The sequence below is a fragment of the Streptomyces sp. NPDC098781 genome, from assembly GCF_044759995.1.
Classification (GTDB): domain Bacteria; phylum Actinomycetota; class Actinomycetes; order Streptomycetales; family Streptomycetaceae; genus Streptomyces.
In genome coordinates this window covers 1-113,746 of sequence record NZ_JBIWAK010000012.1, presented here as the reverse complement: position 1 = coordinate 113,746, position 113,746 = coordinate 1, and the positions used below count along the sequence as shown (strand labels likewise).

Genomic DNA, 113,746 nt, shown 5'->3' with positions numbered 1-113,746 from the left:
GAGTTGCTCGGATGGGTCGGGGAGTTCCTGGCGTCGGTCCTGGGGTCGTGAGCCCCGCGGTCACACGTCGGTGCGCACCTCGGTGTTCTGGCAGGCGTGCAGCAGCCACCGGCCGTCGTCCTGCCGGGTCATGACGTACAGCGGGGCGCCCTCCGTGTCGCCCTGCGACGAGTGGTACACCTGCCGGACCTTGACGGCGGCGACGCCGGGCCGCAGGAACCGGGTGTGCGCCACCTCGTAGGTGACCTCGCCGTCCCAGGTCGCCGCGGGCAGCACGGCCCGGGTGAACTCGGCGATGGCGTCGAGGCCGACGAGGACCTTGCCGTGGCCGGTGGTCCACAGGGCTTCGGGGTGGAAGAGGGCGAGGAACCCGTCGGGGTCCTTGGCGCGCTGGGTGCGTTCGACGGTCGCGACGACCTCGGCGATGGCCTTGAGGTCCGCGTCCGTACTCGTGCTCGTGCCCGTAGCCGTGTCCACGTCGGCGACGGGCTCGGGTGCTGCGGTTTCGGTGGTCATGCGGATCACCCTCGTACCTCAAGTCGAGTTGAGGTCAAGGTCCGCCGCTGATCCGGTCCGCAGGGCCGAGGTGGGCGCCGGGCAGCGCGAAGCCGCCCGCGGGAGTGCAACTCCGCGGACGGCCTCTGTTTCCCCAGACGGTCCGGTGAAGGCCGGGCTGTGACGGTCTGCGGGCGGCGGGGCGTCGAGACGCGCCTACTGCTGCTCGGGCTTGTCCCGGTCCATGCCGGCCTGGCGCTCCATCCGCTGCTGCGCCTGGTCGACCTGGCTCTCGTACTTGTTGCCCGTGCGCTCGTTGACCTGCCGCTCGGCGGCGTCGGACATGTCCTGCGCCTTCTGCTGCGCCTGGCGGTTCTTGAACCTGTCGAAGATGCCCATCCAAGAGCTCCTTCCGGAGGTGATTCACCACCGACGATACGCCCGGGTTGCGAAGTATGCGCGATTGCCCGTCGGGTGGTCTGGACCTCCCGAATGCCGCTGTGCGCCGGGCCGCTACCGTGTGCGCGACGGTGCGGCGGGGAAGACCGCCGATGCGGGGCGGAACGGGCAGCAGGGGAGGGGCGCATCGTGATGCGTCTGAGGGGCGGGGCGGCGAGCGCCGCGGCGATGCTCGGCATGGTGCTGGTACTGGCGGGCTGCGACAACGTCGATCTGTCGGTGGACGACGCGCCCTCGGGCTCCGCCCCGGCGGCCGGCTCCGGTCGCGCGGTGAGTCCGCTGGACAATCCGGACGGCACGAAACCGGGCCTCGCGCCCCTCACCTCGGACGCCGACCGGGCCGAGGCGCGGGCCCTCATCGAGAAGGTGGCCACGAAGGGCCGCGGCCCCAAGACGGGCTACGACCGGGACGAGTTCGGCTACGCGTGGATGGACTCGGCCCCGGGCGGCATCCCGTTCGCCCGCAACGGCTGCGACACCCGCAACGACCTCCTCAAGCGCGACGGCGAGGACGTCCGCTTCCGCTCCGGCTCCGACTGCGTCGTGATGGCCATGACCCTGGACGACCCCTACACCGGCCGGACCATCGAGTGGGCCAAGTCCCGTGCCACGAGCGTGCAGATCGACCACGTGATGCCGCTGTCGTACGACTGGCAGATGGGCGCCTCCCGCTGGCCGGAGGGCAAACGCCAGGACATCGCCAACGACCCCCTCAACCTCATCCCGGTGGACGGCCCGACCAACGGCTCCAAGGGCGACTCCGGTCCCGCGTCCTGGCTGCCCCCGAACAAGCGGATCCGCTGCTCCTACGCGGTGCGCTTCGCCCAGGTGTCGCTCAAGTACGAACTGCCCGTGACCACGGCCGACAAGGACATGATGCTGCGCCAGTGCCCGGCCTGAGCGGAGATCCCGCCGCACGGCCGCCGGCCGGGCCGTGCGCCGAAAACGGCTTTCCGGCGCGGGCGTCGCGAGCTTACGGTTTCCGGCATGGAACTGAAGGTGGCGAGCCTCGCCGAACGTCCGGAGATGCTGGAGCGGGTCCTGGAAATGCCGGACAGCTGGCCGGAGTTCGTCGTCCAGGATCCCGTGGGCAACGCCCACTACGGCCGGATCCCGCGCGAGTTCCCGCAGTACGCGCTGTTCGCGCAGGACGAGCGGGGAGAGGTGGTCGCCCACGCCTTCAGCGTTCCGTTCGCCCTCCAGGCCGAAGGACGCGGCCGGCTGCCCGCCCGGGGCTGGGACGAGGTGCTGGTGTGGGCCTTCGCCGACCTGCGCGCCGATGTGCGCCCCGACACGGTCAGCGCGATATCCGTCGTCATCGCCCCGCACGCCCTGGGCGGCGGCCTGTCCGCCCGGATGCTCTCCGCCATGCGCGACAACGCCCGCGCCCACGGCTTCCGAGAGGTCGTCGCGCCCGTCCGCCCCAACGCCAAACACCTCGAACCGCACACCCCCATGGAGGAGTACGCCCACCGGGTACGCCCCGACGGCCTGCCCCACGACCCGTGGCTTCGGGTGCACGCCCGCGCCGGGGCCACCATCGACTCCATCGCACCGGCCTCGATGACGGTCGCCGGTTCGCTGGAGCAGTGGCGCGGCTGGACCGGCCTGCCCTTCGACGCCCTGGGCGAGATCGAGGTGCCCGGCGCGCTGGTGCCGGTGCGGTGCGAGCCGGAGCGGGACCACGCGGTGTACGTCGAGCCCAACGTGTGGATGCGGCACCCGCTCTGAGCCACGCGGAAGGTGAGCCTCCGTGCGACCTGCGCCGACTGCCAAGTGATCAGCACGACAACGGTTCGGTACAACCGGTGACCCCATGTCGGTGTCGACCTATACGCTCAAGGCGACAATCGCACGACCGGGGTCTGCCCCGTACCGGGCAGGGTCGGTCGATTCCGTAGGCCCACTTCAGGCATCAGGAGCAACCATGCAAGGCCACGGCTATCCGCAGCCGGTGAACCAGGCGCCGCATACCGGTTGGCTGGTCTTCCTGCGCGTGATCTTCGTCGTGATCTCGGTGCTCAGCTTCGGGCTGCTGATGTGGACGATGATGCTGCGCCTGGCCATCGTGACCCGCAGGGCGCTCGACTGGTGGCTGTTCGCGGCGTCGATCGTGGTGGAGCTCCTCGGCCTGTACATGATCGGGTCCGAGCCGGGCGACGAGATCCACACCGCGGGCGGCTGGACGGGCCTCGCCCTCGTTCTGGGCGGCCTCGTGGCCTCGATCGCCTACTACCTCGCCGCGGACATACGCCACTTCCACCAGCTCCGCCTGACCGGCTACCACACGCAGCGGACCCCGGCCCAGGCCTACGGCTATCCGCAGTCGCCGTACACCGCCACGACGGTGCCGCAGTCGCCGCCGATACCCCAGACGCCCGTGTCGCAGACGCCGATCCCCCGGACGCCGGTCCCGCCGCCCCCGCAGCGCCCCGCCCCCGCCCGGATCGACCAGGTGCGGGCCGAACTCGACGAGCTCAGTGACTACCTGCGCAAGCACGACGGCCGGCCGGACGGCAGCCAGGGGAGCGGCACCGACGAGAGCGGCAACCGCGAGAGCGGCAGGTGACCGTGGCGACAGGACGCGTCGTCGACGGCCGCTATGAACTGTCCACGCTCATCGGACAGGGCGGTATGGGGCAGGTCTGGACGGCCTACGACCAACGGCTCGACCGGCGCGTGGCGGTGAAGCTGCTGCGCCCCGACAAGGTGGCCGGGCAGGAGGCGGGCGAGCTGCGCCGCCGGTTCGAGCGGGAGTGCCGGGTGACCGCGCAGGTCGACCACCCCGGGCTCGTCACCGTGCACGACGCGGGCAGCGAGGGCGAGGAACTCTTCCTCGTCATGCAGTACGTCGACGGAGTCGACCTCGCCGCTCATCTCGCCGAGCGCGAGCAGTACCCCTGGCAGTGGGCGGTCGCGGTCGCCGCGCAACTGTGTGCCGTGCTGAGCGCCGTGCACGCCGTGCCGATCGTCCACCGCGACCTCAAGCCGCGCAATCTCATGGTCAAGCAGGACGGCACGGTCACCGTCCTCGACCTCGGCGTCGCCTCCGTCATGGACGCCGACACCACCCGCCTCACCCACACCGGCACCCCCATCGGTTCACCCGCCTACATGGCCCCCGAGCAGGCGATGGGCGGCGCGGTCGGCCCGTACACCGACCTGTACGCACTCGGCGTACTGCTGCACGAACTCCTCAGCGGAGACGTGCCGTTCTCGGGCTCGACCGCGCTCGGCGTGCTGCACCGGCACCTGTACGAGCCGCCGCAGCCCGTGCGCCGGCTCCGCCCCGAGGTCCCGGAGGCGCTGGAAGCGCTGGTGCTGCGTCTGCTCGCGAAGGACCCGCAGCACCGCCCCGCCTCCGCGCAGGAGGTGTACGAGGACCTCGCGCCGCTCCTGCCCGCGCGCGGCACGCCCACCGGAGAGCACCGCGACCCCACCCGCCCCTTCCTGCGCCCGCACGCCCCCTGGCCGGACCGCGCCCGCACCCCCGCGCCCCAGCCCGCGCCCGCCGCCCCCGTCACCCAGGACGTCGAGAAGACCGATGTCGCGCGGGCCGTCGACGAGGTCAAGCGCCTCCTCGGCGAGGGCCGTATCACCCAGGCCGTCGACATCCTCGGCGCGATCCTGCCCACCGCCGCCGAGCAGCACGGCGAGCACTCCCCGGTCGTGCGCACCCTGCGCAAGCAGTACGCGGCCACCCTCATGGACGACGGCCAGTACCGGCGCGCGCTGCCCGAACTGCGCCGCCTCGCCGACGAACGCGCCGCCGAGGCCGGCCAGGCCGACCCGCAGGCCCTGCGTTTCCGCTTCGACGTGGCCCAGTGCCTGGAACAGCTCGGCGACCCGGCGGCGGCGCTCGCCCAGTACCGCTCGCTGCTGCCGTACTACGAGAACCAGTACGTCTCCGGCGACCCCGAGCTCGCCCACGACGTCCGCCGCCGCATCGGCCACCTGCTGCTCGCCCTCGGCGACCGGCCGGCCGCCCACGACACACTGGCCCGTCTGCTGGTCGACGTGGAGCGCCGGCACGGCCCCGGGCACCCGGTCGCGGCGGAGGTGCGCAGGACGTTGCAGTGGCTGGGGCAGGTGCGCGGCTAGTTCATCGCCCACGCCGAAAGATCAGCGGCCGATTGCACGCCGACCCCCGCTCGGCGGTGCGCGGCGGTGCCCGAAGTCCTGGTGAATCGTTGGTCGAATGGGTTGGCCAGAGCTTGCCCACTGCCTACCATCGATCACCGCAAGACTTTGTGCACCGTCGCACAAACTCTCCTCGGGAGGTCTCCTTGCACCGCCGCCGTCGCACCGCGCTCCTCCTCTCCGCCGCGATCGTCGCGGCGCCTCTGCTCACCGCCTGCGGATCCGACACGCACCCCGGTGCGGCGGCCGTCGTCGGCGGGCAGCGGATCACCGTCTCGCAGCTGGAGAACAGGGTGAGCGAGGTCCGCGCGGCACAGCGCGCGGCCGTCCCGGACGAGGCCGCGTACGCGCAGGTCATCGCCAAGTCCGGCAGCCTCCCACGTGACGTCCTGCACAACATGGTCCTCGACGAGGTGCTGCACGAGGCCGCTCAGGACGCGGGCGTGAGCGTGACCCGCAAGGAGATCCAGGGCATGCGCGGCGAGCTGGAGGACCAGGTCGGTGGCGCCAAGGCGCTGGAGGCCGCCTGGCTCCAGCAGTACGGCATCCCCCCGCAGCGCCTCGACGAGAACCTCCGTCTCCAGCTGGAGGCGCAGAAGCTCGCCACCAGCCTCGGCACCGACACCGGCGAGCCCGCCTTCTGGAACGCCCTGGCCGCGGCGTCCAAGAAGCTCGACATCGACCTCAACCCGCGCTACGGCACCTGGGACGTCCAGAAGAGCAGCCGGGCCGACGCGAAGACGCCGTGGGTGCGTGAGGTGACGGCGGCGGGGACGCAGCAGACGATGTGACGTCCGCGGACGACGTGCCGTCCGACCCGGCAGACGATGTGAGTCCGCCGGACTCCGGGCGGCCTGTGGACAACTCCGGGGGATGTCGCTCGCTTGGGTTACGTTCGGATCGTGAACGCAACCAGTCCCGAAGCCGCCGCCCCCGGCCGCGTCGTCCTGCTCACCACCAGCCACCGTGTCGCCCCCGGTCTGCTGTCCTGGCCGGCGTGGCAGGCGCTGCACTCCGCCGACCGTGTGCTGTGCGCGGACGGCGCGCATCCGCAGCTGCCGTATCTGCGGGAGGCCGGGATCGAGGTCGCCGAGGCCGCCCCGACCGCCCAGGAGCTGATCGAGGCGTGCGCCGACGGCCGCACCGTCGTGGTCGTGGCGACCGGCGAGGGCGAGCCCGCGCTCACCGACGGCCTCGCCCGCCTGGCCGGCACCGGCCGTGTGCAGATGCCCGACCTGGAACTGCTCCCCGCCTCCTACGACCTGCCCGGCGCCCGTCTCCTCGACCTCGTCCAGGTCATGGACCGCATTCGCGCCGAGTGCCCGTGGTCCTCCCAGCAGACCCACAAGGGCCTGGCCAAGTACGGCATCGAGGAGGCTTACGAACTCGTCGAGGCGATCGAGGACGGCGACCGCGACGAGCTCCGTGAGGAACTGGGCGACGTTCTGCTCCAGGTCGTCTTCCACGCCCGGATAGCGGAGGAGGATCCGGACGCCCCCTTCTCCATCGACGACGTGGCCGGCGGCATCGTCACCAAGCTGATCCACCGCCACCCCCATGTCTTCGGCGACGAGACGGCGACGACCCCCGAGGAGGTCAAGGAGCACTGGCTGCGCACCAAGGCGGTGGAGAAGCAGCGTGAGTCGGTGACGGACGGCGTCCCCCTCGGCCAGCCGGGCCTCGCCCTCGCGGCCAAGCTGGCGTCCCGGGTCCGCACGGCGGGTCTGGAGGTCCCGCTGCCGACCGGGGAGGGCCTCGGCTACGACCTCCTCGCGATGGCGGTCCGCGCGGAGGCATCCGGCGTGGATCCCGAGGCCGCCCTGCGGGTGGCGGCACGGGCCTACCGGGACGCCGTGCGTGCCGCCGAGGGAGTGTCCTCTTAGTGGGCCCCCTTGACCACGGGACCCCATGGAGAGGGAGCGGAGCAGGACCGGAGCAGGCAGCAGGGGTCGGACAGGAGCAGGAGACAGGGCCCGCACCGGCAGCGGATACCGTCAAGGAGTGACCAACCAGCCCACTCCCGCCGACAAGCCCACCGGCACCACCCCCGAACCCCCCGACCTCTTCACCTGGGAGTTCGCCACCGACCCCTACCCTGCCTACGCCTGGCTCCGGGAACACGCGCCCGTGCATCGGACGCGGTTGCCCAGTGGGGTGGAGGCCTGGTTGGTCACGCGCTACGTCGACGCCAAGCAGGCGCTCGCCGACCACCGGCTCTCCAAGAACCCGGCCCACCACGACGAGCCCGCGCACGCCAAGGGCAAGACCGGTATCCCCGGGGAGCGCAAGGCCGAGCTGATGACCCATCTGCTCAACATCGACCCGCCGGACCACACCAGGCTCCGCCGGCTGGTCTCCAAGGCCTTCACGCCCCGCAGGGTCGCCGAGTTCGCCCCTCGGGTGCAGGAGCTCACGGATCAGCTCATCGACCAGTTCGCGGCGAAGGGGAGCGCGGACCTGATCCACGAGTTCGCCTTCCCGCTCCCCATCTACGCCATCTGCGACCTGCTCGGCGTCCCCCGCGAGGACCAGGACGACTTCCGGGACTGGGCGGGCATGATGATCCGCCACCAGGGCGGCCCGAGGGGCGGGGTCGCGCGGTCGGTGAAGAAGATGCGCGGCTATCTGGCCGACCTCATCCACCGCAAGCGCGAGGCACTTCCGGCCACCCCCGACCCCGGCGAGGACCTCATCTCGGGCCTCATCCGCGCCTCCGACCACGGTGAGCACCTGACCGAGAACGAGGCCGCGGCCATGGCCTTCATCCTGCTGTTCGCCGGCTTCGAGACGACCGTCAACCTCATCGGCAACGGCACCTACGCCCTGCTCACCCACCCCGAGCAGCGCACCCGCCTCCAGGCCTCCCTCGCCGACCGCGACAGCGACCTGCTCGAAACCGGCGTCGAGGAACTCCTGCGCTACGACGGCCCGGTCGAGCTCGCCACCTGGCGCTTCGCCACCGAGCCGCTCACCATCGGCGGGCAGGACATCGCACCCGGCGACCCCGTCCTCGTCGTCCTGGCCGCCGCCGACCGTGACCCGGAGCGGTTCGCCGACCCGGACGTCCTGGACCTAGGCCGCCGCGACAACCAGCACCTCGGCTACGGCCACGGCATCCACTACTGCCTCGGCGCCCCGCTCGCCCGACTGGAGGGCCAGACCGCCCTGGCCACGCTCCTCACCCGACTCCCGGACCTCCGACTCGCCGTGGAACCGGGGGAGTTGAGGTGGCGCGGCGGGCTGATCATGCGCGGCCTGCGCACCCTTCCGGTGGAGTTCACCCCCCTTGGGTGAGTCTGTCCACAGCCGCGACCATGACGTGGGCCCAATTCTGTGATCTTCACGTGATCTACGCGGCATTAACTTGTGACAAGTGATCGTCTGCCTATACGTTCACGGATCAACGAAGGCGCCCAGTTTCACGCGCCACAGTCACTGCTGTCTCGTGAAAGGCACCCGCATGCTCTCCGGGAACGGTCGTCACCGTCGCCCTCGTCAGGCTCCGGCTCTTCTCGTCGCCGCCGGAGTGACCGGCTCCGCCATCGCCATCCCGCTCCTCGGTGCCACGGGCGCGAGCGCGGCCGACGGCAATGTGTGGGACAAGGTGGCCGACTGCGAGAGCGGTGGCTCCTGGAGCGCCGACACCGGCAACGGGCGCTACGGCGGGCTCCAGCTGACCCAGGACGACTGGGAGAAGTACGGCGGTCTCGACTACGCCAACAGCCCCGACCTGGCCAGCCGCTCGCAGCAGATCGCGGTGGCGCAGGACGTCCTGGCGGACCGGGGGACCAGCCCCTGGGGCACCTGCGCGGTACTCAACGGGCTCACCCCGAAGTCCGGCGCGGTCGACCTCGACACCGGCGTGGGCGAGGACTCTCCCTCCGCGGTGTCCGGATCCTCCGGGCTGCTCGATTCCTCGACGTCGTCCGGATCGTCCGGCTCATCCAACTCGTCCGGTTCATCGGATTCGTCCGATGAGTCCAGCTCGCCGAGTACGTCGGCCTCTTCCGGGGGTTCCTCGAACTCGCCCAGCGGCTCCCCCGACGGTTCGTCCGAATCGCCCGACAGCTCCTCGTCCTCCCCCTCTTCGTCCGCCGGGACCGGCAGCTCCGCGAAGTCGGACTCGCCCGACTCGAAGGTCGCACAGTCGCCGGACAGCTCCCCCATAGAGACCCCAAAGGCGGGCAATCGGGGCAACTCGGACCAGGACTCGGGCTCCTGGAGTCTTGTCGACACCGGGTCGATCGACGACGTGAGCGCCGGTTCCGGGCGTCATCGGGGCCCCAGCGCCGACGAGAGCGACACCGCCGACAGCGCCACCAAGTCCTCCGGCCGGCATGCCTCGTACAGCGTCCGCCAGGGCGACACGCTCGCGTCCATCGCCGACTCCCTTGACCTCGACGGCGGGTGGCGCGCGCTGTATGAGGCGAACAAGCAGGCCATCGGCGCCGACGCGAACGACATCTTCGCCGGTCAGACGCTGGACGTCCCCGTCGAATAACGGTCGAACAGGGCGAAAAACAGCGGCAGTTCGCGCCCCGATTCGGTGTGTAATGTCCGTTTTAACAGTAGTGAGAGATAGATCTCAGAAGCCCTGATCGTCTTTGTAATTCCGCGAATCGAGTGTCTACGGTCGTGATCGCTCGCCACCAGAGCGAGCCCCTACGCCGTCACGCCGAATCCTGCCGGCGGCCGTACGGGAACAGTCGTCGCGTCAAGCGCCGTAGGCAGGAGCGGGGGACCCAAGGTTTGCGCCGGGTCCGGCAGTTGAGGCCTTTCGAGGCCGCACGGCCGGAGCCGGCTCGGGGTGAAGCCGCGCAGCGGGAGCCGAGAGGCGAACGTGCGCGGCCGGGCAACTCAACCGGCCCGAACCCGACAGCTCACCTCGCAGGCGTCGGTGAGGGGATCTCTCCATGCTGTTTTCCAGCAAGGGCAAGCACCGTCGTCCGTCCAAGGCCGCCCGCGCCATCGCCGTCGTCGGCGTCACCGGTGCCGCCGCCGTCGCCGCCCCGCTGATGGCGGCCGGCAACGCCTCGGCCGCCACCGCCTCCGAGTGGGACACCGTCGCCCAGTGCGAGTCCGGCGGCAACTGGTCGATCAACACCGGCAACGGCTACTACGGCGGTCTTCAGTTCTCCGCCTCCACCTGGGCCGCGTACGGCGGCACCCAGTACGCCTCCACCGCCGACCAGGCCACCAAGTCCCAGCAGATCGAGATAGCCGAGAAGGTCCTCGCGGCCCAGGGCAAGGGCGCCTGGCCGAACTGCGGCACCGGCCTGTCCAGCGCCGCGTACTCCGGCTCCTCCGCCGGCGGCTCCTCGCAGAGCACCGAGACCACCCCGCGCTCCTCCGAGCAGCAGTCGGCCTCCCGCTCCACCGACCGCCCGGCCGCCAAGAAGAGCACCAAGACCGTCACCACCCCGACCGGCAAGAAGGTCAAGAAGGGCGACGGCGAGTACAAGGTCGTCAAGGGCGACACCCTCAGCTCGATCGCCGAGGAGAAGAACGTCAAGGGCGGCTGGGAGAAGCTCTTCCAGCTGAACAAGGACATCGTCGAGGACGCGAACCTGATCTACCCGGGTCAGCAGCTGCACCTGAAGTAAGAGGCAGCGGCGGGCCGCGACATCCGGCGGCCCGCGGCAGCACGCGACCGACAGGTGAACCACAGCGCCTTCACATCCGTGGACCCCATAGTGAGGGCGTCGTGAGGACCACCCCCCGTCCCCGCGAACTCCCCGCCTCGGTGCGTTTTCCCCCGTACGCACCGGGGCGGGGTTCTTCTCTGTCTGGGGAAGGTTTTTGTTCCGTTCGGAAACAATTTACTCTCGGTTCTGTCCACGGGGCGGTCGACCGCTGGTCTGATGCCCGGAGCCGGTTAGGCTCGTCTCGCAGTACCCCACACGGTCTGCGTACCCGCGTCACATCCGAAGAAGGAGATGCTCGTGCCGTCCATCGACGTCGTCGTAGCCCGGGAAATCCTGGACTCCCGAGGCAACCCCACGGTCGAGGTCGAGGTCGGCCTCGACGACGGCAGCACGGGTCGTGCCGCCGTCCCGTCCGGCGCCTCGACCGGTGCCTTCGAGGCCATCGAGCTCCGCGACGGTGACCCCAACCGCTACCAGGGCAAGGGTGTCGAGAAGGCCGTCCTCGCCGTCATCGAGCAGATCGGCCCGGAGCTCGTCGGCTACGACGCCACCGAGCAGCGCCTGATCGACCAGGCCATGTTCGACCTGGACGCCACCGACAACAAGGGCTCGCTCGGCGCCAACGCCATCCTCGGCGTCTCGCTCGCCGTCGCGCACGCCGCCTCCGAGGCGTCCGACCTGCCGCTCTTCCGCTACCTGGGCGGCCCGAACGCGCACCTGCTGCCGGTGCCGATGATGAACATCCTGAACGGCGGCTCGCACGCCGACTCCAACGTGGACATCCAGGAGTTCATGATCGCCCCGATCGGCGCGGAGTCCTTCTCCGAGGCGCTGCGCTGGGGCACCGAGGTCTACCACACCCTCAAGAAGGTGCTGAAGAGCAAGGGCCTGGCCACCGGCCTCGGCGACGAGGGCGGCTTCGCCCCGAACCTCGGCTCCAACCGTGAGGCCCTCGACCTCATCCTCGAGGCCATCAAGGAAGCCGGTTACGCCCCCGGCGAGCAGATCGCCCTCGCGCTCGACGTCGCCGCCTCCGAGTTCTACAAGGACGGCAAGTACCTCTTCGAGGGCAAGGAGCGCTCCGCCGCCGAGATGACGGAGTACTACGAGGAGCTCGTCGCGGCCTACCCGCTCGTCTCCATCGAGGACCCGCTGTTCGAGGACGACTGGGCCGGCTGGAAGGTCCTCACCGACAAGCTGGGCGACAAGGTCCAGATCGTCGGCGACGACCTCTTCGTCACCAACCCCGAGCGCCTCGCCCGCGGCATCGACGACGGCGCCGCCAACGCGCTGCTCGTCAAGGTCAACCAGATCGGCTCGCTGACCGAGACCCTCGACGCCGTCGAGCTCGCCCAGCGCAGCGGCTTCAAGTGCATGATGTCCCACCGCTCCGGCGAGACCGAGGACGTCACGATCGCCGACCTCGCCGTCGCCACCAACTGCGGCCAGATCAAGACCGGCGCCCCGGCCCGCTCCGAGCGCGTCGCCAAGTACAACCAGCTGCTGCGCATCGAGGAGATCCTCGACGACGCGGCGGTCTACGCGGGCCGCAGCGCGTTCCCGCGCTTCAAGGGCTGACCCTTACCGGGTTAAGGCTTAGCCAGTCGTACGTACGTCCCCGTACTCGGTCCCGTACCGTGTGCGGGGACGTACGCACGTGAAAGGGGAGGCGGAGAGCCGATGGCCGTCAAGGACCGGGACCGTTTCTCCACCGCGACGAGAATCCGGTTGCTCGGCGAGCAGACGGCGGCCCGTGTCTACCGCTCCCAGACCAAGCGGCAGGCCCGGCGCTCCAGGCTCACCGGACGCGCCGCGCTGCTCGCACTGGTGGTCTGCTCCCTCGTCGTGGCACTGGCCTACCCGATAAGGCAGTACGTCTCCCAGCGCGCCGAGATCGCCGACATGCAGCGCCAGCAGGAGGAGGCCGCCCGGCGCGTCGAGCAGCTGCGCGACCTCAAGGCACGCTGGCAGGACGACGCGTACGCCGAGCAGCAGATCCGGCAGCGGCTGCACTATGTGATGCCCGGGGAGACCGGCTACATCGTGGTCGATCCGGACGCGGGCAAGGCGTCCCGGACCGACCGGAGCGCGGCCGACCGCCCCTGGTACGCGAACATCTGGGACGGGGTCGACAAGGCCGACGCCGCCGCCGAGTGAGAACCGAACCGATAGAAAGACAGGCATGGAAACCCCCCCGCCGCCCACACCGCGCACCGAGCCCACCGACGCCGACGTCGAGGCCTTCAAGCAGCAGCTCGGGCGGCCCCCGCGCGGACTGCGCGCGATCGCGCACCGGTGCCCGTGCGGCCAGCCGGACGTCGTCGAGACCGCCCCTCGGCTGCCGGACGGCACGCCGTTCCCGACGCTGTACTACCTGACCTGCCCGCGCGCCGCGTCGGCGATCGGCACGCTGGAGGCCGAGGGCGTCATGAAGGACATGACGGCCCGGCTGGAGACGGACCCGGAGCTGGCGGCCGCCTATCGCGCCGCGCACGAGGACTACATCCGGCGGCGGGACGAGATCGAGGTGCTGACGGGCTTCCCCAGCGCGGGTGGGATGCCGGACCGGGTGAAGTGTCTGCATGTGCTGGTCGCGCACTCGCTGGCGGCCGGGCCGGGGGTGAACCCGCTGGGCGACGAGGCGATCGCGATGCTGCCGGAGTGGTGGATGAAGGGGCCGTGCGTGGTCCCGGCCGAGTGACCCGCGGCGGAGCCGCTGACAGCCTCAGCGTCCCGCCGCCCCCTGACACCGAGAACTCCCGTACAGCGGAAGGGCACCACCCATGACCCGCGTCGCCGCCATCGACTGCGGTACGAACTCCATCCGGCTCCTCGTCGCCGACATCGACCCCGCGAGCGGTGAACTCGTCGACCTGGACCGGCGTATGACCATCGTGCGGCTCGGCCAGGGCGTCGACCGCACCGGGCGGCTCGCCCCGGAGGCGCTGGAGCGGACCTTCGCCGCCTGCCGTGACTACGCGGCGATCATCAAGGAGCACGGCGCCGAACGGCTGCGGTTCGTCGCCACGTCCGCCTCCCGGGACGCCGAGAACCGGGACGAGTTCGTGCGCGGGGTCGTGGCGATCCTGGGGGTCGAGCCCGAGGTCATCACCGGGGACCAGGAGGCCGAGTTCTCCTTCACCGGAGCCACCAAGGAGCTGGCCGAACACGACCGTCTCCCCAAGCCCTATCTGGTCGTGGACATCGGCGGCGGCTCGACCGAGTTCGTCGTCGGCGAGGCGCACGTGCGCTCGGCGCGCTCCGTGGACGTCGGCTGTGTGCGGATGACCGAGCGGCATCTGGTGCGGGACGGCGCGGTCTCGGACCCCCCGTCCGGGGAGCAGGTCGCGGCGATGCGGGCCGACATCGAGGCGGCTCTCGACCTCGCCGAGGAGACCGTGCCGCTGCGCGAGGCCAGGACGCTGGTGGGGCTGGCCGGTTCGGTGACCACGGTGTCGGCGATCGCCCAGGACCTGCCCGAGTACGACTCGACGCGTATCCACCACTCCCGGATCACCGTCGACCGGGTCCGCGAGATCACCGACTGGCTGCTGCGCTCCACCCACGCCGAGCGCGCGGCCGTGCCCTCCATGCACCCCGGCCGGGTGGACGTCATCGCGGCCGGCGCGCTGGTGCTGCTCGCGATCATGGAGCGGATCGGCGCCGAGGAGGTCGTCGTCAGCGAGCACGACATCCTCGACGGCATCGCCTTCAGCGTGGCGCAGGACGCCGAGCGCGGTCGCTGACACGCGCGACGACGCGGGACGGCCCCGGTTCCTCGTGGGGAGGGACCGGGGCCGTCGTGCTGCGAACTCTGCCGAACGTCCGTCAGTTGCAGAGGAGGACGATGAGGCCGCTGCACCCGCCGTCGTCACCGCCGTAGCTCGGACTCGCCTGCGCGACCGTGGCCTTGGTGGGGACGTGGGCGGGCGTGGCCGCGGCGGACGCGGCCGTCGCCGCACCCGTCGCCAGGGCGATGCCCAGGGCAACGCCGACCGAGACTATTCGCTTGCCGGCCCGCTTGGGGGCCTTCTGTGAGGTGATCATGGCTGCACGCTATGTGGCCTTTCGATCATTTTCGCGCCGAGCGTGACCGACTGGGTGACGGTGCCTCAGATCGCGTCCGCGGGGTGGTCCGTGTCTCGTTTCGCTACCCGTCGGTAGCCATCGGGTGAGCGGTGCGGTTAGCGTATGAGCACCCTTCAGGGGGTCGTTCGGGCCCCTCGGGGGCCCCTCGGGGTGACGCGCTCGAGAAAGTTCGTGAAGTTCTTCACAAGGAATTCGGCCCTGTCGGAGCACGCATCCGTGTCGGTTGACCCTTCCGAGGGGTGAACAGGGCCTTGAACATGTTCAGATGGACGGTGTAAGGGCGTCTCGACAGCCCTTCGGCGCGGGGCGTTCCGGTCCGCTCACAGAGGGCTCGGAGGGACGGAGAGGCAGCTCACGCGGCATTGACAACGGGTCGTACCGCCCACCGGTTCCCGAACATGACCATGAGCTGTGTCACGCGGGCCGGGGATAGTAGCACAGCCCCTGAAGGAGCTTGTGAAGGGGCGCACGAGCGACCCCCCTGGGGCAGGTGGATACTCGATGGCATGAGCACCACGGAGCGTCCCAGGATCCTCGTAGTAGGCGGTGGGTACGTAGGCCTGTACGCAGCTCGGCGCATTCTCAAGAAGATGCGCTACGGCGAGGCGACCGTCACGGTCGTCGACCCCCGGTCGTACATGACCTACCAGCCCTTCCTCCCCGAAGCCGCCGCCGGCAGCATCTCCCCGCGCCACGTCGTCGTCCCGCTGCGACGCGTGCTGCCCAAGGCGGAGGTCCTCACCGGCCGGGTCACCACCATCGACCAGGACCGCAAGGTCGCCTCGATCGCCCCGCTGGTCGGCGAGGCGTACGAGCTGCCCTTCGACTACCTGGTGATCGCGCTCGGCGCGGTCTCCCGCACCTTCCCGATCCCCGGCCTCGCCGAGCAGGGCATCGGCATGAAGGGCATCGAGGAGGCCATCGGCCTGCGCAACCACGTGCTGGAGCAGCTCGACAAGGCCGACTCCACCACCGACGAGGAGATCCGCCGCAAGGCGCTCACCTTCGTCTTCATCGGCGGCGGCTTCGCCGGTGCCGAGACCATCGGCGAGGTGGAGGACATGGCCCGCGACGCGGCCAAGTACTACACCAACGTGTCGCGTGAGGACATGCGGTTCGTCCTCGTCGACGCCGCCGACAAGATCCTGCCCGAGGTCGGCCCGAAGCTCGGCCAGTACGGCAAGGAGCACCTGGAGGCCCGCGGGGTCGAGGTCTACCTCTCCACCTCCATGGACTCCTGCGTCGACGGTCACGTCGTGCTGAAGAACGGCCTCGAGGTCGACTCCAACACGATCGTGTGGACCGCCGGCGTCAAGCCGAACCCGGCTCTCGCCCGCTACGGCCTGCCCCTCGGCCCCCGCGGTCACGTCGACTGCGAGCCCTCGCTCCAGGTCAAGGGCACCGACTACATCTGGGCCGCCGGCGACAACGCCCAGGTCCCGGACCTCGTCGGCCGCAAGGCCGGCAACCCCAACGCCTGGTGCCCGCCGAACGCCCAGCACGCGCTGCGCCAGGCCAAGGTCCTCGGCGACAACGTGATCTCCGGTATGCGGGGCTTCCCGCAGCAGGACTACTCGCACGCCAACAAGGGCGCGGTGGCCGGTCTCGGCCTCCACAAGGGCGTCGCGATGATCGTCATGGGCAAGATGAAGATCAAGCTCAAGGGCCGTCTCGCCTGGTACATGCACCGTGGCTACCACGGCATGGCGATGCCGACCTTCAACCGCAAGATCCGCGTCTTCGCCGACTGGACGCTCGGCATGTTCCTCAAGCGCGAGGTCGTCTCCCTCGGCGCGATGGAGCACCCGCGCGAGGAGTTCTACGAGGCCGCCAAGCCGATGCCGGCGCCCGCGGCCGCCAAGCCGGAGAAGAGCGAGGCCAAGGCCTCCTGACCGGCTCCGGTCGCTGAACCCGACCGAAGGACCTCCCGCCATCCGTGGTGCGGGAGGTCCTTCGGCGTTTCCGGGATCCACCCGGGCGGCCGCAGTACATGGCTGCTGCATGTATTTTGCTCAGACATAACGCGCGTGGGGGACTGCGACGGGGCCCCTCAAGTGTTTTCGTGGTGTTGGACATTCCGGGATCGTTGTCACGGAGGTGTGCGCCATGGCCGACGCCGCGGTGCGGCTGAAAAGCCTCGTCGAACAGTTGCTGGGGGTCCCGCTCCCGGTGCGCATCCGCGCCTGGGACGGTTCGCAGGCGGGCCCGCCGGGCGCCCCGACCCTCGTCGTACGCAACCGCCGTGCCGTACGGCGGCTGTTGTTCAAGCCCGGTGAGCTGGGACTGGCCCGCGCCTGGGTCGCCGGGGACCTCGACATCGAGGGGGATCTCTACACCGCCCTCGATCTGCTCGCCGGACTCGTGTGGGAGCGGGGCGAGGACGCCCGGAGCCTGGCTCAGGCGCTCCGGGACCCCGAGGTACGCGCCGCCGTGCGCGGCCTGGTCACACTCGGCGGACTGCCGCTGCCGCCCGCACCGCCGCCCGAGGAGGTGCGCCGGCCCGGCCATCTGCACACCAAGCGCACCGACAGGCGCGCCATCAGCCACCACTACGACGTCGGCAACGACTTCTACGAGATCGTCCTCGGCCCCTCCATGGTGTACTCCTGCGCCTACTGGTCGGCCCCGCCCCCGGACGGCACCCTCGAAGCCGCCCAGCGCGACAAGCTCGACCTCGTCTGCCGCAAGCTCGATCTGAGGCCGGGTCAGCGGCTGCTCGACGTCGGCTGCGGCTGGGGCTCGATGGCGATGCACGCGGCCGGCGAGTACGGCGTGGGCGTCGTCGGCATCACCCTCTCCCAGGAGCAGGCGGCGTACGCCCGCAAGCGCGTCGCCGACCAGGGGCTCACCGACAAGGTGGAGATCCGCGTCCAGGACTACCGGGACGTCGACGACGGACCCTACGACGCCGTCTCCTCCATCGGCATGGCCGAACACGTCGGCGCCCAGCGGTATCTGGAGTACGCCGACGTGCTGTACCGGCTCGTGAAGCCCGGCGGGCGGCTGCTCAACCACCAGATCGGGCGGCGCCCCCAGCGCGACGAGTCGTCGTACGCGGTCGACGAGTTCATCGACGCCTACGTCTTCCCCGACGGCGAGCTCCAGCCCGTCGGTGTCACCGTCGGCCAGCTCGAACGCGCCGGCTTCGAGGTGCGTGACGTCGAGTCGATCCGGGAGCACTACGCCCTGACCCTGCGCCGCTGGGTCGCCAACCTGGAGGCCGACTGGGCCCGCGCGGTCAGACTCACCGGCGCCGGGCGCGCCCGTGTCTGGCGGCTCTACATGGCCGCGTGCGCGCTGTCCTTCGAGCACAACCGCATCGGCGTCAACCAGGTGCTGGCGGTACGGACCCCGGAGGGCGGCGCTTCCGGAATGCCGCTGCGGGCCCGTACTTGGGGCTGAGAGGCCGAGCCGCCGAAACACGAAGGGCCCCGCTCCCTGCCGGGAACGGGGCCCATCCGCTCGTACGGCTATTCCGTCTTGATCGCGTTCAGCATGTTCAGCCTCGCGGCGTTGCGGGCCGGCCACAGCGCGGCCAGCACGCCGACCAGTCCGGCCAGCACCAGGAAGATGCCGATCCGGTCCCAGGGGATGACCAGCGCGTAGCCCGGGATCTGCTCCGCGATGGTCTCGCCGATCGCCCAGCCGAGGAACGAGCCGAGGCCGATGCCGACCACCGCGCCGAACACCGAGATGACCACGGCCTCCAGCCGGACCATCCGCTTCACCCGGCGCCGGTCGAGACCGATCGCCCGCAGCATGCCGATCTCCTGCTGCCGCTCGAAGACCGACATCGCGAGGGTGTTGACGACGCCCAGCACCGCGATGATCAGGGCCATCGCCAGCAGGCCGTACATGATGTTCAGCAGGGTGTTGATCGCGCCGCCGAACTCGTTGCGGATGTCCTGCCGGTCCATGACGGTGATCGCGGGGTTGTCGCCCAGCGCGTCGATGAGGACCTTCTCGTTCGCCGGGGACTGGCCGCCGTCCACCTTCACGAAGATCTGCCGGATGGCCGGGTTCACCTCGTGCGCGTCGACGATCTTCTTGTCGACGAGGACGGGCGAGAGGAACTCGCTGTCCTTGTAGACCGCGCCGACCGTGAGCGTGGTCTTCTTCTCGTCGCCGAAGGTGACCGGGACGGTGTCACCGGGCTTCCAGCCCTTGCTCCTGGCCGTCTTGTCGGCGACCGCGATCCGGCCCTGGGCGAGCGAGCCGATGTCGCCGTTGACGACGTCGACGTTGAGGACCTTCTCGATGTCGCCCGGGGTGACCGCCGAGGCCGACACGTAGTCGTCCTTGCCGGTCATGAAGTAGGCGTCCTGCTGCGGGGAGACGGCCGACACACCCTTGGCCTTCTCCAGCGCGGTCAGCGCGGACTGGTCGAGGTCCCCGCCGTTCGCCATCGAGACCATGTAGTCGGCCTTGATGTTGTCCGTGGTCATCTTGTCGATGGCCGTGCCGACCGTGATGCCTAGCACCGACAGGCCGGTCACCAGCGTCAGTCCGATGGCCAGGGCAGAGGCGGTGGCTCCGGTACGGCGCGGGTTGCGGACCGCGTTCTGGCCGGCCAGCTTGCCGGCCACCCCGAACGGGCCGACGAGCAGCGGACGGACGAGCGCGATCACCGGCCGGGACAGCAGCGGGATCAGAATGATCACGCCGATCAGCGCGAGGAACGCGCCCGCCCCGATGTACATCCGGCCGTCGTCGCCGCCGGTCGAGGCACCCGCGACGATGCCGGCCGCGCCGATGGCGGTGATGGCCGCGCCGATGGAGTTGCGTACCACCAGCGACTTGGTGGTCGCCGCCGCGTGGACGCTGTTCATGGCGGCCACCGGCGGGATCTTCGCGGCCCGGCGGCCGGGCAGCCAGGCGGCGAACATCGTGATCAGCACACCGACGCCGACCGCGGCGAGCACCGGGGTGGCGGACAGGACCAGGGGGCCGTCCGGGATCTTCATCTCGAACGCGGCCATGCCGGAGCGCAGTCCGACCGCGAGACCGATGCCGAGGACGAAGCCGATCACCGAGGCGACCAGGCCCACCACCGCGGCCTCGGCGAGCACCGAGCGGGTGATCTGCTTGCGCGAGGCACCGACGGCCCGCATCAGGGCGATCTCCTTGGTGCGCTGGGCGACCAGCATGGTGAAGGTGTTGGAGATCAGGAAGATGCCGACGAACAGCGCGATGCCCGCGAAGCCGAGCAGCACCTGCTTGAGGTTGCCCATGCCCTGCTCGATCTGCTTGGCCTGCTCGTCCGCGAGCGCCTTGCCTGTCTGGGCCTCCGCGGACTCCGGCAGCAGCGGCTTGACCGCGTCCAGGATCTTCGCGTCGTCCGCGCCGGCGGCGGCGGTGACGGTGGCGCTTTCGAAATAGCCCGGCTTGAGGTACTGCTTCTGGGCGACCGCGGTGTCGAACAGGACGAGGCTGCCGCCGGCGTTGACGGCGCCGTCCTCGGTGGTGAAGACACCGCTGAGGGTGAACTCCTTCACCGGCCCGTTGGTCGCGACCCGGACCCGGTCGCCGACCCGGTACTCGCCCTTGGTCGCGGACTCCTCGTCCAGGGCGATCTGATCGTCCTTCAGCGGGCCGGTGCCCTCGGTGAACGTGTAGGCGGGGTCCTTGCCGTCCTTGCCGGGGGCGAAGTTGGAGCCCTTGTTGGACCAGCCGACGCCGATCAGCTTCCCGTCGGGGTCGGCGACCCCGGCGAAGCCGTCGACGCGGCCGTAGGTGGCGGCGACGCCGTCCACCGCGGAGATCTTGTCGAGGGTCTTCCCGGAGAGACCGGGCTCCTCCTTCGGGTCGTCCGGGTCGGCGTAGGAGGTGACCGAGACGGCGACGTCGTCGTAGCTCTTCGCCGACTGGTTGCGGAAGGCGTTGGAGAGGGTGTCGGCGAAGACCAGGGTGCCGGAGACGAACGCGACGCCGAGCATGACGGCGAGCACGGTCATCAGCAGCCGGGCCTTGTGCGCGAGTACGTTGCGCAGGGCGGTGCGGAACATCAGCTGGTGCGGCCCTTCGCGTCGAACTGCTTCATGAAGTCGAGCACGTTGTCCGCGGTCGGCCGGTACATCTCGTCGACGATCCGTCCGTCGGCCAGGAACACCACGCGGTCCGCGTAGGCCGCGGCCACCGGGTCGTGGGTCACCATCACCACGGTCTGCCCCAACTCCCGTACGGAGTTGCGCAGGAAGCCCAGCACCTCGGCGCCGGAGCGCGAGTCGAGGTTTCCGGTCGGCTCGTCGCCGAAGATGATCTCGGGCTTGGAGGCCAGCGCGCGGGCCACGGCGACGCGCTGCTGCTGGCCGCCGGAGAGCTGCGCGGGGCGGTGGCCGAGCCGGTCGGCGAGGCCGACCATCCGGATGACCGAATCCACCCACTGCTTGTCGGCCTTGCGGCCCGCGATGTCCATCGGGAGGGTGATGTTCTCCAACGCCGTCAGCGTCGGCAGCAGGTTGAAGGCCTGGAAGATGAAGCCGATCTTGTCCCGGCGCAACTTGGTGAGCTGCTTGTCCTTCAGGGAGCCGAGCTCGGTGTCGCCGATGCGCACCGAACCGGAGGAGAAGGTGTCGAGGCCGGCCACACAGTGCATCAGCGTGGACTTGCCGGAGCCGGAGGGGCCCATGATCGCGGTGAACTCGGCCTGCCGGAAGTCGACGGAGACCCGGTCCAGGGCGACCACCTGGGTCTCGCCCTGTCCGTAGATCTTCGACAGATCCGTGGCCCGCGCGGCCACGGTGGTGGCCCGGTCGGCGATGGGTGCGGTGGTCACGAGAAGAACGCTCCTGAAGGGACGGCGGTGTGTTCGAAGGACGTGTCCATCGTCCCGGCCGGGAACCGCCGTGTAGTCCGTCCCTGTTCCGGTTCCGAAGGCAGACTGCGGATGGACCGGGGGCGGCTGTGTCATACCTGAGGATGACAAGGACCCCTGACAGCTGTTCGCCTCGAGAACAGGTGGAGCGTCCTCGTTCGGACGGTGAAATTCCGTCATTCCGTATGCGTCGCCGACCGTCGCACGTAAGGCTATTGGCAAGTGCGGATGGGGCGTTCCGTGGGCTGATGCACCCTCAGACGTCAATAAAATAAGACAACATCGGTCCGACCGTCCGCTGTTCGGGGGAAGCATCCCGATAGGCTCGGGACCTCGATGCGGAGCCCATGGCCTGCCCAGATGGTGGAATGCAGACACGGCGAGCTTAAACCTCGCTGCCCCTTCGCGGGCGTGCCGGTTCAAGTCCGGCTCTGGGCACTTCCGACGCACTCCCTTCCTTCAAGAGTTCACCGCAACCGTTGACAGCGGGTGTCCGGGGCCGGAGACTCATGTCCGAAGTTGGTGAATAAAACTTCACCAGGCGAACGTCCGCTGAGGCGACCCGCGGCCGCGAGTACGCCATGGCGACAGCGAGAAGGGAAGCGACCGATGCGCACCACCGTCGGCATCATCGGAGCGGGCCCCGCCGGCCTCCTCCTCGCGCGGCTGCTGCACGGCGCCGGCATCGACTCGGTCGTCCTGGAGAGCCGCGACCGCGCCTACGTCGAGCACCGCCAGCGCGCCGGGATCCTGGAGCAGGGCACGGTGGACGTGCTGCGCGCGGCCGGCGCCGGGGAGCGGATGGACCGCGAGGGACTCAGGCACGACGGCATCGAACTGCGCTACGACCGCAAACGCCACCGCGTCGACTTCCCCGCCCTCACCGGCGGCCGTTCGGTGATGGTCTACGCCCAGACCGAGGTCTGCAAGGACCTCATCGCCCTCCAGCTCAAGGAGGGCGGCCCGCTGCTGTTCGGGGCGCAGGCGCTGGCGGTGGAGGGCGCCGACACCGACGGCCCGAGCGTGCGCTTCCGGCACGAGGGCGTCGAAGACGTCCTCGCCTGTGACTACGTCGTCGGCTGCGACGGGTTCTGGGGCGTCGCCCGCAAGGCGGTCCCCGCGGAACTGGTCCGGGTCTTCGAGCGGACGTACCCGTTCGGCTGGCTCGGCATCCTCGCCGACGTCGCCCCCTCGCACGACGAATTGGTCTACGCCCGCCACGACCGCGGCTTCGCCCTGCTGTCCATGCGCTCCCCGTCCGTCTCCCGCCTCTACCTCCAGGTGCCCGAGGGCACGGACGCCGAGGCGTGGAGCGACGACGAGATCTGGGCGGAGCTGGAGCGCCGCTTCGAGACGGCCGACGACTGGCGGCTGGAGCGCGGGCCCGTCACCCAGAAGTCGGTCACCCCCATGCGGTCCTACGTCCACGAGCCCATGCGCCACGGCCGGCTGTTCCTCGCCGGTGACGCGGCACACATCGTGCCGCCCACGGGCGCGAAGGGACTGAATCTGGCCGTTGGTGACGTCGTCACTTTCGCGCGGGCGCTCACCCATTTGCGCGAGACGGGCTCGGCGGAACTCCTCGACGCCTACTCCGAGACCTGTCTGCGCCGGGTGTGGCAGGCCGAGCGGTTCTCCTACGACATGACGACGATGCTGCACCGCGCCCCGCAGGCCACACCGTTCGAGGACCGGCTCCAGCTCGCCCGGCTGGAGCGGATCGCGGGGTCGGCGGCGGCCGAGACGGATCTCGCCGAGGGCTACACCGGGTTTCCGTTCGGGTGACCCGGGGGCGCGGGCCGGGCGGGTGATCTCCGACAGGTTCCGGCCACGTCGCAGATTGGTCATGAATGGGCCCCTTCGTGGCTGGGAATCACCCGGCCGCGTAGCGTGTTGGCCAGCACGACGAGGGAAAGATCCTCCCCAAGCACTAGGGTCAATCCTTTGCCTACCTATTACTCTTGAGCCAAGGCCGCGCACGGCGGCCATGGAGGAGTGAAATGAGGAGCAGCAACCCGGTCTTCTCGCGACGGGGGTTCAGCCGCGACAACGGCTACGCGGGCTTCAACACCGCGCCGCAGGCCGGGGGCGCCGCTGTCGGCACGCAGGGCAACCCGTACGCCCAGCCGCAGGCCGGCAACCCGTACGCGCAGAACCCTTACGCCCAGCAGGACCTGCAATACGGCGCGCCGCCGCAGGCCCCGGTCACCACCGGCCGCATGACGATGGACGACGTCCTCATGCGTACCGGCACGACGCTCGGCATCCTGATCGTCACCGCCGCGCTCGCCTGGGCGACGCTGCCGGTCGACGACGCCAACATCAGCCGGTCCTACGGCATCGCGATCGTGGCCGGTCTGATCGGCATGGTCCTGGCGCTCGTCCAGTCCTTCAAGCGCAAGGCCTCGCCCGCGCTGATCCTGTCGTACGCCGCGCTCGAGGGCGTGTTCCTCGGCGTGGTCTCCAGCGTGGTCGACAACCGCATCGCCAGCGGCGCGGCCATGCAGGCGGTGCTCGGCACGCTCGCGGTCTTCGGCGCCGTGCTGGTGGCGTACAAGGCGGGCTGGATCCGCGTCAACCGACGGTTCGTCGGCTTCGTGATGGCGGCCGCGCTCGGCTTCATCGTCCTGATGGCCATCAACCTGCTGTTCGCGGTCTTCGGCGGCGGTGACGGTCTCGGCTTCCGCAGCGGTCCGCTCGGCATCCTGTTCGGTGTCATCGGCATCCTGCTCGGCGCCTGCTTCCTCGCCCTGGACTTCAAGCAGGTCGAGGACGGCATCGCCTACGGCGCGCCGCGCGAGGAGGCCTGGCTCGCGGCCTTCGGCCTCACCCTGACGCTGGTGTGGATCTACATGGAGTTCCTGAGGCTCATCTCGATCCTCAACAGCAGCGACTGAGCCGGTAGACGGCCGTCGTAGCGACGACGTACGCGAAGGGCCCTGGGCATCCGTCCCGGGGCCCTTCGTCGTCCCGGTGCGCGCCCTAGAGCAGTTTGCGCGCGGCCCTCCTCAGGTCGTACTCGTGGATGATCGCCTTCGCGTGGCCGTACGCGAGGTTGTGCTCATGGCGGAGCCAGCTGACCTTCTCCTCGAAGTTGAAGAGGGCGGGGCCTTCTTCGACAGCGCGCAACCAGTCGGACACTTCACGACCGGTGCAATGGGGGATGCGGGCGAGCAGATTGCGATGGGTCTCCTGGGAGAAGACTTGGGACATCGGCGCCTCCGGACGCATGGGATGTAAGCCGGTCCTTCAGGTCACCGTGCCTGAGCGTTCGCCCGTTGGCAACAGTCGCGTACGCTCACGGCGTGGTTGATACGACGCGTCTGACCCGAGCCGTAGATCACTTCGCCGACCGGTTGCGGGCGGCGCCGCAGAGCCGGCTGCAACGCAGCGCCGCCGCCGAGGCACTGGCGCTGGCCAGGGAATTGGCCCGGCGGGCCCAGGTTCTGGAGGCGCCCGGGGCGGAGCCCAGGGAGCTGCCCGACGCCGGGATGTTCGCGGTGGCCGACCAAGTCACTGTCGCCGTCCATGACTTGGCCCTCGTACTCACGAACGAGGAGGAGGTCGAGGACGCGGTGCGACTGGTGGAGGAGGCGCAGAAGCGGGCCGGGGTGTGAGCCCCGGAGGGACGCCGCCGGGTCGTGCGTCCTAGAGGGACGCTATGACCCGGTCGGCCAGGATGTAGACGCTCTCCTCGCCGCACGCGAAGGTCAGCGTGTACGCGCCCGAGACACCCGAACCGCCCAGCAGCACCGGCGTCTCGCCCGCGCGCAGTGCGGCCGCCAGGCGCTCCGCCGTCTCCCGGTGACCGGGGGTCATGCACAGCGTGGTGCCGTCGGCGAAGACGTAGACGTCGAGGGTGCCCAGCGGGCCGGGCCGGACGTCGGTCAGTTCGACGGCGGAGGCGGCCAGGTCCTCGAGGGTCGCCACGGTGCGCTCGTGGTCGTTGACCACGGGTGACTGGACCGGGACGAAGTCCGGGTGGGAGGGGTGGCGGCGGCGGGCCGCGGCCAGTTCCGGGGAGTCTCCGGGGAACTCGTCGGCGTCCGTGGCCGACTCCGTCACCGGCTCCAGGTGCTCCAGACCCGCGAAATCGGCCTGCCGGGGCAGGAACAGCTCGCTGTCGGACAGACCCAGCAGCGTCGGCGCGTCGGAGGCGTCACGGGCCTCCTGGGCGGCCCAGAAGGCGCGCGCCTCGGCCAGCTCCCGCTCACGTTCCTCGGCGAGCGCCTCGGCGACGGCCGCGCGTATCTCATCGGCGTCGGATGAGTGGCGGGCCGACGGGACGAGACCGCGGGCCGCGGCGGCGTTGCTGTGCGCCAGCTCGGTGTGCAGGGCCGCGACCTGCCGGCGCAGCACCATAAGGGTGCGCAGGACGGCGACGCCCACGGCGCCGGTGGCGGCCGTGGTGAGCAGCAAGGCGATGGGCATGGCGCTCACTGACGTACTCCCGGTTCAAAGTCGACCCCCGACTTCCTACATCAGCTTGAAGGGCGGACTATCCAGCTGTCAGTGCGTAACGTCACGAAACGGACAGGGTTTTGGGCCTGGGGTTTAACGTGAAACGGCTCTGAGCTGCGTAAATCCCTCCGCCGAGGGAGATAGGTCACATCCTGGGGGAGATTGGATCACAAAACGGCCCAGAACCTTGGAGTTTTCCGGGTTCTGGGCCGAAGGCTCACGCTGGGTCGTGAGTTGACTACCTAGGGGCTCGAAATGGCCGGTTTCAGCTCAGCCGCTCGATGACCATCGCCATGCCCTGGCCGCCGCCGACGCACATCGTCTCCAGACCGAACTGCTTGTCGTGGAACTGGAGGGAGTTGATGAGCGTGCCGGTGATGCGGGCGCCGGTCATGCCGAAGGGGTGGCCGACGGCGATGGCGCCGCCGTTGACGTTCAGGCGGTCGATGTCGATGCCCAGGTCGCGGTAGGAGGGGATCACCTGGGCGGCGAACGCCTCGTTGATCTCGACCAGGTCGATGTCGTCGATGGTGAGGCCGGCGCGCCGCAGGGCCTGCTGGCTGGCCTCCACCGGGCCGAGGCCCATGATCTCGGGGGACAGGCCCGAGACGCCGGTGGAGACGATGCGGGCGAGCGGGGTGAGGCCGAGCTCGCGGGCCTTGGTGTCGGACATGATCACGACCGCGGCGGCACCGTCGTTGAGCGGGCAGCAGTTGCCGGCGGTGACGAGGCCGTCGGGGCGGAAGACCGGCTTCAGGCCCGCGACGCCCTCCATGGTGACGCCGGCGCGGGGGCCGTCGTCCTTGGCGACGACGGTGCCGTCGGGGAGGGTGACCGGGGTGATCTCGCGCTCCCAGAAGCCGTTCTTGATGGCTTCCTCGGCGAGGTTCTGGGAGCGGACGCCGAACTCGTCCATGTCCTGGCGGGTGATGCCCTTGGCGCGGGCCAGGTTCTCCGCGGTCTGGCCCATCGCGATGTAGGGGTCGGGCAGCAGGCCGTCCTCGCGCGGGTCGTGCCAGGTGGAGCCGGTCGACTCGGCGGTGGCGGCGGTGCGGGCCTGTGCCTCGGCGAAGAGCGGGTTGGTGGTGTCCGGCAGGCCGTCGGAGCTGCCCTTGGCGAAACGGGAGACCGTCTCGACACCGGCCGAGATGAAGACGTCGCCCTCGCCGGCCTTGATGGCGTGCAGGGCCATGCGGCTGGTCTGGAGGGAGGAGGAGCAGTAGCGGGTGATCGTGCAGCCGGGGAGGTGGTCCATGCCCATCTGCACGGCGACGATGCGGCCCAGGTTGTAGCCCTGCTCGCCGCCGGGGAGGCCGCAGCCGAGCATCAGGTCGTCGATGTCGCGCGGGTCCAGCTCGGGGACCTTGGCGAGGGCGGCCTGGATGATCGTGGCGGTGAGGTCGTCCGGGCGCAGGTCCTTGAGGGAGCCCTTGACGGCGCGGCCGATCGGGGAGCGGGCGGTCGAGACGATCACGGCTTCGGGCATCACGGCTCCATTGGCATACCGGGGGTCGGGCAGGGCTGTGTGGGAAGTTACCCGTACGTATGGTCCGGGTCACGGGCGTTGCGGTGTGACCCTTGCCGCAGTTTTCTAAGCGCTTGCTTTTTCGGCCGCCGCCGCGCCTGCCCGTGCCGTCACGACGACGGTGTCGCCGGGGTCCTCTCCGGTTCGGGTACCCGCCGACGGCGGCGGCGTTTCAGCAGGGCCCAGGGACCCTTGGGGCCCGTCGGCATCGCGGCCGTGACCTCGGTGCCGGCCTCCGAGGCCGCTTCTGCCGCGGCTCGGGCCACCGGCAGGAAGCCCTCGCGGCGGGTGACGTCGGGGCGCTCCTCGTCCGCCGGCCACAGGCCCAGCGTGGCGCAGACCGTCGGCAGGACCGCCATCGCCGCCGTCGCGTACCCCTCCGCCGAGGGGTGGTAGTTGTCGGGGCCGAAGAGCTCCCGCGGGTTCGCCGCGAACTCCGGGCCCAGCAGGTCGCCCAGCGAGACCGTACGGCCGCCCTGCTCGACGGTGCCGATCGTCTGGGCCGCCGCCAGCTGGCGGGACGCCCGGCGGGCCAGCCAGCGCAGGGGCTGCTGGACCGGTTCGATCGTGCCCAGGTCGGGGCAGGTGCCGACCACCACCTCCGCGCCGGCCGTGCGCAGGCGCCGTACGGCGGAGGACAGGTGGCGGACCGAGCGGGTCGGGGGCATGCGGTTGGTGACGTCGTTCGCGCCGACCATGATCACGCAGACGTCGGGGACGAGTGCCGGATCGGCGAGCACCAGGGCCACCTGGCGGTCCAGGTCGTCCGAGCGGGCGCCCGGCAGGGCCACGTTGCGCAGGACCACCGGACGTTCCGCCACCGCCGCCAGCCCCGAGGCGAGAAGCGCGCCCGGCGTCTGGCCCGCCCGGTGCACGCCCTGACCGGCCGCCGTCGAGTCGCCGAGCATGGTCAGGCGCAGCGGGGTCTCGCCGGGGGTCGCGTAGAGGTGGCCGTACCTGCCGTCGGCGTTCGGCACGTGGTTGCTGGTGCCGTTGCCGACGTGCCGCCGGGCCAACCGCACCTCGGCCAGTACCAGACCCACGGCCGCCGCGCCGGCCAGACCGATGCCGCCTCCGCCGTACGCGGCGCCCGCCGCGATCCGCCGGGCCACCCTCGCCCTCGACATGCTCGTCATGCTTCGCCGCCACCTCCTCATAGCCGTACATCAACTGATTGCCCCGCACGGACCGTGGCCCAATCCCAACGACGAGTGAACGCACCTTCACCGGCCCCGTGCAGGCCACAGGGCCTAGGCTGGCGTAACCACTACGACCACCCTTTTTGCAGCATCCGGAGACAACGGTGCATTTCCACGACTCGATGATCAGCCTCGTCGGCAACACCCCGCTGGTGAGGCTCAACAACGTGACCAAGGGGATCCAGGCCACCGTCCTGGCCAAGGTCGAGTACTTCAACCCGGGCGGCTCCGTGAAGGACCGCATCGCATTGCGCATGATCGAGGCGGCCGAGGAGAGCGGCGCGCTCAAGCCCGGCGGCACGATCGTCGAGCCCACCAGTGGCAACACCGGTGTCGGGCTCGCCATCGTGGCCCAGCAGAAGGGGTACAAGTGCATCTTCGTGTGCCCCGACAAGGTGAGCACGGACAAGATCAATGTGCTGCGGGCATACGGGGCCGAGGTGGTCGTGTGCCCCACCGCCGTCGACCCCGAGCACCCGGACTCCTACTACAACGTCTCCGACCGGCTGGTGCGCGAGACGCCCGGCGCCTGGAAGCCCGACCAGTACTCCAACCCCAACAACCCGCTCTCCCACTACCACTCCACCGGCCCCGAGCTGTGGGAGCAGACGGAGGGGAAGATCACCCATTTCGTGGCGGGCGTGGGCACCGGCGGCACCATCTCGGGCACCGGCCGCTACCTGAAGGACGTCAGCGACGGCAAGGTCAAGGTCATCGGCGCCGACCCCGAGGGGTCCGTGTACTCGGGCGGCTCCGGGCGGCCGTATCTCGTCGAGGGCGTCGGTGAGGACTTCTGGCCGACCGCGTACGACCGGACCGTCGCCGACGAGATCGTCCCCGTGTCCGACAAGGACTCCTTCCAGATGACCCGCCGGCTGGCCAAGGAGGAGGGCCTGCTGGTGGGCGGGTCGTGCGGGATGGCGGTCGTCGGCGCGCTGCGGGTCGCCGAGCGGCTCGGGCCCGACGACGTCGTGGTCGTGCTGCTGCCGGACAGCGGCCGTGGCTACCTCTCCAAGATCTTCAACGACGAGTGGATGGCCGACTACGGCTTCCTGGAGGACGAGGGCCCGAGCGCGCGCGTCGCCGACGTCCTCAACGACAAGGAGCACGGCGCCATCCCCTCCCTCGTCCACATGCACCCGGACGAGACCGTGGGTGAGGCCATCGAGGTGCTGCGCGAGTACGGCGTCTCACAGATGCCGATCGTGAAGCCGGGCGCCGGTCACCCGGACGTCATGGCGGCCGAGGTCGTCGGTTCGGTCGTCGAACGGGAGCTGCTGGACGCCCTGTTCACCCAGCGGGCCTCCCTCGACGACCCCCTGGAGAAGCACATGTCGGCCCCGCTGCCGCAGGTCGGCTCCGGCGAGCCGGTCGGCGACCTGATGTCGGTGCTGGGCGCGGCCGACGCGGCGATCGTGCTGGTCGAGGGCAAGCCGACCGGTGTGATCAGCCGGCAGGACCTGCTGGCCTTCCTGGCCAAGGGCGGGAAGTAGCGGCGAACCTGCGGTGAACGGGCCGTGTCGGCGGCGAACTTGCGGTGACCGGGGCCGCTCGGACCGTCGCGGAACTGGTACGAGCGCGTCACGTCCACGCAGCACCCGCTTAACACGGGTCCGGCACATTAGTGGGTGTCGGCAGGGCGGGAGCGGCTCCCCGCCCCAGCCGGCGCCGAACGTCCAAGGACCTCCGGAGCGGCTCCCGGACCTCCATGGACGCCCGGACGTGAGACCCGGCCCTGACCCGGTCAACGTCCCTCGCGGGGACCGCCGTCGTCCCGCCCCCCGGAAACGGGGGTGCGGCGGTCCCCGCGCACACTCTCCTGGCGGCGGTGGTCGCCACTACGCCTCGGTCGCCGCCCAGCTCCCCAGCAGCGCCAGCTTCTCCGCCGTGTCCGAGCCCGGCTCCGGGGTGTAGACGACCATCGTCTGGTCCGGGTCCGGCTGGACGGTCATCGTCTCGTACGGCAGCGTCAGCACGCCCGTGAGCGGGTGGTGGACGCGTTTGACGCCGGAGACACAGGCCCTGACCTGGTGGTCCACCCACAGGTGCCGGAAGTCCTCGCTCTTGGCGGACAGTTCGGTGACCAGGGCGTCCAGGTCGGGATCGTCGGGGCGGTGGCCGGCGTTCAGACGGAGGTGGGCGACCGTCATCGCGGCGATCGCGGGCCAGTCCGGGAAGTCGGCGTGGGCGGCCGGGTCGAGGAAGACGCGCCGGGGGATGCTGCGGGCGGCGGGGGCGGTGCCGCCGTAGCCGTTCATCGCGTCGGCGAGGGAGTTCCACGCCAGGACGTCCATGCACGGGCCGATGACGAACGCCGGGGTGCGGTCCATGCTGTCCAGCAGCGCCTGGACGCCGGGACGGACACGGGCGGCCTCGGGGCGACGCGGGCCCCGGCGGCGGGGCCTGGCCACCGTGTGCAGATAGGCGTGCTCCGTCTCGTCGAGGCGCAGCACCCGGGCGATGGCGTCCAGGACGGCGTCCGAGACACGCTGCCCCCGGCCCTGTTCGAGCCGGACGTAGTAGTCGACGCTCACCCCGGCCAGCTGCGCCACCTCCTCGCGGCGCAGACCGGGAACGCGGCGCCGCCCGTACGAGGGCAGGCCCATCTCCTCCGGCCGGATCCGGCCGCGGCGCGAGCGCAGGAAGTCTCCCAGGTCCCCGTCCATGGTTTCGAGCGTAGCCGCGCGGCGGACGGTGAGCCTGGTACTGCCAGACACAGGAACAACGCATCCCTGGGTAGGGCGGGCGCGGCGGCCGAGGGTGAGAGGTGTTCGCCGGCCGCCGGGGACCAGCCCGGCGGCCACCGCACCAGGAGGAATCCCATGTCGTACGAGAACCTGACCGGCCGTACCGCCGTCGTGACCGGAGCGGCGAGCGGGATCGGCGAGGCCGTCGCCGTGCTGCTCGCCGAGCGGGGCGTGCGGGTCGCGCTGCTGGCCCGGCGCCGGCAGCGGCTGGACGAGGTCGCCGAGAAGATCACGGCGGACGGCGGTGCCGCGCTGGCCGTCGTCGCCGATGTCACCGACGACGCGTCCGTGGCCGCCGCCGCGCAGCGGGTCCACGAGGCGTTCGGGACCGTCGACCTCGTCGTCAACAACGCCGGTGTCATGCTCGGCAACCCCGTGGAGGCGGGGCGGATCGACGAGTGGCAGCGGATGATCGACACCAATGTGACCGGGGTGCTGCGTGTCGTCCGCGCGTTCACCGGCGATCTGGTCGCGGCGGCCGCCGAGGGCCGTACCGCCGACCTGGTGAACATCTCGTCCGTCGGCGCGCACCTCGCCTTCCCGAACTACGCGGTGTACGGGGCGACCAAGGCGGCGATCACTCATCTCTCCCAGTGTCTGCGCACCGAGTTCGGGCCGCGTGACGTACGGGTCACCAACATCGAGCCCGGGTTCGTGGAGAGCGAGCTGCGGCTGCACACCGACAACACCGAGGTGGCGGGGCAGGTCGACGGCATGGTCGAGGCCGTGGGCTCACTGGCGGCCGAGGAGCTCGCCGACGTGGTGGCCTACGCGGCGAGCCGGCCCCGGCACGTCAACCTGCGGCAGATCATGGCGATGCCGACCCGGCAGGCGTGAGCGGCCCGGTCCAGCCGGGCGGGCTCAGTCCTCCCAGCGGTCCTCGTGCTTGCCGGACCTGCCGCGCCAGCCCCGGAACAGGCCGGGGTTGGTGCGTGCCGCCTGGACGACGTTGACGCCGACGATGCCGACCCAGGCGACGAGCAGGCCGGGGAGGTGGGCGACGCCGCCACCGATCGCGGACAGCGGGACCGCCAGCACCAGCGAGACGATGCCGAAGCCGAAGCGCTCGCCGAAGGAGTCCGTCGGCCTCGGCGACCGGGCACCCCTGGCCACCACCATCTGCTGCTCGGCCGTCTGCCGGCGCATCCGGCGCTCGACCGCCCCGTCGATGCGCTGGTCGACCTTCTCCATGAAGGAGTCGACCAACGCGGACTCGTACTCGTCGCCCAGCTCCCTGCGTGCCTGCAAGGTGGCGTTGAGTTCCTTCTTGAGCTCGGTGTCCCGCGCGTCCATTCCGGTCATACGCCCAAGGTAGGCAGCGGGGGACACGACCGCACTGGGGTTAGCCCCCCTGTTCATCAGGGGGTGCGCCGTCACTTCACCAGCCCGTGTTCCTCGGCGTACTCGTCCGCCACGTCCTCCGGGTCCTTCTTGTCCTTGTCGACCAGCCGGTTCAGCTCGGTGAGCTGGGCCGTGGTCAGGGTGTTCCCGAGTGCGGCCAGGGCCTTGCGGACGGTGGAGTCGGCCTTGCGGTCGGCGATCAGGGGGACGACGTGCTGGCCGGGGATGAGGTTCTTGGGGTCGGTCAGCACCACCCAGTCGTTGGCCTGGATGTCGGTGTCGGTGGTGAAGAGGTTCGCCACGTCGACGTCGCCCTTCTTCAGGGCGCCCTTGACCAGTGGACCGGAGGAGTCGAGCGACTTGAACTCCTTGAACTCCACGCCGTAGACGTCCTTCAGGCCCACGGCACCGACCTCCCGCTTCTTGACCTCGGGGGCCGCGCCGATCACCAGCTTGCCGTTCTGCTTCCTGAGGTCGGCGAGGGAGGTCAGCCCGTACTTCTCGGCCGTCTCCCGGGTGACGACGAAGGCGTCCGAGTCCTCGGCCAGGCCGTACGGCAGCACCTGGAGGCCGCTGGGGAGGGCGACGGTGAGGGCGTTCTGCATCTCGCCCTCCTCCGTGGCGGTGGCCTTGGGGGCGACGTAGTGCAGCAGGGCGCCCTGGTACTCGGGGAGCAGGTCGATGTCGCCGCCCTTGAGGGCGGGGATGAGGATCTCGCGGGTGCCGAGGTTGGGGCGGACGGTCACCTCGACGCCGGCGGCCTTCAGGACGGCGGCGTACAGGTAGCCGAGCACCTGGTTCTCGGTGAAGTTGGCGGTGCCGATGGTGAGGCCGCCCTTGCTGGAGCCGCCGCCGGAGCCGGCGGAGCCCTGGCCGTCGAGGGAGGTGATGCCGCTGGAGCAGGCGGCGAGGGCGGGGACGGAGGCCGCTGCGAAGAGGCCGCCGAGGAGGGTGCGTCGGTTCATCGCGCGTCCGTTCGTCGAGCGTCGGTTCATCGAGAGGTTCCTAGGCGGTGCGGTGGCGGAAGAGGAAGCGCTGGAGACCGGACAGGGCCAGGTCCAGGACGACGGCGACCACGGCGACCAGCACCGCGCCGCCGAGCACCTGCACGAGGTCGCGCTGGGCCAGGCCGTCGAAGACGTAGCGGCCGAGGCCGCCGAAGGAGACGTACGCGGCGATGGTGGCGGTGGCCACGACCTGGATCAGGGCCAGCCGCAGGCCCGTCATGACCAGCGGGAGGGCGAGCGGGAGTTCCACCTGGAACAGGACCTGGTGGCCGCGCATGCCCTGGCCGCGCGCCGCGTCCTTCACATCCGGGTCGACGGCCGTCATCCCGGCGTAGGTGTTGGTGACGATCGCCGGGACCGCGAGGGCGACCAGGGCGACGTAGACCGGGGTCATGGACAGGCCGCTGGCCAGGAACACCAGCACGACCAGGCCGACGGTCGGCAGGGCGCGGCCGAAGGACGCGAGGTTGATCGCGAGGAAGGCGCCCTTGCCGGTGTGGCCGATCAGCAGACCGAGGGGGAGGCCGATCGCCGCCGCGATGAGCGTGGCGAGCAGGGAGTACTGGAGGTGTTCGGCCAGGCGGTGGCCGATGCCGTCCGGGCCGGACCACTGCTCGCCGCTGACCAGCCAGTCGCCGAGGTTGGTGAAGAGTTCGTACATGTCAGGCTCGCCGCCTCCGCCAGGGGGTCAGTACGTACTGGAGGGCGACCAGCAGCGCGTCCGCGACCACCGCCAGCAGGAGGGTGAGCACCACTCCTACGATCACCGGGGTCGGGAAGTTGCGCTGGAAGCCGTCGGTGAAGAGCTGGCCGAGGCCGCCGTCGCCGATGTAGGTCGCGACCGAGACCAGGGAGATGGACATGACGGTCGCGATCCGGACGCCGGCCATGATCACGGGGAGCGCGAGCGGGAACTCGACCGTCAGAAGCGTGCGCAGGGGGCGCGTGCCCATCGCCTTCGCGGCCTCCTTCACCTTGACGGGGACCGAGTCGAGGCCCTCGACCGTGTTCCGGAGCAGGACCACCAGGGTGTAGATCGTCAGCCCGATCACGGTCGTGGTGCGGGTGAGGCCGGACACCGGGAGCAGCAGCACGAAGATCGCGATCGAGGGGATCGTGAACAGGACGTTCGAGGCTCCGAGCAGGAAGCCGCGCAGCGCGCGGATCCGGTGGGCGATCACCGCGAGCGGCAGCGAGATCAGGACGCCGAGGAGGACGGCGGTGAGCGCGGCCTGGAGGTGGGAGATCGTCAGGGTGGTGAGGTCGTCGGTGTGGTCGCCGATCCACGACCAGTCGACGGTCATGCCGCCACCCGGGCTTCCGAGTGCGCCCGGCCCGCGTGCCGGTGGATGTCGTCGCGGGAGGAGACGCCGGTGAGGACGCCCGCCGCGTCGACGCGGGCTATCAGGCCGGTGGGGGAGGCGATGGACTCGTTGAGCGCCGACAGCAGGGAGTCGTCGTCCCTGAGCGGGCGTACGGGGAGTTCGGCGTCCTTCGAGGCCCAGTGCAGGGGCTTGCTCGCCTCGTCGAGCACCAGGCTCCAGTCGCCGCCCTCGGGTGCCGGGCCCTGCGGGACCTGGGCGAGGGTCTTCAGCGACAGCAGCTTCAGGCCGCGCTCGGCGCCGAGGAAGTCGGCCACGAAGTCGTCGGCGGGGCGGGCGAGGAGCTCGGTGGGGGAGGCGCACTGGACCAGGTGGCCGCCGGTGCGGAAGATCGCGATCTGGTCGCCCAGGCGGACGGCCTCGTCGATGTCGTGCGTGACGAACACGATGGTCTTGCTCAACTCCTGCTGGAGCCGCAGCAGTTCGTCCTGAAGCTGGGTGCGCACTACGGGGTCGACCGCGCCGAACGGCTCGTCCATCAGCAGCACCGGCGGGTCGGCGGCGAGCGCGCGGGCGACGCCGACGCGCTGCTGCTGGCCGCCGGAGAGCTGGTGCGGGTAGCGGCGGCCGGTCTCCGCGGACAGGCCCACGGTCTCCAGGAGCTCGGCCGCCTTGGTGCGCGCCTTGCGGCGGCCCCAGCCGAGCAGCAACGGCACGGTGGCGATGTTGTCCAGCACCGTGCGATGCGGGAACAGGCCCGCCTGCTGGATGACGTACCCGATGGAGCGGCGCAGCTCGGCGGCGTCCTGGCGGGTGACGTCCTTGCCGCCGACCCGGATGGTGCCGGAGGTCGGTTCGACCATCCGGTTGATCATCCGCAGGGTGGTCGTCTTGCCGCAACCGGAGGATCCGACCAGGACGGTCACGCCGCCCTCCGGCATCTCCAGGGAGAGATCGTGGACAGCTGTCGTGCCGTTGGGGAAGCGCTTGTGGACCGCGTCGAACTGGATCATGAGATGTCCCTTGCCCGGCTGTATAACGTCATGCAGAGTTCTCGGTAGGTGAATAAGTTGTCAACGGGTTGGTGTAAATCCGAAGTAACGGATGACTGAAGGGCGAGATCCAATGTCCGGATTGAGGGGTGTTTGAGCTTGATGTCGTCTCGGATCGTGGACGCGCCGAGTGCTGTGTCTTCCGGGCACACCGGCCTGGTCGTCCTCGACGGGATCGGGCTCGGCGTCGAGGACGTCGTACGTCTCGCCGAGGGAACCGCGCGGCCGGTGCCCGCGACCGACGCGATGAAGCGGGCCGAGGAGTCCTGGGACGCGGCCCGTCTCATCGCCGCGACCGGACGCGTCTACGGCCGCTCCACCGGCGTCGGCGCCAACCGGAACGAGGACGTGCCCACCGAGGCCGCCGCCGAGCACGGGCTGCGGCTGCTGCGCAGTCACGCCGGCGCCATCGGCGAGGAACTGCCCGCCCGGCAGGTCCGGGCCATGCTCGCGGTACGCGCCAACCAACTGCTGGCCGGCGGCGCGGGTCTGCGCCCCACCGTCATAACGGCGATGTGCGAGGCGCTGGAGAGCGGTGCCCACCCGGTGGTCAACGAGTTCGGCTCGGTCGGCACCGGCGACCTCGCGGCGCTCGCCCAGACCGGCCTCGCGCTGGCCGGTGAGCACCCCTGGCGCGGCTCGGGCGCCCCCGAGGCGCAGCCGCTGGACAACAACGACGCCCTCGCGTTCATCAGCAGCAACGCCCTCACCCTCGGCCAGGCCGCGCTCGCCCTGCACGAACTGCGCGGCCTCATCGCCGCCACCCAGGTCGTCGCCGCCCTGTCACTGCTCGCCGTCGACGGCTCCCACGAGGCGTACGCCGCCCCCGTGCACACCGCCCGGCCGCACCGGGGCAGCACCGAAGTGGCCCGCCGCATGCGGGAGTTGATCGGCGCCGAGGACCGGCCGACCCCGCCGCTGGGCCGGATCCAGGACCCGTACGGCTTCCGCTGTCTGCCCCAGATCCACGGCCCCGCGCACGACGCCGCCGACGCCCTGGAGGAGGTGCTCGCGGTCGAGATCAACGCCGCCGCCGAGAACCCCCTCATCTCCCCCGAGGACATGGCCGCCTACCACCACGGCGGCTTCTACCAGGCCCAACTCGCCCTCTCCCTGGACCACTTCCGGCTGGCGCTGACCCAGGTGGCCCGGCTGTCGACCTCACGCCTGTCCACCCTGAACGAGCCCGCCTACACCCGCCTGAAGCCCTTCCTCGCCGACCAGGAGCCCGCGTCGTCCGGTGTGATGATCCTGGAGTACTCGGCCGGGGCCGCCCTCGGAGACCTGCGCGCCTTCTCCGCCCCCGCCTCGCTCGGCCACGCTGTACTCTCCCGGGGCGTGGAGGAGCAGGCCAGCTTCGCCTCGCTCGCCGCGCGGCAGACACTGCGCGTGTGCGGCGCGTACCGTCTCGTCGTCGGCTGCGAACTCGTCGCTGCCGTACGGGCGTTGCGCCAGCGCGGCCTCAGGGTCGACCCCGGGCTTCCGGTCGGCCGGGCGCTGGAGCTGGCGGAGTCGGTGCTCGACGACGACCCGGCCGACCGTCCGCTCACCGACGACGTGACGGAGGCGGCCGCACTGCTGGACCGGTTCACGGAGATCTGGAGGGGGAGCGCGGCATGAGCGCGGACAGGAACACGGGCGGGACGGACAGTCCCGCCGCGCGACTTCAGGCGCTCTTCGAGGGGCACCGGCTCACCCCGACCCAGCGGCGCATCGCGCACAGCATGGTGCGGCAGGCCGCCGACGTGCCGTTCCTGTCCAGCGTGGAACTGGCCGAACTGGCCGGGGTCAGCCAGCCGTCGGTCACCCGCTTCGCCGTCGCCCTCGGCTTCGACGGCTACCCGGCGCTGCGCCGCCACCTGCGCGAGGTCGCCCCCGTGGAGCAGGCCCCCGACGCGAGCTCCTACAACGAGTACCAGCAGGCCGTCGAGGCCGAGATCGAGAACTTGCGGCACCTGGCCGAGGTGCTCGCCGACCCCCGCCCGGTGCAGAAGGCGGGCCGCGTCCTCGCGGCCTCCCGCCCGCTGCCGGTGCTCGGCCTGCGCGCCGCCGCCTCCCAGGCGTACGGCTTCTCGTACTTCGCCGCCAAGGTCCACCCGGACGTACGGCTGCTGCACGAGGGCGGCACGATGATCAACGACCGTATCGACGCCGCCGTACGGGCCGGCGCGAGCGCCCTGCTCTGCTTCGCGCTGCCCCGGCATCCGCGCGAGGTCGTGGACACCCTCGCCTACGCCAAGGAGGCCGGGCTGACGGTGGTGACCGTGGCCGACTCCGCGTTCGCTCCGGTCGCCAAGGTCTCCGACCTGCTGCTGCCGGCCGCCGTCGGCACGGGCCTCGCCTTCGACACCGCCTGCGCGCCCATGCTGCTCGGCCGGGTCCTGCTGGAGGCGATGTGCGACGACCTGCCGGACGCGCAGGCGCGGCTGGAGGAGTTCGACGCGCGGGCGGCGACCCGGGGGCTGTTCGTCGAGTGATGTGCCGAACGGGTTCTTAAGGCTGGTCTCACGTTCGGTGGCTAACGTGCCCGCACAGCAGCCGGACAGACAGGGACGGGAGGCCGGACGTGGCGCGCGCAGGAGGACAGGGGCTGGCTCGGGTGGCCGTCGTGGTACGGGCCGGGTCGGCTCCGCTTTGGTGGCTCGGGGTGTTCGCCGCGGGCATCGGCGTCCTGGTGCCGGGCATCACCGGCCGCAGGATCGGCGTCCTGGCCGGCGCCGCACTGTTCGTCGTCGCGACGGCCGTGGTCGGGTACGCCCGCCGGGGGCGCTACACGGCCCTGACCCGTTCGGCCGTCCGGGCCGGCAAGCACGATGTGCTCCAGGACCGTGCGGTGGCCGTGCGCAACTGGCGCCGGGGCCACCGCTGGTGGCTGGCCCTGGCGTTCCTCGTCGCGCTGGGCGGCTCGTTCGCGGTGCCGGCGGCCGGCGGGATGCTGCTCGCGGGGTGCGGGGCGGGGCTGCGGCTCAAGGCGGCCTGGCTCGGGCGGCGGGAGCGGGACGAGAACGCCCTGCTGTGGGTGCGGGTCGACTGGCTCGACGGCCGCGGCGGCCGCCCGGCGGGCAAGGCCGTGAAGGCCTACCGCAGCACGGGCATCGCGGCCGGCGACGCGGCCCCGGGCGGGGCCCGTCGCCGCACCGCGGCGCTGGTCTAGATCAGACTTCCAGGTCCTCCTCGATCTTCTTCAACTGGTGCCTGGCCATCGCCAGGTTGGCGCGCTTGGCGTCGAGCGCCAGGTAGAGGAAGAGCCCGTTGCCCCCGCGCCCGGTCAGGAGCCGGATCAGGTGGTACTGGTCGGTCAGGGTGATGAGGATGTCCTCGATGCCGCCCTTGAGGCCGAGGTGCTCCATCGTGCGCATCTTGGCGCGGACCACGTCGGTGTTGCCCGCGGCGGCGACGTTGAGGTCGAACGTCTTGCTGCCGCCCATGGTGCCCAGCGCCATCCCGCTGGTGTAGTCCACCAGGGCGACTCCGGTCGCGCCCTCGATCGAGGCGAGGCATTCCTTCAGCGTGGTCTCGGTGTTGGCCATGACGTTGTGTCCTCTCAACTGTCCGTAGTCGTACGTGTGGTGCCGGGCGAGCCGGCGTTGGTGGTGGTCGTTCGGGCGGCGCGCGAGGTCTTCGGGCGCGTGGCCAGGGGTTTGGCGGGCTCCTTGGCGGATTGCTTGGCGGGGCTCCTGCGGACGGGCACCGACTCGGCGTCGACCAGCTCCCCGATCCGGGCGCCCGCGCGGCGGCCCTCCAGATGCAGCCGGCCGACGTTGACGCCGTCCTTGGCGAGCAGCGTCAGCACGGCCGTACGGCCCGCCGCGTACGTCGCCACATAGCCGTCCGCCCCGCGCACGAGCAGTTCGCGGAAGTCGCCCCGCCCGGTGGCGTCCGACACCCGGACCGCGACGCCCAGCGCGGCGGCGGTCAGCGCGGCGAGGCCGTCCGGTTCCACGCCGGGGGTGTCGTGGGCGAGGACGAGGCCGTCCACGCCCGCCGCGAGAGCTCCGGTCAACTGGGGGACTCGGGCTCTGAGCCGGCGGAACTCGTCGAGTATCGGGGCCTCGGCCGCCATGAGGTTTCTCCTTTCGGCGCGGGACCGCTGCGACGGGCGCGGCGACACGGGCGGCACAGGCGGCTCGCGGTCCTCGATGGGCTTGCGGTCAAAGGGCCTCCAGCGCATCCCTGACCCTCTTCAGCAGCGCGACATAGGGATCGGCGGCGGCGTCGGGCGGGGGATCCGGAGCGGGCGGCGGCTGCGGGGACACCAGCCCCGCCGCGGCCAGCCGCCTTATGTGCACCAGCGTGTGGAACGCCGGCCGGCCCAGCTCCCGCGCGATGTCCGCGGCCCTGCGCACGCCGTCGACGTGTCCCAGTACCGCGGCCTGCCGGGACGGCACGGCGGGCGCCGCGACCGGGTCGGCGCGGATCAGGGGCGCGCCGTCGGTGGCCGGGTCGGGCCAGATACGGCGCAGCAGGGCGCGGCGCCGCAGCGTCTCCCGCTCCAGCTCGGCCACCGGCACCGGATGCACCGAGGCGAGCCAGTGCGCGGCGCCGTAGCGGAACCGGCCGGGCGTGCTGCTGGGCGCGAGGGCGAAGTACGCCGCGTCGTACAGCGCGCTCACCTGGGCCAGCTCCAGCGCGCCCGGCGTGACGCCGTACCGCTGGAGCCGTCCGAGCTGTCCCTCCTCGGCGCCGGCCTCGATGTCCTGCCAGGCCTCGGCGTCGAGGGCGCCGTGGGCCGTGAGCAGCATGCCGAGGCTGGGCGCGAGCGGGCTCTCGGCGTGCACGACACGGCCCTCGGCGAGGTGCAGCGTGCCGTGCTCGCGGTCCAGGACGCCGGTGGCCCGCTCGTCCGCGAGCCGGGTCAGCATCGGTGAGACACCGCTGCCGGAGCGCTCCCGGGCGGTCGCCCGGTCCCGTACCGGCAGTGGCGGGGTGGCTCCGACCACGGTCATCCCAGCACCAGCCGTTCGGCCATCTCACCGAGCCGGATGCGGGCCAGCGCGAGATTGCCGTCCGAGCGGGCCAGCCACAGGTACAGGAACACACTGCTGTCGAAGGACGTCGGCACGAACCGCAGCACGTGGTAGCTGTCCCGATTGCTGAGGATCACGTCCTCGACCGGCGGATCCGCCGGGTCCGCGCCGTCCCCCGGCCCGAACGCCTGCTGCTCGGCGGCCAGCCGTGCCAGCTCGGCGGCCTCGGCCGCCGCCGTCTCATGATCGCCTCCTGGTGGATCGCCCACGGTGCCCAGGGCCAGCCCGCTGGTCCAGTCGACCAGCGCGGCGCCCCTGGCACCGGGCAGCCGCATCGTCTCCAGCAAGCACTCGTCGATTCCGGGCACCGTCGCTCCCCTCCCGCCTGGGGTTCGGCTGAGTGACGGCCAAACTACGCAACGTGTGTGCGGCGAGTGAGCGTTCGGGCATTTTCCAGTGGAACATGCGCCGAGTGACTAGGGTGGGTCGACTGACCCCGTTTTCACGTGACTTGATCGCGTATGGCGTACCGCTGTGTGTTGGCTTAGGTCAACGGCGCTTCGGCGCAGACAGGGTGGTGAGCGCGGTGGCGTGCGCCCCTCCGGATTCGGCCACGATCTCGTCGAGCGACTGCGGCTCGCGCACGGTCGCGAAGGCGATGCCCCCGGCCGCGTCCGGGGCGAAGCCGTAAATGCCGGGCCGGGCAAGGGAGTTGTACGCGTAGTGGTGCGCGAAGTAGTACGCCCCCGTGTCCAGCGCCGCCGCGTGGTCCCCCTGCTCCAGCAGGGGCAGCGCGCATCCCTCGGCCAGCAGGTCGCCCGAGAAACAGGCCGGCCCGGCCACGTCCTGCACCACGGCCGGCCCCTCCTTCGGTCGCCCCTTGCCGTCGTACGCGCCGATCCGCAGCGGCCAGCTCCCCGGCGCGTACACCGTCCGCGTGGCCACCTGTACGCCCGCGTGCGTCACCGCCACCGGCCGCCCGCCCGCGCTCTTGGCGTACTCGACCCGCGCCACCACCGTCCCGTGCTTGGCGAGCAGCGAACGGCCGAACTCCGTGACCAGGCCGTACCGCCCGTCGAACAGTCCGGGCACCGCCTCCTTCAGCAGCCGGGCGTACCGCGCGTACGTCGGCGTGGTCGCGTCCGACGCGAAGTTCACCGGCAGTCCGCCGCCGATGTCGAGCGTGTCGATCTGCCGCCGCCCGATCCGCCGGTTGATCTCCTCCGCGAGCGCGTACGCCTCCGCGATCCCCCGGGTCATCAACTCCAGCGGGATGCCCTGCGAGCCGGTGTGCGCGTGCAGCCGGGTCAGCCACGGACGGTCCTGATACGCCCGTACGACCCACTCCCGGGCCCCTTCGTCGAGCAGCGCCACCCCGAACTTCGAAGTCGCCGTGGCGGTGGACGTCGCCTCGATGGAACCCCCGCCGACCTGCGGATTCACCCGAATTCCGAGCGGCGAGCGGCTTTCGGCGGACCTCATCAGGCCGTCGATGCGGTCCAGTTCCTGCGGGTTGTCGGCGTTGACCGCGATGCCCAGCGCCAGCGCCTCGCGCAGCTCGGCCGGTGTCTTCGCGGGCGAGTCCAGGACCGTCGCCTCCGGGCCCAGCCCAGCCGCCCGCGCCAGCGCCAGCTCACCCGGGCTCGCCACCTCGGCCCCGATCCCCTCCTCGCGCAGCAGCCGCAGCACCGGCACCAGCGGGGTGGCCTTCACCGCGAAGGCGTGCAGCACGGGCGTGCCCGGTGCCACCACGGCGTCGAACGCCGCCCTCAGTGCCGCCGCCGACTCCCGGATGCCGGTGACGTCGAGCAGCCCGACGATCGGGGTGCCGGCCCCGAGCAGTCCCTGCTCCACGGCCGCCCGCACCGCCTCGTGGCGCCGGGTGACCCGATCGGCGTCGCATGCCGAGATCTCGCTTTCGTTGCTCACGCCGGCCCCCGTCATGTCGTTGTACGAGCCCATGCATCCAGCCAAACATCCGGGACGCGGCCGTGCGGGCACGCAGATGTATTGACTAGTTCTATTCAGACGTCCAGGATGTGAATATCCACCTCAACAGTTCGCAGTCACAGTCCGCTGGGAGGCAGACCATGTCAGGACCCCGCCCCGTCCGAGCACCGCGCGGTACGGAACTGAGTGCCCTGGGATGGCAGCAGGAAGCCGCCCTGCGGATGCTCCAGAACAACCTCGACCCCGAGGTCGCGGAGCACCCCGACAAGCTCGTCGTCTACGGCGGCACCGGCAAGGCGGCCCGCGACTGGCGCTCCTTCGACGCGATGGTGCGCACCCTCAAGGGCCTCAAGCAGGACGAGACCATGCTCGTCCAGTCCGGCCGCCCCGTCGGCGTCATGCAGACCCACGAGTGGGCCCCGCGCGTCCTGATCGCCAACTCCAACCTCGTCGGCGACTGGGCGAACTGGGAGGAGTTCCGCCGCCTGGAGGCCCTCGGCCTGACCATGTACGGCCAGATGACGGCCGGCTCCTGGATCTACATCGGCACCCAGGGCATCCTCCAGGGCACCTACGAGACCTTCGCGGCCGTCGCCGCGAAGAAGTTCGGCGGCACCCTCGCCGGGACGATCACCCTCACCGCCGGCCTCGGCGGCATGGGCGGCGCCCAGCCGCTCGCGGTGACCATGAACGACGGCGTGGCGATCTGCATCGACTGCGACCCGCGCGCGATCGAGCGCCGTATCGAGCACCGCTACCTGGACGTGAAGGCCGACTCCCTCGACCACGCCCTCCACCTGGCCACCGAGGCCCGGGACGCCCGCCGCCCCCTCTCCATCGGCGTCCTCGGCAACGCCGCCGAACTGGTCCCGCAGCTCCTCGCCATGGGCGCCCCCATCGACATCGTCACGGACCAGACGTCCGCCCACGACCCGCTGGCGTACCTGCCGCTGGGCATCGCCTTCGAGGACATGGCCGACGCCGCCGCCAAGGACCCGGCGGGCTTCACCACCCGGGCCCGCGAGGCGATGGCCCGGCACGTCGAGGCCATGGTCGGCTTCATGGACGCCGGCGCCGAGGTCTTCGACTACGGCAACTCGATCCGCGGCGAGGCCCAACTCGCGGGCTACGACCGTGCCTTCGCGTTCCCCGGCTTCGTCCCCGCCTACATCCGCCCGCTCTTCTGCGAGGGCAAGGGCCCCTTCCGCTGGGCGGCCCTGTCCGGCGACCCCGCCGACATCGCCAAGACCGACAAGGCGATCCTGGACCTGTTCCCGGAGAACGAGTCCCTCGCCCGCTGGATCAAGCTGGCCGGCGAGCGGGTGCACTTCCAGGGCCTGCCCGCCCGTATCTGCTGGCTCGGCTACGGCGAGCGGGACAAGGCCGGCGAGCGCTTCAACGACATGGTCGCCTCCGGTGAGCTGGCCGCGCCGCTGGCGATCGGGCGCGACCACCTGGACTGCGGTTCGGTGGCCTCCCCCTACCGCGAGACCGAGGCCATGCTCGACGGGTCCGACGCGATCGCCGACTGGCCGCTGCTGAACGCCATGGTCAACGTGGCCTCGGGTGCCTCCTGGGTGTCCATCCACCACGGCGGTGGCGTCGGCATGGGGCGGTCCATCCACGCCGGTCAGGTGACGGTGGCCGACGGCACCAAGCTCGGCGGGGAGAAGATCCGCCGGGTGCTGACGAACGACCCCGGTATGGGCGTCATCCGGCACGTGGACGCGGGCTACGACATCGCGGAGTCGGTCGCCGACGAGCGCGCGGTCCGGGTCCCGATGCGCGAAGGTGACGACGCGTGACCTTCCACAGCATGTGGGCGGAGCTGCTGCCGATCGGCCGCAGCTCCGCCTCCGGCGGCTACCGCCGCTTCGCCTGGACCGGGGCCGACCTCGACTGCCGGGCCTGGTTCAAGGACCAGGCCGAGGCACGCGGGCTCACCTACGAGCTCGACCGCAACGGCAACCAGTGGGCCTGGCTCGGGGACCCCGACGCCGGGGACGCCGTCGTCACCGGGTCGCATCTCGACTCCGTTCCCGACGGGGGTGCCTTCGACGGGCCTCTGGGTGTCGTGTCGTCCTTCGCCGCGCTCGACGAACTGCGCGGCCGGGGCGTGGACTTCGCCAAGCCGCTGGCCATCGTCAACTTCGGCGACGAGGAGGGCGCCCGCTTCGGCCTCGCCTGCGTCGGATCGCGGCTGGCCGCCGGGCAGCTCACCGTCGAGGACGCCCACGAGCTGACCGACGGCGACGGGGTCACCCTGCCCCGGGCCATGGAGGCCGCCGGATACGACCCCGAGGCCATCGGCGCCGACCCCGAGCGGCTGGCCCGCATCGGTGCCTTCGTCGAACTGCACGTCGAGCAGGGCCGGGCGCTGGACCTGTCCGGCGACCGGGTCGGCATCGCCAGCGCCATCTGGCCGCACGGCCGGTGGCGGTTCGACTTCCGGGGCGAGGCCAACCACGCGGGCACCACCCGGCTCGTGGACCGGCGCGACCCCATGCTGTCGTACGCCGAGACCGTGCTCGCCGCCCGCCGCGAGGCCGAACTCGCCGGGGCGGTAGCCACCTTCGGCAAGATCGCCGTCGAGCCGAACGGCGTCAACGCGATCCCGTCCCTGGTGCGCGGCTGGCTGGACTCCCGGGCCGAGGACCAGGCGAGCCTCGACACCGTCGTCGGCGGCATCGAGAAGGCGGCCCGGCAGTACGCGCAGGCGCACGGCATCGACCTCGACGTCGTGCGGGAGTCCTTCACCCCCGTCGTCGAGTTCGACCACGCCCTGCGCGACGAACTGGGCCGCATCCTCGGCAAGGACACCGACATCACCGTGCCCGTCCTGGGTACCGGTGCCGGACACGACGCCGGAATCCTGTCCGGGAGCATCCCGACCGCCATGCTGTTCGTACGCAACCCCACCGGCGTCTCGCACTCCCCGGCCGAGTCCGCCGCCGAGGACGACTGCGTGGCCGGGGTCCTCGCACTCGCCGACGTACTGGAAGGGCTGGCCCGCAGGTGACATCCAGGACCTACTGGCTCGAACACGCCTGGCTCGGCACTCATGTCGAGCCGGGCGTCGCCCTGACCGTGTCCACCAGCGGCTCCGCCGCGGGCGGCGACGGCCGGATCACCGCCGTCCGCACCGGCGTCCCCACCCCGCCGCCCGGCGCCGAGATCCTGCGCGGACTGACGCTCCCCGGGCTGGCCAACGCGCACAGCCACGCCTTCCACCGCGCCCTGCGCGGCACCGTCCAGGTCGGCTCCGGCACCTTCTGGACCTGGCGCGAGGTCATGTACGCCACGGCCGACCGGCTCACCCCGGAGACCTATCACGCCCTCGCCCGGGCCGTGTACGCCGAGATGGCGCTCGCGGGTGTCACGGCGGTCGGTGAGTTCCACTACGTCCATCACGCCCCGGGCGGCACCCCGTACGCCGACCCGAACGCGATGGGAGAGGCCCTGATCGCGGCCGCCGCCGAAGCCGGCATCCGCATCACCCTCCTCGACACCGCCTATCTCTCCTCCGGCTTCGGACAGGCACCCGACAGCCACCAGCTCCGCTTCTCCGACGGGGACGCGGAGGCCTGGGCCGAACGCTGTTCAGTTCTCAAGGAACAGGATCACGCGCGGATCGGGGCGGCGATCCACTCCGTGCGGGCCGTGCCCGCCGACCAGTTGGAGACCGTGGCGCGGTGGGCCGAGGAGCGGCGGGCCCCGCTCCATGTGCACCTGTCCGAGCAGACCGCCGAGAACGAGGCCTGCCGTGAGATCCACGGGTGCACCCCGACGCAGCTGCTCGCCCTGCACGGCGTGCTCGGGCCGCGCACCACCGGTGTCCACAACACCCACCTCACCGCCGAGGACGTCTCCCTCATCGGCGGCAGCGGCACCGGCACCTGTATGTGCCCGACCACCGAGCGGGACCTCGCCGACGGCATCGGACCGGCCGCGGCCCTCCAGAACGAGGGCTCGCCGCTCTCCCTCGGCTCCGACAGCCACGCCGTGATCGACCTGCTCGAAGAGGCACGCGCGATGGAGCTCAACGAGCGCCTGCGCACCCGCACCCGCGGTCACTGGACGGCGGCGGCCCTGCTGCGGGCGGCCTCGGCCGACGGCCACGCGGCGCTCGGCTGGGACGGCGCGGGCACCCTGGAGGCCGGCGCGCTCGCCGACTTCACGACGGTCGCGCTCGACTCGGTCAGGACGGCAGGGCCGCTTCCGCGGCTCGGGGCCGAGACGGCCGTATTCGCCGCGTCGGCAGCAGACGTGTCGCATACGGTCGTGGCAGGTCGGCACGTCGTACGGGACGGGGTCCACGCCCTCGTACCGGATGTGCCGAAGGCCCTCGCGGACGCCGTCGAAGCCCTGCGCGGATGACCCCCGGCCGCCCGCCCGGGCGGCGCCCCTCCGCCCCCGAACCCGACCCCACCGCCGACCAGGCAACCAAGGACGCCATGAGCAACGCGACGACCGTCAGCCCCGCCCATTCCGCGAGCACCGCCAGCACGCTCATCACCAACATCGCCGCCCTGGTCACCAACGACCCCTCCCTAGGTGACGGAACCCCCCTCGGACTGATCCAGGACGCGGCCGTCGTCATCGAAGGCGACCGCGTCGTGTGGACCGGTGATCAAAGCAAAGCACCCGCCACTGACAACCGGGTCGACGCGGGCGGCCGGGCGGTGCTCCCGGGCTTCGTCGACTCCCACTCCCACCTGGTCTTCGCGGGCGACCGGACGCAGGAGTTCAACGCCCGGATGTCGGGGCGCCAGTACAGCGCCGGCGGCATCCGCACGACCGTCGCCGCCACCCGCGCCGCGAGCGACGAGGAACTCGAGGCCAACCTCACCCGCTACCTCGCCGAGGCCCTCCGCCAGGGCACGACGACCTTCGAGACCAAGTCCGGCTACGGACTGACCACCCACGACGAGGCCCGTGCCCTGCGCATCGCCGCCGCGCACACCGACGAGGTCACCTACCTCGGTGCCCACATCGTCTCCCCGGACCACGCCGACGACCCGGCGGCCTACGTCGCCCTGGTCACCGGCGAGATGCTCGACGCCTGTGCCCCGTACGCCCGTTGGATCGACGTCTTCTGCGAGAAGGGCGCCTTCGACGGCGACCAGGCCCGCGCGATCCTCACCGCGGGCAAGGCGAAGGGCCTGCACCCGCGCGTCCACGCCAACCAGCTCTCCTACGGCCCCGGCGTCCAGCTCGCGGTCGAACTCGACGCCGCCAGCGCCGACCACTGCACCCACCTCACGGACGCGGACGTCGACGCCCTCGCGCACGGCAACACGGTCGCCACCCTGCTGCCCGGCGCCGAGTTCTCCACCCGCGCCGAGTGGCCGGACGCCCGCCGCCTCCTCGACGCGGGTGCCACCGTCGCCCTGTCCACCGACTGCAACCCGGGTTCGTCCTTCACCTCCTCCGTTCCGTTCTGCGTCGCCCTGGCGGTACGGGACATGGGGATGACCCCGGACGAGGCGGTGTGGTCGGCCACGGCGGGCGGCGCGGCGGCACTGCGCCGCGACGACATCGGCCGGCTCACGCCCGGCGCCCGCGCGGACCTGCTTCTGCTCGACGCCCCGAGTCATGTGCACCTGGCGTACCGGCCGGGGGTACCGCTGGTCGCCGAGGTCTGGCGGAGCGGCGTGCGGGTGGCCTGATCAGGCGGCGCCGGCGCGCCAGCGCTGCCCCGCGCTCCCGCTCACCTGCTCCAGCGACAGCTCGTCCCCGGCGCCGCCGCCCGGCGTCACGGCCGTGTCGATGTCGATGGCCGGGCGGATCAGGCCGTCGTCGTCCACGAGGAACGTCAGGTTCTCGCCGTTGCGCCCCTCCACCGAATCGCACGACCAGATCCCGACGCCCCGGTCCGTCGAACCCCGACTGTCCAGGCAGAAGTCGGGATCGGCGGCCGACTGCACCACCCCGCGCCCGGCGTCGACCCGCCAGCGCTGGGTGCTGGAGGAGCCACAGGGGGCGGTGACGACGTCCGTGCCCTCGAAGAAGGCGCCGCCCACGTCCAGGCACAGCCCCGAGCCGACATTGACGACCTGCGCGAACGTGCCGGACGGCGGGTGCGTCGGGGAGGGCGGCGGTTTGGGGCGTGACGTCGCCGTCGGACTCTTCGTGGGGGACGGCGACTTGGAGCTCCGCGACGGCGAGGGCGACGCCGACGGCGACGGCGAGGGGGACGCCGACGGCGTCGCCGGCACCGTGGCCGTCACGGTCACCGCGACCGGCGGCACGCTCACCGGGGTGCGCGCCGCGCCCACCGGATCCTGCGCGGACGAGCCGCCCTCCGCCAGCAGGAACGCCACCAGCGGCAGCAACGCCACCCCGACGGCCACCGACACCAGCACGAACCGGCGGCGATCCCGCGGCCAGCTCCCGCGCGTCCAGCCGCGTTCCGCCGCGCGGCCGCCCGCCTCCCGCTCCTGAGCTCCGCCCGCCGCGTACGCCGTCCCGCCCCACGGCAGCAGCCCCTCCGCCAGCGCCGTGCGCGGTGTGTCGCGCAGCGCCGACAACTCCTCGTACGCGACGGTGCAGTGCGGGCAGCGCGTCATGTGGGCGTGCAGATCGGCGCTGGCACGGGGGCTGTCCGGCCGTACGGACTCCTCGATGAGGCGGCCGAAGTCGGGGCAGTCGGGGTCGTCGGAGGCGGCGAGGCGGGCGCGCAGGCAGGAACGGGCGAGCTGCTGGAGCGCCTGGTCCGTGCCGTAGGTCACGTCCTCGCGGGTGAGGCCGAGCAGCGTGGCCGTACGTTCCACCGGCTCGCGCTCCACGACTCCGTACCAGATCAGGCCCTGGGTGCGCGGCGCCAGGGACTGGAAGGCCGTGATCATGGGCGGGACCGGACCGGAGGGGCCGGCCGTGTTCAGGACCAGCAGCAGTGCGGTGTCCAGGCCCGCCGCCCGCTCGTCCGTCGCCCAGGTGCCGGCCGACCGGGCGGTCAGCAGCAGGAGTTGGTGCCGCCACGGGACGCGGGGATCGATGCCGCGCGCCGTCTGGCGGGCCGCCTGGGCGAACGCCTCGGCCGCCAACTGACGTGCCGTGGTCTCGTTCGGAGTGCACTGCCGGGCGTAGGCGAGGACGTGCGGGTGGTGGCGGGCGCGCAATTCCTGGAGCGCCGGATAGGCGGTGGCCGTGTCGGCGCGCAGCAGTTCGGTGAGCCGTGCGTCGGAGGCGCCCGCGTGGATCCCGCGGTCGCGTTCCTCGCCGCCCGCCCCACCGTCGTAGGCCCGAGCCATCCGCCTGCCTCCTCGCAGCCGTGCGACCCGCCCGGAGTCCTGACCTACCGGCGGGTATGACGGCTCATAGTGGAGGAACGGAAGCCCTGGGGAAAGGGTTTCTGTGGGTAACCCATGAGCGGTGGGTGAAAGATCCGGAAGCGGTCACACGGCCCGGTGCCGCGCGACCCCGAAGCACTGTGCCCGGTGCCCGGCCGACTCATTCGGCGGGGCACCGGGCACAGTGCAGGTCAGCGCGAGGAGACGGGCTCCCCGGCCGGTCATTCCTCGATCGTCAGACCCTTTCTGAGCCGGATCAGGGTCCGCGACAGCAGTCGCGACACATGCATCTGGGAGATGCCGAGTTCCTCGCCGATCTCCGACTGGGTCAGGCCCGCGACGAACCTCAGGGAGAGGATCTTCCGGTCCCGGGGCGGGAGTTCGGCGATGAGGGGCTTGAGGGACTCGACGTACTCGATGCCCTCGATGCCGTGGTCCTCGTAGCCGATCCGGTCGGCCAGCGCGCCCTCGGCGTCGTCCTCCTCGGGCTGGGCGTCCAGCGAGGCGGCGGTGTAGGCGTTCGACGCCGCCATGCCCTCGACGACCTCGTCCTTGGTCAGGCCCAGGCGCTCGGCCAGTTCGGCCACCGTCGGGGCGCGGTCGAGCTTCTGGGCCAGCTCGTCGCCGGCCTTGGCCAGGTCGAGCCGGAGCTCCTGAAGCCGGCGCGGCACCCGAACCGACCAGGAGGTGTCGCGGAAGAAGCGCTTGATCTCACCGATGATGGTGGGCATCGCGAAGGTGGGGAACTCGACGCCGCGGCTGAGCTCGAAGCGGTCGATCGCCTTGATCAGGCCGATGGTGCCGACCTGGATGATGTCCTCCATCGGCTCGCTGCGCGAGCGGAACCGGGAGGCGGCGAACTTGACCAGCGCGAGGTTGAGTTCGACGAGCGTGTTGCGGACGTACGAGTACTCGTGGGTCCCTTCCTCCAGCGACTCCAGCCGCTCGAAGAGGGTCTTGGAAAGAGCCCGTGCGTCCACCGGCCCCACCTCGTCGTACGGCGGGATGTCCGGAAGCCCGGCGAGTGCGTCGTCCTGGCCCGAACCATGCTCGAAGGCATGTTCGGAATCCACGGCGCCGCTGCGCTCGATGGGATCCAGATGTTCCGGTCGGGATGCCGACGTCGCGTTCTGGGTATGCGATGCGTCGAGCCGGGGTGACATGATGTCCTCCATCGTTCTCGGCATATGGCTGCCGAAGCCTGTCGTGCACTGCGGTGTGCGGCGCCTCCAAGCCGGCCGAGTCGGTTACGTGTCTCTACTAGCCCTACCCGCTTTCCTGAGTTCACCGCAAGTGCACTCTGGTCCGAAATGTCCGATTCTGTGTGGATGTTCGGGTGTTGGAGGGCGTAGGGAAGGCGTAGTGTTCGAGAGCGTCAGTCAGCAGCCACGACGTCGGGAGTGAGACACGGCATGGACCGCGGGACGGTCGGCAGCGCACAGTCTGGCCGACTTCTGGTCGAGGTGCGGGAAGAGGGCTCCAGTGCCGTCGTGACCCCGGCGGGTGAGTTGGATCACCACACCGCCGATCTGTTGCGAGAGCCACTGGAAGACTGCCTCGGCAAAGGCTTCAGCCGACTGGTCGTCGACTGCTCGCGGCTCGAGTTCTGTGACTCCACGGGGCTGAACGTGCTGCTGGGGGCGCGACTGAAGGCGGAGGCGGCCGGTGGCGGGGTGCATCTGGCGGGCATGCTGCCCGTTGTCGCGCGCGTGTTCGAGATCACGGGGGCCGAGGCGGTCTTCACGATCCACGACTCGCTCGAAGCGGCCCTCGCCGACGGGTCCGACGGCTCCGGCTGACCCCTCCCGTCCGCCTCGCAACGGACGTCACATCATTCGGCCCGAATCCGGGGGTGTTCCCTCGGCATGGTCGGGCAGGAGACATCCTGAAAGTGTCGGCTGTGATGTCGGCCACCGGGGGTGGGGGACTGTGACCGACGTATCAGGCAAGGACGTGTACAGGCGTACTGACTCTGCGTACTGACTTGTGAATCGTGTGAATGTTGAACTGGTGAATCGGTGAGGTGAAGCGCTGATGAGCACCACCCGGCCTTACTCGCCGGGCGACCGCGGCCCTGAGCCCAGCGGCGCTTCCGGGGCGTCCGAGGGGGGCGTGCCAGGGACGGGGGACGCCGAACGGGGCGCGCCGGCGGCCGGAACGTCCGACGAGGGCGCTGTGTCGTCCCTCGGGCCCGATCGGCCCTCGGCGGCGGAGGCGGCCGCCAAGGCGTCGGCAGGGCGTCAGGTCCGCCGGCTGGACTTCGAGGGCCAGAGCGGGGTCGTCCCGCTCGCCCGCGACTTCGCCCGGCAGGCGCTGTACGCGTGGGGCTGGCTGCCCGCCGCCACCGCCGACCAGCGGGCCGCCGCCGAGGACGTGCTGCTCGTCGTCTCCGAGCTGGTCACCAACGCCTGTCTGCACGCCGAGGGCCCGGACGAGATGTGGATCGCCTGCGACAACAAGGTGATCCGTGTCGAGGTCTCCGACAAGGGCAACGGTCAGCCGGCCCCCCGCACCCCGCACCGCGCGGCGCGCCCCGGCGGCCACGGCATGTTCATCGTGCAGCGGCTCTGCCTGGACTGGGGGGTCATGCGGACGCCGGGCGTCGCGGGCAAGACGGTGTGGGCGGAGCTGGGCGCTCCTGCGTGAGTGTGGGCGCTGCTGTGCGCCTCCGCCTGGCTCAGGGCGGAGCAGGGTGCCTCCCGGGGTGACTCGGGCGGAGCAGGGCGCCGGCGTGAAGGTCCGCCACCCGGAGCCGAGCTCCGGCCTCGTCGCCGCGCGCTGACGGAGACGAGCAGTCCGGACCCCGCGAGCCGAGAGAGCCGCCACCCGCTGTGACGGTGGCCTCGCGCCCCGAAGCGAACCCCCCTCCCCGCCCGAAGTGCCGGCCTCGGCCCGACGCTGAGTTACCCGGGGTCACCCCCTCCACCGGGTGCACGCCGGATCGCCACAACTCCGGCGTGCGCCGTGTCTTCCTTCCTCAACGCCCCGGGCGTACCTTGACGGCCGATCTGATGTGCCGTCAGGAATGAGGGGACCGTGTCGAAGCAGAAGCGAAACGCAGCTCTCGCGACCGTCGCGGCCCTGGCCGGATCGGCGGTACTGGTGGCCGCCCCCGCGGCCCGGGCCGAAGTCGTCGACGTCAACTACGCCTGCAAGACGCCGATCGGCGACAAGAGCGCCGTCTCGCCCATCGACATCAAGGGCGACGAGAGCGGCGGCGGCTACAAGATCACCATGTCCTGGCAGAAGGGCGTCTCCTCCAGCCCGGTCGAACTGGGCAAGGGCGCGATGAACCCGAGCGCCACCATCAAGCTGGGCGGCGCCGACAGCGGCACGCTGAGCGTGACCGGCCCGGCCAACCAGGAGGCGATCCCCGCCAACACCCCCATCAAGATCAACGACTTGACGGGCACCTACACCCCGAAGAAGACCGGCAAGGTCACCTTCACCGCGGGCGTCCTCACCATCAAGGCCCTCGGTACGACCACCACCTGCACACCCAGCAACAGCCCCGGACCGTCGCTCACCCTCGACGTGAAGGCGGCGGGAGGCGGCGGGGGAGGTGGCACCGGTGGCCAGAGCGGCTCCGGTTCGGGCTCCGGCTCCGAGCTCCCGCAGACCGGCCCCGAGGACTCGGCCATCGCCCTCGGCACCCTCGGCGGCACGGTCCTGCTCGCGGGCGCGGCGGGCGCGCTGTGGCTGACCCGCAGGGGGCAGACGGTACGCCGCTGACCGATACGTACCGATCCGCTGGAGCCGCCGATGTCGTCAGCCGCCCGTCTCCTGTGCCTGTCCCTGCTGTTGCTGTCGGTGTCCGTCCCCACCGCGACCGCCGCCGAGGGCTGGTCCGTCGCGCCCTCCGGGGGCGGCCGGCCGTCCTTCTACACCGAGGGCGAGCCCGGGACGGTCCAGCGGGACACGGTGTCCGTGACGAACCCCGGCGACGAGCCGGTCACCGTACGCCTGGACGGCACCGGCGTCCCGATCGCCTTCGCCGAGAGCGCGGTACGGATCCCTGCCCGCACCCGTGCCGAGGTCCCGTTCACGGTGACCGTCCCGGCGGGCACGGCCCCGGGGGACCGGTCCGCCGGGATCGTCGCCCGCGACACCGACGGCCGCGCGCGGACCGTCCCGCTCCGCCTGCGGGTCACCGGCACCGAACTGTCCGCGCTGACCGTCGAGCACGTCGAGGTGCGTGCCGACTCCCTCGCGTACGAGCTGGTCAACCGCGGTACGACCCCGCTCTCCCCGACACTCGCGGTGCGCGTCGACGGTGTCCTCGGCCGCCTCCTCGACCGCGCCCCGCGCGCCCTTCCCGTCGAGCTGCCCCCGGGCAGCCGTACCGAGCTCACCGAGCCCTGGCCCGACCGGCCCGCCCTCGACGCGGTCGAGGTGCGGCTGACGGTGACGGCGGCGGGCGGGGCGAGCGACACGGCGGAGGTGTCGGCGCGGTTCGTGCCGTGGGGTGAGGGAGTGGGTTTTGGGGCGGCGCTGGTGGCCGCAGGCGCCCTGTTGGTCGTACGGCACCGAAGGCGCCGTAAGCCGAACGGTGACGAGCCGGTGGAGGCCGAACGGCCAGCCCGGCAGGCCGAGTTGACGGGAGCCGGGACGTGAGGGCCAGGGTGCGGATCGCGGCGTTGCTGGCCGTGCTGGCGCTGTTGTCGCCGGTGGTCTCCGGGAACGCCTCGGCGGCGGACGGACCGCCCGTCGTGAAACTGTCCAAGTCGCAGGCGGGCACGGGCGGTTCGATCACCGTGACCGGCAGCGGCTGGCGGCCGCGCGCGCTGCTGATGCTGCTGATCTGCGGCCAGTCCGTGCCGTCGACCGGGGTGAGGGGAGGCACCAACTCCTGTGCCAACGCCGACGGCAGGGCCGTGACGACGGACGCCGAGGGCCGGTTCAGCCGGAAGCTGCCGGTGGCCGAGCCTCCCGTGCCGTGTCCGTGCGTGGTGCATGTGGCGACCGTGACCGGGGCGAAGGCGGAGGCCGACGTGATCTTCCAGGTCGCCGGGCACGCGGTCGAGCCGCTGCCCGCGGAGCCGGCGGGCGGACGCCTGTCGGTCCTCACCGACACCCGCCTCGACGGCTCCGGCGGCCTGCTCACCTGGTTCGGCGCTCCGCCGGCCCGCACGCTCGTGTTCACCGTGGGCAACGTCGGCACCTCCGCCGTACGCGATCCCGTCTTCCAGGTCGGCACCTCGCACGGCGTGTTCGCGCCGCAGTGGGAGGAGCGGCGGTGGCGCGGCACGATCCAGCCGGGGAAGAAGGCGCGGATCGAACTGCCGGTGGAACTCGCCGCCGGGGCGCACGGCGACTACACCGTCTCCCTGAAGTACGGCGGCAAGGTGCTCGCCGAACAGCCCTGGGGCGTGGGCCGGCCCTGGGGCGTGACGCTGTTCTGGATCCTGGTCTGCCTGGTCGTACCGGCGGCGGTGTTCCGCGTCGGGATGGCGGTGGTGGACCGGATACGGCCGCGGCACACGAGCCGCCGCCGAGGTCTGCGGCTGCCCGAAGCCGCCCTTCGTCTTCCGGGGCTCAGGCCCCGGGAAGAGGCGAGGCACGCCGCCTCGCCCTCCTCGACCCTGCCGTGGTTCGCACCGGACAGTGACCCGGGCACGGCCGGTCGGCTCTCCGCACCGCACGACGACAGCACGACGAGTCCTACGACCCCCACGAGGAAGGGACCTCCGTGAGCAAGCGAAGGAGAGTCATACCGGTACGCCCCCTCAGAGCGACCGCGGCGGGCACCGCCCTGATGCTCGGCGGCGCGGGCGTCTTGCTCGGCGTGTCCGCCGGGACCGCGCAGGCGGCCGAGGTGTCGTACGCGACCGAGTGCATTCCGCCCGCCATCTCCGGGCTGCCGCCGGTGCAGGGCACCACGAAGGTGGAGATCACCGCGCCCGCCGAGGCGAAGGTCGGTGACGAGGTGGAGATCGTCTGGAAGTTCGCGCAGGCGGCGTCCAAGAACCCGGACGTCCTCGACCTGGCCGCGAACACGGTCCAGCCGTCCGGAACCCTGAAGGCGGCCGGCGCGCAGACGGCGGACATCGCCATGCAGGGGCCCCGGGAGAATCCGCCGATCCCCAAGAACTCCGACATGAAGCTGTCCGACATGAAGGGCAAGCTGAAGCTGACGGCACCCGGCGAGGTGACGCTGGTGCCTGACGCGTACAACATCAACGTCAACAAGCCCATCTCCACGGACACCAAGTGCGCGCCGAAGGAGACGGTGAAGCCGGCGGCGACCATCAAGGTGACGGACGGGGGCGGGAGTTCGGGCGGCACGACGGGCGGGCTGCCGACGGTGGTCCCGACGCTGCCGACGAGTGTGCCGACCGGTCCGCCCACGGGAACCTCCGGCCCGACGCCGAGTGAGAGCGAGACGGGCGGGAACGACGGCGGCACGAGTATCGGGGGCGGGGGCGGCCAGACCGACTTCACGGGCAAGGAGGTCCAGGTCCCGTACCAGTGCAAGACGCCGATCGGCGACAAGGAGGCGACCTCGCCGGTCCAGATCGACGCCAGGAAGAACGGCGGGAGCTTCGACCTCACGGTCCAGTTCAAGAAGTCGGTGATGGACAGCCCCGCCGACATCCCCGAGGACTCGGTGAAGCCGTCGATGGAGGTCGCCCTGGGCGGCGCCGACAAGGGCACGGTGCATGTCGAGGGCCCGACCAACTCGGAGCCCATCAAGTCCGGCGACCCGATAGAGATCCCCGACCTCACGGGCACCTACAAGCCGGGCGCGAGCGGTGAGTCGACCCTCTCCCCGGGTGTCCTGACCATCGAGGCCCTGGGCACGACGACGACGTGCACACCGGCGAAGTCCGAGGTCTCCCTGACCCTCGACACCAGCGAACAGCCGGGCGGCGCGTCCGGCGGCGGCTCGACGGGCGGCTCAGCGGGAGGTTCGGCGGGCGGCTCGTCGACCGACGGCGGCCTGGCGGCGACGGGATCGGAGGACAGCGGCTCCCTGAAGGCGCTGGGGCTGGTGGCGGGGACGGCGCTGTTGCTGGGGGGTGCGGTGTTCACGTTCATGCCGCGGCGTGGGGTGCGCTGACCGACCCGGGTTTCTCGGGGCCGCGGGGAACCGCGTCCAGTGGGAAACCGAAGGGGCCGTCACACCCACGTAGGTGTGACGGCCCCTTCGGCTCGAGCGGCGCGGCGTCAGCGCACGTCGCCCATGAGTGCCTTGACCTTCTTGCGGTACATCCAGACGGCGATACCGGCGAGGACGGCGAGCGCGGCTTCGATGGCGACGAAGCCCCTCTTGTCGAGGTTGACTCCGCCGACGGCCGGGTTCGACAGGAGCGCGGTGACGGAGTCGCCCGCGGTCACGGCCAGGAACCAGACGCCCATCATCTGCGAGGCGTACTTCGCGGGCGCCATCTTCGTCGTGACCGACAGACCCACCGGGGAGAGCAGCAGCTCACCGACGGTCTGGACGAAGTAGATCGCCACCAGCCACATCGCGGCCGCCTTGTGACCGCCCTCGGCGATCGACAGCGGGGCCAGGAAGAGGAAGAAGGACGCGCCGACCAGGACCAGACCCGAACCGAACTTCACGATCGTGCTGGGCTCCTTGCCCCGCCGGTTCAGCGCCAGCCAGAACCAGGCGAAGACCGGGGCCAGCGCCATGATCAGGACCGGGTTGACCGACTGGTACCAGGAGACCGGGAAGCCCCAGCCGAAGACGCTGTTCTCGGCCGAACCGTCGGCGAAGAGCGACAGGGTCGAGCCGCCCTGGTCGTAGATCATCCAGAACACGGCCGCGGCCACGAAGAACCAGATGTACGCGGACATCTTCGACTGCTCGGAGCGGTCCAGGTCCTTGTCGCGCTTGATGCGGACCAGAACCAGGGTCGGGATGATCACGCCGAGCAGGGTCAGCGGGATGAGGACCCAGTTCAGGGTGTAGGAGCCGGAGATGCCGACGATCGCGTAGAAGACGACCGCGATACCGGCCCAGATCGCCGCCTTGCGCAGCGTCGAGGTCTTCTCCTCGGTGGACAGCGGCGTCGGGACCACGCTGGAGCGGTCCGCCAGGTGGCGGGAGCCGATCAGGAACTGGACGAGGCCCAGTGCCATGCCGAGCGCGGCGAGCGCGAAGCCCAGGTGCCAGTTGACGCTCTCGCCGACGGTTCCGATGACCAGCGGGGCCGCGAAGGCACCGAGGTTGATGCCCATGTAGAAGACGGTGAAGCCACCGTCGCGGCGCGGGTCGTCCGGTCCGTCGTAGAGGTGGCCGACCATCGTCGAGATGTTGGCCTTCAGCAGACCCGAACCGATGGCGACCAGGCCCAGACCGGCGTAGAAGGTGCCGGAGGTGGGCAGGGCCAGGGTGAGGTGGCCGAGCATGATGATGCCGCCGGCGATGGCGACGGTCTTGCGCGGACCCCAGACGCGGTCGCCGAACCAGCCGCCGGGCATGGCGAGCAGGTACACCAGCGACACGTACACCGCGTAGATCGCGGTAGCCGTCCCCGCATTGAGATGCAGCCCGCCCGGAGCGATGAGGTACAGCGGGAGCAGAGCCCGCATGCCGTAGTAGGAGAAACGCTCCCACATCTCGGTCATGAAGAGAGTGGCCAGTCCGCGGGGGTGGCCGAAGAAGGTCTTCTCGGAACCGGGGGTGCCCGGACGGGCCGAGTCCTTCGTCAGGCTGGACGCCATGGTCGTTCCTTGCTGGTCGGGACGCACGACGACGTTGAACGGTCACGCGCCCGGTGGGGGGCGGCCGGCACCGGCGGACAGGGCCGTCCGCCCCACGCCCAGGGGCAGTCCGCTCCGGTTCACGGAGGGGAAGACGGCGACCGTCGGGATCCACGCCCCCGCCATCGGGGGCCCGGCCACAGGTCATTCCTTCCGGGACCGGAAAGCCGGTCCCGACACAAAAGAGACCCTCGGCGTCAAGTGCGCCGAAGGTCCCCGCAGTGCTACAGGCGTGGTGTCACCATACGTCAGGACACCGCCTGAAATGGAAGGACTTGAGACAGGGATCACAGGTGTCGAGGGAACCGCGGACACCCTTTCCAAGGTCCTTCCCAGGATCGCACCCCAAGGGCAGTGGTCTGTACCACAGAGCGGGAAGGTAAGAGGCGGACTGGAAACCGGTAAGAATCCGGGCGTCCGATCACCCTCCAGCTCTTGTCATGGGCGGACTACCATCAGCTCATGACCCGAGTACTGCTCGCCGAGGACGACGCGTCCATTTCGGAGCCGCTGGCCCGCGCACTGCGCCGGGAAGGGTACGAGGTCGAGGTCCGTGAGGACGGCCCCACCGCGCTCGACGCCGGGTTGCAGGGCGGCATCGACCTGGTCGTGCTGGACCTCGGCCTGCCCGGCATGGACGGGCTGGAGGTGGCCCGCCGGCTGCGCGCCGACGGTCACGCCGTGCCGATCCTCATCCTGACCGCGCGTGCCGACGAGGTGGACACCGTGGTCGGCCTGGACGCGGGCGCCGACGACTACGTCACCAAGCCCTTCCGGCTCGCCGAGCTGCTCGCCCGGGTCCGGGCCCTGCTGCGGCGCGGGGCGGCGGAGCCCCAGCAGCCGCCGGCCACCCACGGGGTGCGGATCGACGTCGAGTCGCACCGGGCGTGGATGGGGGAGGAGGAGCTCCAGCTGACGGCGAAGGAGTTCGACCTGCTGCGCGTGCTGGTGCGCGACGCCGGGCGGGTGGTGACCCGGGATCAGCTGATGCGGGAGGTCTGGGACACCACCTGGTGGTCGTCGACCAAGACGCTCGACATGCACATCTCCTGGCTGCGCAAGAAGCTGGGCGACGACGCGGCCAACCCCCGCTACATCGCGACGGTGCGGGGCGTGGGCTTCCGCTTCGAGAAGAGCTGAGCCCCAAGGGCCGTACAGGTGAGTAACAGGACATGCGCCGCCGACTGATCCAGTCCACCCTCGCCGTGGTTCTCGTCGTGATCGCCGTGTTCGGCGTGTCACTGGTGATCGTCGAGACGCGGACCATCACCAACACCGCCCAGGAGCGGGTGGACACCGAGGCCGTGCGCCTCGCCAGCATCGTGGACAGCCGGCTGCTCGGCGAGGAGACCGTGGACGCGGCGGTGCTGCGGGACCAGATCCAGGGGGATCGCTACGCCGAGATCCGCATCCCCCGGCATCCCGTGATCGAGGTCGGCCGCAAGCCGTCCGGTGACGTCATCAGCGCCACCGAGACCGGCGAGGAGGGCGAGACGGTCACCGTGCAGGAACCGCGCTCGTCGGTGACCCGGGAGGTCGGCCGTACGCTGCTGATCATCGCGGCGGTGGCGCTCCTGGCGGTGATCGCGGCCGTCCTGCTGGCGGTGCGCCAGGCGAACCGCCTCGCCTCTCCGCTCACCGACCTCGCCGAGACGGCGGAACGTCTCGGCTCGGGCGACCCGCGCCCCCGGCACAAGCGGTACGGCGTCCCGGAGCTGGACCGCGTGGCGGACGTCCTCGACTCCTCCGCCGAGCGCATCGCCCGCATGCTGACGGCGGAGCGGCGCCTGGCCGCGGACGCCTCCCACCAGCTGCGCACCCCGCTCACGGCGCTCTCCATGCGCCTGGAGGAGATCACCCTCACCGACGATCCGGACACGGTGAAGGACGAGGCGACCATCGCGCTGACACAGGTGGAGCGCCTCACGGACGTCGTGGAACGCCTGCTCACCAACTCCCGCGACCCCCGGACCGGCTCCGCCGTCACCTTCGACCTCGACGAGGTCATCCAGCAGCAGCTCGCGGAGTGGCGGCCGGCCTACCGCAGCGCGGGCCGCGCGATCGTCAGCTCAGGCAAGCGCCACCTCCAGGCGGTGGGGACCCCGGGCGCGGTGGCCCAGGTCCTGGCGGCCCTGATCGAGAACTCCCTCATGCACGGCGGCGGCACCGTAGCGCTGCGCACGCGCGTCACCGGCAACCAGGCGGTCATCGAGGTCACCGACGAGGGCCCCGGCATCCCGGCCGACCTCGGCGCCCGCATCTTCGAGCGCGCGATCAGCGGCCGTAACTCCACGGGCATCGGCCTTGCGGTGGCCCGGGACCTGGCGGAGGCCGACGGCGGCCGTCTGGAGATGCTCCAGACGAAACCCCCGGTCATCGGCCTGTTCCTGTCCCGCACACCCCCGTCGAAGAAGCCGGCACAGGGGCCGGGGGCGCCGGTCAGGTAGGCGGCCCGTTCAGGGCGGATACGCAGATGCGGGTCCCTCTGCGTCAGCTCACCCGCTGCCAGACCCGCGGCTTCTCCGCCTCCGGCCCCGGACGAGGCTCCAGGAACGATTCCGCGGACGGTGTCGGCTCCTCCACCGGCAGGGCCCGGAACACCCACGTGCGGTACGACCAGAACCGGAACAGCGTCGCTATCCCGATGCCGAGGAACTTGAAGACGTTGCTCTGGAGCGGGGTGTCCCAGCCGAACCCGTACGTCGCCGCGTACAGCACACCGTTCTCGATCACCAGGCCGACCACGCTGAACAGCAGGAACAGGCCCAGTTCCTTCGTACGGCGGCTCTTGTCACGGTCCCGGTAGGTGAAGTAGCGGAACCCGACGTAGTTGAAGACGATCGCGACGACCGTGGCTATGACGCTCGCCCGCACCACCTGGAGGTCGGTGACATGCCGCACCAGGTTGAAGACGAGCAGGTTGACCAGCAGCCCCGCACCGCCCACCGCACCGAACTTGGCGACCTCACGCACCAGCCGATCGAACCGCTGCCGTACCGCACTGCGAGCTGCCGGAGGCGCCACATGAAGCCCCGAGGAACCACGTCCCATGGTTGTGAAGGCTCCTGTCGGTCGATATGTCGGTCGGTTTCGTCAACTCAGCCATGCTAACCACCCCCCTCGGCGATTGCCTGTGCCAGAGCTCATAGGCCGGGAAAGAGACCTGGAAAAGTCCGGTAAGAGGCTCGCCCCCGAGTGGCCGATACCCTAGGTGCGTGACGTTCCCGGTAGTCGGCATGGTCGGCGGGGGTCAGCTCGCTCGTATGACACACGAGGCAGGCATCCCGCTCGGCATCAGGTTCAAGCTCCTCAGTGACACCCCGCAGGATTCCGCGGCGCAGGTCGTAGGCGATGTCGTCATCGGCGACTATCGCGACCTCGACACGCTGCGCGAGTTCGCCCGCGGGTGCGATGTGATCACCTTCGATCACGAACATGTACCCACCGAGCACCTACGGGCGCTGGAGGCGGACGGCATCCCCGTCCGCCCCGGCCCCGACGCGCTGGTGCACGCCCAGGACAAGGGCGTGATGCGCGCGAGGCTCGACGCGATCGGGGTGCCCTGCCCCCGGCACCGCATCGTGAGCGACCCGCAGGACGTCGCCGCGTTCGCCGCCGAGGGCGACGGCTTCCCGGTCGTCCTGAAGACCGTGCGCGGCGGCTACGACGGCAAGGGCGTCTGGGTCGTCGACTCGGTCGAGGAGGCCGCGGACCCCTTCCGCGCCGGCGTCCCGGTCCTTGCCGAGGAGAAGGTCGACTACGTCCGCGAGCTCGCCGCCAACGTCGTACGGTCGCCGCACGGCCAGGCCGTCGCCTACCCCGTCGTCGAGTCCCAGCAGGTGGCCGGTGTCTGCGACACCGTCATCGCGCCGGCCCCCGACCTCGACGAGACCCTCGCGCTCAAGGCCGAGGAACTCGCCCTGACCATCGCCAAGGAACTGGACGTCGTCGGCCACCTCGCGGTCGAGCTGTTCCAGACCCGCGACGGCCGCATCCTCGTCAACGAGCTCGCGATGCGCCCGCACAACTCGGGGCACTGGACCCAGGACGGCGCCATCACGTCCCAGTTCGCCAACCACGTCCGGGCCGTCCTCGACCTCCCCCTCGGCGACCCGCGCCCGCGCGCCCGCTGGACGGTCATGGTCAACGTCCTCGGCGGCGACTACCCCGACATGTACTCCGCGTACCTGCACTGCATGGCCCGGGACCCCCAGCTCAAGATCCACATGTACGGAAAGGACGTGAAGCCCGGCCGTAAGGTCGGTCACGTCAACACCTACGGCGACGACCTCGACGACGTGCTGGAGCGCGCCCGTCACGCTGCCGGCTACCTGAGAGGGACCATCACCGAATGAGCCCCGTTGTTGGCATCGTCATGGGGTCGGACTCCGACTGGCCCGTCATGGAGGCCGCCGCCCAGGCCCTCGACGAGTTCGAGATCGGCTACGAGGTCGACGTCGTCTCCGCCCACCGCATGCCGCGTGAGATGGTCACCTACGGCGAGCAGGCGGCCGAGCGCGGGCTGAAGGTGATCATCGCCGGTGCCGGTGGCGCCGCCCACCTGCCCGGCATGCTCGCCTCGGTGACCCCGCTGCCGGTGATCGGTGTGCCCGTCCCGCTGAAGTACCTGGACGGCATGGACTCGCTGCTCTCCATCGTGCAGATGCCGGCCGGCGTGCCCGTGGCCACCGTCTCGGTCGCCGGCGCGCGCAACGCGGGGCTGCTCGCGGCCCGGATCCTCGCCACCCATGACGAGGACCTGCTCCAGCGGATGCGGGAGTTCCAGCAGGAGCTCAACGACCAGGCCGCCGAGAAGGGCAAGCGGCTGCGCGCCAAGGTAGAGGGCGCGGGCGGCTTCGGCTTCGGCGCGGGGAAGTGAGCCGATGACCCCCGTCTCGCTGGAGGCAGCCCGGGAGCTCCTGCGCGAGTTCCCCGTCGTCGACGGTCACAACGACCTCCCCTGGGCGCTGCGCGAACAGGTCCGCTACGACCTCGACGCCCGCGACATCGCCGGCCACCAGAACGCCCATCTGCACACCGACATCCCCCGCCTGCGCGAGGGCGGCGTCGGCGCGCAGTTCTGGTCGGTGTACGTGCGGTCCGACTACGCCGGTGACAAGGCGGTCAGCGCGACCCTCGAACAGATCGACTGCGTACGGCAGTTGCAGGCGCGGTACCCGAGCGACCTGCGCCCGGCGCTGACGGCGGCGGACATGGAGGCCGCCCGCGCGGAGGGCCGGATCGCCTCCCTCATGGGCGCGGAGGGCGGCCACTCGATCGCCGACTCCCTCGCCACGCTGCGGGCGCTGTACGCGCTCGGCGTCCGCTACATGACCCTCACCCACAACGACAACATCGCGTGGGCCGACTCGGCCACGGACGAGCCCGGCGTGGGCGGCCTGTCGGCGTTCGGCCGCGAGGTGGTACGGGAGATGAACCGCGAGGGCATGCTGGTCGACCTCTCGCACGTGGCGGCGACGACCATGCGCGACGCGCTCGACACCACCGTCGCCCCGGTGATCTTCTCCCACTCGTCCTCCCGCGCGGTCTGCGACCACCCGCGCAACATCCCGGACGACGTCCTGGAGCGGCTGCCCGGCAACGGCGGCATCGCGATGGTGACCTTCGTGCCGAAGTTCGTGCTCCAGGCGGCGGTCGACTGGACGGTCGCGGCCGACGAGAACATGCGCGCCCACGGCTTCCACCACCTCGACACCACCGCCGAGGCGATGAAGGTGCACCGAGCCTTCGAGGAGACCACCCCGCGCCCGGTCGCCACGGTGTCCACGGTCGCCGACCATCTGGACCACATGCGCGAGGTCGCCGGCGTCGACCACCTCGGCATCGGCGGCGACTACGACGGCACCGCGTTCACCCCCGACGGCCTGAACGACGTCTCCGGTTACCCCAACCTGATCGCCGAACTGCTGGACCGCGGCTGGTCGAAGCCCGACCTGGCCAAGCTGACCTGGCAGAACGCGGTACGGGTGCTGGGCGCGGCGGAGGACGTGGCCCGTGACCTTCAGGCGACCCGGGGCCCGTCCAACGCGACCATCGAGGCACTGGACGGCTGATCGTCGAGGGCGGGGTAGTCGGTGTAGCCGGTCGCCCCGCCCGTGTACATCAGGTACCGGTCCCGCACCGCGTTGAGCGGCGCCCCCAGAGCCAGCCGCCGTACCAGATCGGGGTTGGCGAGGAACGGGCGGCCGAGGGCGATCAGGTCGGCGCCGGCCGCCATCAGCCGCGCCGACTCCTCGACGATCGCCTCGGCGGACAGCTCGGGCAGCCTCGGGTTGGCGATCAGGGTGCCCGGCCAGACGGCCCGGATCCGTCCGAACAGCGGGTCCTCGGCGTCGGCGTACACGAGGTGCAGATACCCGAGCCCCAGCCCGCCCAGCGCCGCGACCAGCTCGGGGTAGAGGGCGTCGGTGTCGGTCTCCTCGATGCCGTTGACGGTGTTGCGCGGCGAGATCCGTACGCCGACCCGCTCCGGCCCGATCGCGGCGGCCACCGCCTCCACCACCTCCCGCACGAACCGGATCCGCCCGGCCGGCGTGCCGCCGTAGGCGTCGGTGCGGCGGTTGGTGTTGCCCGCCAGGAACTGGTGCAGCAGATGGCCGTTGGCGGAGTGCACCTCGACGCCCTCGAAACCGGCGTCCACGGCGTTGCGCGCGGCGGTCGCGAAGTCGGCGACGGTGGTGCGGATGTCGTCGACGGTCATCTCCCTGGGGACGACCGCCGGACGATGACCGTCGGGCGTGAAGATCGTCTCCGGTAGCGGCAGGGGCGAGGGCGAGAGGGGGGTCAGACCGCTGGTCGCGGGATGTCCCACCCGGCCCCCGTGCTGGAGCTGGAGGAACATCGGCCCTCCGCCCGCCGCCCGCACCGCCTCCGTGACCCGCCGCCAGCCGGCCACGTGCGAGGGCGAGTGGATGGCGGTGATGTTCGGATACGTCTGCCCGGTCGCGTTCGGTGTGGAGGCCTCGGCGATGATCAGCCCGGCCGACGCGCGCTGGGCGTAGTACGTGGCCATGAGCGGCGTCGGGGTGCCGTCCGCATCCGCGCGGTTCCTGGTCAGCGGGGCCATGACGAGGTGGTTCGGCAGAGGGAGGGGGCCCAGGCGGGCCGGGGTGAGAAGCGGGCCGACGGTGGCCTTCTTGTCTGTCGGGTACGTCATGGCCGTACCGTAGAAGCTGACATCAGTGTCAGATTCAACCGCGGACGGACCCAGGGGGCACGGCATGCGGATCGGTGAACTGGCCCGGCGCACCGGGGTGAGCGAGCGGTCGCTGCGCTACTACGAGACCCAGGGGCTGCTGCGCGCCGACCGCACGCCCGGCGGTCACCGTGACTACCCGGACGCGGCCGTCGACCGGGTCATCCGGATCCAGGAGCTGTTCGCCGCCGGGCTGCACAGCAGCCGGATCGCCCAGTTGCTCCCCTGCATGCGGGACGCCGACGGCGGCCCCTCCGCCATCGCCACCCCCCGGCTGGTGGAGGACCTCAGCGCCGAGCGGGACCGTATCGACCGCATGATCGCCGACCTCGTCCGCTCCCGGGACACCCTGGACGAGGTCATCGAGGCGGCACAGGAGGGCTGAAGCGCGCGTCTACCCCCGCGCACGCCCTTCCATGCCGCCGGTGGCGCCGTACCCCCGAACGGATCGCCCACCAGGACGGCCCCTCGGGGCCGTGCGACGGTGAACCGTACTGCTTGACCAGGACGCCGATCACGTACGGAGGCCGTCATGGCAGATCTCAGGGACGACCTGGACCCCGGCACCGCCGTCGACGAACTCGGTGACCTGCCCGACCCGTTTCCCGGGAAGCCGTACGAAGGTGTCACCGGCGCCGAGGAGGACGCCGACACCGATCTCCTGGCCCGTGCCCACGCCCTCCTCGCCACCCACCCCGTCGCCGACGGCTACAGCGGGCTGCCCTGGGCGCTGCGCCGGCTGCCCTGGTTCGACCTGGAACTCGGCGAGAGTGCCGTCGACACCGATGTGCCGCGGATGCGCGAGGGCCATGTCGGCGCGCTGTTCTGGGCGCTGCACCTGCCCGAGGGGCTGGCCGGGGACCGGGCCGTCGGCGCCACGCTGGAGCAACTGGACCTGGTGAAGACCGTCGTACGGGCCCACCCCGAGGGGCTGCGTCTCGCCGACGCCCCGGGGCCGATCACCGACGTCCGCCACAGCGGCCGCGTCGCCGTGCTGCCGGGACCGGCCGGAGCCGCCGCGCTCGGTGACTCGCTCGGCATCCTGCGCTCACTGCACGGCCTCGGGCTGCGCGCCCTCACGCTGTCCGGCGTGTCCTGGGCGAGCGAGGCGGGACTGACCCGGTTCGGCGAGGAGGTGCTGCGCGAGATGAACCGGCTCGGCGTGCTGGCCGATCTCTCCGGCGCCTCCGAGGACACCGTGCGCCGGGCGTTGGCGGTCTCCAAGGCGCCGGTCGTGTGCGCCCGCTCCGCCGCCCGCGCCCTGCGCCCGCACCCGGCCAACCTCCCCGACGACCTGCTCGCCGAACTGGGCGCCGCCGGGGGCCTGTGCATGGTGCCGCTCACCGCCGAGCAGACCGGTCCGTCCGTCCGGGACGTCGCCGACCATCTCGATCACGTACGCGAGGTCGCGGGCACGCAGTGCGTCGGCCTGTCCGGCACCTATGACGCCGGCGCCGCGCACCCGCAGGACCTCACCGACGCCTCCTGCTATCCGCACCTCGCCGCCGAACTGCTGCGCCGGGGCTGGCCCGAGGCCGATATCGCGCTGCTGACCTGGGGCAACGTCCAGCGCGTGCTGCGCGGGGCCGACTTCACGGCCCGCGAGGCGCAGCGGCGCCGGGCGCCGTCGACGATGAAGATCGCCGAGCTGGACGGGTAGTAGCCGTCCGGGGCAGGCTGCCTCAGGGGCGATCGATCCGGCAGAGGCAGAACGGATGCCCCGCCGGATCGGCGTACACCCGGAAGTCCTCCTTGTCCTCGGCGTGCAGCAGCCGTGCGCCCAGCGCCAGCACCCGCTCCTGCGCGGCCTCGACCTCCTCCCAGGTGGACCCGGCGTCGAAGTCCAGGTGGAACTGCTGGGAGTTGAGGTCGGCCCGCGGCCACTCGGGCGGGGTGTAGCCGGGCGCCGGCTGGAAGGCCAGCCGTGGTCCGCCCGGCAGTTGGAGCACCACCCATCCGGGGTCACCCTCGTCCGGGGTGCCGCCGCCGACGTCGGCGTAGAAGCGGGCCAGGGCACGTGCGTCGGGGCAGTCGATGACGACGTTGCGCAGGCGGGCCACGGGTGCCATGGGTCCTCCCGGTGGGTTCTGGGACTCAGCAGGCGCAGAGACAGAAAGGGTGCCCCGCAGGATCGGCGTAAACCCGGAAGGTCCGCGAGCGGTCCTCGGTGTCCAGCGGCTTCGCGCCGAGGGCCAGCACCTCTTCCTCGGCCGCGTCCAGGTCCTCGACGGTCAGGTCGAGATGGAACTGCTGCGAGTGGTCGGGCGCGGGCCACCGCGGCGGTACGAATCGGGGGGCGGCCTGGAACGCCAGCCCCTGCCCACCCGGCACCTTCAGATCCACCCAGTCCCCGTCGCCCTCCACGCTGCCGCCGAGCACGCGCGCGTAGAAGTCGGCGAGTGCGCGGGGGTCGGGACAGTCCAGTACGACGGCACCCAGTCCGGCGATGGCCATGACTCCTCCTGGTGGTTCGGTCACCCAGGTCAACACCCTGGACATCGAGTCGGGCGCCGACTCGCTGGACACCGCGGAGGGCCGGGCGCGCTTCGGGCTGGCCGAGGCGGACGTCTCCGGGGCGCGGGAGTTGAGGGAGTCCCTGCGCGTGGCCCTGCTCGCCCACGCGGGCCATCCGCCGCACCGCGAGGTGACCCCGCTCGGCACACTGCTGGCCGCCGCCCCCATGGTGGTCGCCGTCGACGCCGCCGACGGCTCGGCCACCCTCGTTCCCGCCGACGGCGGCCCGCTGCTCTCCCGGGTGGCGGCGGCCGTCGCCCAGGCCCTGGTCGAGGGCACCTGGACCCGGCTCAAGGCCTGCGAGGCGGCCCACTGTCACTGGGCGTACTACGACCGCAGTCCGGCCGGGCGCGGGCGCTGGTGCTCGATGCAGGTGTGCGGGGCCCGCGCGAAGATGCGGCGCTACCGCGCCAAGTGAGCCTTTTCGAAGGGTCGTTGAAGATTCATTCGGCGGGATGCGGAGATGTGCGGCAGAATGCGAAAGACGCCGTTTCGGCCGACTGAGCCTCGGCCGAAACGGCGTCGTCCGTGAGTCACTAGGCCGTCGGCCGCCCCATCGCCCGGTAGTTCCACCCGGCCTTGCGCCACAGCTCGGGGTCGAGGGCGTTGCGCCCGTCCAGGATGACCCGGGCCGCCGCGACCTCGCCGAGCGACTTCGGGTCCAGTTCGCGGAACTCGCGCCACTCCGTCAGATGCAGCACGACATCGGCGCCGCGCACCGCGTCCACCGCGCTGTCCGCGTAGCCCAGGGTCGGGAAGAGGCGGCGGGCGTTGGCCATGCCCTTGGGGTCGTACACCGTGACCTGGCCGCCCTGGAGGTGGATCTGCCCGGCGACGTTCAGCGCGGGCGAGTCCCGTACGTCGTCCGAGTCGGGCTTGAAGGTGGCGCCGAGCACCGCGACCCGCTTACCCAGGAACGGGCCGCCGCCCAGCGCCTGGCGGGCGAGCTCCACCATCTGCCCGCGCTGGCGCATGTTGATCGAGTCGATCTCGCGCAGGAAGGTCAGCGCCTGGTCGGCGCCCAGCTCACCGGCGCGGGCCATGAAGGCCCGGATGTCCTTCGGCAGACAGCCGCCGCCGAAGCCGATCCCGGCCCGCAGGAACTTCTTGCCGATCCGGTCGTCGTGCCCGATGGCCTCCGCGAGCTTGGCGACATCGCCGCCGGCCGCCTCGCAGACCTCCGCCATCGCGTTGATGAAGGAGATCTTGGTGGCGAGGAAGGAGTTGGCGGAGGTCTTCACCAGCTCGGCGGTGGGGAAGTCGGTGACGACGAAGGGGGAGCCGGCGGCGATGGGCGTCGCGTACACCTCGCGCAGCAGCTTCTCGGCCCGCTCGCTGCGCACGCCGACCACGATCCGGTCCGGGTGCAGGGTGTCGTCGACGGCGAAGCCCTCGCGCAGGAACTCCGGGTTCCAGGCCAGCTCCACCTCGCCGCCGCCCGGCGCGAGCTCCAGGATGCGGGCCGCGAGCCGGTCGGCGCTGCCCACCGGCACGGTCGACTTGCCGACGACCAGGTTCGGGCCGCGCAGGTGCTTGGCGAGGGACTCGACGGCCGAGTCGACGTAGGACATGTCGCACGCGTACTCGCCGTGCTTCTGCGGGGTGTTCACACAGACGAAGTGCACATCGCCGAACTCGGCGATCTCCGCCCAGTCCATCGTGAAGCGCAGCCGCCCGGTCGAGCCCTCGATGTCGGCGACGTGCTTGCGCAGCAGGTCCTCCAGGCCCGGCTCGAACATCGGGACCTGGCCCCGGCCGAGCATCTCGATCTTCTCCGGCACGACATCGAGCCCCAGCACCTCGAACCCGAGCTCGGCCATGGCCGCGGCGTGGGTGGCGCCGAGATAGCCGGTTCCGATCACGGTGATCTTGAGGGCCATGGGGACTCCAGAAAGGGGGAGGGGGCGTGCGGGCCCGAGCATAGTCGGAGGGTCTGACGGGCAACCTCCCCGCTGTCGCCAAGCTCACGTATCCCTCCCGTGGGCCGCCCCCTAAAATTTGAGTTACTTAACGGTAATTAGCGTCGGCAGCGCACTTGCCACCCAGCTTCCTTGGAGCGTGAGAGACCTTGGCCGGATCGGCTGATTTCGACCTGTACCGCCCGTCCGAGGAGCACGACATGCTCCGTGACGCCATCCGCTCCCTGGCCGAGGCGAAGATCGCGCCGCACGCCGCCGCCGTGGACGAGGAGGCCCGCTTCCCACGCGAGGCGCTGGACGCGCTGGTGGCCAACGACCTGCACGCCGTGCACGTGCCCGAGGAGTACGGCGGCGCGGGCGCGGACGCCCTCGCCACGGTGATCGTCATCGAGGAGGTGTCCCGCGTCTGCGCGAGCTCCTCCCTCATCCCCGCGGTGAACAAGCTGGGCTCGCTCCCGGTGATCCTCTCCGGCTCCGAGGACCTGAAGAAGCGGTACATGACCCCGCTCGCCAAGGGCGACGGCATGTTCTCGTACTGCCTGTCCGAGCCCGACGCCGGCTCCGACGCGGCCGGCATGAAGACCAGGGCCGTCCTCGACGGCGACCACTACGTGCTGAACGGCGTGAAGCGCTGGATCACCAACGCCGGTGAGTCCGAGTACTACACGGTGATGGCGGTCACCGACCCCACCAAGCGCTCGAAGGGCATCTCGGCCTTCGTCGTGGAGAAGTCCGACGAGGGCGTCTCCTTCGGCGCCCCCGAGAAGAAGCTCGGCATCAAGGGCTCCCCGACCCGCGAGGTCTACCTGGACAACGTCCGCATCCCGGCGGACCGCATGATCGGCGAGGAGGGCACCGGCTTCGCCACGGCGATGAAGACCCTCGACCACACCCGTATCACCATCGCCGCCCAGGCCCTCGGCATCGCCCAGGGTGCCCTCGACTACGCCAAGGGCTATGTCCAGGAGCGCAAGCAGTTCGGCAAGCCGATCGCCGACTTCCAGGGCATCCAGTTCATGCTCGCCGACATGGCCATGAAGATCTCGGCCGCCCGCGCCCTGACCTACCAGGCCGCCGCCGCCTCCGAGCGCGGTGACGCCGACCTCACCTACCTGGGCGCCGCCGCCAAGTGCTTCGCCTCGGACGTGGCCATGGAGGTCACCACGGACGCCGTCCAACTCCTCGGCGGCTACGGCTACACCCGGGACTACCCGGTCGAGCGCATGATGCGGGACGCCAAGATCACGCAGATTTATGAAGGCACGAACCAAGTCCAGCGCATAGTCATGGCGCGCAACCTGCCGTAGCCCCAGGGGATTTGACGTCGAAGGGTGTCCGGGTCTCCCGGGCACCCTTCACCCGTTCGGTCTCCTGTCACCGTCTGCGGTGGATTGCCAAGGTCCGTGCCCTGTGCGGCATCCGGTCGGAATTGTTCGCGTCCGCCCGATGGCGCGGCGCGGCGGGCGGGCGTAGGACGGAAGGGCACGGGGCCCGCCCCGGGCTCCCGCGTCCCCCAGGAGGAGCCATGACCCAGCCCGGAACCATGCCCACGATGACCAAGGAGATGCAGGACTGCGTCGACGCCTGCATGACCTGCCACAGCGTCTGCGAGGAGACCATGAGCTCCTGCATGCAGATGGGCGGCCAGGCTCAGATGCAGATCATGCGCGCGCTCATGGACTGCGCCGAGACGACCCGGATGTGCGCGGACATGATGATGCGCCGCTCGCCCATGTCGCCCGAGATGTGCGCGATGTGCGCCAAGGCGTGTGAGATGTGCGCCGAGGCGTGTATGTCCATGCCGGACGATCCCCAGATGATGCGATGTGCCGAGGCGTGTCGCCGCTGTGCCGTGACCTGCCGCGCGATGGCCGGCGCCACCATGTGACGACCGCCGGACAGCCGTCGAGGGCACCCCCAGGGGTGCCCTCGACGACTGTCACGGGTGAACTCACTTGTCGGAGACGGTCACCGTCTCGTCGTTCTTCAGCTGCTCCACCAGCTGCTTCACCTTCGCGGTGTCCCACTGGAGGTTGCCGTTGGAGGAGTTGCCCGACAGCGGCATGTTCATGGACTTGCCCTCACCGCCGCTGACGCCCTTCATCGCCCAGAACATGGACGCCAGGTCCCACAGGCTCATGTCCTTGTCGACGGTCAGGGAGTCCAGGCCGGCACCCATCGTCGGGTACAGCTTGAAGGGGTTGAGGACCGTGCCCGGCGTCGCCACCTGGTTGGCGAGCGCGGAGAGGAACTTCTGCTGGTTCTTCGTACGGTCCAGGTCGGAGCCGGCCAGCGCGTACCGGGTGCGGACGAAGGCGAGCGCCTCCGTGCCGTTCAGGGTCTGCTTGCCCTCCTCGAAGTCGGCCCCGGACTTGGAGTCCTTGATGCCGCCCTTCGGGATGTCGATCTCGACGCCGCCGACCGAGTCCACGATGTTCGCGAAACCGGCGAAGCCGATCTCGACGTAGTGGTCGATGTGCAGGTCGGTGTTGGCCTCGACGGTACGGACCAGCAGTTCGGGCCCGTCCTCCGCGTACGCCGCGTTCAGCTTCGTCTGGCGGCCGGTGGCCTCGTAGAGCTTGCCGGAGTCGGAGCCCTTGTACGACGGGATCGTGACGTTCGAGTCGCGCGGCAGCGAGATCAGGGTGTCGCCGTTGCTGCCGACGTGCAGGATCATCATCGAGTCCGTGCGCTTGCCCTCGGCGGACCCGGTGTGCAGGTCCTTCTTCTGCTCGTCGGTCATGCCCGCGCGGCTGTCGGATCCGACGATCAGGTAGTTGGTGCCCTCGCCCGCTTCCGGCCGCTCGATGACCTTGGACAGGTCGACATCGCGGTTGAGCTTGGAGTCGGCCCAGAAGTAGGTGGCGACCGACGTCACGACCAGCACCGTCACCAGCGTGATCGAGCCCACCTTGAAACGGCGCCGCCAGTTCGGCGCGGGACGCGGCTCGCGCATCCCCGTACCGTCGCCCCCGCCCCCGCCGCCGTAGACCTGGCCGGTGTTGTAGCCGCTGTCGTACCCGTCGTCGTAGGACGGGTCGCCGTAGCCGCCGTGGCCCTGGCCGTTCACGTACGACGGCTGCTGCGGCACTCCGCCGTAGCCCTGGCCGGGCGGCGACGCCGGCCCGCGGCGGACCTGCCGCATCACGCGCGCGCCCTCGGGCTGTGCGCTCGCGCTGCCGCGTCCGTAACGGTTGCCGCGGTTGTCGTCGGACCATGCCTGGGGCCAGTCATTCATGCGCCCCAGTGTGCAGGCCCCGGCCAGGGGTCTTACAAGGTTCGGCGGAAAATAGAGGCAGTGCTGTTGCGAACCCAACACAAAGTCCGCGAACGCCGGCTCGGCATAAGGTGGACACCATGACAGACCAGGTCACCGCAGCGGAGTCGGACAACTCGGACATACCGGGCAAGGTGACATCCGCGTCCCGCACCACGCTCAGCCACATCATGACCCACAACGACACGAACCTCCTCGGGACGGTGCACGGCGGTGTGATCATGAAGCTCGTCGACGACGCCGCGGGCGCCGTCGCCGGCCGGCACAGCGGCGGGCCTGCCGTCACCGCGTCCATGGACGAGATGGCCTTTCTGGAGCCGGTGCGCGTCGGTGACCTCGTGCATGTGAAGGCCCAGGTCAACTGGACCGGCCGGACCTCGATGGAGGTCGGCGTACGGGTCCTGGCCGAGCGCTGGAACGAGTCGGCGCCGCCCACCCAGGTCGGCTCGGCCTACCTGGTGTTCGCGGCGGTCGACGCCGACGGCAAGCCGCGCCGGGTGCCGCCGGTGCTGCCGGAGACCGAGCGGGACAAGCGCCGCTACCAGGAGGCCCAGATCCGCCGGACCCACCGGCTGGCCCGCCGCCGCGCGATCAAGGAACTGCGCGAGCAGCGGGCGGCGGAGGGGTTCGAGGACTGACCGCGAGGGCGGGTCACCGCCCTCCTCCCTGTTACAGAACGCCCGTCGTCACAGAATCCCCGTCACGAGCCGTCACGAGCACCCGGTCTCGTCCCCCCGCACCACCGTGGAGTGCCCCTGGAGCGGGTCCTCGGCCCGCACCTTGCGGACCTTCCTGAAGTCGGCGCCCGCGATCACCTTCAGCGTCGGCCCCAGCCCCTTCACCGCCCGCAGCTCGCTCCCGGGCAGCGCGGCCGCCAGGGACTTCGCCGAGCGGTCCCAGCCGGGGTCGTGCGCGACGACCGTGCGCCTGAGGTCGTGGTCCGGTGCGGGGACCGGTCGTCCCGTCGTACGGAACCCGATCCCCGCCAGCGCGGTGTCGACGCGCTTGCCGAGGCCGGTCTCCTTGGTGCCGTTCTCCACCTGGACGTGGATCTGCTGCGGGGCGACCTCCACCGGGACGGCCCGGCGCTTCGGCCGGTGACCGGCCAGCGGCTGGTCCTCGCGCAGGGCCCGGAAGAGCCGCTCGGCCCGCTCCGTGTCCCACTTCACGGTGGATCCGAGGCCCTTGACGTCGTAGCTCAGCTGCCCGATCGGCACCGTCGTGAACTCGGAGGACGACGGCGAGAAGTTCCGCATCGCCCGGCCCAGGTCCAGCAACTCACCCGTGCCGAAGCCCTTGTCGGCCCGCACCGACCCCAGCACCGCCCGGGTCACGTCCCGGAACCGCATCGGGTTCAGCAGGATGCCGGACGACGTCGCCCGCTCGATCAGCGCCGCCATGAACCGCTGCTGCCGCTGCACCCGACCGAGGTCGGAGTCGCTGTCGACGTGCCGCGCGCGGACGAACTGCAACGCCTCGCCGCCCATCAGCCGGTGGTTCCCCGCGGGCAGGTCCAGCCCGGTGTACGTGTCCTTCAACGGCTCGGCGGTGCAGATCCGCACCCCGCCCAGCACATCCACCGTCTTCATGAAGCTGGTGAAGTCGACCTCCAGATAGTGGTCGATCTTGACGTGGGTCATGTGCTCGACCGTGCGCACGGTGAGGTTCGGACCGCCCTCCGCGTAGGCGGCGTTGATCTTGATGGGGTGTGCCTTGCGTCCGTCGCCCGCGGGCACCTGAGCGTAGGAGTCGCGCGGCAGGCTCACCACGCTCGCCCGCTCCCGGTCCGCCGAGATGTGCACGATCATGATCGTGTCCGTGCAGTGGCAGGGCGCGCCGCCCAGCTTGTACTTGCGCCGCTCCTTGTCGCTGATGCGGTCGCGGCCGTCCGTGCCGACGAGCAGCACGTTCATCCCGTTGCCGGCCTCCGGCCGGTTCTTCATGTCCTTGAACGGGTCGACGCGCTCGATCTTCGCGTCCAGGCTGGTCACCACCGCGTGCCCGATCCCCGCTGAGGCGAGCACCACGACGGACAGCGTCGTCACCGCCCGCATGGCCCAGCGCGGTCTCCTCCGCCGTACGGGCGCGACCGGCCGCGCCCCGCCGCGGGACGGCTGCGGACTGCGCTGCGCGGGGTCGGAAGAGCGGCGGGGCGGCGTGGGCATGAAGGGATACCTCCGCTGGGGCGTGCCCTGAGGGCCGTACGTGGGATCCGTGAGCACCGTAGGGCCATACGATCTGCTGCCCGGAGCACCGGCCCCGGCGGGGCGCACCGGTGTCCCCCGTTCGCGGTAACGTGAGCCCCCTATGAACGCCAATCCCGACGTGCAGCTCCCCGCCGTGTCCGTCATCATGCCCGTCCTCAATGAGGAGCGGCATCTGCGCGGAGCAGTCCAAGCGATCCTCGCGCAGGAGTACGCCGGCGAGATGGAGGTCGTGATCGCCCTCGGTCCGTCCACGGACCGCACGGACGAGATCGCCGCCGAGCTCGTACGGGACGACCCCCGCGTGCACACCGTCCCGAACCCGACCGGCCGCACCCCCGCCGCACTCAACGCCGCGATCAAGGCCTCCCGCCACCCGATCGTCGTCCGCGTCGACGGCCACGGCATGCTCTCCCCGAACTACATCGCCACCGCCGTACGGCTCCTGGAGGAGACCGGCGCGCAGAACGTCGGCGGGATCATGCACGCCGAGGGCGAGACGGACTGGGAGCACGCCGTCGCCGCCGCGATGACCTCGAAGATCGGGGTCGGCAACGCCGCCTTCCACACCGGCGGCGCGGCCCAGGCCGCCGAGACCGTGTACCTCGGTGTGTTCCGGCGCGAGGCGCTGGAACAACAGGGCGGCTACAACGAGGAGTTCATCCGGGCCCAGGACTGGGAGCTCAACTTCCGGATCCGCGAGGCCGGCGGGCTCATCTGGTTCTCGCCCGAGCTGAAGGTGTCGTACCGCCCGAGGCCCTCGGTGAAGGCCCTCGCCAAGCAGTACAAGGACTACGGTCGCTGGCGGCACGTCGTCGCCCGCTACCACGCCGGCTCGATCAACCTGCGCTACCTCGCCCCGCCGACGGCGGTGTGCGCGATCGCGGCGGGCCTGGTGCTGGGCGCCCTGGTCACCCCGTGGGCCCTGGTGGTCCCCGGCGGCTACCTCGCGGCGATCGTCGCGGGCTCGGTCCCGGCCGGCAAGGGCCTGCCGCCGAAGGCACGGATGCAGATCCCCGTCGCCCTCGCGACCATGCACATGTCCTGGGGCTACGGCTTTCTGACCAGCCCGCGTTCGCTGGCGCGGAAGGTCATCGCCTCCCGCCGCCCGGCGGTGCTCAGCGCCGGCTGAGTCGGCCGCCGGGCGCGGCGCCCGTCACCAGGTGAAGCCGTCGTTCACCTTCATACAGGCCTTGGTGTCGGAGGCGTTCAGCGCGTCGGCCGTGTCCGGCGTCGTGTCGTCCTGCTTGGGTGCCTCGTAGGCGGTGCCCTTGCGCCAGTCGGCACCGACGACGAGGGTCACCCCGGAGACGTCCGTGGACTTCTCCACGGCACTCGCCGGGACACCGAGGGCCTTGGCGACCCGCTGGGCGTCGCCCTGGAGGTCGGCGCTCGGGTAGCGGACCACGGTGGTGTCCGCGATCGGCGTCGTCGAGGAGTCCGCCACGGCCTGGGTGAAGCCCTTGCCGGCCAGCAGCCCGGCGACCGTGGTCGCGCGACCGGAGACCGGGGCGAGGGAGTCGGTGCGGGTGCCGTTCTGCACCTGGACGGCGATCTTGTCGTCCGCCGCTGCCGGGTCGGTGGAGGCCGGCTCCTCGGTGGTCTTCTTCTTGTCCTTGTCGTCCTTGCCGTCGAGGGCGATGTCCTCACGCACCAGCCGGAACAGCTTCGTCGCGTCGTCGGTGGGCACCACCCGGCCGGTCTGGACCGTGTCGTACTCGTTCGGCATCGTCGTCATGGTGATGCGCGACGTCGGCACCTTCTTCAGCTCGCCCGCCAGGTCGTAGAGCTTCGCGACCGTGCCAAGGCCCGGGTCGACGGTGAGCGCGTTGGTGGCCGCCTCGGCGAGGGCCCGCAGCTTGCCCGGGTTGCTCAGCTTGGCGTTCTTGCGCAGCTCGCGGACCATCGAGTTCATGTACTGGTGCTGCGCCTTGGCGCGGGCCAGGTCGCTGCCGTCCTCGAAGCCGTACCGCGTGCGCAGCCACTGGAGGGCCTGCTCGCCCTTGACGTACGTGGTGCCCTTCTTCAGCTTCAGCCCGGAGCCGTGGCCCTCGCTGTCCTTGGAGTGGATGTTCTGGTCGACACAGACCGGTACACCGCCGATCGCGTCGGCCATCGACACCACACCGGAGAAGTCGATCATCATGAAGTGGTCGATGTGGATGTCGGTCAGCTTCTCCCACGTGGCCACGGTGCACCCCGGTCCGCCGCGGCCGAGCGACTGGTTCGTCATCGCGCGCTCACGGGCGTCGTAGGCGTCCCCGCTGTCGGGGTCCGTGCACTTGGGTATGTCCACGAGCGTGTCGCGGGGCATGCTGACGACCGACATGTTGGTGCGGTCGGCGGAGACGTGCAGCAGCATCTGGACGTCGGCGAGCGGTGTGCCGCCGAACGTCTCCTTGGCGCCGCCGAGCTTCTGGTTCTCCTTGCTGTCGCGCGCGTCCGAGCCGATCAGCAGGATGTTCAGCGGCGTCTGACCGGCCGCGTTCGCCTCGGACTCGGCGGCGCGGTCCTTGGCGTCGCCGATGTTGAGGTCGTCCTTCTTCAGATTGCCGTTGAGGTGCTGGTAGTAGAGATAGCCGGCACCCGCGGTGCCCAGTATCACCACCGCCAGAACCGTCGCCGACCAGCGCAGCACCCGCCGTCTGCGGGGCCTGCCGTCCGATCCGCGGCCGCTCGTGGAATCCCCGCCACCGTGCCGGCCGCTCCCGTCGGCCGGCGTGGCCTGGTCGGCCCGCGGGGTGAGCGACATGGTGTCGTCCACCGCGGGGGCCTCCCCTCGCACACTGCTCTGCGCCAACTCTCCGCCCTTCCCCACCCTTTGCCCGACACGGCCGCGCTCCGCGGGTCGGACCTCCCTGTCCGGTGCGGAGCGAACCATGGCAGAGCAGTCTGTCCGGCACCGGTTCGCCACCTGTCAGACCTCTGTGGGCCCGACCCGGGTTGGCCAGGTGTCGGCAAAATCCGCGCCGCTACGGCCGCGTGGAGCGCCCGGCCAACGCCGGCTGACACGACCGTGTCGTGTATCAGACCAACGAGCGACGGGGACAGTTGCATTCCTCGCCGCAGTTTTCGTACGTCTGCCCGGGCGCCTGTGGCAGGACGTACCGGAACGGGCCCGTCCCCCTCCTCAAGTGGGCGGGGGAACGGGCCCGTCGGCCGGCTGGGGCACTACCCGTCGGCTACTTCGCGCACTCGACCTTGTCCGCCGTGGACTTCTCCACGTCGGGCGCCTTCGTCGGGGCGGTCAGGGACGTGCCCGCGCCCTTGAAGTCCTTGCCCAGGGTCAGGGTCATCGTGGGCAGGCCCTGCGAGTTGGTCACGCTCTTGCCGGGCTTCATCGCGGACCCGGACAGGCCCATGATGTCCGCGAGCCGGCGTGCCTGGTCCGCCTGGTCCGGCGCGTACTCCAACGTCGTCTTCGCCAGCGACGCGGGGGCGTTGCCGGCGTTCTCCGACTTGGTGACGCCCTCGTCGTTCTGGAGCCAGGTGAGCGTCTCCGACGCGCTGCCGGCGGGCGCCCCGCCGTTGAGGACCTGCACCCGCACCTCGGAGGCGTCGGCCTTGGTGCCCTTGAGCCGGGCGGCCACGGCGGCGGCCTCCTTCTGCTTCTGCTGCTTGACCTCGGTGAAGGAGACGTCGTTCTGGATCGCCTCGAAGACCTGGGGCGCCGTCGACTCGTTGAGCACGACGGTCGTCTTCACCGCCTCCGCCGGGTTGTCGATCACCGGAACCGTCGTGAAGGTCAGGTTCTTGGTGTTGAGCTTGCCCAGCTCCAGCCCGAGGTCCTTCAGCTTGTCGATGGTGTCGAGCTGGGAGTCGACGGTCAGCGCCTTGGTGCCCGCCTCGGCCAGCTTGATCATCTTGGTCGGGCTGGTGAGCGTGTCGTTGGACTTCAGCTTCCGCATCAGCGCGCTGAGGAACTGCTGCTGGAGCCCGATCCGGCTCAGGTCACCGCCGAAGCCGACCGAGTGCCGGGTGCGGACGAAGGCCAGCGCGTCCTCGCCCTCGATGGTGTGGGTGCCCTTGGTGAGGTTGAGCTTGGAGTCGGAATCGTCGATGTCCTTGGCCAGACAGACCTCGACGCCGCCGACCGCCGTGGTCAGCGTCTTCACCGCGTTGAAGTCGGCCACCATGAAGTTGTCCGGCTTGATCCCGGTCAGCTCGGTGATCGTGCGCGCGGTGCAGCTGGGCGTACGGCCCTCCTGACCGAGGCTGGTGTTGAAGCGGACGCCGGTCTCGCCCGGGATGACCTTCTGGGAGCCGTCCTCCTGCGTGGTCGGGCAGTCCGGGATGTCGACGATCAGGTCGCGCGGGATGCTCAGCGCCGTCGCGTTCGAGCGGTCCTTGGAGACGTGCAGCAGGATCGTGGTGTCGGCGTGCCCGGCGCTGCCGGAGTCGCCGTACTTCTCGTTGCCCGCGCCCGTGCGCTTGTCCGTGCCGATGAGCAGGATGTTGATGGCCTTGTCCTTGCTGAAGCCACCGGTGCTCGCGCCGTCGTCGGAGACGGACTGGATGTTGTCGTTGAGGTGCTCGATGTAGAGATACGCACCGGCTGCGGCGGCGACCACGACGAACGCCATTATTCCGCCGGTCCAGAGCACGGCCTTCTTCGCCTTGCCCTTCTTCTTCACCGGCCGGCGACCGCGCCGCCCGGGCGGCGGCTCCTCCGGTGCACCTCGGCGTCTGCGCTGCGCCGGGACCTCACGGCCCGGTGGTTGGCGCGTCTCCCGCGGCGGCGCCGCGGTCCGGTTGCGTACTGCGTCCTGGGAGCCACCCGCGCTCTGGGCGCCCCCCGCGCCCTGAGCGGTCCTGCCCGCCGTGCGTGCGGCGGTGCTGGTGCGGGAGGCGGCTCTGCGGGGCCCGGGAACCGACGATTGCGGTCCGGAAGGACTCAGTCGCAGTTCGTATTCGCCGGTGTTCGGATTGAGCACCCACTGGTCTGCGGGATCGATATCGTCCGCCCGCCCACGGCCTTGCGCGTCCACGGTTGTCTGAATCCTCCGTCGGGGCCACGCGGCGCCTTCCCCCTACAAGGCGCTCGGGTCTCGGTCAAACAGTGCGCAAGCCTAACTACGGCAGGGAGCACCGGATCGCTCACACTATCCGCCCAGTTCAGCGTCAAGCGACGACGGTGACAAATTCCACGTCCCTACAACTGGGCAATCCGTCTCATTTCTTTGAACTGAGGTTCGCCGACTTGGTGAGCGCTTTACTTACAGGGGTTCTCGGCGGCCGTGCTGCCGCGGAAAGTGGGTGCCGGGGGAGTGGGATCGGCGGACGCCTCGGGTCGACCGGAAGCGGACTTCCCGTCCCCGCGAGAGGAACGCCCGTGCGAATCCGTCCGCTGGGAGCCGCGGTGCATTTCGGGCGAATCCGCGACTTCCACCGGAGTATCGGCGCGCATCCGCTGGAAGAGCCGCTCGGCCTCCCGCTCCACGAGCTGGTCGCGATTGGCGTTGTGGACGTACGACTCTCTGGGGACCGTGAGGAATTGCACGCGTTCGGTGGGGATGTCGCGCACCCCCCGCGCGAGTTCGTACAAACCGCGCAAGCTGGCCAGGGCCGGGTCCGTGGTGAGGGACGACGTGGCGGCGTCCAGGACGGGATAGAGCCGGACCGGGTTGAGCAGTACGTCATTGCTCTGCACCTTGTGCACCAGCGCGGCGAGGAAGCGCTGCTGGCGGTCCATGCGGTCGGTGTCGCTGCCGTTGCCGAGGGTCTTGCGGACGCGGACGTAGCCGAGCGCCTGCTCGCCGTTGAGGGTCACCTTCCCGGCGGGCAGCCGCAGCTTGGCGGCCTTGTCGTTGATGGGCTTCGTGAGACAGATCTGCACGCCGTCGAGGGCGTCGACCATCTCCTTGAAGCCGTGGAAGTCGATGACCACGTGGTGGTCCATGCGGATGTTCGTGAGCCGCTCCACGGTACGGACCGTGCAGGCCGAACCGCCCACCTGGAAGGCGTAGTTGAACATCGCGAACATGGGCTCGCTGCGGCGGCCGTCACGGCGGCGGCAGCCGGGGACGTCGACCATCAGGTCACGGGGTATCGAGACGGCGGTGGCGCTGCGGCGCTTGGCCGAGAGGTGCAGCAGGATGGTGGTGTCGGAGCGCTCGGTGCCGGAGTCCTTGCCGTAGCGGCGGTTTCCCGAGCCGGCCCGGGAGTCCGAGCCGATGACGAGGATGTTCTGGGCGCCGCGCACCAGCGAGGTGGGCCGCTCCTTCTCGTACCGGGCGAGTTCCGCGGCGGCGGCCTCGTCCGGGGTGATGTTGGAGTCGAGCTTGGCGTACACGGCCCAGGCGACACCACCGGCGACGACGACCAGGGCGACGACCCCGACGGCCCCCCGCTTCACCCATCGCCGCACCGGCCCCCGGCGCGCATGTGCGGAGTCGGTCACGGCTGGGTCCACCCCTCATTGCGTACTGCTGCGTGTGGTGTGGGCTGCTCCTACGACCATCGCGCGGGTGAGGGGTGGGTGGCCGGTGATGCTGGGCCGAACGGGTGGCGGATGCGTGCGGGGGGCACCCTTCGGCGCTGGTCCAGGCGATCTCAGCCCGTCCGGCGTTCGAGGACGAGGCCCTTTCGGGGCCGGAAGCGGGGGGCCTGGGGGCCGCAGGCCCCCGGACGGGGCGTCGCGGTGCCGGGGCCGGGCGTCGCGGTGCCGGGGGCCGGTCGGTGCGGGATGCCGGAGGCTACCGCGCCGTCGCCGTCACCCGTTCCGCCTCGATGCGCTTGGCCAAGGACTCCTCGCTCAGCGCCTCGGCGTTACGGCACAGGACCACCGAACCGCCGGTCGCCAGCGCCGCGTACAGCCCGGCGTTGAGGCCCTCCCACGTGTCGTACGGCAGGGCGGAGAGGATCCTGGAGCCGGGCCCCGTGAGCCCCAGTGCCGGGGCCTCCGCTCGGGCACGTTCCACCAGTTCGGCCCCGCTGAACTCGCGACCGGCCACGATCAGCGTCGGCTCCTCGGGGTCGACCGGAGCGAACGGGGCGAAGCCGTCGCCCTGACCGGGAACCTCGACCGCGTAGTCGGCGAAGCCGGCCGGCGACTGCGGGAAGCGGCCCCCCAGCGGCCGTAGCGCCAGCGCGACCCGCTCCCCCCGGCACGCCCGCGCCGCCTCCAGGCCCTCCGGCCCGCTCACCACCACGTCGGCGGTGGCCGGGTCCCCGCCCACGTCGGCGACCGTCCCCACCGACGAACACGCGAGCAGCCACACGGCCGTCTGCCAGTGCGCGGGCAGCAGCAGCGTGACCCGGTCACCCGGACCGGCCCCGAGGTCGCCCTGGAGCAGGTTCGCGGTCTTGGCCACCCAATTGGCGAAGGTGGCCACGGACAATTCGACGCGTTCCCCGGTGGCGTCGTCGTAGAAGGTCACCAGGGGGCGTCCGGCATCCGCGGCGAGCGCGGAACGCAGCAGGTCGGCAGGGGTGCGATCGGTGGCGTTCACCCGGGCAAGGGTACGCGCAGGCGCACCCGTGGATCCCCCGGTGGGCGGCCCGGCCGCCACCGGTTCGGCGGAGCCGCGGGCCGACGCACCGTCAGTTTCCCAATGGACAGGTTTGTATGACTATGTCCAACATCAGGAGCATGCGTGGATTCCTTGCTTCCTCGATCGGTGTCACGTGTGCGGCAGCTCTCGCCCTGCCGCTCGCCCCACCCGCCGGCGCGGCGCCCGCGAGAGCGGCATTCGGAGCGGAAGCCGCCATGAGCGCGACGGTGGCCGCCGCTTCGCCGACGCGGCGCGCGGGCGCCGAACCGGACTTCCCCGGCAGCACCCAGTCGCTGCCCCTCATCCCCCTCACCCGCGACCGAACCGTCGGCTCCCCTGCCCCCGTCCCCGGTGAACAGGGGCTGTCCAGACGGGACGTACCGCACTTCTCCCTCGTCGGTGTCGTCTGGGAGGACGCGGGCACCGAACTGCACGGCCGTGTCCAGGTCCGTACCCGCGCGGTCGCCGACGGCGTGTGGTCCGACTGGCAGGACGTGGAGACCCACAACGCCGAACACGCCCCCGACCCGGACGCGGCCGAGCGCGCCTCCGGCGGTGGGGTGCGGGGCGCCACGGCGCCCCTGTGGGTCGGCGAGTCGGACGGCGTGGAGGTACGGGTCATACCGGAGGCCGCAGAGCCTCGACCCGACGAGGGTCCGAAGGACGGTGACGACACCTCGGTCGATCCCACCGCCATCGCCCCGCTGCCCGACGGGCTCCGGCTCGAACTCGTCGACCCCGGCGACCCCGCCACCGCGCCGAGCGACCCCGGTCCCCGCCCCGGCTCGCTGAACCCCGGGACCGCCGGCGCCGCCGGCACCGCCGAGGCCCTCGCCGCCGCGGCCGCCAACTCCGAACTCGCCCCCCTCGGTGCCGCCGAGATCCCCGAACTCGGCCGCGCCGAGACCGAACGGGAGCTGGTGACCCTGCGCGGCAGCGAGTTGACCGAGGCACAGCGGGCGAAGCCGTACATCGGGCCGCGGCCGCGCATCGTCACGCGGCGCGGCTGGGGCGCCAACGAGGCCTGGCGGGAGAAGAAGTTCTCCTACACGAAGAAGGTGAAGGCGGCCTTCGTGCACCACACGGCCTCGGGCGGCACCTACTGGTGCACGCAGGCTCCCTCGCTCATTCGCGGTATCTACCGCTACCACGTCAAGAGCATGCGCTGGCGTGACCTCGGCTACAACTTCCTCGTCGACAAGTGCGGAAACATCTACGAGGGCCGCGCCGGGGGCGTGGCGAAGCCGGTCCTGGGCGCCCACACACTCGGTTTCAACTCCGACAGCACGGGGATCGCCGTCCTCGGCAGCTACGGGGCGAGGAAGCCGACCGCCGCGGCGGTGAAGGCCATCGCCCGGCTCACGGCGTGGAAACTGGGGCTCTACGGCGCCAATCCGCGCGGAAAGACATATCTGAAGTCCGGCGGTGGCAATCTCTACCGAAAGGGAAAGAACGTACGGCTGAACGTGATCTCCGGTCATCGGGACGGCTTCTCCACCGAGTGCCCGGGGTTGCAGCTCTACCGCAAGCTCGGCTCGGCTCGTGCCTCGGCGGCCCGCTTCCAGGGGCGTTGAGGCGGGGCGGGACAGTCCGGGAGGGCCGTTCACGCTGGACATACGGGGTGTTTCAGGGATATACGGGTGGTTCGTGGGGGGCCACGGGGGACCGCGGGGGGCTTGGGGTCGTATTCACCGCTGTCGGGGGACAAGCGGCGGGATACCGCACTGCCGTCGATGGTGCCGCACAACGGTCTGCATAAACTGGCCGGCCGAAAGACAGTTCGGCCGGTCCCGGCAGGAAGCAGAGACGACAGGTGACAGAAGCGATCCTCCTGGTCGGCGGCAAGGGCACTCGGCTGCGTCCGCTCACCGTGCACACGCCGAAGCCCATGGTCCGGGCGGCCGGGGTGCCGTTCCTCACGCACCAGTTGGCGAGAGCGAGAGCGGCGGGTGTGGACCACATCGTCCTCGCGACGTCCTACCTGGCCGAGGTCTTCGAACCGTACTTCGGCGACGGTTCGGCACTGGGCCTGCATCTGGAGTACGTGACGGAGGAGGAGCCCCTCGGCACGGGCGGCGCCATCCGCAACGTGGCGTCCCGGCTGCACTCCGGGCCCGACGACCCGATCCTGATCTTCAACGGGGACATCCTGACCGGCCTGGACATCCAGGCCCTGGTCCGGACGCACGAGACAACGGGCGCGGATGTCTCCCTCCACCTGACGAAGGTGACGGACCCGCGGGCGTACGGCCTCGTCCCCACGGACGACACGGGCCGGGTGACGGCGTTCCTGGAGAAGCCGCAGACGCCCGAGGAGATCGTCACCGACCAGATCAACGCGGGGGCGTACGTCTTCCGCCGCTCGGTCATCGACACGATCCCGGCGGGGCGGCCGGTGTCGGTGGAACGCGAGACCTTCCCGGACCTGCTGTCGGCCGGGGCCCACCTTCAGGGCATGGTCGACTCGACGTACTGGCTCGACCTGGGCACACCGGCGGCCTTCGTCCGTGGCTCGGCGGACCTGGTCCTCGGCCGGGCCCCGTCTCCGGCCGTGCCCGGTCGCTGCGGCGACCGCCTGGTCCTGCCCACGGCCACGGTGGCCCCCGACGCGAAGCTGACCGGCGGCACGGTCGTGGGCGAGGGCGCGTTCGTGGCCGAGGGCGCCCGTGTCTTCGGCAGCACGATCCTGCCGGGCGCGGTCATCGAACCCGGCGCGATCATCACGGACTCCCTCATCGGCACCCGCGCCCGCGTGGGCGAACGCTCGATACTCACCGGCACGGTCATCGGCGACGGCGCGGTGATCGGCGCGGACAACGAGCTGATGGAGGGGGCACGGGTGTGGTGCGACGCACGGATACCGGCGGGGGCGGTGCGGTTCTCGCCGGACCTGTAGGCGGCTTTTTCAGCCCGTCCGGCGTTTGAGGACAAGGCCCTTCGGGGCCGACGGGGGTCCAGGGGGCGCAGCCCCCTGGTGGGGTCGAAGGGGCGAAGCCCCTGGGAACGGGACGGGTAGGGGCGGCGGGGGCGAAACCCCCTGGCGGCGCGCACAGCGCGCCCCGCCCCTCACAACCGCCCGATATCCCCCCGAGGCATCCGAGGCGCCCGCCGCCCCGGCACCCGCCCACTCAGCAGAATCAACCGAGCCGCCCGATGCCGCTGCCCGGCATACGGCTCCAACAGCTCCAGCATCACGGAGTCGTCCGCGTCCCGGTCCCCGGCGAGCGCGAACCCCACGATCCCCGGCAGATGCAGATCCCCCACGGTCACCGCATCCGCCGCCCCGTGACTACGCTGCACCACCTCCGCCGACGTCCACGGCCCGATCCCCGGCACGACCTCCAACCGCGCCTGCGCCAGCTCGGGAGACATCCGCGTCGCCTCCTCCATCCGCGCGGCGACCCGCACGGCCCGCAGAATCGTCGACGCCCGCTTGTTGTCGACCCCGGCCCGATGCCACTCCCAGGACGGAATCAGCGTCCAGGTCCGCGCGTCCGGCATCACACACATCCGCCCGGGCGCGGGCCCCGGCGCGGGCTCGCCGAACTTGCGCACCAGCAACCGCCACGCCCGATAGGCCTCGTCGGTGGTGACCTTCTGCTCCAGAATCGACGGAATCAACGACTCCATCACCAGCCCGGTCCGCGTCAGCCGAAGCCCCGGCCGCCGGTGCCGGGCCATCGCCACCAGCCGGTGCCGCGGTACGAAGACGGACGGATCGTCGGCGGCCCCGAGCAGCTCCGGCAACCGCTCCAGCAGCCACTCGGCCCCCGGCCCCCACGCCTCGCCCCGCACTTCCGAGCCGCGAGAGGTGACCCGCAGGGTCCCCGGTCCGGCAGGCGTACGGCAGGCCCGCCACACGGACCCGTCCGGCGTCGCCCGGAACGTCGGATCCCCCGGACCACGCCGCAAGGGCCCCAGCACCAGCCCGAGATCGAGCGGCCCGTCCGGCACCCAGACACGCGTGCGCGCGGGCGCCGGGGCCTGTCGCGGTATCCCGCCGGGCACGGCGACATGCCCACCGCGCACGGTCGTACGCGTGGGCCGCTGGCTGAAACGTCCGGCCACGGATGAGGTCCTAGGGAGGGTTACGACAGGGCTCTACGAGCGTAAACGCCGGAGAGGTCTTACGAGGCCCGGTGTCGTGGAGGCACTACGGGGCTGGGGACGCGGAGGTGCTTACAGCGCCTGGTGCCGTAGAGGCGCTTCGGGCCCTGGTGGCGTGGACGCGTGCTTACAGGTCCTGGTGTCGTAGCGGTGCCACGCGCACGGCGACGTGGAGGCGCCACGGGCCCCAGCGTGCCGAGCCGTGCTCAGCGCACCTCGACGAACGCCCCGGCATCCCGCTCCGGCCGCGCCCGCGGCTCCTCCGCCGGGTGGCCCACCGCCACCGCCCCCATCGGATCCCAGTCCTCCGGCAGCCCGAGCACCTCGCGCACCACATCCCGGCAGAACATCGTCGACGACACCCACGCCGAGCCCAGCCGCTCCCCGGCCAGCGCGACCAGGAAGTTCTGCACCCCGGCCCCGGTGGCGACGACGAACATCTCCCGCTCGGCGCCGTCCCGCCGCGCGTCGCCGTAGGTGTGCGAACCGTCCATGACCAGGCACGGCACCACCAGATACGGCGCGTTGCGCAGCACGTCGCCGCGCCGGACGCGCTTGGCGATGGACTCCTCGCTCTTGCCGTCCCGCCGCAGATCGGCGATCCAGGCGTCCCGCATCGCGTCGAGCAGCCGTGTCCGCGACTCCGCCGACTCCAGCAGCACGAACCGCCACGGCGTCGTGTGGTGCGGCGCCGGCGCGGTGACCGCCGCCGCGACCGCTCTGCGTACGGCCCCGGGGTCGACGGGCTCGTCCGTGAACGCCCGTACCGTACGGCGCTGAGTCACCGCCTCCCGTACCGCCTCCGAGGTGCCCAGCCGGAACATGTCGTCGCGCGCGTCCCGCACCAGGGACCGCGCCCCGTCGCCGTGGTCCGTGGTCACCGTGTGCGCCAGCCCGCGCACCACGGCGACGGGCAGACCGGCCGTCTTGCCCTTGACCAGGTCACCGGCCGCGGCGAGTTCGTCCGCCGTGGCCACGACCGTCGCGCTGAGCGGATTGCCGTGCGCGTCCGTGCCGCCGCGCAGATCGTCGAGTACCCGGACACCCGATGCGCCGATCGCGACGTCGGTCAGCCCGGCGCGCCAGGGACGCCCGGAGGTGTCGGTGACGACGACGCCGATGTCGACGCCGAGTGCGTCGCGCAGTCCGTCGCGGATCGCGCGCGCGGACGCGTCCGGGTCCTCGGGCAGCAACAGCACGGTCCCGGCGGGAGTGTTGGAGGCGTCGACGCCGGCGGCCGCCATCACCAGGCCCTGCCGGTTCTCGACGATGCGGAGGGGGCCGCGACGCGCCACGACCCGTACCGTCTCCGCGTCGATGGCGGCCTCCCGGTCGGCCGCCTCGACGACCCGGCCCTCCGCCTTGGAGACGATCTTCGAGGTGACCAGGAGGACATCGCCGTCGGCGAGACCGGGCTCGGCGGCGGCGATCAGTTTCGCGAGGTCGTCGCCCTGCTGGACCTCGGGAATTCCGGAGACGGCCCAGACCCGGTAGCCGTCGGCAGACACCTCGCTCAAGACGAGCGCACCTCCTCGGCCAGCGCCAGCGCCTCGCGGGCCATCCGTGTGGTGGCGTCGAGGTCGGTCATCATCAGCGGTACGGCCCGGCAGCGGATCCCGGCCGACGAGACCCGGTCGACGGAGCCGGCGTCCACGGTGTCGACCAGCCAGCCGTCCAGGAGTCCCGAACCGTAGTGCTCGGCGACCGCCGCCGCCGTCGACTCCACGCCGACCGCCGCGAGCACCTTGTCGGCCATCCCGCGCACGGGCGCGTCCCCGACGATGGGGGACAGGCCGACGACCGGCACGCCCGCGTCGGCGATCGCCTCGCGGATGCCGGGCACGGCGAGGATCGTGCCGACCGAGACGACCGGGTTGGACGGCGGGAAGAGGATGACGTCCGCGCCGGCGATCGCCTCCAGGACGCCCGGCGCCGGCTTGGCCTGCTCGGCGCCGACCGGCACGATCGCCTCGGCCGGCACCTGGGCCCGCAGCCGCACCCAGTACTCCTGGAAGTGGACGGCCTTGCGCTCGCCGTCCACCTCGACCGCCACATGCGTCTCCACGCGGTCGTCCGTCATGGGGATCAGCCGCACGCCCGGCTTCCACCGGTCGCACAGCGCCTCCGTCACCGCGCTCAGCGGATACCCGGCGCCGATCATCTGCGTCCGCACGATGTGTGTGGCGAAGTCCCGGTCACCGAGCCCGAACCATTCCGGTCCCACGCCGTACGCCGCGAGCTCCTCCTTCAGGTGGAAGGTCTCGTCGGCCCGGCCCCAGCCCTGTTCCTCGTTGATACCGCCGCCCAGCGTGTACATCACCGTGTCGAGGTCCGGGCAGACCTTCAGCCCGAAGAGGTGGATGTCGTCCCCGGTGTTGCCGATGACCGTGATGTCCGCGTCCGGCACGGCCTGCTTCAGACCGCGCAGGAACCGTGCACCACCGATGCCGCCTGCCAGAACCACAATGCGCATGGGAGCAGTCTTGCAGGCGGGTACGACAACGCGTCAGGCAGTCACGGGGCGCGGCTCGGTGCGCGCCTCGCACGCCGACGCCATGGGGGTCCCGCCGGTCGAACGAAGGTGGGACTGGGGGAGCATCGGCATCTCGGTCAGGCCCGGGTAGTAGATGTGCAGGCTCACCGCCGGCTCCAGCGCGTCGTTCACGACGTCGTGCGTGTAGCCCGGTGCGAACACCCGCTGCGCACCCGCCTCCAACGCGCGCGTGCCGCGCTCGGTCCGCTCGGTCAGCGTGCCGTCCAGGACGGTCAGCACACCGGACGAGGGGCCGTGGTCGTGCGGTCCGCTGCCCTGTCCGGGGACCCAGGACAGCAGCCACACCTCGTAGCCGGGGCCGGTGCGCAGCCGGTGGTACCAGCGGGTGGTGGCGTCGTACCGGACGAGGTGCTCCCACTGCGACCGGTCGGCGGCGATGGAGCGGGCCAGGCCGACGAACTCGGCGACGGTGGCCGGGTGCTCGCGCGGTGTCTGGAGGAGGTGCGGGACTTCGAGGATGTCGCCCGCGATCTGGAGGTCGCTGTCGCTGTTCATGGGGTGGGTGGTTCCTCAGTGAAAGAAGGTCAGAGGGAACGGCAGCCGAGGGACGGGTGACTCGGCTTACAGCTGGAGCAGGTGGGCTCAACAGCTGGGACAGCAACAGCTACAGCGAGCGCGGGCAGCACCGTGGGACCCGGCGGTGCGGGTCGAGGTGAGTGCCGAGTTCGCGAGCATGCCCACAAGGACAGCGGTTTTCACCTGGGACTGTCAACTCGACGCCCGTTATGTGGGACATGTTTCACCTCATCCGGTTCATCTCTCAGGCGAAAGGTTTGTGCATGGGGTGGCCGGGACACATGGCGCACAACCGGGCGCACGAGCGCCGTTGTGATCCTGTGATCCGACTGTGATCCGGTTCGCTTCCGCGCGTGTGTGCAACGAGATCGAACTTCTGGGCGTCTTTTTCCGTACAGGCTCTGCGCGGAGCGGGAGGCCCTTCCGGGTCTCGTCTGCTTGTCAAGGTTTAGGCCGATTTGAACACTTTCCGCTAGGCCTTGGTTCCGCAGAGTGAATAAGGGGCTCAATAGCAGATCTCGGCTTGACTCGCCCGGAGCAGCACACTTGTAATTTCACTCGTGTCGTTCAGCCGAAATCGGTAACGGCTACATCACGGGGACGTGAAAGACAGACGAGGGGCGCACATGACCGAGCTGGTGCAGCAACTGCTGGTCGACGACGCGGACGAGGAACTCGGCTGGCAGGAGCGCGCGCTGTGCGCCCAGACCGACCCCGAGTCCTTCTTCCCCGAGAAGGGCGGCTCCACCCGCGAGGCCAAGAAGGTCTGCCTCGCCTGTGAGGTCCGCTCCGAGTGCCTCGAGTACGCCCTCGCCAACGACGAGCGGTTCGGCATCTGGGGCGGTCTGTCCGAGCGCGAGCGCCGCCGGCTGAAGAAGGCCGCCATCTGACCGCGGCGACGGCCGTCCGGCCATCGCGGGCAACCGCACGCACATACGTCTCGAACAGGTCTCGAACGGCCCGTCGCAGGTGGGTTATCCACAGGCGGCGGGCCGCCGTGATGCCCAGCCGATAGTGTGGTCGCTCGTCCGAGACGCCCCGGTGTCCCCTGGGGGCACAGGCGTCCACCGCAGTCCATCGAACCGGGGCCCGTACCTCGATGTCCGTGCACAGCCACACGGCAGCCCAGCACGACTCGGCTGCCACACCTGAGTTCCCGCGTCATGTGGTGACGGCGGTGGTCGTCTCCCACGACGGCGCCCGCTGGCTGCCCGACGTGCTCGCCGGGCTGCTCGGCCAGGAGCGTCCCGTCCAGTTCGCCGTCGCGGCCGACACCGGCAGCGCGGACCGGTCCGCGCAGCTGGTCACCGACGCGCTCGGCGCCGACCGCGTCCTGCACCTCGCCCGGCGCACCGGCTTCGGCCAGGCCGTCGAGGAGGCCAACCGCACCGCTCCCGTCCTCACCCCGGACGAGCTGCCGTATCTGAAGCGGCCCAGCGGCTGGGACCCCGTCACGCGCACCTGGCGCGACGACGCCTACGACATGCCCGAACTCCCTCACGGGGAGCCGGTGCAGTGGCTGTGGCTCCTGCACGACGACTGCGCCCCCGAACCCGACGCCCTGGCCCAGCTGCTGCGCGTCGTGGAGAACGAGCAGGAGCTGGGCAGGGACGACGTGGCCGTCGTGGGCCCGAAGCTGCGCGGCTGGTACGACCGCCGTCAGCTCCTCGAGGTCGGCGTCACCATCGCCCACTCCGGCCGCCGCTGGACCGGCCTCGACCGCCGCGAACAGGACCAGGGCCAGCACGACCACGTGCGGTCCGTGCTGTCCGTGTCCACCGCCGGCATGCTGATCCGGCGCGATGTCTTCGAACAGCTCGGCGGCTTCGACCGACGGCTTCCCCTGATGCGCGACGACGTCGACCTGTGCTGGCGCGCCACCGCCGCCGGCCACCGCGTCCTCGTCGCCCCGGAGGCGGTCGTACGACACGCCGAGGCGGCCTCCCGGGAGCGCCGCACCGTCGACTGCGTGGGCCGCACCTCCTCCTCCCCGCACAAGGTCGACAAGGCCGGCGCCGTCTACACCCTGCTCGTCAACAGCCGTACGGCCGTGCTGCCCTGGGTGCTGCTGCGCCTGGTGTTCGGCACCGTCCTGCGCACGCTCGCCTACCTCGTGGGCAAGGTCCCCGGCCAGGCCCTCGACGAGATCCGCGGTCTCGTGGGCACCTTGCTGCGCCCCGAGCGGATCATCGCCGGGCGGCGCAGGAGGGGCACCCCCGCCATCGACAAGGGCGAGCTGCGGGCCCTGTTCCCGCCGCCCGGCGCGACCGTGCGGGCCACCGTCGAACAGGTCGCGGGCGGTCTCTTCGGCAGCTCCGACCCCGAAGTGGCCGCCGGTGCGGGCCGGCACGGCGGCGCGGTCGAGTCCGGACCCGGCGGCGACGACGCCGACTTCCTGGAGATAGAACAGTTCGCACGCCTCAAGCGCATCGCCCGCAACCCCGGCCCGATGCTCTTCCTGGTGCTGCTCTTCGTCTCGCTGATCGCCTGCCGTGAACTCCTCGGCGGCGGCGCGCTCGCGGGCGGCGCGCTGCTGCCCGCCCCGGCCGAAGCCGGTGAGCTGTGGGCCCGCTACGCGGACGCCTGGCATCCGGTGGGCGCCGGCGGCACCCCCGCGGCGCCGCCGTACCTCGCGATCGTGGCGATGTTCGCCTCAGCGCTGCTGGGCTCGACCGGGCTCGCGATCACGATCCTGCTGGTCTGCTCGGTGCCGCTGGCCGGACTCACCGCCTACTTCGCCTCCCGACCGCTCGTCGAGTCGCGTCTCCTGCGCGCCTGGGCGGCCGTCGTCTACGCCTTCCTGCCCGCCGCCACCGGCGCCCTCGCCGGCGGCCGTATCGGCACCGCCGTACTCGCCATCCTGCTGCCGCTGATCGCCCGCGCGGGCATCGCCGCCAGCGGCCTGGCGAACGGCTCCGGTGCGCGCGGCAGTTGGCGCGCGACCTGGGCCTACGCACTGCTGCTGACGATCGCCACGGCCTTCACGCCGATCGTGTGGCCGATCGCGCTGGTCCTCGGCGTCGGACTGCTGGTGGTGCGGCGCGACGACATCGCGGCGTACGGCCTGCGCCTGCTCGCCCAGTTCGGTGTGCCGCTGCTGGTGCTCGCGCCCTGGTCGCTGTCGCTGCTTCCGTTCGGCTTCTTCCGCGAGGCCGGTCTGGAGTACGGCGCATCGTCCGCGTCCCCCGTGGACCTGCTCGGTGCCAGCCCCGGCGGGCCCGGCACCGTCAGCGGACTGATGCTCATCGGCGTCGTGCTGGCCGCGCTGGCCGCCCTGCTGCGCTCCGAGCGCCAGTCGGGCATCCGTACGGCCTGGGTGGTCGCCCTGCTGGGCTTCGTCTTCGCGGTCGTGTCCAACAGCTCCACCTGGGCCGGCCCCGCGACCCTCGTCTACGGCATCGCCCTCCTGGCCGCCGCCCTGCTCGGCGCCGACGGGGCACGCTCCCGGGTCGCCGAGCAGAGCTTCGGCTGGCGTCAGCCCGTCGCCGCGCTGATCGCGTTCGCGGCGGCCGCCGGCCCGCTGCTCGTCGCCGCCGGCTGGATGATCGGCGGCGCCGACGGACCGCTGGAGCGACGCGACCCCGTGCAGGTGCCCGCGTTCGTTGCCGAGGAGAGCAACACCCGCGACCAGGCCCGCACCCTGGTCCTCGACAGCGACTCCGCGGCCCACGTCGGCTACATGCTGGTCCGCGGTTCCGGCGCCCGCCTCGGTGACGCCGAACTCGCCGCGGCCGACGGGGAGAACGCCGAGCTCGACAAGATCGTCGCCAACCTGGTCGCCGGGTCCGGCGCCGACCAGGCCGATCAGCTGGGCGCCTTCGCGGTGCGGTACGTCCTCGTCCACAAGGGCGCCCCGCGCGAGGTCACCCGGGTGCTGGACGCCACGCCCGGGCTGTCGCGGCTGAGCGAGCAGAACGGCAGCGCGCTGTGGCGGATCGACCGCCAGGTGTCGCGCGCGGCCATCGTCGCGGGTTCCGGCGCGGGCGCCGCGACCGGTGCCGGTGAGCCCGAACCGGTCGCCGCCGGGCCCGTGGAGATCCACACCACGATTCCCGGTGGCTCCGACGGGCGGGTGCTGCGGCTCGCCGACAGCGCCGACGACGGATGGACGGCCACCCTGGACGGCGAGCCGCTCACCGCGACGACCGTCGACGGCTGGGCCCAGGGCTTCGAACTGCCCGCTGACGGCGGCAAGTTGGACGTCACCTATGACGACCCGATCGGTCACACCGCCTGGCTGTGGGCGCAGGGCTTCCTCGCCGTCGTGCTGGTGGTGATGGCCCTGCCGGGGCGTCGCCGTGACATCGACGACGATCTGCCGGAGGAGCAGGCGGTTCCGGAAGAGGCGAGGGCCGGCGAGGGCCGGCGGGCGCGTCGGCTGCGCGCCCAGGCCGAGGCCGAGGAGGCCGGTGAGGACGCGGAGTTCCCGCCTCCCCCGTCGGAGGCGCCACCCGCGGCGATCCCGCAGCAGACGCCCTACGGCGACTGGGACACGCCCAGCTACACGGGCGCCGACCACTACGGCGGCGAGCAGTACCCGGGCGGACAGCAGTATCCGGCGGGCGGCGGCTACGACCAGGCGTATCAGGCGGACCCCTACCAGGGCGGTCAGTACGACCCGTACGCATACGGCGGACAACCGCAGGCGGGGGCGTACGACCCCGCGTACGACCCCGCGTACGACCCGACGTACCAGCAGGGTTACGACGCCACTTACGACCCGGCGCAGCAGCATCCGCACGGCAATGAGCGTTCCGACGGGAGCCAGCAGTGAACCGCACCACCCTGTCCCTGATCGCCGGCGTCGGTGCCCTCGCGGCCATCACGGGGTTCGCGGCGCTGTCGACGCCGGACGCGTCCGGGGCGAACACCGCCAAGGCGGCGGCCGAGTTGCCGGTGGAGCGTTCGAGTCTGGTGTGTCCGGCGCCGAGCATCTCCGACCTGGCCGAGACGACGTACAGCTCGTTCACGCCTGTCACCAAGGGGACGGGGAGCGACGGGAAGGCGGAACTGCTGTCGGCGGGCAGGGGCGGCAAGGCGGAGAAGCCGGGGAAGGCCGACAAGCCCGTCCTGGAGGCCAAGGAGCCGGGAAAGCCGGTCACCGAGGACGCCTCCGGGGCCGACTCGCCCGCGCTCGTCGGGACCGCCGACGGGAAGTTCGCACCCGGGTGGACCGTGCAGCAGACCACCGAGGTCGCCGCGGGCACGGGTCGCGGGCTCCAGGGCGTCAACTGCACCGCGCCGGACACGGAGTTCTGGTTCCCGGGGGCCAGTACGGCCACCGACCGCACGGACTACGTGCATCTGACGAACCCGGACGACTCCGCGGCCGTCGTCGACATCGAGCTGTACGGCAAGGACGGAGCCCTGGAGACCACGGTGGGGGAGGGAATCACGGTCCAGCCGCACTCCGGTGAGCCGATACTTCTGTCCACCCTCACCGGTGAGAAGCAGGACAACGTGACCGTGCACGTGAGTGTGCGCAGCGGTCGGGTGGGTGCCTCGGTGCAGGCGCTGGACGACAAGCTCGGCGGGGACTGGCTGGCGGCGTCCGTCGATCCCGCGGGGAGCCTGGTGCTGCCCGGCATTCCGAAGGACGCCACGGCCGTGCGGCTGGTGGCGTTCGCGCCGGGGGAGTCGGACGCGGATCTGAAGGTGCGGCTGGCTTCGCCGTCGGGGGCCATCACCCCCGCCGGGAACGAGACGTTGCACGTCAAGGCGGGGATGACCAGTGCCGTGGATCTCGGTGACGTGATGCGCGGGGAACCCGGGTCGCTGGTGCTGACGCCCACGGACCGGTCGGTGCCGGTGGTCGCGGCCCTGCGGGTGGTTCGCGGCAAGGGCGCCAAGCAGGAGACGGCGTTCATCCCGGCCGCTCGGCCGGTGGGCAAGCGCGCGACCGCGGTCGACAACCGTGCCAAGGGCTCGACGCTGTCCGTGACGGCACCGTTCGGTACGGCGGAGATCAAGGTGACGGCCTCGGCCGGGAGCGACGGCGGTACGGAGGCGTCGAAGACGTACACGGTCAAGTCCGGTACCACGCAGGAAGTGGAAGTGCCGGTGCCGAGCGGGTTGAAGGGCACCTACGCCCTCACCGTGGAGACGGTGTCGGGCGGCCCGGCCTACGCCTCCCGGACACTGGCCGTGCCGGAGGACGGGGTGCCCGCGTTCACCGTGCAGACACTGTCCGACGACCGGGGAATGGTGTCGGTGCCGGAGGCGGACGAGGACCTGTCGGTCTTGCAGAAGTAGGGCGGCCCTGGCGGCGCCCGAGGCAGCCCCGGCTCCGGCCGAAGGCGCCGTCAGTCCTCGCCGTACCTGGGGTCCACCGTCTCCGGGGTGAGGCCCAGCAGCTCCGCCACCTGCTCCACGACGACCTCGTGGACCAGCGCCGCCCGCTCGTCACGCCCCTTGGTGCGGATCTCCACCGGACGGCGATAGATGACGACCCGCGCACGGCGTCCCTCGCGGGCGGCGATGGTGCCGCCCAGGGGGACCGCCTCGTCGTTCCAGCTGTGGCCGGGGCCGTCGAGGCGGGGGACCTCCAGGACCAGGAAATCGATGTCGGTCAGCTGGGGCCAGCGGCGTTCGAGGCGTTCCACCGAGTCCTGGACCAGGTCGGCGAAGGCGTCGGCCCGGCTCGCCGCGAGCGGGACCTGGGGCGGTGCGATCGGGCCGCGCATGCCCCGGCCGTGGCGATCACGGCGGCGGGGCCCGGGGCCGGCGGCGCGGGGCGGTACAGGGGTGTCCATCACTGATGAAGGGTAGTCCTCGCGGCCCGCACCTGTCCGATCGCCGTGGGGTGGTGCGGGCGATCTCCGGCCGTCCGTACGGCATGTCGGCAGATGACCATTCCAGCCAAGCTTGGGCTCGATTCCGTATCTCTCCGAGAGCGGCGACGTCGAGGCAATTGTTGGGTTTTGTGGTATGTGGTGACCGATTCTGAACGGGGCCATCGACTCGATACAAGGCTTTTGGGCAGGTCAGAGGCGTGGGACGGGAGAGGCGCGCGGGGCGCCGCACAGCACGACACGGTGGGGTGACCTGGGGGAGAGTCGTCGCGGCCCGCTCAAGAGTGCGGTACCGTCCAACGTCGTGAGCCCTGTACGTCGCTGTTCGCGCACCGCTTGCGGCCGTCCCGCCGTAGCGACGCTGACGTACGTCTACGCCGACTCGACCGCGGTCCTCGGCCCGCTCGCCACCTACGCCGAACCCCACTGCTACGACCTGTGCGCCGAGCACTCCGAGCGCCTGACCGCCCCGCGCGGGTGGGAGGTCGTACGGCTGCTGGACGGTTCGGCTCCGGCCCGCCCGAGCGGGGACGACCTGGAAGCGCTTGCCAACGCCGTGCGTGAGGCGGCCCGTCCGCAGGAGCGGGCGGCCGGGGCGGGCGGGGGCGGCGGCCGGGGCGCCGACCCGATGGAGGTCGCGCGCCGGGGTCATCTGAGGGTGCTCAGGTCGCCCGACAACTGACCGTTGGTGTCGGTTTTTTCTGTGGTTCTTGTGTGCTCGTTTCGTTGAGTGATGCACGAGCATTGACGCCTGGTTGGCGCGGACACGACCATTCCGTATGCCGGAACGAGAAATCGCTTTCCGTATGGCGGAACCGGGGAGGCGCCCGTGTACGTGCAGGAACTGGAGCCGGTAGCCGGCTCACTGGGACTGTCCGCCCTGGTGGCGGCGCTGCCCCTGGTGATCGTCCTCGTCCTGCTGGGCGGGGTCCGGATGAAGGCGCATCTGGCGGGCCTCACGGGCCTGTTGGCCGCCGGACTGGTCGCCTGGCTCGCGTACGGCATGCCGCTCGACCAGACGCTCTCCAGCGCCGCCCAGGGGGCCGTCTTCGGGCTTTTCCCCATTCTGTGGATCGTCGTCAACGCCCTCTGGGTGTACCGGATGACCGTCCGGACGCGGCACTTCGACATCCTGCGGCGGTCGTTCGGGCGGCTCTCCGACGATCCGCGCATCCAGGCGCTCGTCGTCGCCTTCTGCTTCGGGGCCCTGCTGGAGGCCCTCGCGGGGTTCGGCGCCCCTGTCGCGATCTGTTCGGTCATGCTGGTGGCGCTCGGCTTCGAGCCGGTCAAGGCGGCGGTGGTCGCGCTGGTCGCCAACACCGCGCCCGTGGCCTTCGGGGCGATGGGAACACCGGTGGTGACGCTGGCTCAGGTCACCGGGTTGCCGCTGGACGACGTGGCCTCCGTGGTGGGACGCCAGACGCCCCTGCTGGCCCTGGTCGTTCCGCTGGTGCTGGTCTGGCTGGTGGACGGGCGGCGCGGGCTGCGGGAGACCTGGGTGCCGGCCCTGGTGTGCGGAGTCGCCTTCGCCGTCGCCCAGTTCGCCGCCTCCAACTACGTCTCCGCACAACTCGCCGACATCGGCGCCGCCTTGGTCGGCGCGGGCGCCCTGGTCGCCGTGCCGCACGCGCGCGTGCCCGCCGCCGAGGCCGTACGCGCGTCCGTGCTGACGGGCGCGCGCAGCGAGGAGTTGGACGAGGACGACCCGCGCGGCGAAGTCGTACGGGCCTACGCGCCGTACGCGTTGATCGTCGTGATCTTCTCCATCGCGCAGATCCCCGTCGTCAAGGACTGGCTGGCCGAGGCGACCCAGACGTACGACTGGCCCTTCCTGAACGTCGCGAACCCGGACGGGGATCCGGTCAGCGGCAACATCTTCAGCTGGCCGATCGTGTCCACCGGCGGCACGCTCGTGCTGCTCGCCGGGGTGTGCACGGCGGTCGTGCTCGGAGTGCACGCGCGCGTGGCCGTCAAGGAGTGGGCCGCCACCGTGCACGAGCTGCGGTTCGCCATCCTCACGGTGACGTCCGTGCTGGCGCTCGCGTACGTCATGAACCTGTCCGGACAGGCCGCGACCATCGGGTATTTCGTGGCCGCGGCGGGCGCCGGGCTCGCCTTCCTGTCGCCGGTGCTGGGCTGGTTCGGGGTGGCCGTCTCGGGCTCCGACACGTCCGCCAACGCGCTGTTCGGGGCGCTTCAAGTGACGGCGGCGCGGGAGTCGGGGCTGTCGCCGGAACTCCTGGCCGCCGCCAACAGTTCAGGTGGTGTGCTCGGCAAGATGATCTCGCCGCAGAACCTCACGATCGCCTGCGCCGCCGTGGGGCTCGCGGGCCGGGAGGGGGACCTGCTGCGCCGGGTGCTGCCGTGGAGCCTCGGGCTGCTGCTGGTGATGTGTCTGATCGTGGTCGGACAAAGTTCACCGGTGCTCGGCTGGATGCTGCCCTGAGGCCCGCATTGACCTTGAGGTTACGGCTCGGGGTCCACTGAGCGGGCACACAGCGCACTGTCAGTCCGGGCGGGTAGTTTGGGGTGACCGACAGGACTTTCAGGAGGGTTGGCCGTGGCTGCTGATCTGTCACAGCTCGTGAAGGCGTACGACGTGCGCGGGGTCGTCCCGGACCAGTGGGACGAGTCCCTGGCCGAGCTCTTCGGGGCAGCCTTCGTCCAGGTGACGGGGGCGAGCGCGATCGTGATCGGTCACGACATGCGCCCCTCGTCGCCCGGCCTGTCCCGCGCGTTCGCGCGCGGTGCCGCGGCCCGGGGCGTCGACGTCACCGAGATCGGGCTGTGCTCCACCGACCAGCTGTACTACGCGTCCGGCGCGCTGGACCTGCCGGGCGCGATGTTCACGGCCTCGCACAACCCGGCCCAGTACAACGGCATCAAGATGTGCCGCGCGGGCGCCGCCCCGGTCGGCCAGGACACCGGCCTCGCCGAGATCCGCGAGCTGGTCGAGGCCTGGACCGAATCGGGCGCCCCCTCCCCGGCCGCGCGGACGGGCGTGATCACCCAGCGGGACACGCTGGAGGACTACGCCGCCCACCTCCGCTCCCTGGTCGACCTGACGTCCATCCGCCACCTGAAGGTCGTCGTCGACGCGGGCAACGGCATGGGCGGGCACACGGTGCCCACCGTGTTCGCCGGTCTGCCCCTGACCCTCGTCCCGATGTACTTCGAGCTGGACGGCACCTTCCCGAACCACGAGGCGAACCCCCTGGACCCCGCGAACATCGTGGACCTCCAGAAGCGGGTCCGCGAGGAATCCGCCGACCTCGGCATCGCCTTCGACGGTGACGCCGACCGCTGCTTCGTCGTCGACGAGCACGGCGCCCCGGTCTCGCCCTCGGCCATCACCGCCCTGGTGGCCTCGCGCGAGCTCGCCAAGCACGGCGGCAAGGGCACGATCATCCACAACCTGATCACGTCCTGGTCGGTCCCGGAGGTCGTCAAGGAGAACGGCGGCACCCCGGTCCGCACCCGCGTCGGCCACTCCTTCATCAAGGCCGAGATGGCCAAGTCCGGCGCGATCTTCGGCGGCGAGCACTCCGCCCACTACTACTTCGCGGACTTCTGGAACGCCGACACGGGCATGCTGGCCGCCCTGCACGTCCTCGCGGCCCTCGGCGGCCAGGACGGCCCCCTCTCCGCTCTCGTCGACCAGTACGACCGCTACGCCGGCTCCGGCGAGATCAACTCCACCGTCGCCGACCAGAAGGGCCGCCTCGCCGCGATCAAGGCCGCGTACGAGGGCCGGGAGGGCGTGACCCTCGACGAACTCGACGGCCTGACCGTGACCGCCGCCGACTGGTGGTTCAACGTCCGCCCGTCCAACACGGAGCCCCTGCTGCGCCTGAACGCGGAGGCCCGGGACGAGACGACGATGGCGAAGGTACGGGACGAGGCGCTGGCGATCATCAGAGGCTGAGACCGGTCCCGGCATCTCAGCCCGTCCGGCGTTCGAGGACGAGGCCCGTTCAGGGCCGACAGCGGGGGTCTGGGGGCGTCAGCCCCCAGAGACGGGCCGGGGTCGAAGGGGCAGCGCCCCTGGGGGATGGGACGGGTAGGGGCGGCGGGGGCGAGAAAAACCCGGCCGCCCACCCCCGCACCGCCCCCCGCCCAACCCCCGCACCCCGCCCCCACCGGCGGTACCCTGACCAGGCACATCCGCACACCCGCACGCACCACCCACCCCACCCCAGAAGGGACCCGCCATGCCGCTGGAAGCCGGCCTCCTGGAGATCCTCGCCTGCCCGGCCTGCCACTCCCCGCTCAAGGAGCAGGACGCCGAACTGCTCTGCACCGGCCAGGACTGCGGCCTGGCGTACCCGGTCCGCGACGGCATCCCCGTCCTGCTCGTGGACGAGGCCCGCCGACCGGCGTAGAGCGACGGCAGAGCGACGCCCACGGAAGGCGACGCCCACCAGGGGCCCACACCCCCAGAGCCGTACACACATCAGCAGCGCCCGCAACACAACCGCACAGCGCACACCGCACCCCCCGGCCCACCCCAGGCGCACAGGCCCAACAAAGCCCCAAACCCACCCCGGCGATCGGAGGCTGCCGCCCATGCTCGACGAATCGCTGCTGGACACGCCGGAGGCGCTCGCCGAGGCCGACCGCCGTGCCCTGCTCCGAGGCGCGGCCGAAGCCGGCGCCCGCGTCCGCACCGCCGCCCGGCACGCCATCGAGGCCGGCGTCCCCGACCTCAAGCCCGACGGCCGCCCCCGCGCCATCCTCCTCGCGGGCCCCGGCGCCGCCGCCAACTGCGTGGCCGACCTCCTCGGCACACTCGCCGGCGCCACCAGCCCCGTCACCCGGCTGGCCCCGACCGGCGTCGCCCCCGCCGCGGGCGCCCTGCGTTGGGAGCTGCCCGGCTGGGCCGGCTCCGTGGACCTGCTGCTGATCACCACCCCCGACGGCACCGAACCCGGCCTGACGCTGCTCGCCGAGCAGGCGTACCGCCGCGGCTGCACGGTCGTCGCCGTGGCCCCCGCCCGCACCCCGCTCACCGAAGCGGTGCACGGCAACCACGGCCTGTTCGTACCGATGGCGACGGCCCCGTACGAGGAGGCCGAACCCCTCGCCGCCTCCGCCCCCGGCGTTCTGTGGGCCCTGCTCACCCCGCTCCTGGCGCTGCTCGACCGCACCGGCATGCTGACCGCCCCGCCCGACGCCGTGGAGAAGGTCGCCGACCGCCTCGACCACATCGCCGAACGCTGCGGCCCCGCCATCGCGACCTACAGCAACCCCGCCAAGACCCTCGCCGCCGAACTCGCCGACTCGCTCCCGCTGATCTGGACCGAGGGCGTCTCCGCAGGCCCGGCCGGCCGCCGTTTCGCCGCCGCGCTCGCCGAACTCTCCGGCCAGCCCTCCTTGGTCGCCGAACTGCCCGAGGCACTCGCCGCGCACCACGCCCTGCTCGCCGGCCGGCTCGCCGCGAACGCCGACCCCGACGACTTCTTCCGCGACCGCGTGGAGGAGACCCCGGCCCTGCACGCGCGCGTGGTGCTGCTGCGCGACCGCCCGAGCGGCGGCCTCACCGCCGCGCCCGCGGCCCGCGACCTGGCTCTCACCCACGACACCCCCATCAGCGAACTGGAGCCGGAACCCGGCGGCGAGCTCGAGACCCTCGCGGAACTGATCGCCATCACGGATTTCGCCGCCGTTTACCTGGCGCTCGCCTCGGGCGCCTGATGTATCCGAGGGCGCTCTGACGGCCGTACGCGCGAGAAGCCGTCGTACGAACGACAGTCGTACGCAAGACGAACCGGCGTCCCACGCACCGCAGAGCCCGCGGCGAATCCGCGCCGCACACACAGAGAGCAGGCAGAGACCCGCATGGACCGCCTCGACAACACCATCCGCCCCTACGCCTGGGGCTCCACCACGGCGATCCCGAAGCTCCTCGGAGCGGAGCCGACCGGCGAACCGCAGGCGGAGATGTGGATGGGCGCGCACCCGGGCGCACCTTCGCGCACCGAGCGCGGCACCCTCGTCGAGGTGATCGAGGCCGACCCGGAGCGCGAACTGGGCGCCGAGGCGGTCGCGAAGTTCGGGCCGCACCTGCCGTTCCTGCTCAAGATCCTCGCCGCCGGCGCCCCGCTCTCCCTCCAGGTGCACCCCAACCTCGCGCAGGCGAAGGAGGGTTACGAGGACGAGGAGGCCCGCGGTATCCCCGTGGACGCGGGCCACCGCAACTACAAGGACGCCAACCACAAGCCCGAACTGATCTGCGCGCTCACCGAGTTCGACGGCCTGTGCGGCTTCCGCGACCCCCTCCGGGCCGCCGACCTGATGGACGGCCTCGGCGTCGACTCCCTCAAGCCGTACGTCGACCTGCTGCACGCCCACCCCGAGGACGCGGCCCTGCGCGAGGTCCTCACCGCGATCCTCGCCGCCGACCCCGACGAGATGGCGCACACCGTCTCCGAGGCGGCGGCGGCCTGCTCCCGCCTGGGCGGCGACTACGCCCCGTACGCCGACATCGCCCACCACTACCCGGGCGACCCCGGCGTCATCGCCGCCATGCTCCTCAACTACGTCCGCCTCCAGCCCGGCGAGGCCCTGTTCCTCGGCGCCGGCATCCCGCACGCCTACCTCAACGGCCTCGGCGTCGAGATCATGGCCAACTCCGACAACGTGCTGCGCTGCGGCCTCACCCCCAAGCACGTCGACGTCCCCGAACTCCTGCGCGTCGTCCGCTTCGAGGCGGGAGACGCCGGCGTGCTGCGCCCGGAGGCCGCCCCGGACGGCGAGGAGGTCTACGAGACCCCGATCGACGAGTTCCGGCTCTCCCGGTACGTCCTCCCGGAGGGCACCGTCGCCCACGACCTCACGCGCGCGACCCCGCAGATCCTGCTCTGCACGGCCGGTTCCGTCCGCATCGGCGAGCACGAGCTGACGCCGGGCCGGTCGGTCTTCGTACCGGCGGGCGAAAAGGCCGAAGTGTCCGGGGCCGGTACGGTCTTCCGGGCCACCGTCGTCGCCTGACCGAGGGCATCGGACGACCGGGCGAGCCAATGTCGTACCGGGCTGCAACAATGGCCCACCGGCAAAGGACGGGCAAAGCCGATCGGGGGCCGCACCCTCGCTCGGCGACGCCCGGGACGGCGTACGTACGAGAGCCGCGAAGGCGGCCGAGGCCACGCAGGCTGTGAAGGCCGCGAAGGCCATGAGGGCGAAGGGACAACGCGACACATGAGCGCGTCAGGCGGTACCAGGGCGATCGTGGCGGCACTCGCCGCCAACCTCGCGATCGCGGCATCGAAATTCGTGGCGTTCGCGTTCAGCGGCTCGTCGTCGATGCTCGCCGAGGGCGTGCACTCGCTCGCGGACTCCGGCAATCAGGCCCTGCTGCTGGTCGGCGGCAAGAAGGCGCAGCGCGAGGCGACTCCGCAGCACCCCTTCGGCTACGGCCGCGAGCGGTACATCTACGCCTTCCTCGTCTCGATCATCCTGTTCTCCGTCGGTGGCATGTTCGCCCTGTACGAGGGCTACGAGAAGATCAAGCACCCGCACGAGATCGAGCACTGGTACTGGCCGGTCGGCGTCCTGGTCTTCGCGATCATCGCCGAGTCCTTCTCCTTCCGTACGGCCATCAAGGAGTCGAACGTCCTGCGGGGCGGGAAGTCCTGGAAGGAGTTCGTCCGTCACGCCAAGGCCCCCGAGCTGCCGGTCGTCCTCCTGGAGGACCTGGGCGCGCTGGTCGGTCTGATCCTCGCCCTGGGCGGTGTCGGCCTGGCCCTGCTCACCGGCGACGGAGTCTGGGACGGCGTCGGCACCATCTGCATCGGCGTCCTGCTCGTCCTGATCGCGGTCGTGCTGGCCATCGAGACCAAGTCGCTGCTGCTCGGTGAGTCCGCGGGCGTCGAGAACGTACGGAAGATCGAGGCCGCCGTCGTCGACGGTGAGGCGGTCACCCGCATCATCCACATGCGCACGCTCCACCTCGGCCCCGAGGAACTCCTGGTCGCCGCCAAGATCGCCGTCCGGCGCGAGGCCACGGCCGCCGAGGTCGCCTCCGCCATCAACGCCGCCGAGTCCCGCATCCGCGAGGCCGTCCCGATCGCCCGCGTCATCTACCTCGAACCCGACATCTACAGCGAGACCGAGGCAGCCAAGGGCGCCGACCGCGAGGCGACGCCCGGGGGGCCGGTACAGCACGGCTCCGACCACTGACGGTTCGCACGACAGCTGCCAGTACTCCAGCTGCCCGTACGGCACTTGTCCGTACGGCGAAGGGGCCCGCCGAGTCGATCGGCGGGCCCCTTCGTGTCCCTGGTGGCGGCAACACCCCCTGCCCAGCCGCGCACCACGGTCACCGGATCTCGCCGAGCACCTCCAGCACCGCGCGCTCGTCCCCGGCCGTCAGCAGCCGCTCCCGGAACTCCGCGTCCATCAACTTCCGTGACAGCAGCGCCAGAATCCGCAGATGCTCGTCGCCCGCGGCCGCCTCCGGTACGGCGATCATGAACACCAGTCTCGCCTTCGTACCGTCCAGCGAGCCCCACTCGACACCCTCGAGGGAACGCGCGAACCCGACGACCGGCGCGGTCACCGCGTCCGTCTTGGCGTGCGGAATCGCGATCTCCTCACCGAGCCCGGTGGTGCCCTGCGCCTCCCTCCGCAGCGCGGTCGCCACCAACTCGTCCGGGTCCGCGACCTTGCCGGTCCTCGCCAGCAGCTCGGCCATTTCCCGAATCGCCGACTCCTTGTCGGCGGCATCGAGCCGCACCTTCACCGTGTGCTCGGTGAGGTAGCCGGAGAGGACTTCAGCAGAAGAATCGTCGGCTTCGGTCTCGTCCGCGGCACCCGTGGCCGCCGCGGGCGACCCCGCCGGCGACGTACTCGAACCGGCCAACGCCGACTCACGTACGGCAGCCTGCGCCACCACGGCGGCGGCGCCGGCGCCAGGCACTCCGGCACCCGCACCGACCAGCGCGGGCTCAAGCCCGGCCAAGCCCGTGCCCGTGCCCGTGTCCGCGCTGACGAGGGCCTCCCCGCGCCGCCTGCGCTCACCGACGTCCACCAGGGCAACCGTCGTCAGCGCGGTGACGACCGAGCCGATCACCACGGCCACGAAGAACATCGGCACCCCGCTCACCGCACCCAGCACGGCCACGATCGGCCCGCCGTGCGGCACCGCGTCCTCCACACCGGCGACCCCGGCGACGGCACCGGCGACCGCGCCGCCGAGCATGTTGGCGGGGATGACCTGCGCGGGCCGGGCGGCGGCGAACGGGATCGCGCCCTCGGAGATGCCGAAGCAGCCCATGAACAGAGACGCGAGCCCGGTCTCCCGCTCCTGCTCGGTGTACAGCCGCTTGCGTATCAGCGTGGCCAGGCCCTGACCCAACGGCATGACCGGGATCGCCGCCGCGCACATGCCCATGACCGTCTGGTTGCCGGTCGCGATAAGGCCCGCGCCGAACAGGAACGCCGTCTTGTTGACCGGCCCGCCCATGTCGAACGCGATCATCAGCCCGAGAATCGCGCCGAGCAGGATCGCACTCGTGCCGGTCATCCCGCTGAGCCAGTCGGTCAGGTTCTCGAACACCCAGGAGATCGGCTTGCCGATGACGTAGATGAAGAACATGCCGAGCGCGGTCGTCGCCACGATCGGGATCACGATGATCGGCATGATCGGCTGCGCGAACTTCGGGACCTTGACCTTCTTGATCCACAACACCAGGTACCCGGCGAGGAACCCGGTCACGATCGCCCCGATGAAGCCGGCGCCCGCCTTGGAGTCGTACAGCTCACCGGTGTTGGCGATCCAGCCACCGATCATGCCGGGCACCAGGGCGGGCCGGTCCCCGATGGCATAGGCGATATAGCCGGACAGGATCGGCACCATCAGCGTGAAGCCGATGACGCCGATGTTGTTCACGTCCATCCAGAAGGAGTCCTTCGGGATGACGAGACCGCCCGACGGGTCCGTGTGCCCGCCGAGCGAGAGCGAGATCGCGATCAGCAGACCGCCGACCACGACGAACGGGATCATGTAACTGACCCCGTTCATCAGCGCCTTGTACCCGACGCTCCGCTCCTTGCCACCGCGGGACGCGGGGGCCGTAGGGGTGCCCCCGTCCGTGTGCACGGGCGCCGACAGCACCCGCTCGATCAGCTCCTCGGGGTGGCGGATGCCCTCGGCCACTCCGACGGTGAGGACCCGCTTGCCCGCGAAACGGCTCAGGTCCACGTCCTTGTCCGCCGCGACGATGATGCCGTCGGCGTGGTTGACATCGTTGTCATCGAGAACGTTTTCAGCCCCGATGGATCCCTGGGTCTCCACCTTCATGTCGATGCCACGACTCTCGGCGGCCTGCGCGAGCTTCTCGGCCGCCATGTACGTGTGGGCGATGCCGGTCGGGCATGCGGTCACCGCGAGCAGCTTCAACCGCTTCTGCTCGCCACCGCCGCTGCCCGTGGGGGGAGGGCCGGCCGGACTGGTCACGTCGATCTCCTAACGCCTTTGTCGTGCGGACACGCCGTCCCGGACGCCCCGCAAGATCGATCAGTTGTTCCGATCTGAAGGGCATCCTGCCCCACCTCACCGCCGACTCAAAGGGGCCCAGTTCCCAGAACGTCCCGGTATGCCGACACCTGTGAAGCCTTCGTTGGTGTCCTGTTATCGCTCCCGCACCCGACCGTCACCCGACCCGCCGCCCACACCCGTCCGGCCGCTCTCCCGCACCGGCCTAGGCTCGCCCGATGGCTCGATCCGGTCGGATGCGGACTGGGGGCGGCCGGGCCTCCCGGTGTAGCTTGGGACAGAGCCAGACGTCGCTGCTGATGGCGGTCGGGCGGTCCCGATGCGGACCGGCCGAGGGAGAGAGGGCCTCCGACGGACTGCGCTGCGCGTACGCGGGCATGCCTGTGTCCTCCTCGGACACCCCTGTGTCCGCCGCCGCGCAGAACAGCCGTACCCACCCTCGACCCAACCCCCGAGGAGCAGCTCGCAATGACGACTGTCGAGAACCGACAGGACTTCAAGGTCGCCGACCTCTCCCTGGCCGAGTTCGGCCGCAAGGAGATCACCCTCGCCGAGCACGAGATGCCCGGCCTGATGTCGATCCGCAAGGAGTACGCCGACGCGCAGCCGCTGGCCGGCGCCCGCATCACCGGCTCCCTGCACATGACGGTGCAGACCGCCGTCCTCATCGAGACCCTGGTGGCCCTGGGCGCCGAGGTCCGCTGGGCGTCCTGCAACATCTTCTCCACCCAGGACCACGCCGCCGCCGCGATCGCCGTCGGCCCGAACGGCACGCCCGACAACCCCCAGGGCATCCCGGTCTTCGCCTGGAAGGGCGAGACCCTGGAGGAGTACTGGTGGTGCACGGAGCAGGCCCTGACCTGGCCGAACACCGCCACCGGCGGCCCGAACATGATCCTGGACGACGGTGGTGACGCCACCCTCCTCGTCCACAAGGGCGTCGAGTACGAGAAGGACGGCCAGGTCCCCGCGGTCGACACCGCCGAGTCCGACGAGCACCGCGTCATCCTCCAGCTGCTCCACCGCACCCTGGGCGAGAACGCCCAGAAGTGGACCCAGCTGTCCTCCGAGATCCGCGGCGTGACCGAGGAGACCACGACCGGCGTCCACCGCCTGTACGAGATGCAGCGCGACGGCGTCCTCCTGTTCCCGGCGATCAACGTCAACGACGCCGTCACCAAGTCGAAGTTCGACAACAAGTACGGCTGCCGCCACTCGCTGATCGACGGCATCAACCGCGCCACCGACGTCCTGATCGGCGGCAAGACCGCGGTCGTCTGCGGCTACGGCGACGTGGGCAAGGGCTGCGCGGAGTCCCTGCGCGGACAGGGCGCCCGCGTGATCATCACCGAGATCGACCCGATCTGCGCGCTCCAGGCGGCGATGGACGGCTACCAGGTCACGACCCTCGACGAGGTCGTCGACAAGGCCGACATCTTCATCACCACGACCGGCAACAAGGACATCATCATGGCCTCGGACATGGCCAAGATGAAGCACCAGGCGATCGTCGGCAACATCGGCCACTTCGACAACGAGATCGACATGGCCGGCCTGGCCAAGATCCCGGGCATCGTCAAGGACGAGGTCAAGCCGCAGGTCCACACCTGGACCTTCGCCGACGGCAAGGTGCTGATCGTCCTCTCCGAGGGCCGCCTGCTGAACCTGGGCAACGCCACCGGCCACCCGTCGTTCGTGATGTCCAACTCGTTCGCGGACCAGACGCTGGCCCAGATCGAGCTGTTCACCAAGCCCGACTCCTACCCGACCGGTGTGTACACGCTGCCCAAGCACCTGGACGAGAAGGTCGCCCGCCTCCACCTGGACTCGCTCGGTGTGAAGCTGACGACGCTCCGCCCCGAGCAGGCCGCGTACATCGGCGTGGAGGTCGAGGGTCCCTACAAGTCGGACCACTACCGCTACTGAGCCGAGCCACTGCCGAACCGGCCTCTGCCCCGCGGTGCTGCCTCCCGCAGGCCGCGGAAGAGGCCGGTCGGCAGGGTCGGCAGCTCAGCGCGAGCGCGTCCGTGCACTGACGCGCCGCACAGCGGCAGAACCTCCGAGGCAGGCCCCCGCACCCCCGTGCCGGGGGCCTGCCTCTTCGGCCCGCCAGACGTCCGGCCATGCAGGCCCGCTCGGCCCGCGTGGCAGGACAGCCCGTCCGTCAAGCCCCAGGACCCCGATGCCCCGCGGCCGTTATTCGCTCCATGATCCGCACGATCACACCCCCCTCGCAGAAGAGCACTTCCACTGCGCCCCCGGTCCCTCCGGCTGGCGCTATGTCGCCCAGCTGACCACCCCCGCGGGCGATCACAGCGGTTCCGTCGACCTCGCCCTCGACGAACTCGGCCGCCCCATCCGTCTCGAACTCCACGCCGGCGGCTGGCAGGTCCGCGGCGCCGCCCTCGACGGCGTCACCTGGGTCCGCACCGACCCCACCGGAGCTCACGCCACCGAAGGCAATGTGCGCGCCCATGCCTTCACCGGGACGTCCCCCGCGTTCCTCATCGCCACCGCTCGTCTTCTGCGCCTCACCCCTTCCGCCTCCGCAACCCGCGTACGCCTCGTGGCCTTCACGGACCCGGTCCTCGCCCCCCGCACCGTGGACCAGTCCTGGGCCTTGGTGAACAGCGAAACACACGCCACTGACAACGGCCCTCTGACCGTGGAGGAGTACCAGGTCACAGCCCTGGACACGGGCGAGCAGCACGCCGTGCACATCGCGGGGGACGTTGTCCTCGCGGCGCCCGGCATCGAACTGGAGGACCTGAACTCGCCCCCGTCGACCTTCACTTGAGCGGCACCCGTCACAGCGGTTCGTTGCGACGCTCAGCCGTGATGCGGCGGGGAGGGCTAGGCCGGGGGGACGAAGCCGGTAGAGGGCCGGTCGGCCGGCGGTTCGTCCTGAGGTGCGGGCGCCGGAGTCTTCCGTACGGCATCTCGCGGTACGGCGGAATGCTCCTCCTCCGCTCGAGTCGCGTGCTCACCACCGACCGGAGCACTCCCCGCGCCGTATGCGACGGGCGACGGCGGAGGCATCACAGCCGGGGCCGCGGGCGGCGCGAAGGGCGGGCCGTACGCGCCGCCGGCGGTGACCCCCGGCCCGCTCACCGCCGGGGAGCCGACAGGCGACCCGCCCCCAGCCGACCCGTTGCCGAACGCACGCCGCGCCTCCCGAGCCTGCCGCTCCTGAAGAACCGCGGCCAGATACGCCGCCGGCGGCACACCCTGCGGGGCCGGAGCGCCCGTACGCGCCGCGAGATCCCCGGCAAGCCGCTCCGCCATGCTCCAGCCGACCTGCGGGTCCAGTTGCTGCATCCGCGTCAGGTACTGGCGAACGGCGAGCCACAAAGCATCCGGGACCGCCGACAGATCGAGCCCCGAGAACCGCCCCGCCAACCAGGGCGGAGGCGGAGGCACGAACCCCACCCGGGCCAGGGGAACCCGCTCCCGTACGACGAGAGTCCCCGCGAAGACATCACCGAGCCGGCGCCCGCGCGCGGACACCAGGGAAGCGATGACGGCCACGACCCCGAGCGTCATCAGAATCTCGATCACGCCGATGAGCCCGCGCACCAGAGCGTGCCGGAACCGGATCGGACCACCGTCGTCGCGCACCACCCGCAACCCGCACGCCAGCTTCCCCAGCGAACGCCCATGGCTGAGCGTCTCCACCGCGATCGGCCCGCCGACCAGCAGCAACACGAACATCGCGATCGACAGCGCGGTCTGCGCGGCCTCGTCCAGAGAAGCGGTCGCCGCGACCACGCCAATGGTCACGACGAGGTAGGCGACCACGGCCACGGCCAGGTCGAGCAGCACGGCCAGTGCCCTGCTGGGCAGCTTCGCGGGGCGCAACTCCAGCGCCACCGCCTCGCCCGTGACCAGCTCACTCACGCCATCCGTCCCTTCCCCTGACCTGCCCCTCGAATGGCCAGTCTGCCAAGCTGAGGGCGCATGGCGCCGCAGTACGACAAGCTGACACCCACGACGAGTCGCCGACGAACAGCCGAGGAGCAGAAAACCAGATGGACCTCGACGTCTTCGTCACCGCCCACCGAGCCGAGTGGGACCGCCTCGACGCCCTCCTGGGGCGCCAGCGCCGCCTCACCGGCGCCGAGGCCGACGAACTCGTCGCGCTCTACCAGCGCACCGCCACCCATCTGTCGCTGATCCAGTCCAGCGCCCCCGACCCCCAACTGACCGGTCGGCTCAGCCAGCTGGTGGCACGCGCGCGTAGCGCGGTCACAGGCACACGACGTGCCTCGTGGCGCGATGTCACCCGCTTCCTCACCCACGGTTTCCCAGCCGCCGTCTATCGGGCGCGCCACTGGTGGGTACCCACGGCGCTCCTGTCCACCCTCGTCGCCGCGCTCCTGGGCTGGTGGATCGGCACCCACCCCGAAGTGCAGGCCACCATCGCGGCCCCCAGCGAACTACGCGAGCTCACCCGCCCGGGCGGCCAGTACGAGACGTACTACTCCAGCCACCCGGCGGCCTCCTTCGCGGCGCAGGTCTGGACGAACAACGCATGGGCCGCCGCCCTCTGCCTGATCCTCGGTGTCTTCCTCGGCCTTCCGGTGCTCTGGATCCTCTTCCAGAACATGCTGAACCTGGGTGTCGGCTTCGGCCTGATGTCCTCGGCAGGACGCCTGGACACCTTCCTCGGCCTCGTACTGCCTCACGGCCTGCTGGAACTGACCGCGGTCTTCGTTGCCGCCGGCACCGGTCTACGCCTCGGCTGGACCCTCATCGACCCGGGCCCGCGCACAAGGCGTTCGGCCCTCGCGGAGGAAGGGCGTGCCGCCATCGGCATGGCGATAGGCCTGGCCTTGGTCCTCTTCGTCTCCGGCGCGATCGAAGGCTTCGTCACCCCGTCGGGCCTGCCCACTTGGGCACGCATAACCATCGGCGTCGTCGCTGAACTGGCCTTTCTCGCCTACGTGTATGTCCTGGGCGGCCGTGCCGCCCGCGCCGGTGACACGGGTGACCTGGACGCTGCCGAGCGCAGCGCGACCGTTCCGACCGCGGCTTGATGTGCGGGCACGGCTGTTGAGCTGCTAGTCTCCTCTTCGCCCCACAAGAGCCGTTGACACGGAGCGAGCGGGGAGGTAGATTCGAACAGTTGCCTGGAAGTGGACGTAGTCCCACCGGGCGGAGCTAGAATCTATCTGCTTCAGCGGAACATTGATTCCCGAGAAGCCCCTCCCGAAGATTCGGAAATGAGCGGCTGGTCAATCCGGCCTGAAACTTCTGATAAAGTCGGGATCGCCGGAAAGGGAAACGCGAGAGCGAGAACCTGGAAAGCACCGAGGAAATCGGATCGGAAAAGGATCTGATAGAGTCGAAAACGCAAGACCGAAGGGAAAAGCCCGGAGGAAAGCCCGAGAGGGTGAGTACAAAGGAAGCGTCCGTTCCTTGAGAACTCAACAGCGTGCCAAAA

General features: G+C 71.1%; 104 protein-coding genes, 1 tRNA gene and 1 riboswitch (1 of these 106 cut by a window edge). Of the genes, 62 read left to right on the top strand and 43 right to left on the bottom strand.

Annotated elements, in window-relative coordinates; all coding sequences use genetic code 11:
* Positions 1–51 carry the final stretch of a transcription-repair coupling factor gene (mfd, locus tag ACIQWG_RS37295; protein WP_404104420.1) on the top strand. The gene continues 3,480 nt to the left of window position 1, outside the view, so only the last 51 of its 3,531 coding nucleotides appear in the window; its start codon lies off the left edge, out of view; the stop codon is at positions 49–51.
* A gap of 9 nt (positions 52–60) precedes the next feature.
* Here the strand turns inward: mfd and ACIQWG_RS37290 are convergent, their stop codons facing one another.
* Complete coding sequence (locus tag ACIQWG_RS37290) at positions 61–516, bottom strand: SgcJ/EcaC family oxidoreductase (protein WP_404104417.1); 456 nt, start codon at positions 514–516, stop codon at positions 61–63.
* 195 nt (positions 517–711) lie between these two features.
* A complete protein-coding gene (locus tag ACIQWG_RS37285) occupies positions 712–894 on the bottom strand; it encodes an antitoxin (RefSeq protein WP_404104415.1) in 183 nt (60 codons plus the stop codon).
* Positions 895–1,086: 192 nt separating this feature from the next.
* Between ACIQWG_RS37285 and ACIQWG_RS37280 the strand changes: the two genes are divergently transcribed.
* The 13 genes from ACIQWG_RS37280 to ACIQWG_RS37220 all read left to right on the top strand — a co-directional run bounded on the left by ACIQWG_RS37280 (position 1,087) and on the right by ACIQWG_RS37220 (position 14,485).
* The gene (locus tag ACIQWG_RS37280; RefSeq protein WP_404104653.1) at positions 1,087–1,854 is read left to right on the top strand and encodes an HNH endonuclease family protein; all 768 of its coding nucleotides are present in this window, start codon (positions 1,087–1,089) and stop codon (positions 1,852–1,854) included.
* 87 nt (positions 1,855–1,941) lie between these two features.
* Positions 1,942–2,685, top strand: a complete 744-nt coding sequence (locus ACIQWG_RS37275; RefSeq protein ID WP_404104412.1) for an N-acetyltransferase — start codon at positions 1,942–1,944, stop codon at positions 2,683–2,685.
* Positions 2,686–2,881: 196 nt separating this feature from the next.
* Positions 2,882–3,523 (top strand): hypothetical protein, encoded by a 642-nt coding sequence (locus tag ACIQWG_RS37270; RefSeq protein WP_404104410.1) that lies wholly within the window; start codon positions 2,882–2,884, stop codon positions 3,521–3,523.
* 38 nt (positions 3,524–3,561) lie between these two features.
* Positions 3,562–5,055, top strand: coding sequence for a protein kinase (locus ACIQWG_RS37265; RefSeq protein ID WP_404104650.1), 1,494 nt, complete (start codon positions 3,562–3,564; stop codon positions 5,053–5,055).
* 185 nt (positions 5,056–5,240) lie between these two features.
* Positions 5,241–5,885, top strand: coding sequence for a SurA N-terminal domain-containing protein (locus ACIQWG_RS37260; protein WP_404104407.1), 645 nt, complete (start codon positions 5,241–5,243; stop codon positions 5,883–5,885).
* Between the two features lie 111 nt (positions 5,886–5,996).
* The gene (locus ACIQWG_RS37255) at positions 5,997–6,977 is read left to right on the top strand and encodes a nucleoside triphosphate pyrophosphohydrolase (protein WP_404104405.1); all 981 of its coding nucleotides are present in this window, start codon (positions 5,997–5,999) and stop codon (positions 6,975–6,977) included.
* A 118-nt stretch (positions 6,978–7,095) separates the two neighbouring features.
* The gene (locus ACIQWG_RS37250) at positions 7,096–8,388 is read left to right on the top strand and encodes a cytochrome P450 (RefSeq protein ID WP_404104403.1); all 1,293 of its coding nucleotides are present in this window, start codon (positions 7,096–7,098) and stop codon (positions 8,386–8,388) included.
* A gap of 166 nt (positions 8,389–8,554) precedes the next feature.
* Positions 8,555–9,595 carry a transglycosylase family protein gene (locus ACIQWG_RS37245; RefSeq protein ID WP_404104401.1) on the top strand — a complete coding sequence of 347 codons (1,041 nt, stop codon included), beginning with the start codon at positions 8,555–8,557 and terminating at the stop codon, positions 9,593–9,595.
* Positions 9,596–9,803: 208 nt separating this feature from the next.
* Positions 9,804–10,003, top strand: a riboswitch (cyclic di-AMP (ydaO/yuaA leader).
* A 4-nt stretch (positions 10,004–10,007) separates the two neighbouring features.
* Positions 10,008–10,697: a transglycosylase family protein gene (locus ACIQWG_RS37240; RefSeq protein WP_404104399.1), complete on the top strand. Its 690-nt coding sequence runs from the start codon at positions 10,008–10,010 to the stop codon at positions 10,695–10,697.
* Between the two features lie 333 nt (positions 10,698–11,030).
* A complete protein-coding gene (gene eno / locus ACIQWG_RS37235) occupies positions 11,031–12,317 on the top strand; it encodes a phosphopyruvate hydratase (RefSeq protein ID WP_351194476.1) in 1,287 nt (428 codons plus the stop codon).
* A gap of 102 nt (positions 12,318–12,419) precedes the next feature.
* Positions 12,420–12,896 (top strand): septum formation initiator family protein, encoded by a 477-nt coding sequence (locus ACIQWG_RS37230; RefSeq protein ID WP_404104396.1) that lies wholly within the window; start codon positions 12,420–12,422, stop codon positions 12,894–12,896.
* Positions 12,897–12,921: 25 nt separating this feature from the next.
* On the top strand, positions 12,922–13,440 hold the full coding sequence (locus ACIQWG_RS37225) for a DUF501 domain-containing protein (RefSeq protein ID WP_404104393.1): 519 nt from the start codon (positions 12,922–12,924) through the stop codon (positions 13,438–13,440).
* An 82-nt stretch (positions 13,441–13,522) separates the two neighbouring features.
* Positions 13,523–14,485: an exopolyphosphatase gene (locus ACIQWG_RS37220; RefSeq protein WP_404104390.1), complete on the top strand. Its 963-nt coding sequence runs from the start codon at positions 13,523–13,525 to the stop codon at positions 14,483–14,485.
* Positions 14,486–14,567: 82 nt separating this feature from the next.
* On the opposite strand, the gene ACIQWG_RS37215 is transcribed toward ACIQWG_RS37220, so the two are convergent.
* Positions 14,568–14,786, bottom strand: a complete 219-nt coding sequence (locus tag ACIQWG_RS37215) for a hypothetical protein (RefSeq protein WP_404104387.1) — start codon at positions 14,784–14,786, stop codon at positions 14,568–14,570.
* A gap of 548 nt (positions 14,787–15,334) precedes the next feature.
* On the opposite strand from ACIQWG_RS37215, the gene ACIQWG_RS37210 reads away from it, so the two are divergent.
* On the top strand, positions 15,335–16,720 hold the full coding sequence (locus tag ACIQWG_RS37210) for an NAD(P)/FAD-dependent oxidoreductase (protein ID WP_404104384.1): 1,386 nt from the start codon (positions 15,335–15,337) through the stop codon (positions 16,718–16,720).
* Positions 16,721–16,934: 214 nt separating this feature from the next.
* A complete protein-coding gene (locus ACIQWG_RS37205; RefSeq protein ID WP_404104381.1) occupies positions 16,935–18,230 on the top strand; it encodes a class I SAM-dependent methyltransferase in 1,296 nt (431 codons plus the stop codon).
* A gap of 68 nt (positions 18,231–18,298) precedes the next feature.
* Here ACIQWG_RS37205 and ACIQWG_RS37200 read toward each other — a convergent pair whose 3' ends face one another.
* Both ACIQWG_RS37200 and ACIQWG_RS37195 read right to left on the bottom strand, forming a co-directional pair.
* Positions 18,299–20,833, bottom strand: coding sequence for an ABC transporter permease (locus tag ACIQWG_RS37200; RefSeq protein WP_404104377.1), 2,535 nt, complete (start codon positions 20,831–20,833; stop codon positions 18,299–18,301).
* The gene (locus ACIQWG_RS37195; RefSeq protein WP_404104374.1) at positions 20,833–21,603 is read right to left on the bottom strand and encodes an ABC transporter ATP-binding protein; all 771 of its coding nucleotides are present in this window, start codon (positions 21,601–21,603) and stop codon (positions 20,833–20,835) included. Before ACIQWG_RS37195 ends, ACIQWG_RS37200 begins: the two co-directional genes overlap by 1 nt.
* A gap of 393 nt (positions 21,604–21,996) precedes the next feature.
* Between ACIQWG_RS37195 and ACIQWG_RS37190 the strand changes: the two genes are divergently transcribed.
* From ACIQWG_RS37190 to ACIQWG_RS37180, 3 genes are all read left to right on the top strand, one after another.
* A tRNA-Leu gene (locus ACIQWG_RS37190) sits at positions 21,997–22,080 on the top strand.
* A gap of 171 nt (positions 22,081–22,251) precedes the next feature.
* On the top strand, positions 22,252–23,427 hold the full coding sequence (locus ACIQWG_RS37185) for a 4-hydroxybenzoate 3-monooxygenase (RefSeq protein WP_404104371.1): 1,176 nt from the start codon (positions 22,252–22,254) through the stop codon (positions 23,425–23,427).
* A gap of 215 nt (positions 23,428–23,642) precedes the next feature.
* A complete protein-coding gene (locus ACIQWG_RS37180; RefSeq protein ID WP_404104368.1) occupies positions 23,643–24,539 on the top strand; it encodes a Bax inhibitor-1/YccA family protein in 897 nt (298 codons plus the stop codon).
* A gap of 85 nt (positions 24,540–24,624) precedes the next feature.
* Here the strand turns inward: ACIQWG_RS37180 and ACIQWG_RS37175 are convergent, their stop codons facing one another.
* Positions 24,625–24,855 (bottom strand): DUF4287 domain-containing protein, encoded by a 231-nt coding sequence (locus ACIQWG_RS37175; RefSeq protein ID WP_380858968.1) that lies wholly within the window; start codon positions 24,853–24,855, stop codon positions 24,625–24,627.
* A 92-nt stretch (positions 24,856–24,947) separates the two neighbouring features.
* Between ACIQWG_RS37175 and ACIQWG_RS37170 the strand changes: the two genes are divergently transcribed.
* The gene (locus tag ACIQWG_RS37170; protein WP_404104364.1) at positions 24,948–25,259 is read left to right on the top strand and encodes a hypothetical protein; all 312 of its coding nucleotides are present in this window, start codon (positions 24,948–24,950) and stop codon (positions 25,257–25,259) included.
* 31 nt (positions 25,260–25,290) lie between these two features.
* Here the strand turns inward: ACIQWG_RS37170 and ACIQWG_RS37165 are convergent, their stop codons facing one another.
* The 3 genes from ACIQWG_RS37165 to ACIQWG_RS37155 form a co-directional block, all read right to left on the bottom strand.
* On the bottom strand, positions 25,291–26,073 hold the full coding sequence (locus ACIQWG_RS37165) for a hypothetical protein (protein ID WP_404104647.1): 783 nt from the start codon (positions 26,071–26,073) through the stop codon (positions 25,291–25,293).
* A 295-nt stretch (positions 26,074–26,368) separates the two neighbouring features.
* The gene (locus ACIQWG_RS37160) at positions 26,369–27,589 is read right to left on the bottom strand and encodes an acetyl-CoA C-acetyltransferase (RefSeq protein WP_404104361.1); all 1,221 of its coding nucleotides are present in this window, start codon (positions 27,587–27,589) and stop codon (positions 26,369–26,371) included.
* 149 nt (positions 27,590–27,738) lie between these two features.
* Entirely contained in the window at positions 27,739–28,764 is a 1,026-nt protein-coding gene (locus ACIQWG_RS37155) for an SGNH/GDSL hydrolase family protein (RefSeq protein ID WP_404104358.1), read from the bottom strand.
* 167 nt (positions 28,765–28,931) lie between these two features.
* On the opposite strand from ACIQWG_RS37155, the gene ACIQWG_RS37150 reads away from it, so the two are divergent.
* The gene (locus ACIQWG_RS37150; RefSeq protein WP_404104355.1) at positions 28,932–30,320 is read left to right on the top strand and encodes a cystathionine beta-synthase; all 1,389 of its coding nucleotides are present in this window, start codon (positions 28,932–28,934) and stop codon (positions 30,318–30,320) included.
* A 345-nt stretch (positions 30,321–30,665) separates the two neighbouring features.
* Here the strand turns inward: ACIQWG_RS37150 and ACIQWG_RS37145 are convergent, their stop codons facing one another.
* Entirely contained in the window at positions 30,666–31,493 is an 828-nt protein-coding gene (locus tag ACIQWG_RS37145) for a helix-turn-helix transcriptional regulator (protein WP_404104352.1), read from the bottom strand.
* 156 nt (positions 31,494–31,649) lie between these two features.
* On the opposite strand from ACIQWG_RS37145, the gene ACIQWG_RS37140 reads away from it, so the two are divergent.
* Complete coding sequence (locus tag ACIQWG_RS37140) at positions 31,650–32,411, top strand: SDR family oxidoreductase (RefSeq protein ID WP_404104349.1); 762 nt, start codon at positions 31,650–31,652, stop codon at positions 32,409–32,411.
* 24 nt (positions 32,412–32,435) lie between these two features.
* Here ACIQWG_RS37140 and ACIQWG_RS37135 read toward each other — a convergent pair whose 3' ends face one another.
* From ACIQWG_RS37135 to ACIQWG_RS37115, 5 genes are all read right to left on the bottom strand, one after another.
* A complete protein-coding gene (locus ACIQWG_RS37135; protein WP_404104346.1) occupies positions 32,436–32,876 on the bottom strand; it encodes a hypothetical protein in 441 nt (146 codons plus the stop codon).
* Positions 32,877–32,947: 71 nt separating this feature from the next.
* Positions 32,948–33,880, bottom strand: a complete 933-nt coding sequence (locus ACIQWG_RS37130; protein WP_404104343.1) for an ABC transporter substrate-binding protein — start codon at positions 33,878–33,880, stop codon at positions 32,948–32,950.
* A gap of 40 nt (positions 33,881–33,920) precedes the next feature.
* Positions 33,921–34,583, bottom strand: coding sequence for an ABC transporter permease (locus ACIQWG_RS37125; RefSeq protein ID WP_404104340.1), 663 nt, complete (start codon positions 34,581–34,583; stop codon positions 33,921–33,923).
* A 1-nt stretch (position 34,584) separates the two neighbouring features.
* Positions 34,585–35,226, bottom strand: coding sequence for an ABC transporter permease (locus ACIQWG_RS37120; RefSeq protein ID WP_404104335.1), 642 nt, complete (start codon positions 35,224–35,226; stop codon positions 34,585–34,587).
* Positions 35,223–36,257 carry an ABC transporter ATP-binding protein gene (locus ACIQWG_RS37115; RefSeq protein WP_404104332.1) on the bottom strand — a complete coding sequence of 345 codons (1,035 nt, stop codon included), beginning with the start codon at positions 36,255–36,257 and terminating at the stop codon, positions 35,223–35,225. The genes ACIQWG_RS37120 and ACIQWG_RS37115 overlap by 4 nt, the downstream gene beginning before the upstream one ends.
* Before the next feature lie 141 nt (positions 36,258–36,398).
* Between ACIQWG_RS37115 and ACIQWG_RS37110 the strand changes: the two genes are divergently transcribed.
* From ACIQWG_RS37110 to ACIQWG_RS37100, 3 genes are all read left to right on the top strand, one after another.
* On the top strand, positions 36,399–37,916 hold the full coding sequence (locus ACIQWG_RS37110; protein ID WP_404104329.1) for an aromatic amino acid ammonia-lyase: 1,518 nt from the start codon (positions 36,399–36,401) through the stop codon (positions 37,914–37,916).
* A complete protein-coding gene (locus tag ACIQWG_RS37105; protein ID WP_404104327.1) occupies positions 37,913–38,773 on the top strand; it encodes a MurR/RpiR family transcriptional regulator in 861 nt (286 codons plus the stop codon). The genes ACIQWG_RS37110 and ACIQWG_RS37105 overlap by 4 nt, the downstream gene beginning before the upstream one ends.
* Positions 38,774–38,862: 89 nt before the next feature.
* Positions 38,863–39,450 carry a hypothetical protein gene (locus ACIQWG_RS37100; RefSeq protein WP_404104324.1) on the top strand — a complete coding sequence of 196 codons (588 nt, stop codon included), beginning with the start codon at positions 38,863–38,865 and terminating at the stop codon, positions 39,448–39,450.
* 1 nt (position 39,451) lies between these two features.
* Here the strand turns inward: ACIQWG_RS37100 and ACIQWG_RS37095 are convergent, their stop codons facing one another.
* From ACIQWG_RS37095 to ACIQWG_RS37075, 5 genes are all read right to left on the bottom strand, one after another.
* Positions 39,452–39,826: a hypothetical protein gene (locus tag ACIQWG_RS37095; protein WP_404104322.1), complete on the bottom strand. Its 375-nt coding sequence runs from the start codon at positions 39,824–39,826 to the stop codon at positions 39,452–39,454.
* A gap of 14 nt (positions 39,827–39,840) precedes the next feature.
* Positions 39,841–40,359 carry a roadblock/LC7 domain-containing protein gene (locus ACIQWG_RS37090; protein ID WP_404104319.1) on the bottom strand — a complete coding sequence of 173 codons (519 nt, stop codon included), beginning with the start codon at positions 40,357–40,359 and terminating at the stop codon, positions 39,841–39,843.
* An 88-nt stretch (positions 40,360–40,447) separates the two neighbouring features.
* On the bottom strand, positions 40,448–41,242 hold the full coding sequence (locus tag ACIQWG_RS37085; protein ID WP_404104316.1) for a transcriptional regulator: 795 nt from the start codon (positions 41,240–41,242) through the stop codon (positions 40,448–40,450).
* Positions 41,239–41,631 (bottom strand): hypothetical protein, encoded by a 393-nt coding sequence (locus ACIQWG_RS37080; RefSeq protein WP_404104313.1) that lies wholly within the window; start codon positions 41,629–41,631, stop codon positions 41,239–41,241. Before ACIQWG_RS37080 ends, ACIQWG_RS37085 begins: the two co-directional genes overlap by 4 nt.
* Before the next feature lie 181 nt (positions 41,632–41,812).
* Entirely contained in the window at positions 41,813–43,207 is a 1,395-nt protein-coding gene (locus tag ACIQWG_RS37075; protein ID WP_404104644.1) for a diaminopimelate decarboxylase, read from the bottom strand.
* Between the two features lie 146 nt (positions 43,208–43,353).
* Here ACIQWG_RS37075 and hutU point away from each other — a divergent pair, with 146 nt between their 5' ends.
* Genes hutU through hutI form a run of 4 tightly spaced genes read left to right on the top strand, consistent with a single transcriptional unit; the run spans position 43,354 to position 48,882 of the window.
* Entirely contained in the window at positions 43,354–45,018 is a 1,665-nt protein-coding gene (gene hutU / locus ACIQWG_RS37070) for a urocanate hydratase (protein WP_404104310.1), read from the top strand.
* On the top strand, positions 45,015–46,232 hold the full coding sequence (locus ACIQWG_RS37065; protein ID WP_404104307.1) for an allantoate amidohydrolase: 1,218 nt from the start codon (positions 45,015–45,017) through the stop codon (positions 46,230–46,232). Before hutU ends, ACIQWG_RS37065 begins: the two co-directional genes overlap by 4 nt.
* Positions 46,229–47,590, top strand: a complete 1,362-nt coding sequence (locus ACIQWG_RS37060; RefSeq protein ID WP_404104305.1) for a formimidoylglutamate deiminase — start codon at positions 46,229–46,231, stop codon at positions 47,588–47,590. Before ACIQWG_RS37065 ends, ACIQWG_RS37060 begins: the two co-directional genes overlap by 4 nt.
* The gene (gene hutI, locus ACIQWG_RS37055; RefSeq protein WP_404104302.1) at positions 47,587–48,882 is read left to right on the top strand and encodes an imidazolonepropionase; all 1,296 of its coding nucleotides are present in this window, start codon (positions 47,587–47,589) and stop codon (positions 48,880–48,882) included. Before ACIQWG_RS37060 ends, hutI begins: the two co-directional genes overlap by 4 nt.
* Here the strand turns inward: hutI and ACIQWG_RS37050 are convergent, their stop codons facing one another.
* Positions 48,883–50,466, bottom strand: coding sequence for a ricin-type beta-trefoil lectin domain protein (locus tag ACIQWG_RS37050; protein WP_404104299.1), 1,584 nt, complete (start codon positions 50,464–50,466; stop codon positions 48,883–48,885). It lies immediately after the preceding gene.
* A gap of 260 nt (positions 50,467–50,726) precedes the next feature.
* Positions 50,727–51,680, bottom strand: a complete 954-nt coding sequence (locus tag ACIQWG_RS37045; protein WP_404104297.1) for an RNA polymerase sigma factor SigF — start codon at positions 51,678–51,680, stop codon at positions 50,727–50,729.
* Positions 51,681–51,917: 237 nt separating this feature from the next.
* Here ACIQWG_RS37045 and ACIQWG_RS37040 point away from each other — a divergent pair, with 237 nt between their 5' ends.
* From ACIQWG_RS37040 to ACIQWG_RS37015, 6 genes are all read left to right on the top strand, one after another.
* Positions 51,918–52,304, top strand: coding sequence for an STAS domain-containing protein (locus tag ACIQWG_RS37040; protein WP_404104294.1), 387 nt, complete (start codon positions 51,918–51,920; stop codon positions 52,302–52,304).
* A gap of 235 nt (positions 52,305–52,539) precedes the next feature.
* The gene (locus tag ACIQWG_RS37035; protein WP_404104291.1) at positions 52,540–53,151 is read left to right on the top strand and encodes an ATP-binding protein; all 612 of its coding nucleotides are present in this window, start codon (positions 52,540–52,542) and stop codon (positions 53,149–53,151) included.
* A gap of 390 nt (positions 53,152–53,541) precedes the next feature.
* Positions 53,542–54,237 (top strand): LPXTG cell wall anchor domain-containing protein, encoded by a 696-nt coding sequence (locus ACIQWG_RS37030; protein ID WP_404104288.1) that lies wholly within the window; start codon positions 53,542–53,544, stop codon positions 54,235–54,237.
* Positions 54,238–54,267: 30 nt separating this feature from the next.
* Positions 54,268–55,119, top strand: a complete 852-nt coding sequence (locus ACIQWG_RS37025; protein ID WP_404104285.1) for a hypothetical protein — start codon at positions 54,268–54,270, stop codon at positions 55,117–55,119.
* The gene (locus ACIQWG_RS37020; RefSeq protein WP_404104283.1) at positions 55,116–56,198 is read left to right on the top strand and encodes a hypothetical protein; all 1,083 of its coding nucleotides are present in this window, start codon (positions 55,116–55,118) and stop codon (positions 56,196–56,198) included. Before ACIQWG_RS37025 ends, ACIQWG_RS37020 begins: the two co-directional genes overlap by 4 nt.
* A complete protein-coding gene (locus ACIQWG_RS37015) occupies positions 56,195–57,565 on the top strand; it encodes a hypothetical protein (RefSeq protein ID WP_404104280.1) in 1,371 nt (456 codons plus the stop codon). Before ACIQWG_RS37020 ends, ACIQWG_RS37015 begins: the two co-directional genes overlap by 4 nt.
* A 107-nt stretch (positions 57,566–57,672) precedes the next feature.
* Here the strand turns inward: ACIQWG_RS37015 and ACIQWG_RS37010 are convergent, their stop codons facing one another.
* Both ACIQWG_RS37010 and ACIQWG_RS37005 read right to left on the bottom strand, forming a co-directional pair.
* Complete coding sequence (locus ACIQWG_RS37010; RefSeq protein ID WP_404104277.1) at positions 57,673–59,178, bottom strand: oligopeptide:H+ symporter; 1,506 nt, start codon at positions 59,176–59,178, stop codon at positions 57,673–57,675.
* Positions 59,179–59,220: 42 nt separating this feature from the next.
* On the bottom strand, positions 59,221–59,358 hold the full coding sequence (locus ACIQWG_RS37005; RefSeq protein ID WP_404104274.1) for a hypothetical protein: 138 nt from the start codon (positions 59,356–59,358) through the stop codon (positions 59,221–59,223).
* A 321-nt stretch (positions 59,359–59,679) separates the two neighbouring features.
* Between ACIQWG_RS37005 and ACIQWG_RS37000 the strand changes: the two genes are divergently transcribed.
* Complete coding sequence (locus ACIQWG_RS37000; RefSeq protein ID WP_007502439.1) at positions 59,680–60,357, top strand: response regulator transcription factor; 678 nt, start codon at positions 59,680–59,682, stop codon at positions 60,355–60,357.
* A gap of 32 nt (positions 60,358–60,389) precedes the next feature.
* The gene (locus ACIQWG_RS36995) at positions 60,390–61,664 is read left to right on the top strand and encodes an ATP-binding protein (RefSeq protein ID WP_404104270.1); all 1,275 of its coding nucleotides are present in this window, start codon (positions 60,390–60,392) and stop codon (positions 61,662–61,664) included.
* A gap of 43 nt (positions 61,665–61,707) precedes the next feature.
* Here ACIQWG_RS36995 and ACIQWG_RS36990 read toward each other — a convergent pair whose 3' ends face one another.
* The gene (locus ACIQWG_RS36990; RefSeq protein ID WP_404104267.1) at positions 61,708–62,268 is read right to left on the bottom strand and encodes a GtrA family protein; all 561 of its coding nucleotides are present in this window, start codon (positions 62,266–62,268) and stop codon (positions 61,708–61,710) included.
* 164 nt (positions 62,269–62,432) lie between these two features.
* On the opposite strand from ACIQWG_RS36990, the gene ACIQWG_RS36985 reads away from it, so the two are divergent.
* Genes ACIQWG_RS36985 through ACIQWG_RS36975 form a run of 3 tightly spaced genes read left to right on the top strand, consistent with a single transcriptional unit; the run spans position 62,433 to position 65,291 of the window.
* A complete protein-coding gene (locus ACIQWG_RS36985) occupies positions 62,433–63,572 on the top strand; it encodes a 5-(carboxyamino)imidazole ribonucleotide synthase (RefSeq protein ID WP_404104264.1) in 1,140 nt (379 codons plus the stop codon).
* Positions 63,569–64,096, top strand: coding sequence for a 5-(carboxyamino)imidazole ribonucleotide mutase (gene purE, locus ACIQWG_RS36980; protein ID WP_404104261.1), 528 nt, complete (start codon positions 63,569–63,571; stop codon positions 64,094–64,096). Before ACIQWG_RS36985 ends, purE begins: the two co-directional genes overlap by 4 nt.
* 4 nt (positions 64,097–64,100) lie before the next feature.
* Positions 64,101–65,291 (top strand): dipeptidase, encoded by a 1,191-nt coding sequence (locus ACIQWG_RS36975; protein WP_404104258.1) that lies wholly within the window; start codon positions 64,101–64,103, stop codon positions 65,289–65,291.
* On the opposite strand, the gene ACIQWG_RS36970 is transcribed toward ACIQWG_RS36975, so the two are convergent.
* Complete coding sequence (locus tag ACIQWG_RS36970; protein WP_404104255.1) at positions 65,240–66,394, bottom strand: alkene reductase; 1,155 nt, start codon at positions 66,392–66,394, stop codon at positions 65,240–65,242. The two genes, ACIQWG_RS36975 and ACIQWG_RS36970, sit on opposite strands and share 52 nt — an antisense overlap.
* A gap of 64 nt (positions 66,395–66,458) precedes the next feature.
* Here ACIQWG_RS36970 and ACIQWG_RS36965 point away from each other — a divergent pair, with 64 nt between their 5' ends.
* Together ACIQWG_RS36965 and ACIQWG_RS36960 are read left to right on the top strand one after the other, a co-directional pair.
* Complete coding sequence (locus ACIQWG_RS36965; RefSeq protein ID WP_404104252.1) at positions 66,459–66,818, top strand: MerR family transcriptional regulator; 360 nt, start codon at positions 66,459–66,461, stop codon at positions 66,816–66,818.
* A gap of 147 nt (positions 66,819–66,965) precedes the next feature.
* Entirely contained in the window at positions 66,966–68,093 is a 1,128-nt protein-coding gene (locus ACIQWG_RS36960; protein ID WP_404104249.1) for a dipeptidase, read from the top strand.
* 22 nt (positions 68,094–68,115) lie between these two features.
* On the opposite strand, the gene ACIQWG_RS36955 is transcribed toward ACIQWG_RS36960, so the two are convergent.
* Positions 68,116–68,502 (bottom strand): VOC family protein, encoded by a 387-nt coding sequence (locus tag ACIQWG_RS36955; RefSeq protein ID WP_404104246.1) that lies wholly within the window; start codon positions 68,500–68,502, stop codon positions 68,116–68,118.
* A 25-nt stretch (positions 68,503–68,527) separates the two neighbouring features.
* Positions 68,528–68,887, bottom strand: a complete 360-nt coding sequence (locus ACIQWG_RS36950; RefSeq protein WP_404104243.1) for a VOC family protein — start codon at positions 68,885–68,887, stop codon at positions 68,528–68,530.
* On the opposite strand from ACIQWG_RS36950, the gene ACIQWG_RS36945 reads away from it, so the two are divergent.
* The gene (locus tag ACIQWG_RS36945) at positions 68,880–69,365 is read left to right on the top strand and encodes a CGNR zinc finger domain-containing protein (RefSeq protein WP_404104240.1); all 486 of its coding nucleotides are present in this window, start codon (positions 68,880–68,882) and stop codon (positions 69,363–69,365) included. The genes ACIQWG_RS36950 and ACIQWG_RS36945 overlap by 8 nt on opposite strands.
* A gap of 118 nt (positions 69,366–69,483) precedes the next feature.
* Here ACIQWG_RS36945 and ACIQWG_RS36940 read toward each other — a convergent pair whose 3' ends face one another.
* Positions 69,484–70,827, bottom strand: a complete 1,344-nt coding sequence (locus ACIQWG_RS36940; protein WP_404104238.1) for a UDP-glucose dehydrogenase family protein — start codon at positions 70,825–70,827, stop codon at positions 69,484–69,486.
* 188 nt (positions 70,828–71,015) lie between these two features.
* On the opposite strand from ACIQWG_RS36940, the gene ACIQWG_RS36935 reads away from it, so the two are divergent.
* Both ACIQWG_RS36935 and ACIQWG_RS36930 read left to right on the top strand, forming a co-directional pair.
* Entirely contained in the window at positions 71,016–72,173 is a 1,158-nt protein-coding gene (locus ACIQWG_RS36935) for an acyl-CoA dehydrogenase (RefSeq protein ID WP_404104235.1), read from the top strand.
* A 218-nt stretch (positions 72,174–72,391) separates the two neighbouring features.
* The gene (locus tag ACIQWG_RS36930) at positions 72,392–72,754 is read left to right on the top strand and encodes a four-helix bundle copper-binding protein (RefSeq protein ID WP_404104232.1); all 363 of its coding nucleotides are present in this window, start codon (positions 72,392–72,394) and stop codon (positions 72,752–72,754) included.
* Positions 72,755–72,817: 63 nt separating this feature from the next.
* Here the strand turns inward: ACIQWG_RS36930 and ACIQWG_RS36925 are convergent, their stop codons facing one another.
* Positions 72,818–74,104, bottom strand: a complete 1,287-nt coding sequence (locus ACIQWG_RS36925) for an LCP family protein (protein ID WP_404104230.1) — start codon at positions 74,102–74,104, stop codon at positions 72,818–72,820.
* Between the two features lie 119 nt (positions 74,105–74,223).
* Between ACIQWG_RS36925 and ACIQWG_RS36920 the strand changes: the two genes are divergently transcribed.
* Positions 74,224–74,781: an acyl-CoA thioesterase gene (locus tag ACIQWG_RS36920; RefSeq protein ID WP_404104228.1), complete on the top strand. Its 558-nt coding sequence runs from the start codon at positions 74,224–74,226 to the stop codon at positions 74,779–74,781.
* 72 nt (positions 74,782–74,853) lie between these two features.
* Here the strand turns inward: ACIQWG_RS36920 and ACIQWG_RS36915 are convergent, their stop codons facing one another.
* Positions 74,854–76,308 (bottom strand): LCP family protein, encoded by a 1,455-nt coding sequence (locus ACIQWG_RS36915; RefSeq protein ID WP_404104226.1) that lies wholly within the window; start codon positions 76,306–76,308, stop codon positions 74,854–74,856.
* A 142-nt stretch (positions 76,309–76,450) separates the two neighbouring features.
* Between ACIQWG_RS36915 and ACIQWG_RS36910 the strand changes: the two genes are divergently transcribed.
* Entirely contained in the window at positions 76,451–77,479 is a 1,029-nt protein-coding gene (locus ACIQWG_RS36910) for a glycosyltransferase family 2 protein (protein WP_404104223.1), read from the top strand.
* Between the two features lie 24 nt (positions 77,480–77,503).
* Here the strand turns inward: ACIQWG_RS36910 and ACIQWG_RS36905 are convergent, their stop codons facing one another.
* The 4 genes from ACIQWG_RS36905 to ACIQWG_RS36890 form a co-directional block, all read right to left on the bottom strand.
* Positions 77,504–79,099, bottom strand: a complete 1,596-nt coding sequence (locus tag ACIQWG_RS36905) for an LCP family protein (RefSeq protein WP_404104642.1) — start codon at positions 79,097–79,099, stop codon at positions 77,504–77,506.
* A 430-nt stretch (positions 79,100–79,529) separates the two neighbouring features.
* Positions 79,530–81,335 carry an LCP family protein gene (locus ACIQWG_RS36900; RefSeq protein WP_404104220.1) on the bottom strand — a complete coding sequence of 602 codons (1,806 nt, stop codon included), beginning with the start codon at positions 81,333–81,335 and terminating at the stop codon, positions 79,530–79,532.
* Positions 81,336–81,559: 224 nt separating this feature from the next.
* Positions 81,560–82,702, bottom strand: coding sequence for an LCP family protein (locus tag ACIQWG_RS36895; RefSeq protein ID WP_404104639.1), 1,143 nt, complete (start codon positions 82,700–82,702; stop codon positions 81,560–81,562).
* Positions 82,703–83,042: 340 nt separating this feature from the next.
* The gene (locus ACIQWG_RS36890; RefSeq protein WP_404104216.1) at positions 83,043–83,798 is read right to left on the bottom strand and encodes a TIGR03089 family protein; all 756 of its coding nucleotides are present in this window, start codon (positions 83,796–83,798) and stop codon (positions 83,043–83,045) included.
* 122 nt (positions 83,799–83,920) lie between these two features.
* Between ACIQWG_RS36890 and ACIQWG_RS36885 the strand changes: the two genes are divergently transcribed.
* Positions 83,921–85,414, top strand: coding sequence for a peptidoglycan recognition protein (locus ACIQWG_RS36885; protein ID WP_404104637.1), 1,494 nt, complete (start codon positions 83,921–83,923; stop codon positions 85,412–85,414).
* A gap of 239 nt (positions 85,415–85,653) precedes the next feature.
* Positions 85,654–86,736, top strand: a complete 1,083-nt coding sequence (locus tag ACIQWG_RS36880; protein WP_404104213.1) for a sugar phosphate nucleotidyltransferase — start codon at positions 85,654–85,656, stop codon at positions 86,734–86,736.
* A gap of 170 nt (positions 86,737–86,906) precedes the next feature.
* Here the strand turns inward: ACIQWG_RS36880 and ACIQWG_RS36875 are convergent, their stop codons facing one another.
* From ACIQWG_RS36875 to ACIQWG_RS36860, 4 genes are all read right to left on the bottom strand, one after another.
* Entirely contained in the window at positions 86,907–87,908 is a 1,002-nt protein-coding gene (locus ACIQWG_RS36875; RefSeq protein ID WP_404104211.1) for a DNA-3-methyladenine glycosylase family protein, read from the bottom strand.
* Positions 87,909–88,153: 245 nt separating this feature from the next.
* On the bottom strand, positions 88,154–89,464 hold the full coding sequence (locus tag ACIQWG_RS36870) for a coenzyme F420-0:L-glutamate ligase (protein ID WP_404104208.1): 1,311 nt from the start codon (positions 89,462–89,464) through the stop codon (positions 88,154–88,156).
* A complete protein-coding gene (gene cofD, locus ACIQWG_RS36865; RefSeq protein ID WP_404104205.1) occupies positions 89,461–90,420 on the bottom strand; it encodes a 2-phospho-L-lactate transferase in 960 nt (319 codons plus the stop codon). The genes ACIQWG_RS36870 and cofD overlap by 4 nt, the downstream gene beginning before the upstream one ends.
* Positions 90,421–90,453: 33 nt before the next feature.
* The gene (locus tag ACIQWG_RS36860) at positions 90,454–90,996 is read right to left on the bottom strand and encodes a cysteine dioxygenase (RefSeq protein WP_404104203.1); all 543 of its coding nucleotides are present in this window, start codon (positions 90,994–90,996) and stop codon (positions 90,454–90,456) included.
* 647 nt (positions 90,997–91,643) lie between these two features.
* On the opposite strand from ACIQWG_RS36860, the gene ACIQWG_RS36855 reads away from it, so the two are divergent.
* The 3 genes from ACIQWG_RS36855 (at position 91,644) to ACIQWG_RS36845 (ending at position 97,269) form a co-directional block, all read left to right on the top strand.
* Entirely contained in the window at positions 91,644–91,907 is a 264-nt protein-coding gene (locus tag ACIQWG_RS36855) for a WhiB family transcriptional regulator (protein WP_010986447.1), read from the top strand.
* 209 nt (positions 91,908–92,116) lie between these two features.
* Positions 92,117–95,791, top strand: a complete 3,675-nt coding sequence (locus tag ACIQWG_RS36850) for a glycosyltransferase family 2 protein (protein ID WP_404104199.1) — start codon at positions 92,117–92,119, stop codon at positions 95,789–95,791.
* Positions 95,788–97,269, top strand: coding sequence for a DUF5719 family protein (locus ACIQWG_RS36845; protein WP_404104196.1), 1,482 nt, complete (start codon positions 95,788–95,790; stop codon positions 97,267–97,269). The genes ACIQWG_RS36850 and ACIQWG_RS36845 overlap by 4 nt, the downstream gene beginning before the upstream one ends.
* A 50-nt stretch (positions 97,270–97,319) precedes the next feature.
* Here the strand turns inward: ACIQWG_RS36845 and ACIQWG_RS36840 are convergent, their stop codons facing one another.
* Positions 97,320–97,769, bottom strand: a complete 450-nt coding sequence (locus tag ACIQWG_RS36840) for a metallopeptidase family protein (RefSeq protein ID WP_404104635.1) — start codon at positions 97,767–97,769, stop codon at positions 97,320–97,322.
* A 292-nt stretch (positions 97,770–98,061) separates the two neighbouring features.
* Between ACIQWG_RS36840 and ACIQWG_RS36835 the strand changes: the two genes are divergently transcribed.
* The 7 genes from ACIQWG_RS36835 (at position 98,062) to ACIQWG_RS36805 (ending at position 105,986) form a co-directional block, all read left to right on the top strand.
* Positions 98,062–98,490: a DUF3499 domain-containing protein gene (locus tag ACIQWG_RS36835; RefSeq protein ID WP_079033994.1), complete on the top strand. Its 429-nt coding sequence runs from the start codon at positions 98,062–98,064 to the stop codon at positions 98,488–98,490.
* A gap of 147 nt (positions 98,491–98,637) precedes the next feature.
* Complete coding sequence (locus tag ACIQWG_RS36830) at positions 98,638–100,254, top strand: L-lactate permease (protein WP_404104194.1); 1,617 nt, start codon at positions 98,638–98,640, stop codon at positions 100,252–100,254.
* A 114-nt stretch (positions 100,255–100,368) separates the two neighbouring features.
* Positions 100,369–101,733: a phosphomannomutase/phosphoglucomutase gene (locus ACIQWG_RS36825; protein ID WP_404104191.1), complete on the top strand. Its 1,365-nt coding sequence runs from the start codon at positions 100,369–100,371 to the stop codon at positions 101,731–101,733.
* Between the two features lie 286 nt (positions 101,734–102,019).
* Positions 102,020–102,190, top strand: coding sequence for a Trm112 family protein (locus ACIQWG_RS36820; RefSeq protein ID WP_404104188.1), 171 nt, complete (start codon positions 102,020–102,022; stop codon positions 102,188–102,190).
* A 184-nt stretch (positions 102,191–102,374) separates the two neighbouring features.
* Positions 102,375–103,502 (top strand): SIS domain-containing protein, encoded by a 1,128-nt coding sequence (locus ACIQWG_RS36815; RefSeq protein ID WP_404104185.1) that lies wholly within the window; start codon positions 102,375–102,377, stop codon positions 103,500–103,502.
* A gap of 144 nt (positions 103,503–103,646) precedes the next feature.
* On the top strand, positions 103,647–104,798 hold the full coding sequence (manA, locus tag ACIQWG_RS36810; protein ID WP_404104183.1) for a mannose-6-phosphate isomerase, class I: 1,152 nt from the start codon (positions 103,647–103,649) through the stop codon (positions 104,796–104,798).
* Between the two features lie 207 nt (positions 104,799–105,005).
* The gene (locus tag ACIQWG_RS36805) at positions 105,006–105,986 is read left to right on the top strand and encodes a cation diffusion facilitator family transporter (protein ID WP_404104181.1); all 981 of its coding nucleotides are present in this window, start codon (positions 105,006–105,008) and stop codon (positions 105,984–105,986) included.
* A gap of 139 nt (positions 105,987–106,125) precedes the next feature.
* On the opposite strand, the gene ACIQWG_RS36800 is transcribed toward ACIQWG_RS36805, so the two are convergent.
* Positions 106,126–108,264 (bottom strand): fructose-specific PTS transporter subunit EIIC, encoded by a 2,139-nt coding sequence (locus ACIQWG_RS36800; RefSeq protein ID WP_404104179.1) that lies wholly within the window; start codon positions 108,262–108,264, stop codon positions 106,126–106,128.
* 507 nt (positions 108,265–108,771) lie between these two features.
* Here ACIQWG_RS36800 and ahcY point away from each other — a divergent pair.
* The gene (ahcY, locus tag ACIQWG_RS36795) at positions 108,772–110,229 is read left to right on the top strand and encodes an adenosylhomocysteinase (protein WP_404104176.1); all 1,458 of its coding nucleotides are present in this window, start codon (positions 108,772–108,774) and stop codon (positions 110,227–110,229) included.
* 256 nt (positions 110,230–110,485) lie between these two features.
* Positions 110,486–111,100 carry a hypothetical protein gene (locus ACIQWG_RS36790; protein ID WP_404104174.1) on the top strand — a complete coding sequence of 205 codons (615 nt, stop codon included), beginning with the start codon at positions 110,486–110,488 and terminating at the stop codon, positions 111,098–111,100.
* Between the two features lie 56 nt (positions 111,101–111,156).
* On the opposite strand, the gene ACIQWG_RS36785 is transcribed toward ACIQWG_RS36790, so the two are convergent.
* Complete coding sequence (locus tag ACIQWG_RS36785; RefSeq protein ID WP_404104170.1) at positions 111,157–112,200, bottom strand: RDD family protein; 1,044 nt, start codon at positions 112,198–112,200, stop codon at positions 111,157–111,159.
* A gap of 131 nt (positions 112,201–112,331) precedes the next feature.
* On the opposite strand from ACIQWG_RS36785, the gene ACIQWG_RS36780 reads away from it, so the two are divergent.
* Positions 112,332–113,339, top strand: a complete 1,008-nt coding sequence (locus ACIQWG_RS36780) for a stage II sporulation protein M (RefSeq protein ID WP_404104167.1) — start codon at positions 112,332–112,334, stop codon at positions 113,337–113,339.
* A 140-nt stretch (positions 113,340–113,479) separates the two neighbouring features.
* Here the strand turns inward: ACIQWG_RS36780 and ACIQWG_RS36775 are convergent.
* A partial coding sequence (locus ACIQWG_RS36775) for a hypothetical protein (protein WP_404104164.1) occupies positions 113,480–113,746 on the bottom strand: 267 nt, incomplete at its 5' end.

Coding starts and splice junctions, on each gene's coding strand:
- ACIQWG_RS37290 (WP_404104417.1), bottom strand. CDS start 516: ATGACCACCGAAACCGCAGCACCCGAGCCCGTCGCCGACGTGGACACG.
- ACIQWG_RS37285 (WP_404104415.1), bottom strand. CDS start 894: ATGGGCATCTTCGACAGGTTCAAGAACCGCCAGGCGCAGCAGAAGGCG.
- ACIQWG_RS37280 (WP_404104653.1), top strand. CDS start 1,087: ATGCGTCTGAGGGGCGGGGCGGCGAGCGCCGCGGCGATGCTCGGCATG.
- ACIQWG_RS37275 (WP_404104412.1), top strand. CDS start 1,942: ATGGAACTGAAGGTGGCGAGCCTCGCCGAACGTCCGGAGATGCTGGAG.
- ACIQWG_RS37270 (WP_404104410.1), top strand. CDS start 2,882: ATGCAAGGCCACGGCTATCCGCAGCCGGTGAACCAGGCGCCGCATACC.
- ACIQWG_RS37245 (WP_404104401.1), top strand. CDS start 8,555: ATGCTCTCCGGGAACGGTCGTCACCGTCGCCCTCGTCAGGCTCCGGCT.
- ACIQWG_RS37240 (WP_404104399.1), top strand. CDS start 10,008: ATGCTGTTTTCCAGCAAGGGCAAGCACCGTCGTCCGTCCAAGGCCGCC.
- eno (WP_351194476.1), top strand. CDS start 11,031: ATGCTCGTGCCGTCCATCGACGTCGTCGTAGCCCGGGAAATCCTGGAC.
- ACIQWG_RS37230 (WP_404104396.1), top strand. CDS start 12,420: ATGGCCGTCAAGGACCGGGACCGTTTCTCCACCGCGACGAGAATCCGG.
- ACIQWG_RS37225 (WP_404104393.1), top strand. CDS start 12,922: ATGGAAACCCCCCCGCCGCCCACACCGCGCACCGAGCCCACCGACGCC.
- ACIQWG_RS37220 (WP_404104390.1), top strand. CDS start 13,523: ATGACCCGCGTCGCCGCCATCGACTGCGGTACGAACTCCATCCGGCTC.
- ACIQWG_RS37215 (WP_404104387.1), bottom strand. CDS start 14,786: ATGATCACCTCACAGAAGGCCCCCAAGCGGGCCGGCAAGCGAATAGTC.
- ACIQWG_RS37210 (WP_404104384.1), top strand. CDS start 15,335: ATGAGCACCACGGAGCGTCCCAGGATCCTCGTAGTAGGCGGTGGGTAC.
- ACIQWG_RS37205 (WP_404104381.1), top strand. CDS start 16,935: ATGGCCGACGCCGCGGTGCGGCTGAAAAGCCTCGTCGAACAGTTGCTG.
- ACIQWG_RS37200 (WP_404104377.1), bottom strand. CDS start 20,833: ATGTTCCGCACCGCCCTGCGCAACGTACTCGCGCACAAGGCCCGGCTG.
- ACIQWG_RS37185 (WP_404104371.1), top strand. CDS start 22,252: ATGCGCACCACCGTCGGCATCATCGGAGCGGGCCCCGCCGGCCTCCTC.
- ACIQWG_RS37180 (WP_404104368.1), top strand. CDS start 23,643: ATGAGGAGCAGCAACCCGGTCTTCTCGCGACGGGGGTTCAGCCGCGAC.
- ACIQWG_RS37175 (WP_380858968.1), bottom strand. CDS start 24,855: ATGTCCCAAGTCTTCTCCCAGGAGACCCATCGCAATCTGCTCGCCCGC.
- ACIQWG_RS37165 (WP_404104647.1), bottom strand. CDS start 26,073: ATGCCCATCGCCTTGCTGCTCACCACGGCCGCCACCGGCGCCGTGGGC.
- ACIQWG_RS37160 (WP_404104361.1), bottom strand. CDS start 27,589: ATGCCCGAAGCCGTGATCGTCTCGACCGCCCGCTCCCCGATCGGCCGC.
- ACIQWG_RS37155 (WP_404104358.1), bottom strand. CDS start 28,764: ATGACGAGCATGTCGAGGGCGAGGGTGGCCCGGCGGATCGCGGCGGGC.
- ACIQWG_RS37145 (WP_404104352.1), bottom strand. CDS start 31,493: ATGGACGGGGACCTGGGAGACTTCCTGCGCTCGCGCCGCGGCCGGATC.
- ACIQWG_RS37140 (WP_404104349.1), top strand. CDS start 31,650: ATGTCGTACGAGAACCTGACCGGCCGTACCGCCGTCGTGACCGGAGCG.
- ACIQWG_RS37135 (WP_404104346.1), bottom strand. CDS start 32,876: ATGACCGGAATGGACGCGCGGGACACCGAGCTCAAGAAGGAACTCAAC.
- ACIQWG_RS37130 (WP_404104343.1), bottom strand. CDS start 33,880: ATGAACCGACGCACCCTCCTCGGCGGCCTCTTCGCAGCGGCCTCCGTC.
- ACIQWG_RS37125 (WP_404104340.1), bottom strand. CDS start 34,583: ATGTACGAACTCTTCACCAACCTCGGCGACTGGCTGGTCAGCGGCGAG.
- ACIQWG_RS37120 (WP_404104335.1), bottom strand. CDS start 35,226: ATGACCGTCGACTGGTCGTGGATCGGCGACCACACCGACGACCTCACC.
- ACIQWG_RS37115 (WP_404104332.1), bottom strand. CDS start 36,257: ATGATCCAGTTCGACGCGGTCCACAAGCGCTTCCCCAACGGCACGACA.
- ACIQWG_RS37110 (WP_404104329.1), top strand. CDS start 36,399: ATGTCGTCTCGGATCGTGGACGCGCCGAGTGCTGTGTCTTCCGGGCAC.
- ACIQWG_RS37105 (WP_404104327.1), top strand. CDS start 37,913: ATGAGCGCGGACAGGAACACGGGCGGGACGGACAGTCCCGCCGCGCGA.
- ACIQWG_RS37095 (WP_404104322.1), bottom strand. CDS start 39,826: ATGGCCAACACCGAGACCACGCTGAAGGAATGCCTCGCCTCGATCGAG.
- ACIQWG_RS37090 (WP_404104319.1), bottom strand. CDS start 40,359: ATGGCGGCCGAGGCCCCGATACTCGACGAGTTCCGCCGGCTCAGAGCC.
- ACIQWG_RS37085 (WP_404104316.1), bottom strand. CDS start 41,242: ATGACCGTGGTCGGAGCCACCCCGCCACTGCCGGTACGGGACCGGGCG.
- ACIQWG_RS37075 (WP_404104644.1), bottom strand. CDS start 43,207: ATGACGGGGGCCGGCGTGAGCAACGAAAGCGAGATCTCGGCATGCGAC.
- hutU (WP_404104310.1), top strand. CDS start 43,354: ATGTCAGGACCCCGCCCCGTCCGAGCACCGCGCGGTACGGAACTGAGT.
- hutI (WP_404104302.1), top strand. CDS start 47,587: ATGACCCCCGGCCGCCCGCCCGGGCGGCGCCCCTCCGCCCCCGAACCC.
- ACIQWG_RS37050 (WP_404104299.1), bottom strand. CDS start 50,466: ATGGCTCGGGCCTACGACGGTGGGGCGGGCGGCGAGGAACGCGACCGC.
- ACIQWG_RS37045 (WP_404104297.1), bottom strand. CDS start 51,680: ATGGAGGACATCATGTCACCCCGGCTCGACGCATCGCATACCCAGAAC.
- ACIQWG_RS37040 (WP_404104294.1), top strand. CDS start 51,918: ATGGACCGCGGGACGGTCGGCAGCGCACAGTCTGGCCGACTTCTGGTC.
- ACIQWG_RS37035 (WP_404104291.1), top strand. CDS start 52,540: ATGAGCACCACCCGGCCTTACTCGCCGGGCGACCGCGGCCCTGAGCCC.
- ACIQWG_RS37025 (WP_404104285.1), top strand. CDS start 54,268: ATGTCGTCAGCCGCCCGTCTCCTGTGCCTGTCCCTGCTGTTGCTGTCG.
- ACIQWG_RS37010 (WP_404104277.1), bottom strand. CDS start 59,178: ATGGCGTCCAGCCTGACGAAGGACTCGGCCCGTCCGGGCACCCCCGGT.
- ACIQWG_RS37000 (WP_007502439.1), top strand. CDS start 59,680: ATGACCCGAGTACTGCTCGCCGAGGACGACGCGTCCATTTCGGAGCCG.
- ACIQWG_RS36995 (WP_404104270.1), top strand. CDS start 60,390: ATGCGCCGCCGACTGATCCAGTCCACCCTCGCCGTGGTTCTCGTCGTG.
- ACIQWG_RS36990 (WP_404104267.1), bottom strand. CDS start 62,268: ATGGGACGTGGTTCCTCGGGGCTTCATGTGGCGCCTCCGGCAGCTCGC.
- purE (WP_404104261.1), top strand. CDS start 63,569: ATGAGCCCCGTTGTTGGCATCGTCATGGGGTCGGACTCCGACTGGCCC.
- ACIQWG_RS36975 (WP_404104258.1), top strand. CDS start 64,101: ATGACCCCCGTCTCGCTGGAGGCAGCCCGGGAGCTCCTGCGCGAGTTC.
- ACIQWG_RS36970 (WP_404104255.1), bottom strand. CDS start 66,394: ATGACGTACCCGACAGACAAGAAGGCCACCGTCGGCCCGCTTCTCACC.
- ACIQWG_RS36965 (WP_404104252.1), top strand. CDS start 66,459: ATGCGGATCGGTGAACTGGCCCGGCGCACCGGGGTGAGCGAGCGGTCG.
- ACIQWG_RS36960 (WP_404104249.1), top strand. CDS start 66,966: ATGGCAGATCTCAGGGACGACCTGGACCCCGGCACCGCCGTCGACGAA.
- ACIQWG_RS36955 (WP_404104246.1), bottom strand. CDS start 68,502: ATGGCACCCGTGGCCCGCCTGCGCAACGTCGTCATCGACTGCCCCGAC.
- ACIQWG_RS36945 (WP_404104240.1), top strand. CDS start 68,880: ATGGCCATGACTCCTCCTGGTGGTTCGGTCACCCAGGTCAACACCCTG.
- ACIQWG_RS36950 (WP_404104243.1), bottom strand. CDS start 68,887: ATGGCCATCGCCGGACTGGGTGCCGTCGTACTGGACTGTCCCGACCCC.
- ACIQWG_RS36940 (WP_404104238.1), bottom strand. CDS start 70,827: ATGGCCCTCAAGATCACCGTGATCGGAACCGGCTATCTCGGCGCCACC.
- ACIQWG_RS36930 (WP_404104232.1), top strand. CDS start 72,392: ATGACCCAGCCCGGAACCATGCCCACGATGACCAAGGAGATGCAGGAC.
- ACIQWG_RS36925 (WP_404104230.1), bottom strand. CDS start 74,104: ATGAATGACTGGCCCCAGGCATGGTCCGACGACAACCGCGGCAACCGT.
- ACIQWG_RS36920 (WP_404104228.1), top strand. CDS start 74,224: ATGACAGACCAGGTCACCGCAGCGGAGTCGGACAACTCGGACATACCG.
- ACIQWG_RS36915 (WP_404104226.1), bottom strand. CDS start 76,308: ATGCCCACGCCGCCCCGCCGCTCTTCCGACCCCGCGCAGCGCAGTCCG.
- ACIQWG_RS36910 (WP_404104223.1), top strand. CDS start 76,451: ATGAACGCCAATCCCGACGTGCAGCTCCCCGCCGTGTCCGTCATCATG.
- ACIQWG_RS36905 (WP_404104642.1), bottom strand. CDS start 79,099: ATGTCGCTCACCCCGCGGGCCGACCAGGCCACGCCGGCCGACGGGAGC.
- ACIQWG_RS36885 (WP_404104637.1), top strand. CDS start 83,921: ATGTCCAACATCAGGAGCATGCGTGGATTCCTTGCTTCCTCGATCGGT.
- cofD (WP_404104205.1), bottom strand. CDS start 90,420: ATGCGCATTGTGGTTCTGGCAGGCGGCATCGGTGGTGCACGGTTCCTG.
- ACIQWG_RS36860 (WP_404104203.1), bottom strand. CDS start 90,996: ATGAACAGCGACAGCGACCTCCAGATCGCGGGCGACATCCTCGAAGTC.
- ACIQWG_RS36855 (WP_010986447.1), top strand. CDS start 91,644: ATGACCGAGCTGGTGCAGCAACTGCTGGTCGACGACGCGGACGAGGAA.
- ACIQWG_RS36850 (WP_404104199.1), top strand. CDS start 92,117: ATGTCCGTGCACAGCCACACGGCAGCCCAGCACGACTCGGCTGCCACA.
- ACIQWG_RS36840 (WP_404104635.1), bottom strand. CDS start 97,769: ATGGACACCCCTGTACCGCCCCGCGCCGCCGGCCCCGGGCCCCGCCGC.
- ACIQWG_RS36820 (WP_404104188.1), top strand. CDS start 102,020: ATGCCGCTGGAAGCCGGCCTCCTGGAGATCCTCGCCTGCCCGGCCTGC.
- ACIQWG_RS36815 (WP_404104185.1), top strand. CDS start 102,375: ATGCTCGACGAATCGCTGCTGGACACGCCGGAGGCGCTCGCCGAGGCC.
- manA (WP_404104183.1), top strand. CDS start 103,647: ATGGACCGCCTCGACAACACCATCCGCCCCTACGCCTGGGGCTCCACC.
- ACIQWG_RS36805 (WP_404104181.1), top strand. CDS start 105,006: ATGAGCGCGTCAGGCGGTACCAGGGCGATCGTGGCGGCACTCGCCGCC.
- ahcY (WP_404104176.1), top strand. CDS start 108,772: ATGACGACTGTCGAGAACCGACAGGACTTCAAGGTCGCCGACCTCTCC.
- ACIQWG_RS36790 (WP_404104174.1), top strand. CDS start 110,486: ATGCCCCGCGGCCGTTATTCGCTCCATGATCCGCACGATCACACCCCC.
- ACIQWG_RS36780 (WP_404104167.1), top strand. CDS start 112,332: ATGGACCTCGACGTCTTCGTCACCGCCCACCGAGCCGAGTGGGACCGC.